This window comes from Psychrobacter sp. CAL346-MNA-CIBAN-0220, from assembly GCF_040309805.1.
GTDB lineage: Bacteria > Pseudomonadota > Gammaproteobacteria > Pseudomonadales > Moraxellaceae > Psychrobacter.
In genome coordinates this window covers 115,343-230,685 of record NZ_JBEOPF010000003.1, presented here as the reverse complement: position 1 = coordinate 230,685, position 115,343 = coordinate 115,343, and the positions used below count along the sequence as shown (strand labels likewise).

General features: G+C 42.8%; 87 protein-coding genes (2 of these 87 running past the window's edge). 35 read left to right on the top strand and 52 right to left on the bottom strand.

Annotation, left to right across the window (positions count from 1 at the left end):
• The 3 genes from bioA to coaD all read right to left on the bottom strand — a co-directional run.
• Positions 1-1,103, bottom strand: partial view of an adenosylmethionine--8-amino-7-oxononanoate transaminase gene (gene bioA / locus AAEY88_RS08600; RefSeq protein WP_350561429.1) — the 5' portion only. 226 nt of this gene lie to the left of the window's left edge; only the first 1,103 of its 1,329 coding nucleotides appear in the window; the start codon lies at positions 1,101-1,103; the stop codon falls past the left edge of the window.
• 227 nt (positions 1,104-1,330) lie between these two features.
• Positions 1,331-1,579, bottom strand: a complete 249-nt coding sequence (locus AAEY88_RS08595; protein ID WP_350561427.1) for a YfhL family 4Fe-4S dicluster ferredoxin — start codon at positions 1,577-1,579, stop codon at positions 1,331-1,333.
• A 160-nt stretch (positions 1,580-1,739) separates the two neighbouring features.
• Complete coding sequence (gene coaD, locus AAEY88_RS08590; protein WP_350561425.1) at positions 1,740-2,249, bottom strand: pantetheine-phosphate adenylyltransferase; 510 nt, start codon at positions 2,247-2,249, stop codon at positions 1,740-1,742.
• A gap of 336 nt (positions 2,250-2,585) precedes the next feature.
• Between coaD and smpB the strand changes: the two genes are divergently transcribed.
• A complete protein-coding gene (gene smpB, locus AAEY88_RS08585) occupies positions 2,586-3,062 on the top strand; it encodes an SsrA-binding protein SmpB (protein WP_350561423.1) in 477 nt (158 codons plus the stop codon).
• A 95-nt stretch (positions 3,063-3,157) separates the two neighbouring features.
• Here the strand turns inward: smpB and rarD are convergent, their stop codons facing one another.
• The gene (gene rarD, locus AAEY88_RS08580) at positions 3,158-4,168 is read right to left on the bottom strand and encodes an EamA family transporter RarD (RefSeq protein WP_350561421.1); all 1,011 of its coding nucleotides are present in this window, start codon (positions 4,166-4,168) and stop codon (positions 3,158-3,160) included.
• Positions 4,169-4,479: 311 nt separating this feature from the next.
• Between rarD and AAEY88_RS08575 the strand changes: the two genes are divergently transcribed.
• Positions 4,480-4,947, top strand: a complete 468-nt coding sequence (locus tag AAEY88_RS08575) for an Lrp/AsnC family transcriptional regulator (RefSeq protein ID WP_350561419.1) — start codon at positions 4,480-4,482, stop codon at positions 4,945-4,947.
• Positions 4,948-4,975: 28 nt separating this feature from the next.
• Here the strand turns inward: AAEY88_RS08575 and AAEY88_RS08570 are convergent, their stop codons facing one another.
• Positions 4,976-5,398, bottom strand: a complete 423-nt coding sequence (locus tag AAEY88_RS08570; protein ID WP_350561417.1) for a hypothetical protein — start codon at positions 5,396-5,398, stop codon at positions 4,976-4,978.
• A 209-nt stretch (positions 5,399-5,607) separates the two neighbouring features.
• Here AAEY88_RS08570 and AAEY88_RS08565 point away from each other — a divergent pair, with 209 nt between their 5' ends.
• From AAEY88_RS08565 to AAEY88_RS08550, 4 genes are all read left to right on the top strand, one after another.
• Positions 5,608-8,061 carry a YgiQ family radical SAM protein gene (locus tag AAEY88_RS08565; RefSeq protein WP_350561415.1) on the top strand — a complete coding sequence of 818 codons (2,454 nt, stop codon included), beginning with the start codon at positions 5,608-5,610 and terminating at the stop codon, positions 8,059-8,061.
• A gap of 270 nt (positions 8,062-8,331) precedes the next feature.
• On the top strand, positions 8,332-8,736 hold the full coding sequence (locus AAEY88_RS08560) for a hypothetical protein (RefSeq protein WP_350561413.1): 405 nt from the start codon (positions 8,332-8,334) through the stop codon (positions 8,734-8,736).
• A 398-nt stretch (positions 8,737-9,134) separates the two neighbouring features.
• Positions 9,135-9,704, top strand: a complete 570-nt coding sequence (locus tag AAEY88_RS08555; RefSeq protein ID WP_350561411.1) for a hypothetical protein — start codon at positions 9,135-9,137, stop codon at positions 9,702-9,704.
• 177 nt (positions 9,705-9,881) lie between these two features.
• Positions 9,882-11,426 (top strand): RNA-directed DNA polymerase, encoded by a 1,545-nt coding sequence (locus tag AAEY88_RS08550; RefSeq protein WP_350561409.1) that lies wholly within the window; start codon positions 9,882-9,884, stop codon positions 11,424-11,426.
• Positions 11,427-11,500: 74 nt separating this feature from the next.
• Here the strand turns inward: AAEY88_RS08550 and ligA are convergent, their stop codons facing one another.
• The 4 genes from ligA to AAEY88_RS08530 form a co-directional block, all read right to left on the bottom strand.
• On the bottom strand, positions 11,501-13,495 hold the full coding sequence (ligA, locus tag AAEY88_RS08545) for an NAD-dependent DNA ligase LigA (protein ID WP_407074442.1): 1,995 nt from the start codon (positions 13,493-13,495) through the stop codon (positions 11,501-11,503).
• 328 nt (positions 13,496-13,823) lie between these two features.
• Complete coding sequence (locus AAEY88_RS08540) at positions 13,824-14,870, bottom strand: cell division protein ZipA C-terminal FtsZ-binding domain-containing protein (protein WP_350561405.1); 1,047 nt, start codon at positions 14,868-14,870, stop codon at positions 13,824-13,826.
• Positions 14,871-15,207: 337 nt separating this feature from the next.
• Positions 15,208-19,101: an AAA family ATPase gene (locus AAEY88_RS08535; RefSeq protein ID WP_350561403.1), complete on the bottom strand. Its 3,894-nt coding sequence runs from the start codon at positions 19,099-19,101 to the stop codon at positions 15,208-15,210.
• Positions 19,102-19,209: 108 nt separating this feature from the next.
• Entirely contained in the window at positions 19,210-20,013 is an 804-nt protein-coding gene (locus AAEY88_RS08530) for a sulfite exporter TauE/SafE family protein (protein WP_350561586.1), read from the bottom strand.
• Between the two features lie 259 nt (positions 20,014-20,272).
• Between AAEY88_RS08530 and AAEY88_RS08525 the strand changes: the two genes are divergently transcribed.
• Both AAEY88_RS08525 and AAEY88_RS08520 read left to right on the top strand, forming a co-directional pair.
• Entirely contained in the window at positions 20,273-21,256 is a 984-nt protein-coding gene (locus tag AAEY88_RS08525) for a biotin--[acetyl-CoA-carboxylase] ligase (RefSeq protein WP_350561401.1), read from the top strand.
• Between the two features lie 183 nt (positions 21,257-21,439).
• Positions 21,440-22,162, top strand: a complete 723-nt coding sequence (locus AAEY88_RS08520; protein WP_350561399.1) for a pantothenate kinase — start codon at positions 21,440-21,442, stop codon at positions 22,160-22,162.
• 139 nt (positions 22,163-22,301) lie between these two features.
• On the opposite strand, the gene AAEY88_RS08515 is transcribed toward AAEY88_RS08520, so the two are convergent.
• The 12 genes from AAEY88_RS08515 to AAEY88_RS08460 form a co-directional block, all read right to left on the bottom strand.
• A complete protein-coding gene (locus AAEY88_RS08515; RefSeq protein WP_350561397.1) occupies positions 22,302-23,489 on the bottom strand; it encodes an isovaleryl-CoA dehydrogenase in 1,188 nt (395 codons plus the stop codon).
• 100 nt (positions 23,490-23,589) lie between these two features.
• Positions 23,590-24,504 (bottom strand): hydroxymethylglutaryl-CoA lyase, encoded by a 915-nt coding sequence (locus AAEY88_RS08510; RefSeq protein WP_350561395.1) that lies wholly within the window; start codon positions 24,502-24,504, stop codon positions 23,590-23,592.
• 68 nt (positions 24,505-24,572) lie between these two features.
• Positions 24,573-26,726 (bottom strand): acetyl/propionyl/methylcrotonyl-CoA carboxylase subunit alpha, encoded by a 2,154-nt coding sequence (locus AAEY88_RS08505; protein ID WP_350561393.1) that lies wholly within the window; start codon positions 26,724-26,726, stop codon positions 24,573-24,575.
• A 101-nt stretch (positions 26,727-26,827) separates the two neighbouring features.
• Positions 26,828-27,688 (bottom strand): enoyl-CoA hydratase/isomerase family protein, encoded by an 861-nt coding sequence (locus tag AAEY88_RS08500; RefSeq protein ID WP_350561391.1) that lies wholly within the window; start codon positions 27,686-27,688, stop codon positions 26,828-26,830.
• Between the two features lie 91 nt (positions 27,689-27,779).
• The gene (locus tag AAEY88_RS08495) at positions 27,780-29,390 is read right to left on the bottom strand and encodes a carboxyl transferase domain-containing protein (RefSeq protein WP_350561389.1); all 1,611 of its coding nucleotides are present in this window, start codon (positions 29,388-29,390) and stop codon (positions 27,780-27,782) included.
• A gap of 82 nt (positions 29,391-29,472) precedes the next feature.
• Complete coding sequence (locus AAEY88_RS08490) at positions 29,473-31,230, bottom strand: AMP-binding protein (RefSeq protein WP_350561387.1); 1,758 nt, start codon at positions 31,228-31,230, stop codon at positions 29,473-29,475.
• A 313-nt stretch (positions 31,231-31,543) separates the two neighbouring features.
• On the bottom strand, positions 31,544-33,301 hold the full coding sequence (locus AAEY88_RS08485; RefSeq protein ID WP_350561385.1) for an AMP-binding protein: 1,758 nt from the start codon (positions 33,299-33,301) through the stop codon (positions 31,544-31,546).
• 387 nt (positions 33,302-33,688) lie between these two features.
• Positions 33,689-34,897, bottom strand: a complete 1,209-nt coding sequence (locus AAEY88_RS08480; protein WP_350561383.1) for an FAD-dependent oxidoreductase — start codon at positions 34,895-34,897, stop codon at positions 33,689-33,691.
• 197 nt (positions 34,898-35,094) lie between these two features.
• Positions 35,095-35,826 carry an amino acid ABC transporter ATP-binding protein gene (locus AAEY88_RS08475; protein ID WP_350561584.1) on the bottom strand — a complete coding sequence of 244 codons (732 nt, stop codon included), beginning with the start codon at positions 35,824-35,826 and terminating at the stop codon, positions 35,095-35,097.
• A gap of 193 nt (positions 35,827-36,019) precedes the next feature.
• Positions 36,020-36,691 carry an ABC transporter permease subunit gene (locus tag AAEY88_RS08470; RefSeq protein ID WP_350561381.1) on the bottom strand — a complete coding sequence of 224 codons (672 nt, stop codon included), beginning with the start codon at positions 36,689-36,691 and terminating at the stop codon, positions 36,020-36,022.
• On the bottom strand, positions 36,688-37,434 hold the full coding sequence (locus AAEY88_RS08465) for an amino acid ABC transporter permease (protein ID WP_350561379.1): 747 nt from the start codon (positions 37,432-37,434) through the stop codon (positions 36,688-36,690). The genes AAEY88_RS08470 and AAEY88_RS08465 overlap by 4 nt, the downstream gene beginning before the upstream one ends.
• A 100-nt stretch (positions 37,435-37,534) precedes the next feature.
• Complete coding sequence (locus tag AAEY88_RS08460) at positions 37,535-38,515, bottom strand: glutamate/aspartate ABC transporter substrate-binding protein (RefSeq protein WP_350561377.1); 981 nt, start codon at positions 38,513-38,515, stop codon at positions 37,535-37,537.
• A 396-nt stretch (positions 38,516-38,911) separates the two neighbouring features.
• On the opposite strand from AAEY88_RS08460, the gene AAEY88_RS08455 reads away from it, so the two are divergent.
• Positions 38,912-39,859, top strand: a complete 948-nt coding sequence (locus tag AAEY88_RS08455; RefSeq protein WP_350561375.1) for an Hsp33 family molecular chaperone HslO — start codon at positions 38,912-38,914, stop codon at positions 39,857-39,859.
• Between the two features lie 248 nt (positions 39,860-40,107).
• Here the strand turns inward: AAEY88_RS08455 and AAEY88_RS08450 are convergent, their stop codons facing one another.
• The 9 genes from AAEY88_RS08450 to AAEY88_RS08410 all read right to left on the bottom strand — a co-directional run bounded on the left by AAEY88_RS08450 (position 40,108) and on the right by AAEY88_RS08410 (position 49,300).
• A complete protein-coding gene (locus AAEY88_RS08450) occupies positions 40,108-41,622 on the bottom strand; it encodes a hypothetical protein (protein WP_350561373.1) in 1,515 nt (504 codons plus the stop codon).
• Positions 41,623-41,907: 285 nt separating this feature from the next.
• Positions 41,908-42,624 carry a fumarylacetoacetate hydrolase family protein gene (locus tag AAEY88_RS08445; RefSeq protein ID WP_350561371.1) on the bottom strand — a complete coding sequence of 239 codons (717 nt, stop codon included), beginning with the start codon at positions 42,622-42,624 and terminating at the stop codon, positions 41,908-41,910.
• 66 nt (positions 42,625-42,690) lie between these two features.
• Positions 42,691-43,416 carry an ABC transporter permease gene (locus AAEY88_RS08440; RefSeq protein WP_350561369.1) on the bottom strand — a complete coding sequence of 242 codons (726 nt, stop codon included), beginning with the start codon at positions 43,414-43,416 and terminating at the stop codon, positions 42,691-42,693.
• Between the two features lie 13 nt (positions 43,417-43,429).
• The gene (locus tag AAEY88_RS08435; RefSeq protein WP_350561367.1) at positions 43,430-44,164 is read right to left on the bottom strand and encodes an ABC transporter permease; all 735 of its coding nucleotides are present in this window, start codon (positions 44,162-44,164) and stop codon (positions 43,430-43,432) included.
• A 437-nt stretch (positions 44,165-44,601) separates the two neighbouring features.
• On the bottom strand, positions 44,602-45,441 hold the full coding sequence (locus AAEY88_RS08430; RefSeq protein WP_350561582.1) for an ABC transporter substrate-binding protein: 840 nt from the start codon (positions 45,439-45,441) through the stop codon (positions 44,602-44,604).
• A gap of 190 nt (positions 45,442-45,631) precedes the next feature.
• The gene (locus AAEY88_RS08425; RefSeq protein ID WP_350561365.1) at positions 45,632-46,579 is read right to left on the bottom strand and encodes a transporter substrate-binding domain-containing protein; all 948 of its coding nucleotides are present in this window, start codon (positions 46,577-46,579) and stop codon (positions 45,632-45,634) included.
• 58 nt (positions 46,580-46,637) lie between these two features.
• On the bottom strand, positions 46,638-47,429 hold the full coding sequence (locus AAEY88_RS08420; RefSeq protein WP_407074441.1) for a transporter substrate-binding domain-containing protein: 792 nt from the start codon (positions 47,427-47,429) through the stop codon (positions 46,638-46,640).
• A 345-nt stretch (positions 47,430-47,774) separates the two neighbouring features.
• On the bottom strand, positions 47,775-48,572 hold the full coding sequence (locus tag AAEY88_RS08415; protein ID WP_350561361.1) for an ATP-binding cassette domain-containing protein: 798 nt from the start codon (positions 48,570-48,572) through the stop codon (positions 47,775-47,777).
• A gap of 377 nt (positions 48,573-48,949) precedes the next feature.
• Entirely contained in the window at positions 48,950-49,300 is a 351-nt protein-coding gene (locus AAEY88_RS08410; protein WP_350561359.1) for a hypothetical protein, read from the bottom strand.
• A 525-nt stretch (positions 49,301-49,825) separates the two neighbouring features.
• Between AAEY88_RS08410 and AAEY88_RS08405 the strand changes: the two genes are divergently transcribed.
• Positions 49,826-51,127, top strand: coding sequence for a glutamate-5-semialdehyde dehydrogenase (locus AAEY88_RS08405; RefSeq protein WP_350561357.1), 1,302 nt, complete (start codon positions 49,826-49,828; stop codon positions 51,125-51,127).
• Positions 51,128-51,757: 630 nt separating this feature from the next.
• The gene (gene gltS, locus AAEY88_RS08400) at positions 51,758-53,032 is read left to right on the top strand and encodes a sodium/glutamate symporter (RefSeq protein ID WP_350561355.1); all 1,275 of its coding nucleotides are present in this window, start codon (positions 51,758-51,760) and stop codon (positions 53,030-53,032) included.
• A 109-nt stretch (positions 53,033-53,141) separates the two neighbouring features.
• Here the strand turns inward: gltS and glyA are convergent, their stop codons facing one another.
• From glyA to AAEY88_RS08385, 3 genes are all read right to left on the bottom strand, one after another.
• The gene (gene glyA / locus AAEY88_RS08395; RefSeq protein WP_350561353.1) at positions 53,142-54,410 is read right to left on the bottom strand and encodes a serine hydroxymethyltransferase; all 1,269 of its coding nucleotides are present in this window, start codon (positions 54,408-54,410) and stop codon (positions 53,142-53,144) included.
• A gap of 390 nt (positions 54,411-54,800) precedes the next feature.
• The gene (locus tag AAEY88_RS08390) at positions 54,801-55,310 is read right to left on the bottom strand and encodes a chorismate lyase (protein ID WP_350561351.1); all 510 of its coding nucleotides are present in this window, start codon (positions 55,308-55,310) and stop codon (positions 54,801-54,803) included.
• Between the two features lie 37 nt (positions 55,311-55,347).
• Entirely contained in the window at positions 55,348-56,661 is a 1,314-nt protein-coding gene (locus tag AAEY88_RS08385) for a peptidogalycan biosysnthesis protein (RefSeq protein ID WP_350561580.1), read from the bottom strand.
• Between the two features lie 214 nt (positions 56,662-56,875).
• Between AAEY88_RS08385 and AAEY88_RS08380 the strand changes: the two genes are divergently transcribed.
• Both AAEY88_RS08380 and AAEY88_RS08375 read left to right on the top strand, forming a co-directional pair.
• Positions 56,876-57,721 (top strand): hypothetical protein, encoded by an 846-nt coding sequence (locus AAEY88_RS08380; protein WP_350561349.1) that lies wholly within the window; start codon positions 56,876-56,878, stop codon positions 57,719-57,721.
• A 603-nt stretch (positions 57,722-58,324) separates the two neighbouring features.
• Positions 58,325-60,544 carry an NADP-dependent isocitrate dehydrogenase gene (locus tag AAEY88_RS08375; RefSeq protein ID WP_350561347.1) on the top strand — a complete coding sequence of 740 codons (2,220 nt, stop codon included), beginning with the start codon at positions 58,325-58,327 and terminating at the stop codon, positions 60,542-60,544.
• Positions 60,545-60,760: 216 nt separating this feature from the next.
• Here the strand turns inward: AAEY88_RS08375 and icd are convergent, their stop codons facing one another.
• On the bottom strand, positions 60,761-62,020 hold the full coding sequence (icd, locus tag AAEY88_RS08370) for an NADP-dependent isocitrate dehydrogenase (RefSeq protein ID WP_350561345.1): 1,260 nt from the start codon (positions 62,018-62,020) through the stop codon (positions 60,761-60,763).
• A 568-nt stretch (positions 62,021-62,588) separates the two neighbouring features.
• Between icd and AAEY88_RS08365 the strand changes: the two genes are divergently transcribed.
• Together AAEY88_RS08365 and AAEY88_RS08360 are read left to right on the top strand one after the other, a co-directional pair.
• Positions 62,589-63,215 (top strand): pseudouridine synthase, encoded by a 627-nt coding sequence (locus tag AAEY88_RS08365; RefSeq protein WP_350561343.1) that lies wholly within the window; start codon positions 62,589-62,591, stop codon positions 63,213-63,215.
• A gap of 232 nt (positions 63,216-63,447) precedes the next feature.
• The gene (locus AAEY88_RS08360) at positions 63,448-64,269 is read left to right on the top strand and encodes a DUF305 domain-containing protein (protein WP_350561341.1); all 822 of its coding nucleotides are present in this window, start codon (positions 63,448-63,450) and stop codon (positions 64,267-64,269) included.
• Between the two features lie 189 nt (positions 64,270-64,458).
• Here the strand turns inward: AAEY88_RS08360 and AAEY88_RS08355 are convergent, their stop codons facing one another.
• Positions 64,459-66,459, bottom strand: a complete 2,001-nt coding sequence (locus AAEY88_RS08355; protein WP_350561339.1) for a PDZ domain-containing protein — start codon at positions 66,457-66,459, stop codon at positions 64,459-64,461.
• A gap of 471 nt (positions 66,460-66,930) precedes the next feature.
• Between AAEY88_RS08355 and AAEY88_RS08350 the strand changes: the two genes are divergently transcribed.
• Complete coding sequence (locus AAEY88_RS08350; RefSeq protein WP_350561337.1) at positions 66,931-67,416, top strand: peptidylprolyl isomerase; 486 nt, start codon at positions 66,931-66,933, stop codon at positions 67,414-67,416.
• Positions 67,417-67,895: 479 nt separating this feature from the next.
• Here AAEY88_RS08350 and AAEY88_RS08345 read toward each other — a convergent pair whose 3' ends face one another.
• On the bottom strand, positions 67,896-70,106 hold the full coding sequence (locus tag AAEY88_RS08345) for a carboxy terminal-processing peptidase (RefSeq protein ID WP_350561578.1): 2,211 nt from the start codon (positions 70,104-70,106) through the stop codon (positions 67,896-67,898).
• Positions 70,107-70,660: 554 nt separating this feature from the next.
• On the opposite strand from AAEY88_RS08345, the gene nagZ reads away from it, so the two are divergent.
• Entirely contained in the window at positions 70,661-71,749 is a 1,089-nt protein-coding gene (gene nagZ, locus AAEY88_RS08340) for a beta-N-acetylhexosaminidase (RefSeq protein ID WP_350561335.1), read from the top strand.
• A 179-nt stretch (positions 71,750-71,928) separates the two neighbouring features.
• On the opposite strand, the gene AAEY88_RS08335 is transcribed toward nagZ, so the two are convergent.
• Complete coding sequence (locus AAEY88_RS08335; RefSeq protein ID WP_350561333.1) at positions 71,929-73,581, bottom strand: OmpA family protein; 1,653 nt, start codon at positions 73,579-73,581, stop codon at positions 71,929-71,931.
• Positions 73,582-74,190: 609 nt separating this feature from the next.
• Complete coding sequence (locus AAEY88_RS08330; RefSeq protein WP_350561331.1) at positions 74,191-75,780, bottom strand: hypothetical protein; 1,590 nt, start codon at positions 75,778-75,780, stop codon at positions 74,191-74,193.
• 489 nt (positions 75,781-76,269) lie between these two features.
• On the opposite strand from AAEY88_RS08330, the gene AAEY88_RS08325 reads away from it, so the two are divergent.
• The 6 genes from AAEY88_RS08325 to AAEY88_RS08300 all read left to right on the top strand — a co-directional run bounded on the left by AAEY88_RS08325 (position 76,270) and on the right by AAEY88_RS08300 (position 81,543).
• A complete protein-coding gene (locus AAEY88_RS08325) occupies positions 76,270-76,878 on the top strand; it encodes a rhomboid family intramembrane serine protease (RefSeq protein WP_350561329.1) in 609 nt (202 codons plus the stop codon).
• A 15-nt stretch (positions 76,879-76,893) separates the two neighbouring features.
• A complete protein-coding gene (locus AAEY88_RS08320; protein ID WP_350561327.1) occupies positions 76,894-77,850 on the top strand; it encodes a metallophosphoesterase in 957 nt (318 codons plus the stop codon).
• 98 nt (positions 77,851-77,948) lie between these two features.
• Positions 77,949-78,500: a 5-(carboxyamino)imidazole ribonucleotide mutase gene (gene purE, locus AAEY88_RS08315; RefSeq protein ID WP_350561325.1), complete on the top strand. Its 552-nt coding sequence runs from the start codon at positions 77,949-77,951 to the stop codon at positions 78,498-78,500.
• Positions 78,501-78,701: 201 nt separating this feature from the next.
• The gene (locus AAEY88_RS08310; protein ID WP_350561323.1) at positions 78,702-80,111 is read left to right on the top strand and encodes a 5-(carboxyamino)imidazole ribonucleotide synthase; all 1,410 of its coding nucleotides are present in this window, start codon (positions 78,702-78,704) and stop codon (positions 80,109-80,111) included.
• Positions 80,111-80,560 carry a DUF188 domain-containing protein gene (locus tag AAEY88_RS08305; protein ID WP_350561321.1) on the top strand — a complete coding sequence of 150 codons (450 nt, stop codon included), beginning with the start codon at positions 80,111-80,113 and terminating at the stop codon, positions 80,558-80,560. Before AAEY88_RS08310 ends, AAEY88_RS08305 begins: the two co-directional genes overlap by 1 nt.
• Before the next feature lie 344 nt (positions 80,561-80,904).
• Positions 80,905-81,543, top strand: a complete 639-nt coding sequence (locus AAEY88_RS08300; protein ID WP_350561319.1) for an NAD(P)H-binding protein — start codon at positions 80,905-80,907, stop codon at positions 81,541-81,543.
• A gap of 67 nt (positions 81,544-81,610) precedes the next feature.
• On the opposite strand, the gene epmA is transcribed toward AAEY88_RS08300, so the two are convergent.
• The 3 genes from epmA to AAEY88_RS08285 form a co-directional block, all read right to left on the bottom strand.
• Positions 81,611-82,639, bottom strand: coding sequence for an EF-P lysine aminoacylase EpmA (epmA, locus tag AAEY88_RS08295; protein ID WP_407074440.1), 1,029 nt, complete (start codon positions 82,637-82,639; stop codon positions 81,611-81,613).
• Between the two features lie 68 nt (positions 82,640-82,707).
• Positions 82,708-83,823 (bottom strand): 4-phosphoerythronate dehydrogenase, encoded by a 1,116-nt coding sequence (locus tag AAEY88_RS08290; protein WP_350561576.1) that lies wholly within the window; start codon positions 83,821-83,823, stop codon positions 82,708-82,710.
• Between the two features lie 343 nt (positions 83,824-84,166).
• On the bottom strand, positions 84,167-85,315 hold the full coding sequence (locus AAEY88_RS08285) for an AI-2E family transporter (protein ID WP_350561575.1): 1,149 nt from the start codon (positions 85,313-85,315) through the stop codon (positions 84,167-84,169).
• A gap of 668 nt (positions 85,316-85,983) precedes the next feature.
• On the opposite strand from AAEY88_RS08285, the gene AAEY88_RS08280 reads away from it, so the two are divergent.
• Positions 85,984-87,675 (top strand): NAD+ synthase, encoded by a 1,692-nt coding sequence (locus AAEY88_RS08280; protein WP_350561315.1) that lies wholly within the window; start codon positions 85,984-85,986, stop codon positions 87,673-87,675.
• Between the two features lie 199 nt (positions 87,676-87,874).
• Positions 87,875-89,149, top strand: a complete 1,275-nt coding sequence (locus tag AAEY88_RS08275; protein WP_350561313.1) for a hemolysin family protein — start codon at positions 87,875-87,877, stop codon at positions 89,147-89,149.
• 16 nt (positions 89,150-89,165) lie between these two features.
• Here the strand turns inward: AAEY88_RS08275 and AAEY88_RS08270 are convergent, their stop codons facing one another.
• Positions 89,166-89,948 carry a YggS family pyridoxal phosphate-dependent enzyme gene (locus AAEY88_RS08270; RefSeq protein WP_350561311.1) on the bottom strand — a complete coding sequence of 261 codons (783 nt, stop codon included), beginning with the start codon at positions 89,946-89,948 and terminating at the stop codon, positions 89,166-89,168.
• 292 nt (positions 89,949-90,240) lie between these two features.
• On the opposite strand from AAEY88_RS08270, the gene AAEY88_RS08265 reads away from it, so the two are divergent.
• Entirely contained in the window at positions 90,241-91,278 is a 1,038-nt protein-coding gene (locus tag AAEY88_RS08265) for a type IV pilus twitching motility protein PilT (RefSeq protein WP_350561574.1), read from the top strand.
• Between the two features lie 91 nt (positions 91,279-91,369).
• Positions 91,370-92,491 carry a PilT/PilU family type 4a pilus ATPase gene (locus AAEY88_RS08260; protein WP_350561309.1) on the top strand — a complete coding sequence of 374 codons (1,122 nt, stop codon included), beginning with the start codon at positions 91,370-91,372 and terminating at the stop codon, positions 92,489-92,491.
• A 206-nt stretch (positions 92,492-92,697) separates the two neighbouring features.
• On the opposite strand, the gene fur is transcribed toward AAEY88_RS08260, so the two are convergent.
• Positions 92,698-93,129 (bottom strand): ferric iron uptake transcriptional regulator, encoded by a 432-nt coding sequence (gene fur, locus AAEY88_RS08255; protein WP_350561307.1) that lies wholly within the window; start codon positions 93,127-93,129, stop codon positions 92,698-92,700.
• A 326-nt stretch (positions 93,130-93,455) separates the two neighbouring features.
• Between fur and AAEY88_RS08250 the strand changes: the two genes are divergently transcribed.
• The gene (locus AAEY88_RS08250) at positions 93,456-93,875 is read left to right on the top strand and encodes an outer membrane protein assembly factor BamE (RefSeq protein ID WP_350561305.1); all 420 of its coding nucleotides are present in this window, start codon (positions 93,456-93,458) and stop codon (positions 93,873-93,875) included.
• A gap of 69 nt (positions 93,876-93,944) precedes the next feature.
• Here the strand turns inward: AAEY88_RS08250 and AAEY88_RS08245 are convergent, their stop codons facing one another.
• From AAEY88_RS08245 to AAEY88_RS08230, 4 genes are all read right to left on the bottom strand, one after another.
• The gene (locus AAEY88_RS08245) at positions 93,945-94,385 is read right to left on the bottom strand and encodes an RnfH family protein (protein ID WP_350561303.1); all 441 of its coding nucleotides are present in this window, start codon (positions 94,383-94,385) and stop codon (positions 93,945-93,947) included.
• Complete coding sequence (locus AAEY88_RS08240) at positions 94,304-95,446, bottom strand: hypothetical protein (protein ID WP_350561301.1); 1,143 nt, start codon at positions 95,444-95,446, stop codon at positions 94,304-94,306. Before AAEY88_RS08240 ends, AAEY88_RS08245 begins: the two co-directional genes overlap by 82 nt.
• 246 nt (positions 95,447-95,692) lie before the next feature.
• Positions 95,693-96,361 carry a c-type cytochrome gene (locus tag AAEY88_RS08235; protein WP_350561299.1) on the bottom strand — a complete coding sequence of 223 codons (669 nt, stop codon included), beginning with the start codon at positions 96,359-96,361 and terminating at the stop codon, positions 95,693-95,695.
• A 360-nt stretch (positions 96,362-96,721) separates the two neighbouring features.
• Complete coding sequence (locus tag AAEY88_RS08230) at positions 96,722-97,057, bottom strand: c-type cytochrome (protein ID WP_350561297.1); 336 nt, start codon at positions 97,055-97,057, stop codon at positions 96,722-96,724.
• A gap of 530 nt (positions 97,058-97,587) precedes the next feature.
• On the opposite strand from AAEY88_RS08230, the gene yihA reads away from it, so the two are divergent.
• Positions 97,588-98,403 carry a ribosome biogenesis GTP-binding protein YihA/YsxC gene (yihA, locus tag AAEY88_RS08225; RefSeq protein ID WP_350561295.1) on the top strand — a complete coding sequence of 272 codons (816 nt, stop codon included), beginning with the start codon at positions 97,588-97,590 and terminating at the stop codon, positions 98,401-98,403.
• A gap of 88 nt (positions 98,404-98,491) precedes the next feature.
• Here the strand turns inward: yihA and AAEY88_RS08220 are convergent, their stop codons facing one another.
• Together AAEY88_RS08220 and AAEY88_RS08215 are read right to left on the bottom strand one after the other, a co-directional pair.
• Positions 98,492-99,202, bottom strand: a complete 711-nt coding sequence (locus AAEY88_RS08220; protein ID WP_350561293.1) for an HAD-IA family hydrolase — start codon at positions 99,200-99,202, stop codon at positions 98,492-98,494.
• A gap of 258 nt (positions 99,203-99,460) precedes the next feature.
• A complete protein-coding gene (locus tag AAEY88_RS08215) occupies positions 99,461-100,471 on the bottom strand; it encodes an RluA family pseudouridine synthase (RefSeq protein ID WP_350561291.1) in 1,011 nt (336 codons plus the stop codon).
• A 1,142-nt stretch (positions 100,472-101,613) separates the two neighbouring features.
• Between AAEY88_RS08215 and AAEY88_RS08210 the strand changes: the two genes are divergently transcribed.
• Positions 101,614-106,014: an Rne/Rng family ribonuclease gene (locus AAEY88_RS08210; protein WP_350561289.1), complete on the top strand. Its 4,401-nt coding sequence runs from the start codon at positions 101,614-101,616 to the stop codon at positions 106,012-106,014.
• Between the two features lie 179 nt (positions 106,015-106,193).
• Here the strand turns inward: AAEY88_RS08210 and AAEY88_RS08205 are convergent, their stop codons facing one another.
• The gene (locus AAEY88_RS08205) at positions 106,194-107,117 is read right to left on the bottom strand and encodes a DUF808 domain-containing protein (RefSeq protein WP_350561287.1); all 924 of its coding nucleotides are present in this window, start codon (positions 107,115-107,117) and stop codon (positions 106,194-106,196) included.
• A gap of 401 nt (positions 107,118-107,518) precedes the next feature.
• Between AAEY88_RS08205 and AAEY88_RS08200 the strand changes: the two genes are divergently transcribed.
• The 5 genes from AAEY88_RS08200 (at position 107,519) to AAEY88_RS08180 (ending at position 113,661) form a co-directional block, all read left to right on the top strand.
• Positions 107,519-108,379 (top strand): DsbC family protein, encoded by an 861-nt coding sequence (locus tag AAEY88_RS08200; RefSeq protein WP_350561285.1) that lies wholly within the window; start codon positions 107,519-107,521, stop codon positions 108,377-108,379.
• 184 nt (positions 108,380-108,563) lie between these two features.
• Positions 108,564-109,892: a homoserine dehydrogenase gene (locus AAEY88_RS08195; RefSeq protein ID WP_350561283.1), complete on the top strand. Its 1,329-nt coding sequence runs from the start codon at positions 108,564-108,566 to the stop codon at positions 109,890-109,892.
• 229 nt (positions 109,893-110,121) lie between these two features.
• Positions 110,122-111,303: a thiolase family protein gene (locus tag AAEY88_RS08190; protein ID WP_350561282.1), complete on the top strand. Its 1,182-nt coding sequence runs from the start codon at positions 110,122-110,124 to the stop codon at positions 111,301-111,303.
• A 625-nt stretch (positions 111,304-111,928) separates the two neighbouring features.
• Positions 111,929-112,777: a PRC and DUF2382 domain-containing protein gene (locus AAEY88_RS08185; protein ID WP_350561280.1), complete on the top strand. Its 849-nt coding sequence runs from the start codon at positions 111,929-111,931 to the stop codon at positions 112,775-112,777.
• 227 nt (positions 112,778-113,004) lie between these two features.
• The gene (locus tag AAEY88_RS08180) at positions 113,005-113,661 is read left to right on the top strand and encodes a YsnF/AvaK domain-containing protein (protein ID WP_350561278.1); all 657 of its coding nucleotides are present in this window, start codon (positions 113,005-113,007) and stop codon (positions 113,659-113,661) included.
• 149 nt (positions 113,662-113,810) lie between these two features.
• Here AAEY88_RS08180 and AAEY88_RS08175 read toward each other — a convergent pair whose 3' ends face one another.
• A complete protein-coding gene (locus tag AAEY88_RS08175; protein ID WP_350561276.1) occupies positions 113,811-114,332 on the bottom strand; it encodes a hypothetical protein in 522 nt (173 codons plus the stop codon).
• 209 nt (positions 114,333-114,541) lie between these two features.
• On the bottom strand, positions 114,542-115,343 hold the end of the coding sequence (secA, locus tag AAEY88_RS08170) for a preprotein translocase subunit SecA (protein ID WP_350561274.1). 2,018 nt of this gene lie beyond the right edge of the window; only the last 802 of its 2,820 coding nucleotides appear in the window; the start codon falls outside the window, past its right edge; it ends in the stop codon at positions 114,542-114,544.

The window sequence follows — 115,343 nt, the reverse complement described above, 5'->3', positions numbered from 1 at the left end:
CCCAAACAACGCACCTCGGCAACGCCTTCTACAGTTACTGTAGCTGCGAGCTCCTGTTCCATAACGGCTTGCATGTTTGCGGTACGCGACTCAATATCATAGGACACTATCAAATCAATCGACGCACAAGCGACTGCACAGGCCAGCGGGTTGCCCATAAAAGTAGGGCCATGCATGAGGGCTGGATAATCACTTTGGCTAATCGTATCAGCAATGCTGCGCGTGCATAAGGTTGCAGCAAAGGTCATATAGCCACCCGTCAGTGCCTTACCAACAGTCATGATATCAGGGCTGATATTGGCATGCTCGCAAGCAAATAATTTACCACTACGCCCAAAGCCAGTCGCAATTTCGTCTGCAATCAATACTACTTTATGCTCATCGCACAACTTTCGTAATAGCTGTAAATATTCAGGGTTATAGAAGCGCATGCCGCCAGCGCCTTGAATAATCGGCTCAATAATAAAGCCTGCTAGCTTGTCGCTATTCTTATCAAAAAATGCGGTTAACTCGTCGCGCTCATCTTCCGTCAAAGTACGCTCAAAACCTAATGGCGGTGCGGGTACAAAATGCTGCATGGGCAATTGATTGCCATACAAACTGTGCATGCCAGCAACTGGATCACAGACACTCATCGCATGCCAAGTATCACCATAATAACCTGAATGGGTAGAGGCAAACTGCTGCTTGCTTGGACGGTTGGCGGCAATCTGATATTGCAACGCCATCTTTAACGCCACTTCTACTGCGATGCTGCCACTATCGGAATAGAAAATCGCATCGAGTCCAGCAGGGACAATATCTAGTAGCTTTTTGCCTAAATCTATCGCTGGTTGATGGGTCAAACCACCAAACATCACATGCGCCATTTTACCCAGTTGTTCAGTAATAGCAGCATTCAGTTTTGGATGATTATAGCCATGGACGCTCGCCCACCATGACGACATGCCATCGATGAGGCGCGTGCCGTCTTGGGTGACAATATAAATACCATCGGCGTGGTCAATAACGATATTGGGATAAGTAGGCGGCAGGCTGGCATAAGGATGCCAAAGATGTTGTTGGTCAAAGTCACTTGTAGACTGGTCCATACTGATAGTCATAGTCTTGTCCGTAAAATATTAGCTCTTTATACCCATTTCAAAAAACAGTCTAGCTAAGCCAATATTCTCAAACTCACTAAGCCTACGAACACAGCATTTGCACGCGTCTTCCTAGTTGGCTTTTATTTTTAGAGAAAGTATTAGAACGAATGCTTCTTAAATAGTGGTTAAATATGGGTAGTCGTTTTTAACAGTCATGTTTAATAGTGACTTACTTGCCCAGTAGCTTATTTGCCAGTAATCCGTTTGTATTTTGACATCAAATCGCTTTTCGTTTCGACATAATTAGGGTCATGAGGGATACAATCAATCGGACAAATCACCACGCATTGGGGTTCGTCAAAATGTCCGACGCATTCGGTACATAAGTCAGGGTCGATAACATAAATATCGTCGCCTTCTGAGATGGCATCGTTTGGGCAGGCAGGCTCGCACACGTCACAATTAATGCATTCATCCGTGATTAATAACGCCATAAACTGCTCCTTAGTTGTTGGGATTGGCTATTGTATTTTTAACTTTTAAATATTAGATACAAAACCGAATTAGACACGTTTTATTTACGTGCGGCGACGCCACTCCACAGGCTGCAAAAATTTCTCCCAGCCACCCTATAGCCGTTTCAAAGTAAAACGACTATACATTTAGTTTTTGCGTAAAGGCTTTCGCCACACAATCCGGAACGAATTTAGTGACATCACCACCAAGTTTAGCGATTTCGCGAATCATAGTCGATGAGATAAACGAGTAATTCTGAGAGGGGGTTAGAAATACCGCTTCAAAGTTTTCATCAAGCTCGCGATTCATATTGGCCAGCTGAAACTCATATTCAAAGTCTGACATCGCCCGCAAGCCACGCAGTACAGCGGTGGCATTCTGTTCACGCATAAAGTCTACGAGCAACCCTTCAAAGCCAATCACCGATACCTGCGGCAAATCAGCAAATACGGTCTCGACCAATGCTACGCGCTCCTCAAAGTTAAATAAAGGTTTTTTATGATGCCCTGAGGCCACGGCAATAATCACTTCATCGAACAGTTTGACTGCCCGCGTGACCAAATCAACATGACCGTTAGTAATGGGGTCAAAAGTGCCAGGATATAAAACTCTGGTATGTAAACGTGAAGTAGGTATAGGAAGGCTCATAGCAGGACTAATGTAGTCGATAGTATTACTGCGTATGCTAGCAAATTTTGCCTAAATTTGACACTTATCTGCTACATTTGTTATCACAGCCTACTTACCTTTGCACCAAATGCTTTGCTACAATAGGCGGTTCGACTCATCGACTATTTATAGTCAACGTCAGATAGATAAGTTTGACTATATAGTAAACCAAATATAAAACGGTTACCCGGATGCAAAGTGAAAATTGTACGCTTAGTGCATTAAGCAAGTCTAGCAACGTAACAAGTTTGTAGTTGGTTCGCTATAAGATGAGGAACTGGTCAGACGAGGACGCCACGTCTAGAAGAGGAAGCCATGTCAAAAAAATCAAGAAAACCTGACAATCAAATTTGCGCCAATAAAAAGGCTCGCCACGAGTACTTTATTGAAGAGACTTTTGAGGCAGGTTTATCGCTCCAAGGTTGGGAAGTTAAAGCCATCCGTGCTGGCAAAATGACGATTACCGAAGCCTACGTTACCTTCCGTAATGGTGAAGCGTTTTTATTTGGGTCGCATGTTCAAGCCTTACTCTCAAGCTCGACGCATGTCGACCCTGATAGTATTCGTACGCGCAAGCTACTGCTCAATCGCCGCGAAATCGAAAAACTATTTGGTGCGGTCAATCAAAAGGGCTACTCCTGCGTACCGTTGTCTTGTTACTGGAAGCGCTCAATGGTTAAATGCCAAATTGCGCTGGCGGTAGGTAAAAAGCAGCACGACAAACGCAAAACCTTAAAAGATCGCGATTGGGAACGTGACAAACAACGCGGCTTTAAGCAGCATTTAGACTAGGTATTTTAAGTTAAAAACAAGCCTGTTAAGCTATGGCAAAACGGACGCTTCAACCTATTGGCTGAAGCGTCCGTTTTTTATGTTGCTATTTTTTCTTAAGCAATTTGCGCATTTATTATAGCTCGCGTATTGCGACGAGCGCGGCGCAGTTGGCGAACACCATGAGCAATTAAGAAAATAATACCTACCCAAATTAGTCCATAACTATATATCATCGCTGACTCAAACGGATTACCCAGTACAGTTATTGCTAAAATAAACAACAGCGCTGGTTCTAAATAACTCATCATGCCGTAGACATTCACCGGTAGCATTTGACTGGCATCGATATTGGTTTTCATAGCCAGTACGCTAAGTATACCGAGGCCTGCCAGCATAATTATAAAAAATCCAGAGCCTGCCACCATCATCAAATTACTTGGCGCCACTAGGTATAGATAGCCAAGCGCAAAGGGCGCAAATAAAGTCAAATCCACCAGCATACCGGTAATCGCATCGATACCTTGCAGTCTGCGCAAAATATAATATAGCGGATAGGTACCACAGACCCACAAAGTTGCCCACGACACGCTTTGAGTACGAATAATTTCACTGCCCACACCGACTGCCGCAAATGCAACTGCTAACCATTGTAAGCGGCTGAGCTTTTCGCCAAACAACACACAACCGAACACCACCATCATTAGCGGAAATAAGAAATAGCCCATCGCTGTCTGTACACCTTGCCCATTAACTGGTGCCCACATAAATAGCCATAACTGGCTTAAAAATATCGGTGTTGGCAGCAGCAACCATGCCCACTGCTTAACTGAGCGCAAGGCACGCAGCTTATCAATATGCAGATTTAACCGACCACTGATGAGCAAATATCCTATCAATACTGCCCACATTGCGAGCATGCGCCAAATAAATACTTGCGTACCTGATAAAGGGGCAAGAAAACTACTGTAGGCATAGAGCACGCCAAACAACACGTTAGACACTATGGCAAATACTACGCCCAACATTAAGGTACGCTGTTGCACATTACCAGTCGTCCAGATAGCAGGTAATAGCCACCGTGATAAGGTGGACACTAGCGTATTGGATAAGAGTGAGATAGACATTCAGAACACCATAAGTTGGGGTAAAAGGTAAAAATCATATTTAGCAACTTTGCTACTTTTCGCGTTGCTATTTTTTATAGCTTACTGACGGCTTTTTGCTTATACGGCCTATTTTACAGGGGTATCGTGCAAAATTATCTCAATATCTATCTATTTTTGATTTTATTTATCTAAAATTAGGTTAAAAATTATTTTAATTATTAAATTTTGGACTATATTGATAATAATTATAAATATTTACTTAATCACCTGGCTTTTTTATTGATAAAACGATTTTTATTTTAAGTAACTATCTTAGAGAACCCATGCTTATGAGCCAGACTTTAGACGATACTGACAAAGCCATTTTAAATTTGCTGCAAGATGATGCCACGCTGCCGCTAAAAACCGTCGCGGAATATGTTCATGTGTCAATTGCCACTGCTCAGCGCCGTATTCAAGCGTTGATAGATAGCGGCGTGATTACCAAACAAGTCGCTATCGTCAATCCTAATAAGGTGGGCTACGGTCTGACCGCCATAGTGATGATAGAGATGGAGCGCTCTAATACCTCGATGCAGCATCGATTTGAGCGTTTAATGAACGCGCAACCTCAAGTAATGAGCTGCTATGAAGTGTCGGGCGATTTTGATTTTTTGTTGATGGTCAATGCCAAAAACATGATTGATTATCACCAATTTACCCGCAGTCTATTGACGCATGAGAATAATGTGCGCAATTTCAAAAGTCAGTTTGTGATGAACTTTACTAAGAGCGGCACCAAAATTATGCTGGATTAATTGCTATAGAAAAGTTAAATAATTTATTCTATTTTGACTTCATAGCAAGATGTAGAATATAGGGAATAGCAAAAATTACGGACACAAGGCCGTAGACGAATAGAATAGATACCAAAGTTCCAATATGAATACCGGTTGCGCTCATATCTGCTAAATATTCAAAGGTGAGTAAAGCGATACCTATTATAGGGATAAGCAGTGCAACTATAAGGTATTTGCTAGTAAAAGCTTTAGATTGAAAATAGCCTTTTTTAGAGAAGTATATAGTCGCAATGATATGTATTAAAAATGCTGGGACCACGACAAATGACGCATAATAAAAAGTAAACATGCCCGCCATATCTGAGGCATTCGCCAACCTTGGTAACAATAACAAAAGTGCAAACGCTACTTTTCGGTTTGGCATTTTCATTCCTAAAAAATATTTATTTAAAAAAACAAACTGTCCCATAATATTGGAGCACATAGTTGGCCAATAAACTAGAAATATGTCAGTTACTACCAATTTCTTGTCACAAGTATTATCACAAATACCTGTTACTAATGCCCTTATATAAGCAGATTACCTCACGCTATCAATAACTTATCGCTAACTGAATGTTATTCATGTTAAGATGAGCGGTTTTTAAATCGCCCAATTCCTAGCCAACAGGTCCGCTCATGTCTGCCGATACCATCGCTCGCACCGCCTTTAAACAAGGCACTAAGCCCCTTTACGATTACGACAAACATTGGGCAAGCTGCTATGAGCCTGCACCGTATCTACCAATGACCCGTAAGGAAATGGACGCGTTAGGTTGGGATGCATGCGATGTGATTATCATATCCGGCGATGCTTATGTGGATCATCCCAGCTTTGGTATGGCTATTATTGGACGTTTGCTAGAAGCACAAGGCTTTCGCGTGGGTATCATTGCCCAGCCAGATTGGAAAAGTAAAGACGCCTTTATGGAACTCGGCAAGCCGGTTTATGCCTATGGCGTGACTGCTGGTAATATGGACAGCATGATTAACCGTTACACCGCTGACCGTAAAATTCGTAGCGATGATGCTTATTCTCCCGGTAACGTGGCGGACAAACGTCCTGACCGCGCCGCTATTGTTTATAGCCAACGTTGCCGTGAAGCCTATCCCGATGTGCCTATTATTTTAGGCGGCATTGAAGGCAGTTTACGCCGTATCGCTCATTATGACTATTGGTCAGATAAGGTACGCCGCAGTGTTTTGCTCGATGCCCGTGCTGACGTATTACTATATGGTAATGCCGAACGCGCTATTGTCGATGTGGTACATGGTCTATCAAAAGGCTATAGTTTTGAGCAAATGAGCAAACTGCGTGGGGCCGCCTATTTGCTAACACCGAGCCGTCGCCATTGGCAAGCGGATATGACCGAAGTTGCCAGTAATGATGTCGATACGGTTGGTCGCGTTGACCCGATTATCAATCCTTATGTAATGACTGAAGACATTGATAGCTGTAAAGTTGAACAAAACAAACCTTCTGACTCACCCGTTGGGCAGTCAATGTCAGCGCAGTATCAAGGCTTTGTCTCAGAACCGGTGACTAATAAAGTCATCAACGCTGACCAAGTCGATGAAGATACTCAGGTGGTACAACTACGCGGCTTTGATAAGCCTCAAACTGACAAACCAAAAACTGCTCTTAAATATAAACTAAAAATGCCAGCGCGTGAAAAGACCGTCATTCGTCTGCCCGACTACGAGCACGTTAAATCTGACCCCGTGCTTTATGCGCACGCCAGTCGAATTTTGCATCTTGAAACCAACCCTGGTAACGCCCGTGCATTAGTACAGCGTCATAGTAGCGGCGCCGGTAACTCATTCACCTCGATTGATGTGTGGCTTAATCCACCACCAATTCCACTGTCAACGGAAGAGATGGATTACGTGTTTGACTTGCCTTATGCACGCCTGCCGCATCCGAGCTATGGCGATGCGCGTATTCCTGCTTATGACATGATTAAATTCTCAGTCAATATCATGCGCGGCTGCTTTGGCGGTTGTACCTTTTGCTCAATTACCGAGCACGAAGGGCGCATTATTCAAAACCGCTCTGAAGAGTCGATTTTACGCGAAGTTGAAGCCATCCGTGATACCGCGCCCAGCTTCACCGGCGTAATATCTGACCTTGGTGGCCCAACCGCAAACATGTATCGTTTGAGCTGTAAAGATGAGAAAATTGAAAAAAACTGTCGCAAACCCTCTTGTGTCTATCCTGACGTTTGTGAGAACTTAATTACTGATCATAGTAATTTGACCAAACTATATCGTAAAGCACGTGATATTAAAGGCGTCAAAAAGATCCTTATCGCCTCTGGTCTACGTTATGATTTGGCCGTTAAAGACCCTGAATACGTCAAAGAGCTGGTCAGCCATCACGTTGGTGGCTATCTCAAAATTGCTCCTGAGCATTCAGAAGAAGGCGTGCTGTCAAAAATGATGAAGCCGGGCATGGGCAGTTATGATCAATTTAAAGCCATGTTTGAACAGTTCAGCCAAGAAGCCGGTAAAGAACAGTACCTCATTCCTTACTTTATCGCCGCCCATCCGGGTACCAAAGACGAAGACATGATGAACCTTGCGCTTTGGATTAAAAGCCATGGCTACCGCGCGGATCAAGTGCAAGCGTTTTACCCCAGCCCCATGGCAACTGCCACTACTATGTATCATACTCATAAAGATCCGCTGCATAAAGTCAGCCGTACAGAGGGTGATATGGATATTGTCAAATCTGGCAAACAGCGCAAACTACACAAGGCTTTTTTACGCTATCACGATCCAAAAAACTGGGCACTACTGCGTGAAGCTCTCAAAAGCATGGGTCGTGGCGATCTTATTGGCAAAAATCGTGGCTGCTTAATTCCACCATTTAATGCCAGTTTAGAAGGGCGCGATGCCAATCAGGACAGCTATCAATCGGCGCGTAAAAAGAACAGTCGTCTGGGTAATGACTCGGTAAAACGCCACAACCATGTCGCTACCAAAAGTGGTGCTTCTGCTGCGAAAAGTCCAGTGGGCAAAAACTCTAAAAGAGTCAGTAAAGGTAATTTCCAAACCCAGCACACTGGACTGCCGCCGCGTAAAACCAAGTAAAGTAAACTTATCGATCAGCATAAATAAGCTGCTATAAATTAACCTAGATAAAAAGCGTACATCAGTCCTTAAGCTGGTGTACGCTTTTTATTAGCTATTCATTAGCTTGGCTGAATAATTACATTAGTCATTAGTTTAAGTAACGAAGCTAACATCTAAGGAACAATTTCTAACATTGTCGAGATTGGCTTTTCGTTACTATGAACGCCATACGCTTAATGCGTTATTAAAACTAAAAACACAATGATTTTTACATTTTTGGAGAAGACCATGAACACCATGATGAAACTAGCTACTGCCCTACCAGCTCTTGCTCTACTTAGCGCTTGTGCCACTACTGCCCCTACTATGCCTAAAACTGAAGCATCAGAAAGCGTAACTGACGCCGCTTATGATCGGATGGCTCCAGCACCTTATACCTGTACTGATGACAGCCAAATCATGGCAAAGCAATCAATAAATAAAAAACAAGTCATGTTAAATGCGACGCTACCTAAAATAAAATGGTCACAACAGCCAATTATCCTAAATGGTGCTGTACAAGGTGATACCGCAAGCTATGTGAACGAATCTAACCCAGAAGTTGTCTATGCATGGCACATGAAAGGCGATAAAGGCATCCTGGCTATGAAATGGGCCGATGGTAAAGAATACCAAGTAAACTGCCAATTATAAGTCGTTATTATTATTGAAAAAATGACTGTTGTAATAATGATTAAATGAGCAGTCAATTGTCATAAATAACCAATTGTCATAAATATGAGAAACAGTCATCGAACGATGGCTGTTTTTTTATGCGTATTGCTTATAGAAAATGGTTTACTATAGGGCTACGTTCATACCAGCAGCACAGTATCGTTTTTAAATTGGATCGACTATATATGAGATGACTCAGTTTTGTTGGTTTAAGTAGAGAAGCGCGCTAAAAACTGTCAAAATAGCCATTATATAAAATGTAGTTCATTCAACTTCTTCTCGAATATCGTTTAAACCTTATAAATAGCCGTGGCAAGAACAGTCTCAGTTGACAGTGATAACTATCAATCATGAAAAGTATAAAAGGAAAAATATCGATGGTGAAGCGTCTAGTAAGTATGATGATATTAACGGCATCGAGCCTAGGTATGCTAACTGGCTGCGATAATAGTGCAGATCCTATTGACACTACTGATACCAATTCTAAGGCAGCGGTGCCGATTGAGCAAAGTGAGTCTGTAACATCAGAGTCGTCCGCAAAAGCAACCGCAACGCCGAAGACTATCGACTGGTCAGCAGTGGCAAGCGGTGAGTCACCTGCACCACTTACTAATTACGACTATCCGTTTGCACTTGATAGCGAATCGGTACGCGCCTATTCTGACTACTTCAAGGTCGATAACGCCACCGCCCAGCACAATCTCACGGTCGGTATGGCCAGCAACGAAGCCCTATCCAATATATTAGATGAAGTTGGTGGTAGCTATGTCTCGCACGAGCTTACTGATGGCGAAGCAGTAGAGCTTATCATTCATACTACTCCCAATATTAATGCTAGCAGCTATGATTACGTGCTCGCTGATGACTTTGCTAAAGGGCTTGTTTTACCTATCGTCATTAAACCCGATGGTAAGAAAGGTAGTGTGGATCCGCATAAAGGGTCGTAGAAATAGAAAATTTAGTAGCGTGTAGCAGAACTCGAGATTTAAAAGAATCAACCTAAAATATACCCATAGAACGTAGGTTTTACTATTCTCAACCAATACTACGTTTGCTAATAATTATTCTTATAGATTCCATAAACAAGGGATTCGATGTTTAAATCATATTATTAGCACCATTCTTTGTTCAGTTCAGATGAAGCTTATGAAGGATTATTAAGTTATGGGATGTTTAGCGACAATTTACCCTCTTTTTTACAATCTATTGAATTTTTTGCTTGGTGTAAAACACAAAAAGAATCCACTTTCCAAAAAATAGACACTACTCCAGTTTATTATGAAAGCATCAGAAATATAAATATCCCAAGAATTATTACAATTCCAAATCCTGTAGCCTATAGAAACCTTTGCTTCAATTTGAAAAATAACTGGAATGATATTCTATTACACTTCCAAACCTATACAGATAATCAGGATTGGAAAATCAGTAGAATACATATTAGAAAAACTAAAGAGAATAAAAAGATCTTAGTCATGGGGAAATATGACACATTAAGAGTCATATTTCCCCAAGTGGATAAAGATCAACTGTTTGATATGGGTTTTTCTAACTATAAAGAAGATGATAACCCATTGTTGAAGTTCAAAATTGGAGCAAAATTTCAGGCTCATGCAGACGTTTCCAACTGCTTTGGAAGCATGTATACCCATTCTTTGACTTGGGCAATTGCCGGTAAAGTTAATGCAAAAGTAAACCGTAGAGGGTCTTGGTTTAACGATTTAGATTCACTTTTGATGAATACGAACAACGGTAAAACACACGGTATTTTGATAGGTGCACATGCATATAATTTAGTTTCTGAAATTATATTGGTTGTAGTCGACTACCATCTAGTCAAGAAGGGTTATAAATTTATAAGGCATATTGATGACTATGCTTGTTTAACAAAAAGCTATGGAACTGCAGAAAAATTTTTAGCTGACTTATCTAATGAATTGCGAAAATACGGTCTAATCCTCAATGGTAAAAAAGTTTCGATAGAAGATTTGCCTGCTACAAGAAACCCAAGCTGGGTCATTGATATTTCTAATCATCCAGTAAGCTTATTAGATTATTTAGATTACACAGTGATGGTTAATTATTTAGACTTTCTACTGAGTTTACTTAAGAAAAATGATGATGATGCAACTATATTAAATTATGGAATAAAAGTCATAACTGGAAAACGTGCTTCTAATAATGCTGTTGAGTATCTTATAGATACGGTTCATCATTTAGTAATTCTCTATCCTTATCTTGTAGGTTTACTTGAAAACCAGTTGTTTGAAAGATATAAAGTAACAACCTCTACAATCAAAAACATATCTGATAACCTCCTCATTTATGGAGCCAAACGAAATAGTTATGAGCTTGTAGCATATTCAATATATTTCTCATTAAAATATGATTTTGAATTCGATATAAACTCCCCACTGTTAGAAAAAGTTGGTAATCTTGATGATTGCTTAACATTGCTGCTTGCCTATTTGTATGATAAAAGGAAATATGGAGCTCGTAGCAGAGTAATTAAGCAGCATAAAGTAGTAGCTGAACATCTATATGATAATAATGAAGATGGTTACTGGTTATATTATTATGAGGTTTTACCATCTAATAAGTTAAAAGATTACTGGAATAAAATGAAAAAGGATAAAATTAGTTTCTTAAAATCAGCTTTTATCACCTAATAAAAACATGCTTCTTATAGCATAACTATAATTTGGTGGGTTACGCTATTGCTAACCCACTCTACCAATCAAATTTATGAATTTTCTAATAGCGCCAAAAACTCATCCTCACTAACCACCTTAACCCCCAATTTCTCCGCTTTCGCCATCTTTGAGCCAGCTTTCTCTCCTGCCAGTAGCGCAGTGGTTTTTGCTGAGATACTACCGGATACTTTTGCACCCAACGCTTGCAATTTAGCTTTGGCTTCATCGCGCGCCATGCTTGCCAGCGCGCCAGTGATAACCCAAGTCTGCCCGTCAAGTGGTAAATCGCTAGAGATAATCTGCTCGACCTTATCCCAATGTACACCCGCTTCGCGCAGCTCAGTGATGACTTCAATATTATGCGGGGCACGGAAGAACTTATAGGCAAGCTCAGCAGTGATAGTGCCCACGTCAGGAGTTAATAGCAGAGCCTCAATATCCGTTGCCATTAAGATATCAAGGTCGCCGAATTGCTGGGCAAGGTTTTGGGCGGTGGTTTCACCTACTCCGCGAATACCGAGCGCGTAGATAAATCGTGACAGCGTTGTATGTTTACTGGCTTCGATAGCGGCGATGATATTTTGTACTGATTTTTCGCCTAATTTTTCAAGGGTAATCATCTCTTCTTGGTGATTATGCAATTGATAAATATCAGCCACGGTTTTGACCAAACCATGATTAAAAAAGCCAATCAGCCAGCGTGCGCCCAGCCCATCAATATCCATGGCACGACGCGAGACAAAATGAATCAGCGCTTCTTGCTGCTGCGCCGGACAAAATAAACCACCGGTACAGCGTGCCAATGCTTCATTTTCGGGTAACACTACCGGAGAGTCGCATACTGGACAGGTAGACGGTAGCTTGACCGGCTCAGAATCTTCTGGGCGCTGTTCATGCCAAACCCGTGTGACTTTAGGAATAACATCACCGGCGCGGTGGACGCTAACCATGTCGCCTGCACGTACATCGAGACGTTGAATTTCGCCAAAGTTATGCAGGGTGACATTACTAACGGTGACGCCGCCGACTTTTACCGGCTCTAACTTACCAACAGGGGTAATTTGTCCGGTGCGACCCACTTGCCAATCGATTGATTGTAAGCGTGTCATAACGGTTTCGGCAGGGAATTTATAGGCAGTCGCCCAGCGCGGTTCACGGGATAAAAATCCCAGCTGCTGTTGCAGTGCCAAACTATTAACTTTAATCACTGTGCCATCAATCTCAAACGGCAGCTCAGCGCGTGCCTCAATCACAGACTCGTAATAGGCTTGGGCAGCACGTGGGTTCGGTACGACTTCTACTGCACTGACAGTAAAGCCAATGTCTTTAATCCATGCCAATGCTGCTGATTGAGTGTCGATGGTGTCCGGTAGACCTTGGTTAATCGAATAGCCATAGAACGCTAGCGGACGACTTGCCGCTATCGCCGGATTAAGTTGGCGCAAACTGCCAGCCGCCGCATTGCGCGGATTGGCAAAGGTTTTATCTTCATTTTCTTGTGCCAGTCGATTAAGACGCTCAAATCCTGCCTTAGGCATCACTACTTCACCGCGCACTTCTAACAGCTCAATATCAGCCGCGTCTGCTAGCCATAGAGGTAAATTGCGAATGGTTTTAGTATTTTGAGTGATGTCTTCGCCCGTTTGTCCGTCGCCACGCGTGATCGCTTGGATAAAGTGTCCATGCGCATATTTTAACGATACCGCTAGCCCATCTAGTTTAAGCTCCATTTCGTATTCAGGGTTTTGCTGGGCGACACTTAAACGGTCATTAACCCGCCGCATAAAATCGCGCAAATCATCATATTCGAACACATTACCGAGCGATAGCATCGGTGTATCGTGGGTGACTTGGGTAAAGGCAAATAGTGGCACGTCACCGACTTGATTGATCGGACTGTCAGGTTGCACCAAATCAGGATATGCTTCTTCCAGCTCAATCAAAGACAGCCGCAATTGATCGTATTCGCTATCTTCTAAAACCGGATTATCCAGTACATAATAGGCGTTATTATGAGTTTTTAGCGCATCGATAAGCGTGCGCATTTGCGCGATAATAGCATCGTTAGATGTCGCGTTGGTTGAGGCAGCATTAAGGTCTAATGTGGTGCTTTTTTGAGAGGTGAGGGGTTGAGAACTTACTGGTTGAGAGTTGGGCAGTAAAATAGGGGTAGTCATAGTCGGCATCTTTGCTATTTAATATGCCGATATCATAACAAGTTTGGCGGTAATTTTGCACGGATAGCAGACGCAAATAACGTAACATATAACCTAATACTAACGTCGTTATTTGCATCTTTTAGCTGTTTTAAACTTTTAAGTGACTTAACTTTTTAGGAGATTTAACCCTCGTGTTTTCTAACCTTCTCATTTTCTAACCTTCATAGTCACGGACTTGATTGCGCAGCTGCTGTTTATATTCAGGGGTAATTGGCTCGTTATTTTCGTCGAGCATTATGGCATTTAAGTCATCGGCCATCATATAGGCGATGCTCATCATACTATCGAAGCTACGTAGCGCTTGTGGATGCGGCAGTGATAAAAACACCACGACACCGTTATAAGTGTTGGTCGCCACACTATGCGGATCGAAAGGTGCAATACCATTATCAGTGATGCCCATCATACTAAACCAAAGCATACCGGTGCCGTCTTTTTGCTCATAGCGGTGAAACATATTCATCGCACCAAAGCGCAAACCGTATTTATCAATTAAGGCCAGTAGCTCACGGCCACGAATGATTGTCGTCGGACGATCACGGTACTGATGGGGTAATATGGTGATATTGATATTGTCTTTGGCATTAATTAATGGACCGTTCTGTACTTGATCAACTGGCGCAAGTAAATGCTGATCCAGTATCGGACTGTTATCATTAAAGCTAGGCTCTTCTACAGTATCGATCACTGGCATCAAACTATCAGTAGCAGACATTAAACTTGAAAAAGCATCAGGTTCTTGAGCGCTATTGGTGGGTGCATATTCATTATTCTCATCACCGTGCAATTCTTTTGATAGAGGCGCAAACTCAGCATTATCTGCATGCTGCTGCTCATTCTGCCAGCGCGCATAATCAACGTCATGCTCTTCATTGTTACCACCGGCAGTATTACCGCGACCTTGCGTCAACTGCGCATCGATATTGGTGTGTGTCTGAGTCAAGGGTTCTTCTTCGACTACCGCATTCAGATAATCACGATTGGGGCTAATAGTAGTTTCGCCGGCGACCGTATCATCAAAGTCTGGCTGATCGACAATGTTACGCTCATGACGCGGGATAATCGGAATACCATTTTTGTCATAATTGACCGCCACTTCACCAGCGTTTTGGCGACGCTTAAGGCTACGAATGACCATAAACAGCCCTGCAAGCACGATAAATGCAGCAATAGCAATTAATATAAACTGAATAGCGGTCATGAGAAATACATCCTAATATATATGACAAATGGGAATACATCGGAGGGAATAAATGGCAATAGTCTAGCATGGCTAACTAATGCCGTCACCACATTGTGATGGTTTATAGTCAGCTCACTGTATTTGCGGTATGCTTTTAACCTTATCTGCCAGACCTATTTTTATAAGCCAGCGGTAATCAATACTCGGTTTTCTTACATCACCTTTATATTATACTAATAAGAAGATGTATACATTAATTGGTAACCGTTCATACCTTTTATTAAAGCAAATCATTAAAGTAAAAACTTAGCTCAGATAATCGCTTACCACTTAACTTTACCTTAACTGTCAATAATTAGTTATCAATATAGTGCGCCGCCTCATCTAGCGAGACACTAACCAAAGTTGAAATGCCAGCGCTTGGCATAGTGATGCCTTTGAGCTCATCAGCAATCTGCATGGCCAATTTATTATGACTGATAAATATAAACTGTAAGTCGGCAGCCAGCTCATGAATAAGGCTGGTAAAGCGAGCGACGTTGGCATCATCAAGCGGCGCATCGACTTCATCAAGCACACAAAATGGCGCCGGATGCTGCTTAAAGATAGCAAAAATTAAGCTGAGTGCCGTCAATGTTTTCTCACCCCCTGAAAGCACTGCAAGGCGACTGTTACGCTTGCCTTTAGGTTGCGCCATTAAGGTTAGCCCGGCGCGCCATTGTTCTGATTTTGGTGTATTAGCAGGCATATCCTCTAAATTTAAGGTTAAGCTAGCATGACCACCGCCGAAAACCTTAGCAAACAGCTTAGCCATCTCGATATTGACGGCATTCAGTGTTTGCATAAATAAGGTCTTGGTGGTCTCGTCGATGGATGCAATCGCCGCCGCCAAAGTATCCATGCTAGCAGCAATATCTTCAGTTTGCTGGGCAAGTGGTGCTAAGCGCTCATTGATGTCGGCAAGCTCGACAACGGCAGCAAGATTAACCACGCCAATCTTGCTGAGCTGCTGCTCAAATTTGGTCTGCTCAATTTGTAATTCACTGATTTTATCTGTACGTACACGGCGTTCATGAGTGATAAAGTCGGTTAACAAGCTGGAAACACTAATAGTCTGCTGCGCTGCTTGGCCATTCGTTTTATCGTTACTGCTGATTTTGTAGTACTCAGCTAAAGCGTCATGCGTGTGACTACTGGCGTCTGTTAACCGCTGCTCACTAAGCGCAAGCTCGGTTGCATGACTTGCTAATTCGCGTTGTTGGGTTTGTAAATTGGTTTGCAGCGTATCCAACTCGATCTGCTGTTGGCTATAGTCTTGCTTAAGTGCAATTAATAGGATATCGCGCTCAGTTAACAAAGCTTGCTGCTGATCACAGGCAGTTTGTGCTTTTTGCAATGCCGCCTGTACATCTGGCAACTGCTGCTGATAACGCTCAAGACTCGTCAGTAGCTTTTGCTCGCTTTGCATTGATTTATCATGTTGCTCGGTTGCCCGCGCTAAGTTACTGACGCTATGCTCAAGTCGAATGTCACCTTGTTGAATATTGAGCTGTAAGGTTTGCCATGCTTTATCATTCGATTCACGAGTGCGGCTTAGCTCGTTGCGTGCGGTTTGTAGTTGCTGACAGCTGGCTTTTGCTTCAGCTAGCCTAGGCGCCTGTGCGTTCATATCTGTCTGTATCTGCTGCTGCTCGCCATCTAATACTTTTTGTTCTTGTGCAAGCTCCTGCTGCTCTTCTGTGAGCATGATTTTATCAGACTCTAAACGCTTTAACTCAGCCTGTAGACGCTCATGGACAGCTTGCTGCGTGCTTAACTGCTGCTGCTTTTGGTATTTATCCTGCGTTAAGTGTTCAGCTTGAGCGCGAGTTTCTTCAAGGCTAACCGTCAATGCAGCATAATCACGTTGGCTATGATTAATGTCTTTCTGCTGGGTTTGAATTTGGGTTTCAAAATCATCAAGCAGAGCTTCTAACGCTTGATGACGTGTGCGCTGCTGAAGACGTTGCGTTAAAAACTGATTGTCTATTTGCCCGTCGTGCACGCCTGCAAGTTGCGTTAAATTTATCGTGCCTACGCTACTTATTATCCAACCATCAGTGGTTAACAATATCGCTGATGGCGGTAATTTTTTGAGAATAACAGTAAGTTCTTCTGTTTGCTCAAGGTTGGTCTTGTTAGCGTTTTGATCAATATATAAATAACACTGCTGCCATAACGCTAAATCTGGCTGCGTAATCAGCTGCGATAATGGTATGACTTTATTAACGATCTCATTTGATAAAGTATCAATGAAATCATTTTTCTGGTTATTATTTTGGATAGCGGGTAGCCATAAGCTATGGCTTACCTTATCTTTTTCGCCATCCTGCTGCTGGTAAGCCAGCAACGCCGGCAAATAAGCTTTAAGCGGTTGCCATAAGTTATTTGTTGTTTGAGCGTTATCATTATTGCTATGTTTGCTCGGTATAAATACATGACTGTCCAACCATAGCGCTAATAGTCGATCTAATAGTTGCGCATATTGTTGCCCTTGCGCACTAAGCTCAATCTGCTCACGTAAGGTACTAATAGGTAACTCAGGCAGCGGCTGACGGTCAATTGCTAATTTATCTATATCACTTTGGGCAGCAAATTTATGATTTAAGCTATTGTCTATATTTTTAGTGGGCTTCAAATGTAAAATCTGATGCAAAGTATCGTATTCACCTACCAATAGTGCCTGCCGTTTTTCATATTCAGCAAGACTGCGCTGCTGCTCACTCAAACGCTGCTGTAACGTCATTGCTTGCGGTTGTAGCTCGAACAGACGCTCTTCTACGCTATCTTGTTGACGTGCGATTTGCTGTAACTGGCGGTTTAGCTCATTGATTTGTTCGTGCGTGGGCGGACTTACTGAGTCCTTATCATCACTAGCAGCTATGGTAATTTTAGAAGTAAGAATAGGTTGTTGACTCTGCGCCCATAACGCTTGCCAACTGTGCTGGCGGCGTGCCCATTTATCTTGACTGAGCTGATGACGCTTTTGTGCTTGGATATTCAATGCTTGCTGCTGCTCAAGCGCACGTACACTCTCTTGCAGACCTGATAGTTGATTTTGGGCATCATGCCACGCACGTTGTAATGGCTGCTCTTCGCCCTGATGAGCTTCACGTTTGGCTTTTAGCTCAGCAAGCTGTGGTCGCAATATTACCAATTCACCCTGTTGTTCCAATTGTTGCGCTTTTAGCTTTTCAATCTCAGCCGTTGCCTGCTCACGCTGCTGCCTCAAACTGACAAACTGCTGCTCGATTTGATTGCTTTGTGCTTTGATATCGTTGAGCTGATGCTCAGCTTGCTGGTAAGTTAGCTGCTGTTGATAATGCGTGCTTTGAGCATCGTCTTTGAGCCACTGCTGTTGGTTAATATTTGTGGTCAGCTTATCTTGTTTAACCTTAAGGTGTTCGTAATTATCTTGCAGTGCTGCCACTGCTGTAGCGTTACGCTCATGCGTTAGCTTGTGCTGCTGCTGAGTGTATTTGGCCTGATATAATTGCTGGATAGCCAGTTGCTGTTTGATATCAGCAAGACTGGTAGTCACCTGCTTATAACGCTGAGCACTGGCCGCTTGTTTGGAGAGGGTTTTTTGTTGGCGTTCCATCTCACTCTGCATATCGTATAGACGCGCCAGATTATCCTGGGTTTTTTGCAATCTTTTTTGCGTTTCTGCGCGACGTGCTTGATAGCGTGAGACTCCTGCTGCCTCTTCGATAAACTCACGTAGCTGCAATGGACTTGATTCAATAATACGCCCAATCATGCCCTGCTCGATGACCGCATAACTGCGTGCGCCCAGCCCTGTACCCAAAAATACATCGATTACATCACGCCGGCGGCAACGCGTGCCATTAATAAAGTAGTCTGAACGCCCCTCTAAATTCACCTGCCGACGGACAGACAGCTCTTGGTACAAATTGAACTCATGGCGAATGCCGGTTTGCTCATCTTGGGTATGCTCAAAGGTCAACTCCACACTGGCGACACTTTTGGCCGCTTTATCTTGTGTACCCGCGAAAATGACATCACTCATCGCCCCACCGCGCAGCTGCTTGGCAGAAGTTTCACCCAATACCCAACGAATGGCATCAATCACATTTGATTTGCCACAGCCATTGGGCCCGACAATGGCTGTGATACCGCGGGGAAAGGTAAAAGTAGTTGAGTTAGCAAAAGACTTAAAGCCTGCCAATTTTAGAGATTTTAAACGCATGAATAATCAGTAATATCAGCAAAAACAGGCGGCTATTCTACCTGAAACTGGGGTGGATTTTTGGGGTTTATGAAGATTAGAACTATTAGTTGTTATTCATAAAGACGCTTACAACACCCCAATACCACTCAATAGCAACTGCCCGCCAGCGAACAATAGCAACACCCCAAAAGCGCGTTTAAGCATTAAAGCGGGCAGTTTGTACGCAAGCTTTGCACCGACTTTTGCCATAATAAAGCTAATTACTGAAATACATAAAAATCCAGAAATATGCACAAAGCCTATCGTGCCTTCCGGTAAATTTTCAACATTTTGACCAAACCAAGCAAACCCCAACGCCCCAGCAACTGCAATTGGCAAACCGCAAGCAGCAGCCGTACCCACTGACTGCTTCATCGTCAGCCCGGCCCAGTTCAAAAATGGCACCGTCAAACTACCGCCGCCAATACCAAAAATAGACGAGGCCAAACCGATACCCGTACCTGCACCAAATTGTACGCCAGTAGAGGGTAGCGGTTTGCCCAGTTGTTCTTTATTAGAGAAGAACAGCATTTTTATGGCGACTAATAATGCACCGCCGCCAATAATGGCTTTCAATGCTTGGCCATCAATCGATTCTGCAACACCCGCCCCTATTAAACTACCGATAACCAAACCCAGTCCCATTTTACGCCAGATATCCCAGCGCACGCCGCCACGCTTATTATGCGCAGTCATTGAACTGATTGAGGTCACAACAATGGTCGCCAAAGAAGTACCAATCGCTAAATGGGTAACCACTTCAGGCGGGAAATGATAGGCGGTAAAAATCCATACCAATGCCGGTACGATAATCATCCCGCCGCCGACACCAAACAAGCCAGCGCAGACACCCGCGAATGCGCCTGCAATCACAAACCATACATATAACATCATTCATTTTACCTTTTGATATATTTAGTTTTTATTGTGTTCAATTTTTATGATGCTTAGCTTTTACTATGCCCGCCTTTTGTTATGCTCAACTTTTTGGCATACTTAATTTTAGTAGACTTAACTGTTATTAAGCTTATTTTTATATAATAATGGCTGGCAGCCTTACTGTTTAATGTTTAAGACCAACTTTTTGTCTTTTATTCTTAACAATCGCCTCAGTATATCAAATATTGTCTTAACCACATTGACTAAACTTATGCCACCACTTACAAGCCTATCACCCTACTTATCTGGGCTAACACATCGTCATGTTGTCAGCAGCGCCTCTACCAATAGTGAGCTGATCGAAGCTATACAAGCTCAAATGCTGGATACAGATACGGCACATCTATTGACCGCTGAAACCCAAACTGCGGGGCGGGGACAACGTGGGCGCTCGTGGCAGTCACCGCCTGGTAATGTCTATCTCTCTTTATATCATCCGATCAAAGTGCCTGTCAGCGGTCTATTGTCATTAGTTATTGGTGTAGAGCTGGCAAAGATGCCCATTATCCAGACACTTAATGAACAACTATTAAGGCAAAGTCTGACACCTATCGGGGTAAAATGGGCCAATGATTTAGGCTTTTATAGAGGTCATCAGCCGTCTAAAGGCCCTAAAAAATCTCATGAGCTTGATAAACAAGTCATTTATTTTAATAAACTTGCAGGTATTTTAATTGAACCAGTATGGCAGTTGGGGAAACTGGTCGGGGTAGTTATGGGTGTTGGCCTTAACGTACAAGCCACACCAGCGCTCACAATGCAGACGAGTGAGGGCATGAGCTATCAGGCAATTAGTTTGCAGGATATCGAGGAGATGATCAACCCTATAGATGCGTCTACTTCTGCTAAACTGCCTACGCAAGAAACCAGCAGCGCGACCTTGCCCAGTCTACAAGAATTATATCAGCAGATCAGTCAAGCGTTAATGGCAGCGGTAGCATGCTTTGAACAACTGGCTAACGATAAAATAAAGGCGCAAACCCATTATACTGACGTTTTTATGCAGAAATTTATGGCGCTAGATGCGCTCACAGGTCTGCGCTTACGAGTAACTCAAAATCATAATGGCAGTCCGCATATTATCACCGGTTATGCTTGCGGTATTGATACACACGGATGTTTGCAATTACGCCAAGATAACGGTAAGATTTCCGCGCTTTTTACCGGTCGTATTGATGTGATTGGTATCGATTAATGCACTATATAGCGCAAGTTGTAAGCCGCTGATAACATTAAAGAAATATGCTGGATACTGTTAGTGAATAAGATATAAAGGAAAGATAAGTAAGAATTGTAGCTGGTTTATCAAGGCAGTTGCATCAAGCGTCTTGGACGCTATAAGCACTTGGTAGTTTATTCACTCTATATAAGGATATTTATGCTCTGGCTTGACTTAGGAAACACTCGTCTTAAATACTGGCTCACCGATGATATTGGGCAAATTGTCTCACATGATGCCAAACAGCATCTGCAAGCGCCTGCCGAATTACTCATGGGTCTGACCGACCGCTTTGAGCGCTATGCCCCGGACTTTATCGGAATTTCATCGGTACTGGGCGACGAGTTAAACGTAAAGGTGTCAAAAACCTTAAGTCGGCTAGATATTCCTTTTGAATTTGTCCATGTTGATGCCAAGCATACGCTTATGCGTAGCGATTATGATGCCAATCAATTGGGCTGTGATCGCTGGCTACAGATGCTCGGTGCGGTAGATAAAAAAAAGCGCCAATGTGTGATTGGCTGTGGAACAGCAGTGACCGTTGATTTAATTGACCACGCTGAACATTTGGGTGGTTATATTTTTCCTAATATCTATCTACAACGCGAGTCGTTATTTTCAGGCACCAAACAAATCACCATATCTAATGGTACCTTTGATAGCATTACCCAAGGCGTGACCACCCAAGATGCGGTACATCGGGGCATTTTGCTGTCTATCGTTGGCGCAGTGAATGAAATCAGCAATCGTCACCCAAACTTTGAGCTGATTATGACCGGTGGAGATGCCCATATGATTGCCCAACATGTCAATCGTCCAGTGCGCATCCGTGATGATTTAATGTTGAATGGTTTGGCTCGATATTTTGATGATAATAAATAACTAAAATATAAAAACGTCATAAAAATCAGCCCATAAAAAAAGCAGTAAGTATTAAACTTACTGCTTTTTTTTATTTAACAACACATTTTAGCTGTTTGCTATGACGAATAACGGCTTGTATCTTATGATAGCTACCCGCTTATTTGGTCTCGTTAAACAGCTCACGACCAATCAGCATCCGGCGAATCTCGCTGGTACCCGCACCAATTTCATACAATTTGGCATCGCGCCATAGACGTCCGAGTGGATATTCATTGGTATAGCCATTGCCGCCAAAGATTTGAATGCCCTCGCCTGCCATCCATGTGGCTTTTTCTGCGCACCATAAGATGACACTGGCGCAATCTTTACGAACTTGACGACTGTGTCCAGCACCGCGTTGATCCAACATATCGAGGTTTTTACCCACGGTATATAAAAAGCTACGCCCTGCTTGTAGCACGGTGTACATATCGGCAACTTTGCCTTGGATTAGCTGAAATTCACCAATGGCTTGCCCGAACTGCTTACGGTCGTGAATATAAGGGACAACGTTATCCATTACTGATTGCATGATGCCAATAGGGCCGGCGGCCAATACAGCACGCTCATAATCCAAGCCGCTCATCAATACTTTAACACCAGTATTCACTTCACCTAAGATATTTTCTTTGGGAACTTCAACGTTATCAAAGGTCATCTCGCCCGTGTGACTGCCGCGCATGCCTAGCTTATCTAGTTTTTGTGCAGTACCAAAACCTGCCATGCCTTTTTCAACGATAAATGCAGTCATGCCTTTAGAACCAAGCTCAGGATTGGTTTTGGCATAAACTACCATCACATGGGCATCAGGACCATTGGTAATCCACATTTTATTGCCGTTGAGTACATAATGACCGTCTTTTTCTTCAGCTTTTAGTTTCATGCTGGTGACATCAGAGCCAGCACCAGTTTCACTCATCGCTAGTGCACCGATAAATTCACCACTAAGCAGCTTGGGCAGATATTTTTGCTTCTGCGCTTCAGTACCATTACGCTTAATCTGATTGATACATAAGTTTGAATGAGCACCATAACTGAGCGCGACTGATGCTGAGGCGCGGCTAATCTCTTCCATCACGACCATATGCGCCACATAGCCCATATCGACACCGCCGTAAGCTTCTGGGACGGTAATGCCATGCAAGCCTAAATCACCCATTTTTTGCCATAGATCCATTGGGAATTCGTCGCTAGAATCAATCTCAGCGGCACGCGGAGCAATTTCATTCGCCGCAAACTTTTGCACCATATCACGTAGCGCATCGATATCTTCGCCAAGCTGAAAGTCTAATCCGGGTAAACTCATAACGGTTCCTTATGTTTTAATACTAAGTATTTTTTGAGTATGATTAATAAATCTTAAATAAATAAGTTGCCATCGGTTGTTACCAATCGATAGCTCAAGATTAACGCTGATTAATCAACGCCCGCGCGACATTTGAGCCATTAGGACGTTCTAAAAATGCACTGATACGCTCGCCCGCACTGACCAACTTATCCAGATCGATGCCGGTACTGATACCCATACCGTGTAGCATATAGACCACATCTTCAGTCGCCACATTGCCAGTTGCGCCTTTTGCGTAGGGACAGCCGCCAAGCCCAGCAACCGAGGTATCAAACTCACGGACTCCTAATTGCAGTGCCGCTAAAGTATTGCTTAAGGCTTGACCATAAGTATCGTGAAAATGACCAGATAGCGCTGATATATCAACGTGTTCAAGCGCTGCTTGTATGGCACGCTGTACCTTAATCGGCGTACCAACACCAATGGTATCAGCAATGCCAATCTGTTCTGCGCCAATCTCAACCAGACGCTTAGTGACGTACGCGACTTGGCTGGGGTCAATTTCTCCTTCATAAGGACAGCCAACCGTACAAGAAATAACGCCGCGTACTTTGATTCCCTGAGCCTTGGCAGCCGCAGCGACAGGAGCAAAGCGCGCAATACTTTCGTCGATACTACAATTGATATTTTTTTGGCTAAAAGTTTCACTTGCTGAGCCAAATATTACGATTTCGTCAGGACGATACGCTACCGCATTCTCAAAACCGCGCATGTTTGGCACCAATACAGAATAACAAACATCCGTATGCCGTGTGGGCTCAAGCGCAGTCAATAACTCGCTATTATCGCCCATTTGTGGCACCCATTTAGGCGAGACAAAGCTGGTGGCTTCAAGCTTCTTAATTCCTGCTGCTATCAAATCATCAATCAGCGCTTGCTTAACGGCAGTTGGCACCATTTTTGACTCATTTTGCAAGCCATCACGCGGACTGACATCAACAATTAGAACGTGGTCTGGATATGAATGTGTCATGTATGCCGTCCTTTTTTTTAGCTAAAAACTACTCATTGATAGATTATTTAGTATAAACAGCAATATTTTTAACTGTCGCTATCCCTATCAATGAGCAGCAATTCATCACCATCGGCAACTGAGTCGCCAGCAGCAAATAAGAGCTCTGCTACTACGCCATCAGTCGGTGCAGTAATGGTGTGCTCAATTTTCATTGCTTCAATTACCGCTAACGGATCGCCTTTTTTGACCGTATCACCGACCGCTACTTTAAAGGCAATCACTTGCCCTGGCATTGGTGACTTTAAGCTGCCAACAGCAGCGTTATCCTCTCCAACATGTGCCATGATATCAATCAAATCAATCTGATCACGTCCGGCATCGGTGAAGATGTGAACGGTCTCATCATGTACCCAACTTTGGGCGCTGATACGTGTACCGTCTAGCCATAACGTATGATTGTGCGCATCTTGACTACCATAGCTGACATGGCCTTTATATAAAGGGCCCGATAAAGAGGCAGGCTGCTCAGTAACCACACTGGTAGCTGTCTGATTATTTGCATTATCAGTATCGTCACTTTGAGTCGCATCTTGCTCAATAATAAGATCAAAGCTACTTAGTTTATCAGTACCTTTGGCATTACTATTATCTGAGCTGGTTGCATTGTGCCACTCACTAATATGTGCAATGTAAGGCTGATCATGATAAACAAAGCTAAACTGGCGCGTATAGTCACTATAAGCACGGAACCCTGTAGGCTGACTAAAGGGATCTATATTTTGAGCTAACGATTCAGTCGCAAGCTTCTGAGTAATAGCAGTCGTAATAAGCGTAGATAATTCAAGCGGCTGCTGATCAAAGAGATCATCGCGTTCACGCTCAATCAGTGCGGTATCAAGATTGGCATGACTAAAGGAGTCGGTATTAATAATATAGCGCAAAAATGCCACGTTATTCGGCAGACCAACGATACGCGTTTGCGCCAATGCCCGATCGAGCTTGGCCAATGCTTGCGCACGCGTTGGCGCATGGACAATAAGCTTGGCAATCATTGAATCATAAAAAGGACTGATAACATCGCCCTCACTTACCCCATCATCAACGCGCACGTCAGTGCCATCGTTTGTAATAATAAAAGTACTGTGCTCGGGCTTTTGATACGTAAATAACGTCCCAGTTGCTGGAAGGAAGTCATTATCAGGATTCTCAGCACAAATGCGTGCCTCGATAGCATGACCATTGATGACTAGCTGATCTTGGGTTTTTGGTAACGGTTGGCCAGCAGCAACCAATAGCTGCCATTCGACCAAATCGACACCAGTAATGGCTTCGGTAACCGGATGCTCAACTTGCAAGCGCGTATTCATCTCCATAAAATAAAAATTCATGGCTTCGCCGCGTTGCTCAACGATAAACTCTACCGTCCCTGCACCCACATAATCTACGGCACGAGCAGCCTCAATAGCAGCAGCGCCCATTTCTTCTCGCATACTGATATCAACGCCAGGTGCAGGCGCTTCTTCAAGGACTTTTTGATGGCGACGCTGCACCGAACAGTCACGCTCAAACAGATGCACATAATTGCCTTGCGTATCACCGAATACTTGGATTTCGATATGACGTGGTTTTAGCGCATACTTTTCAATGAGTACCTGATCATTACCAAAGCTGGTTATCGCTTCACGCTGACATGATTCTAATAACGCCGTAAAGTCAGCGCTCTTTTCAACCACCCGCATGCCTTTACCACCACCACCAGCACTGGCTTTAATCAGTACCGGATAGCCGATGTTATCTGCTTGCGCCTGTAAGAATGCACCATCTTGATTGTCGCCATGATAGCCAGGTATCAAAGGTACGCCTGCCGCTTCCATCAAGCGCTTGGACTCAGATTTGCCACCCATTGCGCGAATAGCAGCCGCTGATGGGCCAATAAATACTAGACCTGCATCATGACACGCTTGGGCAAAGTCCGCGTTTTCACTCAAAAATCCGTAGCCTGGGTGTATGGCCTGTGCGCCAGTTTCTTTAGCGATTGCAATGATCGCATCACCTTTTAGATAACTGTCTTTGGGGGCAGAACCGCCCAAATAGACGGCTTCGTCACAAACAGCCACATGTTTAGCTTGGCGGTCAGCGTCGGAATAGACAGCGACGGTGCTAATACCCAGACGCTTTGCAGTCGCTGCCACTCGGCAGGCAATCTCGCCACGGTTGGCAATCAAAATTTTAGAAAACATAACCATCCTTGTGTTTTTTATCATAGCATCAGCTATTGTTGGAATCCTGACTTGACTATTTGATGCTGTCTATTTAGTGCCAATTTAGTTTTTATTGATAATCACTCTATTGTCTGCCATGCAGGGCGTCGTTTTTGTAAAAAGGCTTGGACGCCTTCTTTACCTTGCTCTGAAGCACGAATATCAGCGATACCTTTGACCGTTTTCTTAATAAGCTTTTCGGTCATAGGTTGCCCAGCCACCTCATGAAGTAAAGTCTTGCAAGCTTTTACTGCCTCTGGGCTGTTTTTGACCACGTTTTTACAGAATGCCGAAACCACATCATCAAGCGATTCTTCACTGACACGATCATGAATAAAGCCCAACTGACGTGCTTTTTTGGCATCAAAAACTTCTGCACTCAAAAAGTAACGTTGTGCTGCTCGAGCACCCATTGCGCGAATGACATAAGGACTGATAGTCGCTGGAGCGAGACCTAGCCGCACTTCACTTAAGCAAAAATTAGCAATCTTAACGGCAAATGCGACATCACATGCGGCTACTAAACCCATACCGCCCGCATAAACATCACCTTGGATAGCAGCGATAGTTGGCTTTGGGCACTCATAAATAGTCTTGAGCATTTGCGCCAATTTGTCAGCATCCGCTAAGTTTTCTTCATAGCTGTAATCCGCCATGGCGCGCATCCAGTTCAAATCCGCCCCAGCACAGAATGCTTTACCTGCCGCTGCAAGGACGACGACACGCACCTTATCATTTGCCCCTAACTGTTCAAACGCTGCGGTCAGCTCACTTATCATCTCATCATTAAAAGCATTACGCTTCTCAGGGCGGTTTAAAGTGACAGTAGCGACGTGCTGTTCAATAGTAACCAATAAGCTTTGATAGTTATCCGTATAAGTACCCGTTTGAGCGGTTGCCTTATTTCCAGAGTTATTATTTTTTGTCGTATTACTTTCCATGCGAGTCTCTTTTATTTCCTGATAGCGATCAGATTTTTGGCCTGTTTATTGCGAGCATCTCAAAGCTATCATATATTTATAGCATTCATACCTACATTCTAAAGACGCCGTAAGTAGTTTCTTCAATCGGCGCATTATGAGCAGCGCTAAGAGCCAATGCTAACACCGTACGGGTGTCAGCAGGATCAATCACCCCATCGTCCCATAAACGCGCAGTGGCATAATAAGGGTGACCTTGCTCTTCATACATCTCGCGAATAGGCGCTTTAAAGGCTTCTTCATCCTCTTTACTCCACGCTTCACCTTTACGGTCATAATTATCACGCTTAACAGTCGCGAGTACCGAAGCAGCTTGCTCACCACCCATTACCGAAATGCGCGCATTTGGCCACATCCATAAGAAGCGTGGGCTATAAGCGCGACCACACATCCCATAGTTACCCGCACCGAATGAACCACCAACGATAACGGTAAATTTAGGCACTTTAGCATTGGCCACTGCCATTACCATCTTAGCGCCGTGGCGGGCAATACCTTCGTTTTCGTACTTACGACCAACCATAAAGCCGGTGATATTTTGCAAAAATACCAAGGGAATTTTACGCTTACAGCATAGCTCAATGAAGTGCGTGCCTTTTTGTGCCGACTCGCTAAATAAAATACCATTGTTAGCAATAATACCCACTGGCATACCTTCGATATGCGCAAAGCCGCAGACCAAAGTAGTCCCAAAGCGTGCTTTGAATTCATCGAACGCGCTATCATCGACAATACGCGCGATAATTTCTCTAATATCAAAGGGCTGGCGCGTGTCGTTGGGAATAATACCATATAGCTCTTTGGCATCATAACGCGGTGGACACGGGGTAATTTGATTGGGAATATGCTTGGCTGGGCGGTTAAGATGACTAACAATATTGCGCGCCAGTGATAAGGCGTGGGTGTCGTTTTGCGCCAGATAATCTACCACGCCTGACAGACGCGTATGCACATCACCGCCGCCTAAATCTTCTGCAGTGACTTCTTCACCAGTAGCTGCTTTTACCAGTGGCGGCCCACCTAAAAAGATAGTCCCTTGATCTTTAACAATGATAGATTCATCACTCATCGCTGGCACATAAGCACCGCCTGCAGTGCAGCTGCCCATCACCACCGCAATTTGTGGAATACCAGCAGCACTAAGATTGGCTTGATTAAAGAAGATACGGCCGAAATGCTCTTTATCAGGAAACACTTCATCTTGATTGGGCAAGTTCGCACCGCCTGAATCTACCAAGTAGACACAAGGTAAATGGTTTTCTTGAGCGATCTCTTGCGCACGTAGATGCTTTTTGACCGTCAACGGATAATAAGTACCGCCTTTTACGGTGGCGTCATTACAGATAATCACACATTCGGTACCGTTAATACGACCGATACCCGCAATCACGCCAGCAGCTGGGATATCTTCGTCGTACATATCGTAGGCCGCCATCGGAGCAATTTCTAAAAAAGGCGTCCCAACATCGAGCAGACGTTCAACACGCTCGCGTGGTAACAGTTTGCCTCGTGCTAGATGCCGAGCACGCGAACGCTCTGAGCCACCTTGTGCTATTTTTCGCAAATGCTCATGAAGATCATCTACCACTACTTGCATAGCGGCACTATTTTGCTGAAATTCAGCAGCGTTTGGACTCAATTTACTGGTTATGATGGCGCTCATGATATCCCTTTTTATATTCTGGTCTTTTATTTACCACTTATCATTTTTAGCCTGTTGTTAACAACTGCTTTTGACTACTTCGCTATTTTAAGCCCAGCTCTGCTTTCATCAGTTCAACGATTTTATATTTTTGAATTTTACCGGTAATAGTCATCGGATATTCAGTAACGAAACGATAATAGGTTGGCACTTTATAATGGGCAATGTGCTCACGGCAGAACTGCCGTACCTCTTCTTCAGTCAAACTATCTGGCTGCTTGGGTACAATCCATGCCGCCAAAACCTCACCATAACGTTCATCGGGTATACCCACGATTTGTACATCACGAATTTTTGGATGACGGTATAAATAGTTTTCGATCTCAACGGGATAAATATTTTCACCGCCGCGAATAACCATATCTTTGCTACGCCCAACAATTTTGACATAACCGTCTTCGTCTATAGTGGCAAGGTCGCCAGTATGCATCCAACCGTCTTGAATGGCCTCGCGCGATTTAAAGCGACTGCCCCAGTAGCCTTTCATTACTGAATAGCCACGCGTGAGGAGCTCACCAGTCTCTCCTATCGGGACAGTATCACCCGTTTCAGGATTGATAACTTTTACTTCAAGCGCTGGCTGTACCAATCCGACTGTCGAGACCTGCTTATCAAGCGGAGTGTGCTCATTGGTTTGGCAGGAAACTGGACTGGTCTCAGTCATGCCATAAGCAATGGTGACTTCGCTCATATGCATCTTATCAATGACGCGGCGCATCACCTCAATCGGGCAGCTAGAGCCCGCCATAATACCCGTACGCAGGCTAGATAAATCAAAGCTATCAAACTCAGGATGGTCGAGCATAGCAATAAACATCGTCGGCACGCCATGCAAAGCGGTACATTTCTCCTCTTCCACCGTTTGTAATACCGTCAACGCGTCGAAGCCATCGTTGGGATAAAGGATACAACCACCATGGGTTAAGACCGCTAAGTTACCGAGCACCATCCCAAAGCAATGATATAACGGTACTGGAATACACAGTCTATCTTCTTCGGTTAGGTTCATGGCCTCACCGATAAAATAGCCATTATTTAGAATATTACGATGGGTTAAGGTTGCCCCTTTTGGCGTGCCAGTAGTACCGCTGGTAAACTGCACATTAATAGCATCGGTATTTTTGAGCTGCGCCTGTCTTTCAGCCACGCGTGGGTCATTGGCATCACCCTCACTCATCCATGTAGAAAACTTTTGCATGAAATTAAAATATTCATCGCTATCAGGTTCATCAATCCAAATAATGCGCTCGATAGTGGGTATTTCAATTAGATCCAGCTGTTGAAAGTTTTTATGATAAATTTCAGGGCATAATTCGCCAATCATCTGTGCGTAATCACTGCTTTTAAAGTGACGCATCAACACCAACACCGAGCAGCCTAATTTATTGAGCGCATACTGTAACTCAAAGGTGCGGTAAGCAGGATTAATATTAACTAAAATAACCCCAGCTTTTGCCGTTGCCAACTGCATCAGTAACCATTCGGCGTTATTATGCGACCAAATACCAATGCGATCGCCAATCTCAAGTCCCATCTCAATCATACTACTTGCTAATTGATTGGCGTGCTGTTGTAGCTCACGATATGTCCAGCGGATATTTTGATGGCGCGATATCAACGCTTCACGCTCAGGGTATTTATCCACAATAGCATCAAAAAAGTCACCGATAGTTGCCTCAATAAGTGGCACATCAGGACCTTTATCATAGCTTTGGGTGAGTGGCGCGTTGGCAGAGCGTGCGCCCATGTTAATGCCTGGGATATTATTAAGAATGGTATCAAAATAGGTGGATTGGGTCATAACGAGTCCTTTCGTTTTGCTTTTTATTTTGCTTATTTATAGCTTATGGGTAGGTCTTTCTTCCTTGAATAGGTCTTACACAACACTAACTACTATAACGCCTCAAATGAAAGCCTGTCAATGATACCAATACAATATGTATCATTTAAATGATAAATAGGCAAAATATTATCGATAGCCAAAAGCTTACATATAGGTTAAATGCCACAAACTAGAAAGTCAGCTACGCACTATAATGGCATAAAACCAGCTTTATCAATACCTAATACTATCAGTATTTGATTACTGAGTGCTTCTTTATATCGCGGGCAATTTATTCTAAGCCTAACTCTACTTTCATTTGCTCAATGATTTTATATTTTTGAATTTTCCCAGTAATAGTCATCGGATATTCGGTAACGAAGCGATAATAGGTTGGCACTTTATAATGAGAAATATGCTCACGACAGAACTGCCGTACCTCTTCTTCAGCTAAACTATCCGGCTTTTTAGGTATTATCCAAGCGGCCAACACCTCGCCATAACGCTCATCGGGTATACCAACCACTTGTACATCACGAATTTTGGGGTGACGGTATAGGTAGTTTTCGATCTCAACGGGATATATATTTTCTCCCCCACGGATGATCATATCTTTACTGCGCCCAACAACATTGATATAGCCATCTTCATCCATAGTCGCCAGATCGCCAGTATGCATCCAACCGTCTTGAATGGCCTCACTCGTTTTAAAACGACTGCCCCAATAGCCTTTCATCACCGCATAGCCACGAGTCAACAGCTCTCCGGTCTTTCCTAGCGCTACGATATTACCGGTTTCAGTATCGATAATTTTGACTTCAAGCGCCGGCAATACCAATCCTACCGTGGACACTCTCTTTTCAAGCGGCGTATGCTCATTAGTCTGACAAGAAGCCGGACTGGTCTCAGTCATCCCATAAGCAATGGTAACTCCGCTCATATGCATCTTATCAATGACGCGGCGCATCACCTCAATCGGGCAACTAGAGCCGCCCATAATTCCTGTTCGCAAGCTAGACAAATCAAAGCTATCAAACGCCGGATGATCGAGCTCAGCAATAAACATGGTCGGTACACCAAGCAAGCCAGTACACCGCTCCTCTTCTACGGTTTGCAACACGGTCAGTGGATCAAAACCATCATTTGCATAGACCATACAGCTACCATGAGTTAAGGCGGCCAAATTGCCCCCTACCATCCCAAAGCAATGATATAACGGTAAGGGAATACACAGTCTATCCTCTTCGGTTAGCGTCATCCCTTCACCCAAAAAGTAACCGTTATTTAAAATATTACGATGGGTTAGGGTGGCGCCCTTGGGAGTGCCTGTGGTACCGCTGGTGAACTGAACACTAATAGCATCAGTATTCTTCAACTGTGCTTGGCGCTCAGCTATGCGGGGATCATTGGCATCACCCTCAGCCATCCATGCCGAAAACTTTTGCATGAAATTGAAGTCTTCATCACTATCGGGTTCATCAATCCAAATAATGCGCTCAATGGTAGGTATTTCAATCAGATCAAGTTGCTGATAGCTTTTATGATAAATCTCAGGACATAGCTCACCGATCATCTGTGCATAGTCACTATTTTTAAAATGGCGCATTAATACCAATACCGAACAGCCTAACTTATTTAACGCGTACTGTAGCTCGAAGGTGCGATAAGCAGGGTTAATATTGACTAATATGACCCCAACCTTTGCCGTTGCCAACTGCATTAGTAACCATTCGGCATTATTGTGCGACCAAATACCGATACGATCGCCAATCTCAAGTCCCATCTCAATAATGGCGCTGGCTAACTGATTAACCTGCTGCTGCAGTTCTTGATAAGTCCAGCGGATGTTCTGATGACGGACAACTAGCGCTTCACGCTCAGGATATTTATCTACAATAGCATCAAAAAAGTCACCAATAGTCACTTCAATAAGTGGCACATCAGGGCCTTTATCATAGCTTTGAATTAAAGGTGCATTAGCAGAGCGCGCGCCCATATTGACACGGGGAACAGTATTAAGAATAGTATCGAAATAGGAGGATTGAGTCATAACGAGTCCTTTCATTTTGCTTTGTTATGGTTTTTATACTGACATATTCTTCCTTAAATATGTTTTCTATCACCCTATCTACTATACTGAATTCAATGAAAGCCTGTCAATTTTATCGATACAAGATGTATTACTTAGATAATGTTCTGCTAACTTCTTATTTTATTATTGAATTGAGTAGTCAGAAGAATACTTGGAATAATAAATCAAAAATACGATGTAAAAAATAAAAAGCCGGCCATATGCGTTTATAGCATGTAGCCGGCTTCATTAATAATCAGTATCAGCCGTATCTAGCAATCCGATAAGCATTGGCGACTCATTATTGATAATTTAAAATGATAAGTGGCTATGCTATAGCGGATTACTAATAGTTGCTAACAGTTACTAAGCGTTAGGTGTGACTGGCGCTTTAATCGTTACGGTCGCCTTTACGGCGCTATTGTCATCGAGCAATTCCATTATAAGCTCATCAGTACTGTCAGTTTTTACCTGCCAATTGCCCTCAGCGCGCGGCACACCGGTTGCCATGACAGAAATGGCTTTGTTTTTTAGGCGAATCATGGGCGGCTTATGCTCGTAGCCAGTATGTTCTAATCCCAAAATATCGTCAGCAATCGTTGCTGCTTGTGCCCGTAATGGTGCCACATAACGGCAGGCTACGCCGTCGATTGACATGCAATCACCAATGGCATATATATTTGCCGCATCAGTACGCAAAGTTGGCGCATCAACGACAATGCCGGTTCGACTATCGAACTCGACGCCGGCAGCGGCAGGTAATTTATCATCAACGATGAGTCCCGTACTGGCAATAACATGATCAACGATAAGTAATTTAGGTTGTTGAGTACTGATGTCTTTTGACCCTGAATCTAATGACCCATAACTGACGTGCAAAGTGCCATCACTATCACGAGTGACACCTGACACCTGACAACCACCCAAAAATTTAATACCTTGTGACTCAATCGCCTTTGTAATACGCGCGGTCGCTTGCGGGGGTAGCATTTGCGATAATGGCGCGTTATTCAAATCAATTAAAGTGACTGTATGACCGGCTTTGAGCAAATCTTCTGCAATTTCAGTACCGACCATGCCAGCGCCAATAATAGCCACACGCTGACTGCCCGTGGCCAATTGCTCTTGTAGCTGGCCAAAGCGCTCTATATGGTTGACATGCCAAACCAAATCTTGTGGTAAGCTTTTGGGAAATATTGGATGCGCGCCCATTGCCAATACGAGCTTGTCATAACTGATAGGCGTTGGTTTGTCATTAGCCGAATCAGACGACTCAAGATGTAATTGCTGGCTGGCTGGGTCAATATCGCTCACGTTAGTATTGGCAAGTAACGTCACCTGCGCTGCCAACGCCGCATCAGATCCTGTTGCACGGACTAAGTCTGAAGCGCGTTTGTTTTGGCTAATCGCCATCGTCAGCATCGGCTTATGATAGCGGTCACCATTATCAGCAGTAATTAAAGTAATCGGCATGTCTTTATCTTTACTGCGAAGCGCATCGATGACATGCCAGCCAGCTAGGCCCGCCCCAATAATAACAACACCATGCGCCATGGAAGAATTCTCTACACTCATATTGGCTCCAAAACAAGTTTTATATCGTGAGTTTTATATTTTTTATCAAAAATGATTACCGCTATTGTAGCAGTAAAAAGACAGGCACTCACGTGAACAAAGCACGTTGACAAGATGCTTTAAATTTATTAGTTTACTTCCACAAAAAAGCGCCTTTTTTATAGACGCTTTAGAGAAAAAAAGAGAGAACGAACAAATTAGTTATTAATAATTTTTGACAAGAACATCTTCGCACGCTCACTACGCGCTCCATCAAAGAATTCAGTCTTACTACAGTTTTCAACGATATAGCCTTCATCCATAAAAATGATACGATTGGCCACTTGACTGGCAAAGCCCATTTCATGAGTGACACACATCATCGTCATGCCGTCGCGTGTCAATTCTACCATCACATCAAGCACTTCTTGAATCATCTCAGGATCTAATGCTGAGGTCGGCTCATCGAACAGCATGGCTACCGGATCCATCGCTAGAGCACGAGCAATCGCTACCCGCTGCTGCTGACCACCAGATAGCTCGGCTGGATATTTCGCCGCTTGCACGGTCAGTCCTACCCGATCCAAATAAGCCATTGCCTTTTTTTTGGCTTCGCTTTCGCTGCGTCCTAATACCTTAATTTGAGCTACTGTCAGATTATCAATAATGGTTAAGTGCGGAAACAGCTCAAAATGCTGAAACACCATGCCGACGGTACTGCGTAACTTAGGCAGATTTGTCTTTGGGGCGCCAACAGAGATACTATTAACCATGATCTCACCTTTTTGAAAAGGCTCTAACCCATTAACCGTTTTAATCAAGGTGGATTTACCACTACCTGATGGGCCACAGACCACGACCACATCACCTTTATGCACATTCGCACTACAGTCAGTCAGCACTTGAAAATCGCCATACCATTTATTGACAGCGCTCATCTCGATGACCATCTCGCTACTAGCATGGCCATTATCCGTGACCAGCCCACCAAAGTCGTTCATCTGCGTATCAGCCTTACTCATTGCTGTCTCCTACCTTTCGCATTTATAAATAATCGTATTGAGCTTAAAAATATATCATTAAAATTCTTATCAAAGCTTTTGATTAAGACCCTTAATCAAAAGCTTTAAACAAAAATAGTCACTAGAACCTCAGACGTTTTTGTACTTGTTGCACGCCAATAGACGCACTGACACTGATGATAAAATATACTGCACCGGCACCTAAAATATAGGGCGTTAATAAACCCATCAGCTCACCGCGCACGTAGGCGGCGCGAAAAAAGTCTGTTAGACCGATAGCAAATACTAAGGTGGTATCTTGGAATAAAATAATACATTGCTGCAAAATCAGCGGTAGCATCTTGCGAAAGGCCTGCGGCAGAATAACCAAACGCATGGTTTGCCCATAGGTCATGCCTAGCGCTCTAGCAGCATTAACCTGCCCACTACCAATAGATTGGATACCAGCACGTACCACTTCAGAGAAGTAGGCCGCCTCAAACATCATAAACGCCACCACACACGAAGCAAAGGCAGCATCTAGTTGCAGGTATTTACCTGCTACCCAAAAGTAAATCATTGGGACGGCAAAGTAAAACCATAGCAGTACCAGCAGCAACGGTACGGATCGAAAATAATTGACATATAGCTTGGCAGGAATCTCTAAGGCTTTAATACCCGATAAGCGCATTAAAGCCAATATAGTCCCTAAACTGATACCACCAATAATGGCTAAAAACAGCACTTTTAAGGTGGTCAGCATACCGCCCAACAAGCCTGGGTAGGCTGTGGCAAGTTCGGTCATCATACTCATTTCTGACCTCCTGCGATAAGCCCAGGTACGCGCAGTTTACGTTCAATCAATCCCATAATAGCAATCAGTGACAGGTTGAACACCAGATAAATGACGGTCGCATAGGTATAAATCTCAATATTGTTTTGAGTATATTCACTAATAGTTTTGGTTTGACTGATAAGCTCCATAACCCCAACCAAAGAGGCCACCGAAGCATTTTTAAAGCAGTTGGTCAGCTCAGAGCTCAATGGCGGCAGGATAACGCGGAAAGCTTGCGGTAGTAATACTTCTTTATAAGCTTGGGGGATACTAAAACCTAGTGCGTAAGCGGCATTGATTTGTCCTTCAGGTAGCGACTGTATACCCGTACGCACTTGCTCAACAATACGCGCAGCGGTGAATAATCCTAGACCGATACTTGCTGAGAGCATGGCTGAAGTATTCGGAGATAAATCTTTATACCACCACTCTTGTAAGGCGGGTGTTAACCAACCGGGGGCAACATAAAACCAAAAAAACAGCTGTACTAATAAAGGAATATTACGAAAAAACGTCACATAGGCGGTACCGATACGGCGGGCAGTCTTATTTGGTAAGGTGCGCATAATACCAAAGACAGTGCCAATGACCATGGCAATTGCCCACGCAATACTGCCAATTAATAGCAGCCAGCCAAGACCAGTAAGCATCCAGTGGATGTAAAGTTCATTGCCGATGCCAGTCTGCTCGAAGAGCACGCCCCAATTCCAGCTATAGTTCATCTTTGTCTCTCCGAGCAGCGATTAATAGACTTACGCGGTAGGTCGGCTTAAGATATTGGCCTGCCCGCATAAGTAAGCTATGTTGAGGGACAAAAGCTTGTTATTGCGCAGTAGCCGCTTTAGGCTCAGCGCTATCGTGTGGATTGGCAATCAGGGCTTTTAAGTTATCTGACATCTCAAAGTTTAGATTGACGTTCTTCGGTGGAATTGGGTTTAAGAACCATTTGTCATAAATGCTATTGATTTCACCTGAGCTGAAAGTGTTCGCTAGGGCTTCGTCGACAACCATCTTAAACTCTGGATCGTCTTTACGCATCATACAGCCATAGATTTCAAACGATTGCGGCGTACCGACAATAACCCATTCATCAGGGTTTTTAGCTTTGGCTTTTTCGCCTGCAAGCAATACATCATCCATCATGAAAGCATCTGCACGGCCATTCTCTAGCATCAAGAAACCTTCCCCATGGTCTTTAGCTGAGATGATACTGGTGTTCATCTTCTTCTCATCATTATATTGACGAATATAACGCTCTGAGGTGGTACCTGCGGTGGTGACTAAGGTTTTACCTTTTAGATCTTCAAAGTCGTTGATTCCAGAGTCTTTCTTAGTCAATAGCCGTGTGCCAATCTCAAAGAAGCCATTGGAGAAAGCGACTTGTTTTTGGCGCTCTTCGTTGTTGGTGGTTGAGCCACACTCAAAATCTACGGTACCGTTTTGTACTAATGGGATACGAGTTTGTGAGGTGATAAGATTATAACGAACGTTAAGATCGGGCATATTCAGTTTTTGCTTGACCGCTTCGACTACTTTCATTTCAAGATCGTGCGCATAGCCCATCGGCTGATTGGGATCATCTGCAATATAAGAAAATGGAATTGATGAATCGCGATAACCGACCACGATAGTGCCTGAGTCTTTAATCTTTTGTAGGGTACCATTAGGATTCGCTGCTGCCTCAGTGGTTGCCCCATCTGCTGGCATATCATCAGTGGCTGTTTGGCTGCTGTTATTACAGCCGACTAAACCTAATGCCATAAAGGCAGCGAATGTTAACGGTTTGGAGAGTAAATAAGCCATGAGATATATCCTTTTATCACATCATTACAAAATTGGAAGAGAGCTTAGGTGTCACTGGCGTTATTTACGTCATCGCCATGCATCCGTGCTGTTACTATGAGTTATCATAGTGCAACTTAATGTTACTGTACAACAATTTTACCAACGTTAGTAATGTTTTTTTACTAAAGGTCTAGATTTGATTTTTATCAACATAATTTATATCTTCAATCATAGGGGTGATATAAATAACTTTTGTCTCAAATGAACTTAATTCTCAACTCTTTAGTGCAAAATAAAATAGTTTATTTGTCAGGAAAGCCAAATGATTTCTAGAACAATACTGTCTGCACTATTATTGATAAATTATCAGCAATCCCCATAAAGATAATACCTTCTCAACAATACAACTGACCTATGACTCAAGATACTCAAACCTCAAATACTGATACCAACACTATTGATAATGACGTCCGTCAACGCTTTTTTATTCAAGACTCGCCAGTACGCGGCGACGTGGTACGCCTGTCACGCAGTTATGCATCGACTATCGCTCAAAAACCTTATCCAGAAGCCATTAAACGCTTGCTTGGTGAGATGTTGACCGCTGCAAGCTTACTGATCGGTACTCTAAAAATTAATGGTCGTCTGTCCATTCAATTGCAATCATCAAATAGCGATAGTTTGCTCAACTGGGCAATGGCGGAATGTGATCATTCCGGTATCATCCGCGCGCTTGCCAATTGGAAAGCCGATAGTGATGATCAAGTACAAGCGTGGGAAAATATGCAGAGCGCCAATGAGGCATTTGCAGAGCTGGGCGCGACCGGACAAGGGGTGTTATTTATTAATATACAGCCTGAAGGTGGCGAGCCTTATCAAGGTATTGTCGAACGCAGTCACGACAATTTAGCAGACTGCTTAGCGCATTATCAGAAACAGTCTGCGCAAATTCCAACGCTGATTAATCTCGCGTCAGATGGCTTACAAGCTGGCGGCATATTGGTACAATTATTACCGCGCCGTGACGATGAAGAGCAAGAGCGTGTCGATACTGATCTATGGCCGCGCTTGTCTGTGCTAACCCACACGATTAAGCCTGAGGAACTTACTAAGTTACCTGCCACTGATATTCTATATCGTCTGTATAATGAAGAAGACGTAGTATTGCCTGAACCGACTGTACTTGAGTTTGGTTGTACGTGCTCAAAAGAAAAATGCGAGACGGCGATATTACAAATCGGTCAAGATGAGATGCTGGATGTCTGTGAAGAGCAAGGCGGTCAATTTGAAATGGATTGCGGTTTTTGTGCTTCGGTATATAAGTTTGATAAAGAGGATATCACGGCATTATTTGCTGAGTGATTTTTGCTAATTGGTTTCATTAAGTCTGATTTATTATCTAAAACCCTTGAGTGTGATGCTTGAGGGTTTTTTTAATATTTATAAGGCGATAGAGTGGCTTAATAACGTCAGCTATTTATTTTGCCCCTCTAGACGATAAGAAAAATTAAAATCTGGGGTACAACCTCAGCTGACGATACTCACCCACCTTATTCTCACTCAGATACCAATTCTTACTCAAATACCAAACAAAGCTAAACATCTACTGTTCAAAACACTCTATCTAAATCATTGGGATAGGAATAGATGCGAGAGCTCGGCTCATACTCTCCTTGACTGGCGTCACTCAGCCCATTATCTAATAACCAGGCGACGACTTGCTGATGTACCCTTTCGTTATAGAGTAAATTGTAATGGCTCACTCCATAAAAAACGGCCTTACGCTCTTCTGGCACAAACAAGGCATGCTCGCCAGTATGCTCACCTAGCGCAGACTCTATCGTGACCAGACCATCACCTAATAAGCTTGTCGCCTTAGAATCATAATGAACCTCGCCTAATGTGGCGGCAATACAGTAAGTACGAATATGCAAAGGCAGACGAGCAGGATGGCGAAATTCTTGTGGGAGTACACTGCGACCTTCTAAAGATTTCCAATCCTCATCACGAATACTGCCATAGCGTAGGTCAATGATGCCCGCACTACGCAAATCGCCCAGTTTGGCTAATGACCCAGCAAAAGGAAGCTTGGCAATCCTATCCTGAACAAAATAACCAATACGTTCAAGGCTTGCGCCATGATGCGGTGAGCCCAGAGTGATGAGATTACCCACCTGTTTTACCCAGTTAAAGCCTTGTTGTTTACCATAAAACAGCGCACTACGAGCGACCAAGCCACCCATACTATGGCCAATCAAATCAATTTGCGAGATGTCTGGATTGTTCTCTACTAAGTTTTGGAGTACTTTAGAAAAGTTGCGCCCATTGCTAGAAATACGTCGTCCTGTATTATAATTAAGGTATAAAACGGTGGATAACGGCTGACTGTGAATAATGCGTTCACCCAGACTGTCACTTTTGGATGGATACCAGCTTAAATGACTCATACAAAGGCCATGACATAAAATAATAATACGCCCTGATACTTCACCCTGTTGCACATGTTGGAGATGGCCACCTCTATCGTATAAAACCATCGAAATGGCGAGTGGATTGTGATGATTAACTAGATGGTCACCCATAACACCATTCATAACATTGAGCAGCTGTTTCAATTTTTTAGGGAGAGGTTGGGCGTTTTTTTGATTGCGAATATTGTTATACAGCCATAACCCTGATGTTAGATTGTTGCCTACCAGCGACGTCATATAGCGTACCGTGCCATAGATTCGTCCGGTGATACCGCGTTGCCATTTAGTTCGGTTGCTGTCATTAAAACGCCCTAATGGCCGTAAAATAATCTCACGGTGAATGGCTTCTACAATATCTGTGACTTCAACCACACCCATCGTTGCAAGCTGAGCTAGCCCTTCAAAGAAATCAACCAAAGAAATAGGCTTATCGAGAATCGAGTCGTCGTTGTCACCCGCCATTAAGCCAGCTGTTTCATCCACATAAATAGTTTCAAGCTGAGCCAATTGTTCATACACCTCACTCTGAAATTGCGCGCCAACATCAGAACTGGAATCAGAACTGGAGTTAGAATGAGTATTAAATTCACGCTGAGTGTGGCTCTCACTGGTAGAGCTATCATGGCTGGCATCGGATGATTTTGGACTGGACATATATTTGATAGTTTCAGCGGTAAGGATAGCTTTATATACTATCCTGTAAATGAGATAAACAGAAGGGGGTGATTTGACTTACAGCTATGCTTGTTATCAGGGATGTTGGTAGGGTTTTGAAGTGACTGGTTTTATTAGAATATTTTTAGCGAGTGTGGGTGTTCTCATCTTTTATTATACAAAAAACTGCTAATCTGGAGCCACAACCTACGATACATAACAAGTTTGTAGACTGGGTTAGCGAATGCATAACCCGTTTTTATCATAACAATAGCCAAGCAAAATCTATAGAACGGGCGTCTGCCACTCATGCGCCCCTAATACCAGTTTGAGCTCATCACCCGCTTGCAATAGGCCAACGCCACTTGGTGTACCCGTCATGATGACATCACCTGCTTGTAGGCTAAAAGCATGGCTAATTTCAGCCAGTAACTCGTATACTGGAAATAACATTAAAGCAGTATCACCATCTTGTTTAAGCTCATTATTGATATAGAGCTGATAGCTGACTGTACTCAAGTCACCAAATGCTTGCGGGTCAATCCAATCGGCAAGTACACAAGCGCCATCAAAACATTTAGCACGCTCCCATGGTTGACCTTTATCTTTCAGCTGACTTTGCAAGTCGCGTAGGGTTAAATCTAACCCTAAAGTCACACCACCAATCGCTTGCTTTGCCTGCTCAACAGTTGCCGCACTCAAATCAGCTGATAGCTGAATACAAAGCTCCGCCTCATAATGTGTATCACCATAAACCTGCGAATCTGGGCGCACTATATTATTACGAACAGAAACCACAGAGGATGTGGGTTTCATAAATAATATCGGCGAAGTTGGTATGTCATTGCCCAATTCATGAGCATGCGCCGCATAGTTGCGTCCGACGCAAACCACTTTACCAATAGACGCGCGCTTAATACGATTAGAACTGGTATCGCTTTCATCTTCATTGACGCTAGCAACCATGGCATTAATTAAAGATATATGCGGCGATTGGCTCATAGTAAACTCTCATAGTAAAATTTATTAGTATGGTTAATGAATACAGCGATATTTAATGATAGGGAGCTAGGTAATAGTATGGGTGGTCACATCTGGCGGCACATAAGTCATATAGCGATTCATTTTTTTCTCAAACAGTCTAAAGCTGAACAAGATAACCCACGACAACAGCAAATAAACAATACCAGCCGCGAAGAATAGCTCCATCAAGGTATAAGTCCGCGCGCTAATGGTACGTGCCACACCGGTAATGTCCATCAAAGCGATAGTTGAGGCTAGTGCACTGCCTTTGAGCATAAAGATAACTTCATTACTATAAGCGGGTATTACAATACCAAAGGCTCTGGGTAAAGTAATTCGCGTCAGTTTCTGCCATTTTGACATGCCAATAGCATCAGCAGCCTCAAGTTCACCAATTGGAATGGTCTGAATAGCGCCACGGATAATTTCTGCTAAATAAGCGCTGGTGTTCATGGTAAAAGCAATGATGGCACACCAGTAAGCTTGACTGAGTACTGGCTCCCATAAGAAAGAGTTGCGTACTGCTTCAAATTGCCCAAGTCCGTAATCAATTAAGAATATCTGTACCAATAGCGGCGTGCCACGGAAAAAGAAAATATAGAGAAAGGGTAATATCTGTACTACCCAGCTTTTGGACAAGCGCAGTTGCGCTAAAATCAAGCCAAAAAACAGTCCAATAATACCGGAGATGATTACCAGCTGTACGGTCAATACGGCACCGCCTAGTAAGTCTGGTATATGATCAAAAATAACCTGCCAATTCCAATCCATGAGTGACTCTCCTCTACCCTAGGGTCGATTGACGGTTGGTTGATTGACGGCTAAGCTTTTTAGCATAGCGCGCCGCTGGATTGGCACGCCATTCAAGCCACATCATAAAGCCGGTGATCAGCATCGTTAGCCCCAAATAAATAATCGCCGCTGCCATATAAAAGGTAAACGGCTGCTGAGTCGACTGCGCGGCGCGCGATGACTGATACATAATGTCTTTAAGTCCAATGACTGATACTAAGGCGGTATCCTTGAGCAGCACTAAGAATAAGTTACCTAGACCCGGTAAGGCAATTTGCCATACTTGCGGTAAAGTAATGCGATAAAAAGTCTGTAGTGGACTCATACCAATTGCTTGGGCCGCTTCACTCTGCCCTAAAGGTATCTCTTGAATTGACATCCGAAAGATTTCGGTCGCATAGGCACCGAAGGCAATGGACAACGCCATTACCCCGCCCCAAAAAGCACTAATCTCGACGTAGTTGTTATAGCCGAACTTTTTGAGGACACTCATCAACAGGATAGAACCGCCATAATAAATGAACAATACCAGTAGCAGTTCAGGAATACCGCGCATCGTCGCCGTATATAAGGTGGCAAGCTTACGTAGCAGCCAGACATTAGACAGCTTGGCAGTGGCACCAAGCAGCCCTAAAGCCATACCTATAATTAGGCTGGTCATAGCAAGCTTAATGGTGACGGTGGCGCCGCTTAGTAGTAGCGCGCCAAATCCTTGTAAATCAAACACAGTTGTCCACTCAGTCTCTTTATGTTGGAGCGTGTTGAACGCGTCCTAGCAAGTTAATAAAAGCAAGTTAGTAAAATATTAGTTTCAAGAATCAGTACCTAGTCAGTATTCAACCATTACTCATAGCCTTCTGCTGCCTACTGTAGCGCAGCGTATTGCCCTCACGTATGAGAACCGTATTAAGGTATAGCCAATTGACTCGATAAAAATGACCCGTGATTTTATCATATTCAAGATGCGCTATGTTACTGCTCGCATGCAAAAGCTGCTCCCAAATAGACCTTAATCATGCTAAAAACGATACAAATAGGGCAAGTTTGTCCAAATTACCTAGTCAATCTTTACAAAAAAAACAAAAAGGACATCACCTGCATGGCAATATCCTTTGGAGAATTACGATAACGCTGGCTATTTAATAACAGCTATTTAATAACGAGCTAGTTAGTGACCGTATCTGCTATTGTATTGGCTACTGCTGGGACTGCAAAGTATTTTTGATTGATATCATCATAAGTACCATTGGCCTTTATATTGGCTAATGATTGATTGATTTTCGCCTGCAAGTTATCACCAGGACGAACAGCGATTGCAAAGTTATCATTAATATCTATCTCATCACCTTTAAGGACATAATCACTGCCTGACGGTGAGTTGAGCCATTGTATGGCAGGCAATTTATCAGAGACCATAGCATCAACGCGACCTGAGCCTAAATCCAAAAACGCATTGCTCAAAGTATCATATAGTTTCATTTCTGCTTTTGGATAAGTTTTCTCAAACCACTGTGAAGATATCGTTGAGCGCTGAGCGGCAATAGAATGCGCATTGATATCGCTACTATTACTAGGATCAAAACTGCTGTCTTGTTTGGCTAAAAACACCAGACTGTTACTAAAATATGGTTCGGTAAAGCTCACTTGCTGCGCGCGCTCTGGGGTCACTGACATAGCTGCCACAATCGCATCGTACTTGCCAGCTTTGAGACCAGGAATGATGCCATCCCAGTCTTGCGCGATTATCTCACAAGTGACTTGCATATCCGCACATATCGCATTAGCGATATCAATATCGAAGCCGCCAAGGGTGCCATCGGCATTGGTATAGTTAAAGGGCGCGTAAGCCCCTTCGGTACCGATACGCAGCACCCCACCCGTGGTCGCGGCAGCATCAGTGCCAGTCTCTGCACTGGTATCAGTAGCATTATCTTGACTGTTGCTACAGCCTACTAGCGCTGCGATAGCCGTTATCGCAAGCAGCGACTTCGACAGACGACGCATACTGGCGGTCTTAATGATTGATTGAGTAGCCGCTATAGCTGGGATGGAAGTGCTGCTTATAGTCATCCTTGATTCCCTTCCTAAATAAATGTCTAAGGCCTACTCATTTAATACCAATGGACTTTATCTAACATCACACAGAATTAAACATCATACAAACCTTAATTAATTGACTACTTGATAAGCCTTATTAGTTAGTTGCTGCTTCTACTTGCTCTTTTTTAGCAATTGATGCATTAGTATCAACGTCAGTATTGCCGCCGTTAATGACCATGACGTCTTTTACGCTACCTGTTGCAACTGCTTTTTGAGCGGCAGCGGTTGTGCTGGTACCAAAGTAGCTTCCCGTAATTTGATCATAGGTGCCGTTGTCTCTTATCTCAGCCAAGGCTTTATTAAATTTGGCAACTAAAGGATCGCCTTTACGAAAACCAATACCCATCGCATCATCATTAGTACTGATCTCTTGTCCTTTAACTTCGTAGTCTTGACCAGCTGCTGTTTTTAACCAATCAATACCGGTCACTTTATCTGACATCATAGCGCGTGTGCGGCCTGAAGTCAGATCCAAGTAGGCATTATCTTGAGTATCATAAAGCTTGATATCAGCTTCTGGATGTTCGTCCTGCAAGTACTGTGAAGCAACGGTTGCGCGCTGTGAAGCAATAGGCTGACCTTTTAGGGCATCAATACTGAAGTCATCGCCTTTTTTAGCGATTAAGATAATACTGCTATAAAAGTAAGGATCAGAGAATTCCAATACTTCTTGACGCTCAGGAGTGATTGAGATACCGGCCATAATGGCATCAAATTTTTGGGCGTTTAGTCCCGGAATCAAACCATCCCAATCTTGGGAGATGATGTCACAGTTCGCTTTCATTTGGGCACACAAGGCTTCAACCAACTCAATCTCATAACCAATAAGCTTGCCATCAGCATCCGTATAACTAAAAGGCTTATAGCTTGATTCGGTGGCAATTTTTATAGTCATTGGTGCGGCATCAGTTGCCGTATCGGTAGCGGCGCTATCTTCTGGGGTTGAGCTATTATTACAACCAGCCAGCATAAGTATGGCAGCGCTAAGCGGTGCTAGCCATAAGGCTTTAGTATTCATTGACGATGTTATTGATAATGTCATTTTCTATTCCTTAACGTATCGACCAGCAGTGTAATGACCGCCGTTCATTAACCCATATTTATTGACCAAAGTTTGCCTGTTCAAGACGCGCAAGCTCACCGTTACTACGGATTTCGCTTAGTGCCTTGTCGAAGTCGTTTTTGAGTGGGTCACCTTTGCGGACAGCAATGGCAATATTGTCATTATTGTCAATCTCATCACCAACAATACCGAAGCCATCAGGATTGTCTTTTAACCATGATTTGGCAGACACTTTTTCAGCCAAAACCGCATCACTACGACCAGATTTTAGATCTAGATAAGCATTGTCGTAATTATCATATAACTGAACAGTGTTGCCGTCTTTACCTTCATAATTATCTTGTAGATAGGCACCAGGCGTGGTTGAGCGTTGTCCCCCTAAAGTCAGGTTTTTTAGCGCCGTAGGATCAAAGTCGCTTTTAGGATCAGTCAGCCATACCATCGTATTGGCAAAATAGGGCTCAGTGAAGTCAACCTTTTCTTGGCGCTCGGGCGTTATAGACATTCCCGCAACAACGGCATCATATTTTTGTGCCAATAATCCAGGAATAATGCCGTCCCAATCTTGAGCAACGATTTCACATTTAACCTGCATTTGCGCGCATAAGGCGTTAGCAACATCAATATCATAGCCCGCTAGACTGCCATCAGCGTTGGTATAGTTAAAAGGAGGATAAGCGCCTTCGGTAGCGATACGAATGGTCTTGCCGGCAGCATTTGAGTTAGAAGCTTGCGCGTCGGTGGCATCTTGAGTAGACGGGCTACAAGCACTAAGCGCCAGTGCTACTGAGAAGGTCATCGATGACCACAATAGGCGAGAATTCGACATCATATGTTCCTTAAATTCTGATAGAGGATTCTGATAGAGGTTCTGGTATTTTTATCCTCTGACGTCCTTGCCAGATAATAAAACCAGATAGAAATATAGTCACAAGTACGGATAATACAGTCACAAGTACGGATGAGTAACGACAAGTTATGAACCAATCGATAATACCTGACTCAATTATCAAAAACAAACGTTTTACGTATTGACTGTTATTATTGGGTGATAAACGATCAGCTGGCTTGTTGCAGTATAGGATAAAAGCTAACGGTTAAAGTTGGTTTCAGCAGCTGGTTTATTTGAATGATTCAAACATGGGCTTAATAGTGCCTGATTGATTATTTTCAGCTAGTTTTGGTGATGGGCGGCCATAAAGTCTCTCACTCGGGCTGATTTTGGGTTATCAAATACTTGCTCAGGCGTGCCCATCTCTTCAATAACACCTTGATGTAAGAACACCACTTGGCTTGATACTTCGCGAGCAAAGCGCATCTCATGGGTAACGATCAACATTGTCCGCCCTTCTTCTGCCAGCTCACGCATTACCGCCAGTACTTCATTGACCAGCTCAGGATCAAGGGCGGAGGTAGGTTCATCGAACAATAATACTTGGGGCTGCATCGCAAGCGCCCGTGCAATCGCCACGCGCTGACGCTGACCACCTGATAGGTTCGCCGGATAGGCGTCTCTTTTATCGAGCAGACCGACCTTATCAAGCAACTTTTCAGCATCACTAATAGCCTGATCTTTTTTGATTTTTAAAACTTGGGTTGGCCCTTCAATGATATTTTGCAAAATTGTCTTATGCGGCCATAAGTTAAAGTTTTGGAACACGAAGCCCACGCGCGCGCGCAAGCTCTCTAACTGCTTGATATCTGCTGCTTGCATCTCACCGGACTTATTAGGCTTTAGTATCAGCTGTTCATTACCAATACTGATACTACCTTGGGTTGGCTTTTCAAGCAGGTTAATACAGCGTAATAAAGTGGATTTACCAGAGCCAGAAGAACCTAAGATAGAGATCACATCACCATCATAGGCAGTGAGTGACACGCCTTTTAGCACTGCCAATGAGCCGAAGCTTTTATGAACGTCTTGGAGATCTAAGGCGATAGGGCGAGTCGGTTTTTTGTCAGTATCAAGCATGTTTTAAGAGACTTCCAATAAATATGAATAAAAAGAGTGCGGCAAACAATATAGAAATAATGGCTTAAAAAATTTTTATCAGGACGCTTATAACTGTAGTCAATCTTGGATAGGTCATGAACAAATTCGCTCATTAGGTACCAATAGCAAATAGTGATAATAAGTACCGACATTAAGTCCCGATAACAAGACCGATGATGAGCGTGCGACTTATAAACCAATCGTCCCAACATTGTCGCCTAAAATAACATAAAAAGGCAAATTTTCTACCTTTCTTTCTACTTATCTTTTATATAAAAAGGCGCTCAAACTGCGGTTGCATGTCTGAGCGCCTTTTTACCACTGGCATAACCCTAGCAGCATTTTATCTAATAAAGCTAATAAGTCGAGACGTGCTCTTCTGTTTCGCTACCATCTAATACCTCAGAATCATCAATAGCGACGCCTTCATCAGCAGTGGCAATACCTATATCATCACTAGCCATGGGCTCATTAGCCATATCATCATTGGACATAGGCTTATTAGAAGTATCTGCACTTGCCACCCCAGTTGCTTGTTGCTCAACCGTAGATTGTGCGTCGACACTAGGATCCTCTTCAGTAGTGGCCGCGCCTTTATCTGCGCAAGCACTGAGTGTTAACGCAGCAGCTGCTAACGACATGTATAACCATTTTCTGGACATTGATGATTGGGTGATTGTCTTTGTTTCTCTATTGATAGTAGTCATCTCGACTCTCCATTCTCTGGTCAGCAGTAATAGCCTTGCAAGCGATACTGATAAGTAAGACGTTAATAAATAAAACATTAATGAATAAAACGTAGTCCATGTAACATTGATCAGTATTTAACTATTTAGTATTTCACTATACTGACAATTAAACCTAGCCACCTTAGTAATTACAGCAGAGTTGTGTTAAAAATACGTAACTATAAATCTGTCATGCTATAAAGTTCACGTTATAAAATAATCACTAGCTGTCATTGAAAACGGCTAAAAAAGTAGATAGAGCAGCATTAGGCACTGCTCTATACACAGGTGCTGTTCACAAATTCATCTTTACTATCGCTCTAATCTCCTCTATGTTAAATAGCAGAACGCTATAAAAACGATAAAAACCCTATTTTTATTGATTATTAAGGATAATTAGTAGATTTTCAGCGCTTTTAATCCACTTTATCTTATTTAAACTATTTTTATAAAAATCAGATATAAACCTTTATAGCCAATTTACAGACATAAGGAAAATGATCTATGAGTCCATCAGATACCACAGATATTACTGCTTACATGCAAGAAGTCGGTCAACAAGCACGCGCTGCTTCTCGTGCTCTTGCCGCTGCCAATACTGGTAATAAAAATGCCGCACTCATGGCTATTCATGATGAATTGGTCAATGCCAAACAAGATATCTTAGCGGCTAATAAGATTGATATGGATAACGGCAAAAAGAATGACCTTGATGCCGCCCTACTCGACCGTTTAGAGCTGAATGACGAACGCTTTGATGGCATGCTACAAGGTCTTAAGGATGTCTCAACCCTCCCTGATCCGATTGGCGAAGTTACTGATATGACTTTTCAGCCGTCAGGAATCCATTTGGGTAAAATGCGTGTGCCACTGGGTGTGGTTGGTATGATTTATGAATCGCGTCCTAACGTGACCTTAGAGGCGGCATCACTGGCACTCAAATCAGGTAATGCGATTATTTTGCGCGGCGGTTCTGAAGCGTTTGAATCTAATCAAGCGATTGCTAAATGTATCCATCGCGGTCTAAAAAAGGCCGGATTGCCTGAACATAGCGTACAAGTGCTGCAAACTACTGATCGCGCTGCGGTAGGCGAATTGATTACTATGACCGAATATGTCGATGTGATCGTGCCACGTGGCGGTAAAGGCTTGATTGCACGTATTAGCCGTGATGCAAAAGTACCAGTAATTAAGCATCTAGATGGCAACTGTCATACCTTTATTGATCGCGATGCCGAGCCCAAGATTGCAATTGAAGTAAGCGTCAATGCCAAGACCCATCGTTATGGCACTTGTAATACCATGGAAACCTTATTGGTTGATGAGGCAGTCGCTGATGACTTATTACCTCAAATTGCCGAAGCTATCATCAAAGCTGATGATGCCATGCAACTGCGTCTCGATGATAAGTCGCAAGCGATTTTGAAAGACAATGCCAAGCTTAAAGGTCATCTGTCAGCCGCGACTAGCGAGGACTGGGATACCGAATATTTAGCACCGATACTGGCCGTCAAGGTTGTAGCAGGGATTGATGAAGCGATTGAGCATATCAATACTCATGGCAGTCAGCATACCGACGTCATCATCACCGATAATTACAGTAAATCGCAACGCTTTATTCGTGAAGTGGATTCGGCAAGCGTGATGATTAATGCCTCGAGCCGTTTTGCAGATGGCTTTGAATACGGACTGGGTGCTGAGATTGGTATCTCAACAGACAAAATCCATGCCCGTGGCCCAGTTGGACTTGAAGGTCTGACCTCACAAAAATGGATTGTCTATGGTCATGGCGAAACTCGTGCTTAATGAGCTGTTGTAAGCATCAGTAATAATGTTAAGTAGCTATATTAGAGTATCCAAAACGCCAGTATTCGTGCTGGCGTTTTTTTATGCTTAATTTGTAGCGTCTAATCAGGGAACAGAACATGTTGTTACAGGCGATAATCTCCCTACTGTATATTTTTTAACCACTGATCATTACAATAGCGCCACCAAATTAAATACGACGCTAAAATGAGCCAAGCCATTTAATTTAATATACTGAATACAGCAGCGCTGTCCCTGAGTAGGCAGTCAATATCCATATTGATGATGTATTTGATAAAAAATTGTCTTTACTGCTTTGGCAAAAAATGTGGTTTTCCAAGCTTTTTTGCGCTTAATTGGGACAGTGCTAGGAATTACTTACCAGATAGCGCTATTACTCATTGACAGCTTTACTTAGCCGATGTTGAAACATAATTAATGAAGGTTTGAATCTCTTTAAAGTATAATTGAGAATGCCTATAAAATTTCGGTAAGCCGCAGTTATGGATTGTGGCGTCGGGTAGAGATAAATGATTTATTTCAGCTACTTACTACAAAAACCTGAATTCGGGATAAGGCTAACTTTATCCCGAATTCAGGTTAATTTATGTTTATAGAAAGGATCAACTTATGGAAGTAACGTTAAATGGCTATTACACGCTGATATTAGCAACCTTAGTGCTTTTGCTTGGACGCTTTTTGGTTAAGAGAATTAAGTTCTTAGAGGACTTTAATATTCCAGAGCCAATCGCGGGTGGTTTGATTGCTGCGATTATGGTTTATATCCTTAATTTGGTTTGGGGATATAGCTTTAACTTTCATCAAGGATTACAAACGGCAACCATGCTGATGTTTTTTGCGTCTATTGGACTCAGTGCTGATTTTGGCAGACTTAAAGCAGGTGGTACGCCTTTATTAATTTTCACCATCGTTGTGTCCGTCTTTATTGTCTTGCAAGATGTCGTTGGCGTGGCAATGGCGAGCGCCCTTGGCCTTGATCCTCTGCTCGGTTTAGTAACGGGTTCTATTGCTCTCACCGGTGGACACGGCACAGCTGGGGCATGGGGCGTGGTATTAGAAGAGCAATACGGGGTTGTTGGAGCGACAACGCTGGGTATCGCTGTTGCAACTTATGGGTTGGTAGCAGGCGGTATCGTTGGTGGTCCTGTAGCGCGCAGATTGATTCAAAGATTGGGGTTAGAACCCACACCCGTTAATCCAAACCCGAGTAAGGTTGAAAAACTCGCCAGTGAACAGTCATTATACAGCACCAAACATAATGAAGATGAGGTGCGTAGCAATAGAGAAATGTTTGAAAAACCGGATAATATTCGCCTCATTACTGCATCTTCCACTATTGAGACCTTAGCGCTATTTGCTGCTGCTTTGGCTTTTGCAGATATAATGACCCTAGTTGCAGAAGGCACTGCATTCGAATTACCAACTTTCGTCTGGGCACTAGCAGGCGGTGTGATTATTCGTAACTCGTTGACCATGACTTTTAATTTTGACATGTTTGACCGTGCTATTGATGTGATTGGTAATGCCTCTCTGAGTCTATTTTTAGCAATGGCGTTGTTGTCATTAAAATTATGGGAATTGACTGAATTAGCAGGCCCGGTATTGATTATTTTGCTGGTGCAGACTTTGGTTATGATTGTGTATGTTTACTTTGTAACCTTTAGGGTGATGGGCAAGAACTATGATGCCGCTGTTTTGTCAGCAGGACATTGCGGTTTTGGTATGGGAGCAACCCCAACTGCTATTGCCAATATGCAGGCAGTAACGGATCGCTACGTGCCATCGCATAAAGCATTTTTGATTGTACCTATGGTTGGTGCCTTCTTTGTCGATATCGTCAACGCGACCGTGTTGCAGATATTCACTAAATTACCATTTATGTAAGCTGATAACATCAAACCACTCTGAATTAAGAGAATAAAAAACCGCCTAGCATAAGCTAAGCGGTTTTTTTCAGTTTGACTAAATCTTATAAAGACTAATTTCTAGCTTATTAAACAGCTGCTTTCTGATTTTTAGCATAAACAGGTTTTTTCGCACAAAGTGCTTCAACTTTTTTGCGAGTATCAGCAATCACTTGCTCATCACCGCGACTGTCGATGACATCACACATCCAATTAGCCAATTCTTTGACGTCAGCTTCATCAAAGCCGCGAGTCGTTACTGCTGGCGTACCGATACGGATACCAGAGGTCACAAACGGTGATTTTGGATCATTTGGCACAGCGTTTTTGTTAACAGTAATATGCGCATCACCCAACCATTTGTCCGCCTCTTTACCCGTCAACTCTTGCTTGACCAAGCTGATAAGCATTAGGTGGTTTTCAGTACCGCCAGAGATGATTTCATAACCACGTTCTTGAATGACAGCGGCCATTGCTTGGGCATTTTTAACCACTTGCTGCTGATAAGTCTTAAAGTTATCTTCTAAAGCTTCTTTAAAACAAACCGCTTTGGCAGCGATCACGTGCATCAACGGGCCACCTTGGTTGCCTGGAAATACCGCTGAGTTTAATTTTTTCGCCAGTTTTTCATCACGAGAAAGAATCATACCTGAGCGTGGGCCGCGTAGTGTTTTATGCGTGGTAGTCGTTACTACGTCCGCGAACGGTACTGGGTTTGGATAAACGCCAGCGGCAGCAAGACCAGCAACGTGCGCCATATCTACCAGTAAGTACGCACCAATTTCATCAGCGATATCACGAAAACGCTGCCAATCAACCACTTGTGAATACGCTGAAAAACCAGCAATAATCATTTTAGGCTTGTGCTCACGCGCTAAGCTATCAACTTGGTCATAATCAATAAGACCCGTTTCTTCAACTAAGCCATACTGTACGGCGTTGTAGTTGATACCTGAAAAGTTAATGTGCGCGCCATGAGTCAAGTGACCACCCGCATCAAGGCTCATGCCGAGAATGGTGTCATTGGCATCAAGAAGTGCCAAGAATACGGCTGAGTTGGCTTGGCTACCTGAGTGCGGCTGAACATTTACATATTCTGCGCCAAACAATTCTTTTGCACGGTCGATAGCCAATTGCTCAACCACGTCTACATGCTCACAACCACCATAATAACGCTTGCCTGGATAGCCTTCTGCATATTTATTGGTTAAATCAGTACCTTGGGCTTCCATTACCGCTTGCGAGCAATAGTTTTCTGAAGCAATAAGTTCAATATGGTTTTCTTGACGAACGCTTTCAGCGGCCATGGCTTCAGCAAGTACGGGATCATATTCTTTGATAGATATATCTTTAAACATATTCATGTCCTATAGAGTGAGGTGACTTTTATTAGAAGGAGTTTATTAGCATAAAGCTATTAGAATAAAACTATTAAAAGGGGTCAGCCTATAATCGGCTTATCGTACTCAGCAATAATTTTGATGCCTTCCTGTATCTTAAATTTGCTGCAAAACAAGTGTACCATGAAACTTTATGTTACGAGCGCAAAAAATCTCACCTTATCTTGAGTAGGATACATGGGGATATTTTTTCTATATAAATACATATGAATCAGTAGCTTATAGATATAAAATACGACTAGCAACTGTCAATTTATATGGAAGTTATTAACCAAAAATCTAGCGATAAGAAAGCACCATAAAACACCTGACTAATTGGTCAACTACTTTAGTTTATTGATGAAATATTTAGGTGTCCAACATTTTTTGACAGAATTGTGGCAAAAATGTCTCACTGATTAATAACGTGCGCCCATACCAATCATAACGCGTTTGTCGTTGCCAACCCTTGGCCGTATGGCAAATAAAACGCTTATTAGGCAGAGTACGGCGACGCTTAAACAGCACATAGCCAATAGGCGTACCTTTTAACTGCTGTAGACGCCTTGCGCGTCCTTGCAAACTGGGTAGAGGAAAAATACTTTGCGCCCATACCCACGGTAGCTTATCGTTTCCATATAATTGTGCTTCTCGCACCCATGCTAGCATTGGACGATTAAGTGCCGATCCTTGTAACCCTAATTGCCGCTTTTGAGTCAACGACAGCACCCGATAACCCTCAAAACTACGTTGTACTCGTAGCGGTTGCCTCGCTTTTGTTTCTAACACTGCTGTCAAAGAACCTTCAGTATTGAGCCATGGTATCAGCTCAGCCGGCGGTAATATATTGGTTGAATGAGGAAAATAGCTATTGGACATAGTAAACGGCTATAAATTAAAAACTAAGGTTAAAGATTTATGACAAAAACTCAGGCATATTATCCACGTTAAATGGCAAAGCTTCATGGGCTTGCTGACGATATTGCGCCATACGCATACGATCTTCGCTACAGAAATTAGCAATCGCCGGTACAAAGCGTGGATCATAAATACGGTGTAACGAGTGAGTCTTAGTCGGAATGAAACCACGAATTAGCTTATGTTCCCCTTGGGTACCCGGATCAAAATAAGTCAACCCTTGCTCAATAGCAAACTCAAGCCCTTGATAATAGCACAGCTCAAAATGCAAACTGTCGTACTCACCAAGCGCGCCCCAATAACGACCGTATAGTGTGGTCGTTGGTAAATCCTTAGCAGGTTCAGGCTGGTTAGGAACATCATATAAGAACAAACTGCTGGCGATAATCTCACCGCTACTATCAAGTGCTTGTGCTAACATCAAATGCTCAGGCATACTTTTTGCCAATGCCATAAAGAAATCTATGCTCAAATAAGGCTGTTGCCCACGTACTGCATAAGTCATCACATAACAATGATAAAATGCTTTCCAATCCGCCTCAGTAATATCGTCACCACACTTGCGCTGGCAGTGAATACCTTGCATAGCAACTTTTCTACGCTCTGCACGAATGGTTTTACGCTTCTTCGCCTTTAAGGTCATTAAGAAATCATCAAAGTCTGCAAAAGGTTGCCCACCCTCAGCTAGGTTTTTATTTTGCCATAAAAATTGACAGCCTTGACGCTCTAAAATGAGTAAAGCGCTATTATGACTGGCTGTATTATCACTACTCAATTCAACCATGCTGTTTTCAATAGCTTTATCTATGTCATCAGCTATAGATGCTGTAAGGTTTGCTAATTCAGGCGTAACAAACAGTGCGTGCCAGCTTGATGCGCCTACTTGCTGGGCAATATCGTCTACCCCAGCTATGGCTGTATTAATAATCTCAGCACTCAGTTGTTCACCAACTGTCAGCCACAAACGTTGACCCGTAATCGGCGTATAAGGCGAGCTAGTCACCAGCCGTGGATAATAATCAATGCCATAGCGTGCATAAGCTTCTGCCCACGAATGATCAAAAACAAACTCACCTTGGTGATGGCCTTTTACGAACACAGGCATCACCGCAATCGGCTGCATCTCGGTATCTACCTCGTTTTGGCGGTAAACCAATACGAAAATAGGCAACCAGCCTGCCCGCTCGCCAATGGCACCAGTGTCACTCAATGCTTGCCAAAAGGCAAACGACATAAAAGGGGTATCAGGGGTCTGCCACTCGGCGCGTTTCTGCCAGCTCATATCGCTAACTAAAGCATACTGTAAACTCATACTCATATTACTCGTTATCGTGATATTTTTATTGGTAATCTAGCCTAGCAAATTTTTAATAGGTTGCTGTCACAATTTGCAAAAATCATCTATATTTTTAATTTATAACCAGGCACATTTAGCTGTTGGTTAACCGTATATCAAACACTTATTAGTCTTAATCGTCATTACTGTATATCTTGATGATAGACTTATTAAATTTAGGAGCACTGCTATGCTACCTTTTCATCATACACTCGCTTTTTCGACCATCAAATCAGCATTAGGGTCTACTGTTATTATCAGCAGTATATTACTGCTAACAGGCTGCGACTCTCAAAATAAGACAGCTGATAATACTGCACCAGCACAAACCGAGCACTCAGGCAACGCTGTTGCTGAGAGTGCTACCGTACCAATTGATACGGTAGCAGTCGAAACTGCCACTACTGAGGCCAACAGTGAGCCATTAACGACAACCAATCAGCAAGCTGTTAGTCCTTTAGGCTATGCAGAACTTAGCTTTGGACAGATTATAACCCCTAAAATTTTGGCGAATCGGGGACTGTCTAGGGGAGACAATTATAATGAGCAATGCTATTACGTGAGTAATCCAAAACTAAGCTATATTGATAGAGAGTATGGAGAACGTGCCTCGGTGTTATATCAAATTATAGATGATAAGGTAGCGTCAATAGTCATTCAGGATCCCACAACGTTATTTTATGTAGACATTAGTGTAGGTGATTCAGTTGATGAAGTCATGACGACTCATAATAACAATTTGGTTTATGAAGTCGATAAATATGATCAATCAGGTAACTACTACCATCTCATTCATGATATTACAGACGAGCGCGCTACTACCAATAGCACCAATCAAGTGAGCACAGTGAACGATCTGCCTCTGCAAATTAAATACAATATAGTAAACGGCAAAAAAGTTATTAATACTGCTAGTGATACAGATATTGAGTTAGATAAATGGACACCCAGTCAACTTGCACAGCTACAAGGTAATGTAGAAACGATAGAGATTGGTATTCCAGCTGCCATTAGGCTCACTGAAGGTTGCTCATAGCATAGAGTAAGGAAAATTAGACGCTTATAGGCCTTATCAAGTGTAGTAACACTCTTTAAAGAAAGCCTCCTACACGAATATAGGTGACTGACGGGTTGTTTTATTTTTTAAAATAACCTTAGAGGTTATCTACCTATTACTTATATTTAAAAAACAGCGATGCTATGGAAAGGATGATATTTACGCTGATGACTGATAGAATATGGGTCTTAATAGTTTAATATAATTCAGATACGCACGATACGAGCGCAAAGAGTATACTTGGTTCATTATGCGAGATTGACATCGTGTTTGTCATCGTATCGGATTTATAGTGAATGAACTAAACGCGTCGTCAACACTTCACTTTCAGGCAGTTTAGATTAAATCGTCAACGTGACTTTTGAATGAAGGTTAACCAAAGTTAACGAGAGAAAAATTCTAAGTAGGCTTAAAATTCTCCAAGAGCCTACTTATAAGAAACTGCTTATAAAAGATTGGCCATAAGATAATTAACGTAACCGCATAGCCCATTATTGCATAAGGGCTGTATAGAACTATTGAATCATTGAATTATATTTAAGCCTTATTATCAACGACAACCAAAAGGAATGCCCTACTACAATGTCAAAAATTATTTATACAAAAACTGACGAAGCCCCAGCGCTAGCGACTCTATCATTCTTGCCTATCGTTAAAGCGTTTACTCACACCGCAGGAATTTCTATTGAAACCACGGATATCTCCGTTGCAGCACGAGTGTTGGCTGAATTCTCCGATTACTTAAGAGAAGAACAACGCGTTCCCGACAATCTAGCTGAGCTTGGTAGACTGACGCAAGAACCTGACACCAATATTATTAAACTACCTAACGTCAGTGCCTCTATTCCCCAGTTAAAAGCGTGCATTAAAGAGTTGCAGGGCAAAGGCTACGCGATACCTAATTTTCCAGATGATCCAAAAACGGATGAAGAAAAAGAAATTCGTCAGCGCTACGGTAAGAGTTTAGGCAGTTCGGTTAACCCTGTTTTACGTGAAGGTAACTCAGATCGCCGTGCCCCAAAAGCAGTTAAGAATTTTGCGCGCAAACATCCGCATTCTATGGGTGAATGGAAGCAATGGTCACAGACGCACGTATCGCACATGCACAGTGGCGACTTCTATGCTGGTGAGCAATCTATCACTCTAGACAAAGCGCGTACCGTACGTATGGAACGCTTAGCTGAAGATGGCACTGTTAAAGTCTTAAAGCCAGAGATTGCTTTGCTTGACAAAGAAGTCATAGACCTAATGTTCATGAGCAAACAAGCGCTATGTGAATTTTATGAGCGTGAAATGGAAGATTGCCGTGAAGCCGGTATTTTATTTTCGTTGCACGTAAAAGCAACCATGATGAAGGTTTCTCACCCTATCGTATTTGGGCATGCGGTTAAAATATATTATAAAGATGCCTTCGAGAAGCACGGTGCTTTCTTTGACGAGTTAGGTATTAACGTTAATAACGGCATGGCAAGTCTGTACGAAAAAATTGCAGAGCTGCCAACCAGTAAGCGTGAAGAAATTGAACGCGACTTACATGCATGCCAAGTACATCGTCCCCGTCTTGCGATGGTTGATTCTTCAAAAGGTATTACCAACTTCCATTCACCCAGTGACATTATTGTAGATGCTTCTATGCCCGCCATGATTCGCTCAGGTGGTAAAATGTGGGGCGCTGATGGAAAAATGTATGACTGTAAAGCGGTCATGCCAGAATCTACCTTTGCGCGTATCTATCAAGAAATGATTAACTTCTGTAAATGGCATGGTAATTTTGACCCAACCACGATGGGTACCGTCCCTAATGTGGGCTTAATGGCGCAGCAAGCCGAAGAATATGGCTCACACGATAAAACTTTCGAAGCCAGCGATGCGGGTATGGCTCGAATTGTTGACGCTGAGACCGGTGAAGTATTGCTTGAGCAGCGTGTTGAAAAGGGCGATATTTGGCGCATGTGTCAGGTCAAAGATGAGCCGATTCAAGATTGGGTTAAATTGGCTGTACGCCGCGGGCGCGAATCAAATATGCCTGTAGTTTTTTGGTTAGACTCTTACCGTCCACACGAAAATGAGCTGATCAAAAAAGTGAGAACCTACCTAAAAGATCATGACACCGAAGGCCTGCACATTGAAATCATGTCACAGGTTCGCGCCATGCGTTATACCTTAGAGCGCGTCGCTCGTGGTCTTGATACTATCTCTGTTACCGGTAATATCCTAAGAGACTATTTAACCGACTTGTTCCCCATTCTAGAATTAGGAACGAGTGCTAAAATGTTGTCAGTAGTACCGCTAATGAAAGGTGGCGGTTTGTTTGAAACGGGCGCCGGTGGTTCTGCACCAAAGCACGTTCAACAGTTGTTAGAGGAAAACCATTTACGTTGGGATTCGCTGGGTGAGTTTTTAGCCTTAACGGTTTCTTTAGAGCATTTGGCAACCAACGACAATAATACTAAAGCGCAAGTCTTGGCGGATACGCTTGATAAAGCCACAGAAACTCTGTTATTAAATAACAAAGGTCCCTCACGTAAAACCGGTGAGATAGATAACCGTGGTAGTCACTTCTATCTGGCCATGTACTGGGCTCAAGAGCTGGCGGCACAAAGTGACGATGCGGAGCTAAAAGCGCAGTTTACACCACTTGCCGAAAAACTAACCAGCAATGAAGGCGCGATTGTTAAAGAACTCAATGACGTTCAAGGCAAACCTGTCGATGTCAATGGCTACTACTTTGCCGATGAAGCGTTGCTCGAACAAGCGATGCGTCCAAGCACCTTATTTAATGAGGCGATTGCATCGTTGTAATTTTTCTTAAGCCATTGTACTTAAGTAATTAGGCCTAATCGACTTTGCATTTTAAAGCTGTTTAAGCCCATACAAAAAACACCTCAACAGTCTAAGACTATTGGGGTGTTTTTTATTACATTGCAGTTGTTAAGACGTTTTAAAACCGCATAAAGAAGCCATCTACTTTAGCAGATGGCTTCTTAACTAATAAAGGGTATAAAATAAATAAAGCGATTAGACATCCATGTGCTTAATCACCGCTTTACCAAACTCAGAAGTACTTAATAGGATAGCATCCGGCATTAAACGCTCAAAGTCATAAGTGACTGTTTTATTCTTGATAGCGCCTTGAATGCCTTCGATAATGAGGTCGGCAGCTTCTGTCCAGCCCATATCACGCAACATCATCTCAGCTGACAAAATAAGCGAACCTGGGTTTACTTTATTCTGGCCCGCATACTTAGGCGCTGTACCATGAGTCGCTTCATAAACAGCGATTGCGCCGCCTTTGTTAGCACCTGGTGCGATACCAATACCACCAACTTCTGCCGCTAGGGCGTCAGAGATATAGTCGCCGTTTAGGTTCAGAGTAGCAATGACTGAATAATCAGCAGGACGCATCAAGATTTGCTGTAAGAACGCATCAGCGATCACGTCTTTAATGACGATCTCATTACCTGTTTTTGGGTTCTTCATGGTCATCCAAGGACCACCGTCTAGCAATTGGGCACCGAAACGCTCAGTTGCAAGCTCATAGCCCCAGTCTTTAAACGCGCCTTCAGTGTACTTCATGATGTTACCCTTATGAACTAGAGTCACACTGGGTAAATCATTATCGATAGCATGTTGAATGGCTTTACGTACCAGACGCTGTGACCCTTCTTTTGATACCGGCTTAATACCGATACCACAGTTTTCTGGGAAACGAATTTTGGTTACGCCCATCTCATTTTGTAAGAAGTCAATTACTTTGATCGCGTCGTCAGTACCTGCTTTCCACTCAATACCCGCATAGATATCTTCAGAGTTTTCACGAAAGATAATCATATCCGTTAGTTCAGGATGATGCACTGGGCTGGGTACGCCTTCGAACCAACGTACGGGACGCTGACAAACATAGAGGTCAAGCTCTTGACGCAATGCGACGTTTAATGAACGCATACCGCCACCAACGGGCGTGGTCAATGGACCTTTGATACTGATCACATAGTCACGTAAAATTTCAAGGGTCTCTTCTGGCATAAAGGCGCCATCATAGATGTTAGAGGCTTTTTCGCCACAATATACTTCCATCCAAATGATTGATTTTTTGCCTTTATAAGCTTTTTCTACTGCCGCATCAACCACTTTAATCATGACAGGAGTAATATCTACGCCGATACCATCACCTTCGATGAATGGAATAATCGGATGATTAGGGACATTAAACGATAAATCAGCATTTACGGTTACTTTTTCGCCGTCTCTTGGTACGATAACCTTATCATAGGACATGGAATAAAACTCCTTAGTAGTATGTTTGATATCCCAAGCATGCTTGTCACTCTATTATACTGGCTACTTTTTATGCTTGTAGCATTGTAAACCCTTACTTTATCAGCAAAAGTAAAGTCGAGTGGCCTGCTTGGCGAGGGTGTAGTCAATCGTTTTAACAAAGAATTAATAGTGCTAAAAATAATATAACGCCTACTATTAATGGCTCATATGATCAAAATATATAAACGAATAGACGCAAACAATAAGTGCTTTTTGCAAAAGTTTAACAATGGTTGATTATTTTTTTTAATCTTAATAAGCGTAGGAACTTTCAAAAACCAACTTCTATATAGTACTAAAGTAAGAACTTAGCTGATAATTTTTCTCGTCTATGAGCGATATACAAGTATCAATCTTGTAAATACCACTATCTTACAATGGGTTTGATTTATCATTCAGTATACACTTATACTTGACTAATATTGATTATTAATCTTGTTTCTTTTGCTGCTATTAGGCTTTAATTTGCATTATCATGCGCGACTCTATCACTTTATTTATGTTTTACATTAGGAATAGCACCGCTATGTCGACTTCAAGCCTCATCTTATTTAATAAACCTTATGGCGTACAAAGCCAGTTCCGTGATGATGGTGGTAATGCCCATACTACGCTTGCTCCTTACTTCACTGATAAATCATTGCGCGTTGCTGGTCGGCTTGATGCGACCTCTGAGGGTTTATTGATTCTAACCAATGATGGACGAGTAAATAAGGCGATTACCCAACCGCCACACACCAATAACTTTAAGCAAAATAACCATAAACAAGGTAAGACGTATTTGGTACAAGTTGAGGGGCTAGCAACACCGACACAATTAGCAGAACTGGCGGCTGGTGTGATGTTAAAAGACGGCAAAACCTTACCAGCCACTGCGGTGCTGATTGCAGAGTCAGACTTACCTATCGCATTATGGCAACGCAATCCCCCTATTCGTGAGCGTAAAAATATACCAACCTCATGGCTGATTCTCACTATTTATGAAGGTAAAAACCGCCAAGTTCGGCGTATGGCTGCGCATGTCGGTCTGCCTTGTTTGCGTTTGATTCGCTGGTCGGTTGCAGGGTTCGAGCTGGGTTCACTGGGAGTTGGTGAATTTGTACGCATTCATCTCAATACCGAACGCTGCTGGCAGTTGGGTATTGCTGATTAGTAGCTTTATATTTTAGTATTCAAATCAGTCAATGCTCAAATCGAAACTTCTAGATCTGAACGCCTATATCTATACTAGTACCATTAAATGTATGCCGTCAAAACCGTTACGAAGTTTTAAACGCTGGGACTCGAACGGGTAAGATTTATCTGTTAAAATTCAATACCTTATTATGTACGTGTGATGGGTTTTATTGACCTACTATTTAGCCCGTTTAAGTTAAGGATATATCATGCTCATCTCTTATCGTTTTGCCCTTCTCGCCGCCAGTGTATCCGCAGCACTCTCGCTTAGCGCTTGTCAGCCTGCCACTGACGATACCGATGCAACACCAATAAAAGAAGTTATGCCGCCACCAGTTGCGGTGCCTGAGACAGAAACAGGGACAGATGTTCATGTTGGTCATGATATGACAGGTGATGAGATGATGGATAGTGATGACCCACAAATGACGGATATTCTCAAAGATTACACCAAATCGATGACTAGAATGCATGATGAAATGATGGTTGGTATGAACTATAATGATCCAGATGTGGCGTTTGCTAAAAGTATGCTCGGACATCATCGCGGTGCAATAGATATGGCTAGTATTGAACTAAGATACGGCACTGACGCTAGCATGCGTAAGCTGGCACAAAAAGTTATCGACTCGCAGCAGTTAGAGATTAATACCATGAATAAGTGGCTTGCTAGCCATCCTGATGCCCCAAAACCCAAGCCTGAAACCCAAGCTATGCAGCAAGCGTATACCGACGGCATGGATGAAATGCATGGAGAGATGATGCTTGGTATCGCAGACCCAGTACCGGATATGGCGTTTGTTCGCGGTATGCTACCCCATCATGTAGGCGCCGTAGATATGGCCATGGTGCAGCTGAAATATGGTAAAGATAAAGAGATGCGCAAGTTGGCACAAGAAATTATCGACGCTCAGCAACCTGAGATTGAATTTATGCAAGACTGGATTGCAATTTATGATACCGATGATGAACTTATTCAGGATGAAAAGGATAAACAAGAAGAGGCTGACGCTAAAAAAGCGGCTGCCTAAATGTTGTTACCCGTCATTATTATTCACCCTATTGTTTATACAAAAAAAAGCTTAATAGCGACTAACATCAAACCCTTGTTAGACAGATTGTTTAGCAAGGGTTTAATGTTAGTCTACTGCTGACAGGATTGTAAAAAATATTATTTATTCTCTACAGTTTGGTCCTAGGCTCAGGGTGCGAGTTTGATATTAAGAACGTGTTATTCCTTCAAGCCAAGTTTGCCATGCCGGAGTCACCGTACTCGCTTCATTTTCTACTCGATTATTAATTCGTGCTAAGCTTAAATTAACCTTATAAGGAGATGACTTACTCTCCTTGTCTTGTTTTTTATCAGCGCTATCCTCTTTTATCTTAGGTACTACTGTGACAGATATGAGCTCATCACGACGAAATAGATGACAGTTAATGTCATGCTGGGCTCTGCTTACAGTAGCCAGCTGCTTGGTACTGGCTTTGATACCATCAAGCGCGATAATGATATCGTGGGCAGAAATACCGGCTTTAGCAGCCAAGCTACCGCGTTGAACCCGATTAACACTAAGTCCGGCTGGCGTTTCACTACAGCGCATGCCCCAAGGGATATTTTTAGCAGCAGTTTCTTTGTTATCAGTATGAATATTAATACCGTTCGCGGTTAACAGCTTTTCAATCGGTAATTCTTCTATGCCATTAACATAGCGGTACTCAAAATCCTCCCAATCTGCTTTTGGTATAAACTGCCCAATGACCGTGCCCATATCGGCACTACTGATCCCAATACGCTGACTGTCTTGCTGCTTGGCTTGGGCATAAAACGCTTTGACCACATCGAACAAGCGATAGCGGCCTTTGCTCTTTTGCAATAATGTTAAATCCAAGCACAGCGCTACTAGTGCGCCTTTATTGTAATAACTGATACCAGCATTACCGGTATTTTCATCGCTACGATAAAGTTTAATCCAGGCATCAAAACTCGACTCAGCGACACTTTGGTGCGCACGGCCATGCGTTTGATAATAGCGATTAATCTGCTCAGCTAATAAGGTCAGATAGCTTGGTTTATCAATCACACCAGATGCCTGCAACATAAAGTCATCAATATAAGAGGTAAAACCTTCAAATACCCACAGCAGCGGGGTAAAGGCTTCTTTACGCAAATCAACCTCTAGCATGACATCGGGACGCACCGTTTTAACCCACCATGCATGAAAATATTCGTGGCTACAAAGTCCTAGGAAACGTTGATAAGCAGCATCTGGCATCTCAGGCTCATCAGCACGTGGTAAATCGCTACGCGGAGTGATTAAGCTGGTAGAATTAATATGCTCAAGACCACCATAGTCTTGACCACTGGCATAAGTCATAAAGGTATAATCGCTAAACGGCGCGTCTCCTAGCCAATTCAGATAAGTTTGGCAAATTTGGGTGATATCCTGCTGTAGTCGTCCTATATTGGCGCTATGCTTACCGGAAATAAAAAAACGATGGCTTAAGGTCTGGTGCTGCTCATCGTGAATGATAAAACTAAACTTATCTTGCACAGCAATCTCAAACGGATGGTCAAGTAGCTGGTAATAACTGTCTGCTTGCAGCCCGTAGGCATGTTGACTGTCGCTGTATAAATGAGTGGCATCAAGGCCGCATGCCAAAGTGATATCACTTTCCTTTTTATCCCCTAGAAACGCTGCTGGCACTAGCAAACTTACTTGTACTGACGACTGCTCCTGCCCCTCAACTGCTAATGCCAACGAGGTAAAGTTACCGTATAAACGCTGCTGATCAACATAAGCAGTACGTACCGACAAGTCATAGCAGTAGACTTCATAATGCACGCTTAGCGTCTGCCCTGCCTCAACTTGTGGCAGCTGCCAGGTGTGTTTATCGATCTTTTGGGCGCGATACTTATTTGTGTGATGATGAGTCGCCTGATGGTCGTGGCTAGACGCTTTATTTTCATCTACTCTCTGCTGGTCGTCTAGCTGATAATGCACCGCAGTAATATGGCGGGCAAATTCGCGCATCAAATAACTGCCTGGAATCCACGCCGGTAGCCAAAGCTGCGGCGCATCTGTACTGGCCGTAAAAGTTAACGAGACATCAACCAGATGCTCATGAAAGCGCGCAAAATCAAGCCGATAATTGATAGCGGCAGTAGTCTTAGTATTTGAATTCTCTATAGGGTTGTCAGAAAAACGAGTAAGGTCAGTCATAGTCAATACTTATCATTATGTTTATAGTCATGTTAAAAGTCCTACGTTAAAAACGCAACTGCTAAGCGCTAAAGGGTTATAACTCATCATGAGTTTTTCATGCGCTTTTAATGGACGTGGCATCAGCTGCGCATAGACATCGTTTTTTATGGAATAAATCGAATTTAACTTGATATTTTCTATATTTATTTTAGCGCTATTCCTATTCAAATCATGGTTATTCCGACTACTTTTATCCAATATGAGTCAAAATTGAACCAAATTAAAGCTAATTGGCACTAATTAAGCTTTTTTATGCTATTTACCTTGAAAGTTATTACTGCCATCTCAATTAAAGATGCTAACTGTTAAAGTTACTCGAATAAACTGACGATAATAAACTGATGACGTGGCTTTTTAGCTGGTTGATTGGCTTTTTTAGGTTTATTACAACCGTATTTAATTTTTATATAAATATATTTAGGATAATCTATGACTACTATCGTAAAAGACACCGCCGTCAAATTTAACTACATTCTAAAAGACGACGAAGGCAACGTCCTTGACCAATCTCCAGAAGGTCAACCACTTGCCTATTTACATGGCCACAGCAACATCATTCCTGGTCTTGAGCAGCAATTAGAAGGCAAATCTGCTGGCGAAAAAGTAAACGCTGTTGTTGAGCCTACTGATGGCTACGGCGAATATCAAGAACAAGCAGTACAACATGTACCACGTGACAACTTCCAAGGCGTTGACGATATTCAGCCTGGTATGCAGTTTCAGTCAGAAGCTGGCGGCCAAGTAATGTTAGTTACTGTTACTGATGTCAATGATGACGAAGTAATTGTTGATGCCAACCATCCGCTAGCTGGTAAGCGTTTGACTTTTGATGTTGAAATCCAAGAAGTACGTGCCGCTACTGAAGAAGAACTTACTCATGGCCATGTCCATGGTGCAGGCGGCGTTGAGCACTAATCTGGTATAAATGTATGATGGAAAATATTTAGACTATGAGTTAATTTGATTAATTTTGTCGTCTAAAACAAAAAAGCCAGTAGCAATGTCTACTGGCTTTTTTTATGTGATAAATTTATGCATATAAAACAAGTTTGTAATATTTAAAAGTCGGCACTATAAATTTTTCACTGCATAAAATTAAGATCTACCAAACGCAATAAAACCGTATAGTGACAAGCACCATACGGTTTCTATTACTAACATCCTTGTTAACGTAACCACCGACCTAATCCCGAGGTAAGTGGTCACTGACAGGCATCCAGCCTTATCATCCGTAATCAGCAAGTCATCCCTGACCCAATCTTTAAATACCAATCCCTAGTATCATTCAACCGTGCCATGAGTTTATAATCGCAGATTGCACGGCTTTTGGTAAGAGGTTAGAACGTCATTACCTGTAAGCATATGCTTACGTAGTTTTTCTTGCTACTTATAAACTACAATTTTTCTTCAGGGCTTATGGTGACTTTTGGATCAGCGCTAAGCATTAAGTAAGCCGCTTCATTGATAAAAGCCTCATCTTCTGGTAGCTCTGTGCGCTCATTAACTTTCATTTGGCTGCGCTCTTCAAACTTGGCATCCATTGCTGCCTGATAGATATTCCAGTTGCCATAAGGACGCTCTCCGCTCGCTATTAGACGTTTATTCTCGGCTGCTAATGAGCTTTGCTCGATTAGCTTCATCTTGGCGCGGCGACTATTAATATCAAGGTTAATTGGTTTTTTCCCATCGTCCATATCTCGAATCTCATTCAGCGTCGATAAGTAGACAAATTGTGGGTTTTGCTGTTGGCGAATGGTAGATTGCTGGTTTAACGTGGCTAGAGTATTGGCACTAAACTTAGCTTCAGGCTTATAGGGCGCAGTTTTAATGGTATCCCAAGGTAAGGCATTTTTCTGCGCGCGCTCACCAAAGGTGGCATCATCATAGATATTGACCAGCTCCACATCAGGGACAACCCCTTTGTTTTGAGTACTGCCGCCCGTGATACGATAAAATTTACGCTGAGTTAAGGTTGCAGAACCCAAAGCTAAATTGTCCAGTTGAATTTGTGCAGAGCCTTTACCAGTGGTGGTACTACCGACCACCAGACCGCGTCCATAATCTTGAATAGCAGCGGCAAATATCTCACTGGCAGATGCTGAAGCTAGATTGGTTATGACAACTATCTTGCCGTCGTATAGCTGCTTGCCACCATCATCATCGCGATAGACTTGAATATTACCGCGATTATCGCGAATTTGTACCAGTGGACCACTTTTTATAAATAAACCCAGCATTCTGGCTACTTCATCTAATGAGCCCCCAGGATTATTACGTAAATCAATCACTAGGCCGTCGATATTTTCTTTATTCAACGCTTTGATTGCCTGCTCAGTATCAATACTGACGCTACGATATTCTTCACCATTACGGCGCGCGCGATAGTTCAAATAAAAGCTCGGTATCTCAAGCACACCTATACGTTTTGGGGTAGCATCAATATTAGGGCGCTGTATCTCTACCACCCGCTGAGTGACGCCTGACTCTTCTTGCTCGATAATATCACGCACCACAGTTATCGTACGAGCGCTCGCTTCAGGGGTGTTGGGCTGACGTAACTTTAGGGTCACCGAAGTGCCACGCTTACCGCGAATCATACTGACGATCTCACGCGTTGACCAGCCAACCACATCGGTCATGGTTTTTCCATCTTTGGCAATACCAACAATTAAGTCATTAGGCTTGATCTGTCCTGTTTTTGCCGCTGGTCCGCCATCTACTAACGTCACAATACGAGTATAGTCTGGATTTTTACGATCAGGGCGGATAGAGACGCCAATACCTTCTAGTTGTAAACTCGATTGAATCTGTAACTCTGTTGCTTGGACAGGCGCATAGTAGTTACTGTGCGGATCATAAGTGAGCATAGCGGTATTTAATACCGTCTCCATAATTTCATCATCTTTAAGACGTTTAAACTGCTCTTGCTGCCTTGATAAGCGATTGAGCAGAATCTCACTGGGGGTGCGCTCATCATTGCGTGCTAGATCTTGTCCGCGAGTAATATCTGGATTGTTCAAAAACACTTTTTCTTTGGCCTTTTCATCTTCTTGACCTAAAGTGATACTCATCAGCTGAAACTTAAGCTGGCGTGCCCAATAGTCGCGCTGGGCTTTTTTAGTCTTAAAGTGAGGAAGTTTTTCACGGTCCAGAACTATGGTCTCACTACCGGTCAAATCGATATCAGTCTTGAGCATCTTTGTTGCCATCTCAAAATACTCATTTGAGCGCTTACGATAGCGCTCAAAAACCTCTACTCCTGCAGATAAGTCACCGCGCTTAAGACGGCTACCGAACTCGCTACCGTACTTTTTCTTAAATTCATCGACATCAGATTGCAGAAACAAGGTGTGATTAGGGTCAAGGCTATCAATATACATAGACAGAATTTTACTGCCCATGTCACTATCGAGAGGCTGGTTAAGATAGTGACTGCGATCAAGTAATGCGGCTACTTGACGGGTAGTGGTTTTTTGTTCAGGCGTCTGTACAAAGCCTTCTGTTTCGGTGTTTGCGACCGCAGTGCCATAGCTTTGGGTAAGAATAAGACCAGCGATGCCCACTGACGCTGCACTGAGTAACCACTGTGCTGGTTGTTTTTTCATCATATATACCTAGTTGTCTTGGTTTAATTTATGGTCTTAAGTAAAAAATACCTGAAATATAATTTGTTGTGATGAGAATATCTTTACTATTATGCTTTAGTTAAGCTAGCACCAAAAGCAAATAAACGCACCCTACTTACCTTTGCTTTATCGTTACATATTAAGTTCTTTATAACTCATTTCTTATCGGTTTCAACATTATTTTTATTACTAATTGCCTGCCGTCAAAAAAGCAATCAATATTAGCATGGGTATAAAGGCTGAACTGTCTCCAACTGTATAAGCAATCTTACACGCTACACTGATACATACCAAACTTTCTGTTATATTTCTTATGCGCTTATAATGTTCTATATTGTTCTTAAGAGGCAACCAATTAATTAGTCTCATATCATTAGTGGACATAGTTACTGATGCATCCACCAAGTTATGCCTAATGACCAATAGCTGGCATAATGAGAGTGTAGTCGAGCAGATCGACTGATTTTGTCTATTATCTTAGTTTAAAAAAGAGCACGCAAGCTAACAGTGTATAACACTATAAGGATCATGCAATGTATGGCGTATTAATGATTGATATTGATAATACAGCGCTGACCGCTGAAGATGTGAGTTTAATCAAACAAGCCCAAGTCGGCGGGGTGATATTATTTGCACGTAACGTGGTAGATGCGGCGCAAGTCCGCGCGCTATGCGATGATATTCGCTACCATAACCTTGACATTTTAATCGGCGTTGATCAGGAAGGTGGCCGAGTGGCACGATTACGTGAAGGGTTTACCTCCTTACCAGCAATGGGAAAACTTGGTGATTTATTTGATCAAGATCCCAGCCGTGCTCTTAGCTGCGCTTATGACTGTGGTTATCTGATGGCAGCTGAAGTGTTAGCGGTAGGAATTGATCTCAGCTTTGCGCCCGTACTCGATCGTGATGGTATCAGCCAAGTGATCGGCGATCGTAGCTTTCATGAAGACCCGCAGGTGATCGTCGCTTTGGCTACTCAGTTTATGCGCGGGATGAAAGCTGCAGGCATGGCAACCACAGGTAAACATTTTCCCGGACATGGTGCTGTCGCCCCTGACTCACACCTAGCAGAAGCGATCGATACGCGTAGTTTTGATCAGATAATGGCAAGTGACATGCAACCCTTTACTCAGACCTTACCGTGGCTCGACGCATTAATGCCGGCGCACGTGATATTCTCGCAAGTTGATAATAAACCGGCAGGATTTTCTAAAATTTGGCTCAAAGATATTATTCGTAAGCAGCTGAAGTTTGATGGAGTACTGTTCTCTGATGACTTATCTATGGCAGCGGCGCAAGCAGCGGGTGATGTCAGCGCACGCGTCCAGGCAGCTATTGAGGCAGGTTGTGATATCGCATTGGTATGTAATGATCGAGTCGCAGCACACGAAGCCGCTGAGGCGGCGCAGGATTTGCCCTACCCCAATCAAAAGCGTATTAAAACCATGTGCGGGCAGATACCTCTATGGCAAGGTGATCTTGAGGCCACTTGCCAGCAGTTTGAACATTGGCAACAAGCCAAACAAAATATATTGCAGACATTTTTTGACCTGCCATCTGAGGGGCATTCATCTAACGACAATCCCCTCTTAGACGACCCTACTGCTTATAAAGCATAAGCACTTATAAGGCCATATATAGAGTCATCGACACTCATGGACTTCGGTTATTCAGTACTAAATAACCTGAATAAAAAACCGCACCTTATAAAAGATGCGGTTTTTTTGCTGTTTAATATTACTGTAATGGCAACTGAACTGACTTAAATGTTTATACTTAGTAATAATAAGCTGGTTTATTAATTGTTAGCTTGTGGGTCGAGTGCTGTACCACGACTTGGATCATCACTATCTGGTAGTAAATCATCATTGTTGCTGTCTAATGGGTTTAAGTCTGGGTCTAGGACACCACCTGTTGCGGTATTGGCGGTATTGCTATCCAAAGGATTCGAACCTGCATCCATTGCATTATTACTTATGCCCGTATCATTATTCAGAGCAGATTCGTCATATACAGTGAACTCAATACGGCGGTTACGGAAACGACCTTGTTCCGTTGAATTGTCAGCGATAGGATCAGTCTCGCCCATACCTTTGGTCATTAGCTTGCTAGGATCCGCACCTTGTGAAACCATATAATCTTTCATTGATTGGGCACGTTCTTGTGACAACTTCATGTTGTATTCAGCAGTAGCGGTTTTATCCGTATGGCCGATTATCATCAGTTTCATATCCGGCACTTGTTCCATAATCTCAACAGCCCGGTCTAATACTGCTTTGTTCACATCGGGGATAACCGCTTCATCTACTTCAAAATTAACCACTTGAAGGCTTAGTGCACGGGCAACATCATGTGGGTCTGGGTTTTCACCAAGCTTATTAATAGCAGCATCGGCGGCAACTAAGCTATTATCAATCTCACCTTGTAAGTCTAAAGGGCCTTCTGCTTTTACCATCATTGCTGGCGCAGCAGCTTGTAAATCAGCGACTAGTTTATCAAGGACATTGGCATCAGAAGCGTTGACGACGATTTCATCACCTTTAATAATCATACTAGCGTTCGGTACGCTTTTGATGATCGGTAGTAAAGAAGCAAGTTGGGCGGCAGCTGGCATATCAGTAGCGAAACCATCATCGATATCTGCACGACATTTATTGGCTTCATCACCAAAGGTAGTGCTCATCGCATTCATGATAGTCATTTGTAGCGCTTCATCGCCGACATTCATGCGGCAGGCATATAAGGTATTGGCTTCGCCGGTAGCGATACGTAAGGAAGCTGGCTCAACGTCAGCAGCTACAGCCATTTGGCCATCGCCCTCAGCTACTTGTTCTGTTATTACTGGGGTTGCGACCGGCTCAGGGTTCTCTTGGCAGCCTCTGAGTAGCGCCCAAGCTAATGCGCCTAGGATAATAAGACCAATAATAGGTAATAGCGCTTTCATAAAGCTGCCAGATTTTTCTTCTTCATGCTGTAGTGGAGCCATGCTCGTGGTGTCGGAAATACGTTCGCCAGCAGGGCCAGCAGCTACCATTCCGGCAGGGATCACAGCACTTGCCCATGCAGGAATATGGTGCTGATAACTGGCAAGGTTGTCATTTAGGAACTGCGGTACCGGTGTCGTTCCTGCCAAGCTCTTAATTTCATGATAGGCAAGCGGAGCCGACATAGCAACTAGACCACGAGAGGCGGTTGCATCCACATTATGGGCGCCAGCAAGCTCACGCGATATACGATCACGGTTCGAGCCATCAGTCCATACTCGGTCGTAAAACCCTTGATCATCACGCGCTATATTCTCGTTCTCAAAACGTCCATAGGTATCTTTATCCGCTAAACTTGCAGCAAAAATAGCGTAAAACTGTTCAAGAAGATTCTTTTTAGCAGGGCTATGATCATCACCAAGTACTGCTGGGCTGACCGTCTTCGTTAAGTGACTAATAATATCCATAATAGATTTCCTCCATTGATTATTGCTTATATTATTTGAATTTTTCGATGTTTGGCATCTAATAATAAACAATTAACCTGTAAATGATTAAGTTAAAAAATTGATTATAAATAAATCAAGGTAGTAAGTTAGCTTATAAAGGTTCAAACCTGTAAGTCTTGCCGTGACTTAATGTAGAGTTAATTAATATAGAGGCACTTGACTCATATTTTCTTGATTAACGTTACTTATTAATTTATTAAACTGAAGTTATTATAGGAGGGTTAGATGAGCTCTCACAATAAATGCGTTGTTGTTTAAATGATATTTTAGGTAATGTTTCAGTTGTAGCACGTAACTACAATAGCAATATAGTACGAATCACTTACACAGGCATAACTAACCGTATAAACAAAACGGATAAATAGCAACTAAGAGAGACTAAACAGCTGAAAAAAAGCTGTTTAATACTTGAAATAACGGAATAAGTTTATCTCTCTAGATATAAACTTTGTCGTACAAACTTAGAGTATACGAAAGGCTTAGATTAAGATAACGGCCTATAGTGAAAAGCATAAGGCTATAATATGAGAGTACTTTTACGTTTATAGATTGGTTCATTCATTCGCTTTACCTGTTAGAGGTAATATTTCTATCAACGGGACGGCCGCCCTGTGCTGGCTCCGCAACAATAACGTTACTAGCCAAATCCTCTACTTCAGATAGTGACATAGTACCTGCCCGAGCGCTAGGAGCATCCCTAGTCATAGTACTGTTTTGGCCATAGTTGCGTAGCGACGACCTAGGCGTAACACTGTCACCGGTATCATCATCTGACGCTTGATAATCTGCTTCGTTATTGGTATTCACGTTCGCATTATTATATTGCTTGTTTGAGGCTGCACGGTTTGGGTTCGCTTCAAGCTCATTATTCAAACCAGTAATAGCAGGCATCTTGTTCGCATTTAGGCTGTTAGTCGTATCATTAGGCAATTGTATAGGCGCGACGCTACTAACAACGATTGCCGGTACTAAAGTACGTATGTCAGTGAGCAAGCGTTGAAGAATCATGTCATCAGGTGCTGCTAAAATAATGCTGTCATTTTGCAAATGCAGGCGCGCAAATGGAGCAGATTTTAATAGGGTTAATATAGTAGGTAACATTTTTATATTAATATTAGGAATACTACGGGCTACCCCTTCTTGTATAACCAGATCACAAATCTGCGCCTGAGTACCAAAGCTCATATCTAGCGCCTGTTTAAGTGCGTCTTGCAAACTTGCGTCGCCGACAGAAGCGCTACAAGTGTAGAGACTGCCACTATCGTCCACGCCAATGATAAGTTCGACCGAGGTCAATATCGGTAGTGGTAGCTCAGTCGTAGGCGGTGTCACCACAGGGACGGTAGCCATAGACTTTATTGGGGGTATGTTATCAGGCTTTATGACAAGTGCCCATACCAGTACAATTGCAGTGAGCGCAACTATCAATAACAGCAGACCAACCCACACATCGACTCTTTGGTTACGAGCCTTTACTTTTTCTCTATTCTTTAATTTTCCCTCTGATAAATGATAAGCAGATAAATTGGCATGGATAGCATCGGCATTGGTAGCGGGTCCATCAACAACAGTATCGGTACCTTTAGCTACGCTATCTACATCTTCTAAATTACCTGTATCAGCAGTCGTAATTGGCTCTAAACCAATCAGGGCTGGCACGATGCTGGTCGTGGCTGTGCTTTGGTCACTTATTGGTAGGTTATCAACCGCTTGGTGGTCAACGAATCGATAATCAATAACGGGCGCTGACCACGCTGGCAAATATTGACGTATTACCAGCTCCTGACCTTGTAAAAATGTGGTCAAAAGCTGCCCATTGGCAAGTGCTTTAAGCTGACGATATACCAGTGGCGCTACATCCATTAATAATTGTGTGGTGGCTACTTCGTCAATATGATGGGTTGCCGCCAGTTCTTGAATAATTATCTGGCGTATATTTATATCTTGCCACAACTGCTCAAATAGTGGACTTTCTGCTATGTTCTCAGCAGCTATGCTTCGATCTGTACGCAGCAATTGCGAGTAGACTTGCGGCAGCGCTAGACGTGCGATTAAAACTGCATAGAACTGCTCAAGTAAGCTGATATGTGCCACACTATCATTGTCGTCTAATACAGCTGAGGTAACTGTTTTTTCCAACTGTTCAATAATACTCATAAGATCTTACTTTCGCCGATGTTAGTTTTGAGTCAGATAAAAATATCATATAGTCACTATTATAAGACACGCTCAATGACAAGCAACGCTACTGTCAAAAATTATCCGTATATCAATAAATAAAACTATATATTAATGACTTTAGAATCGGTAAGTTATAGAAATGACAGCAAGAAAAGTTATCCCAAATAGCTCGTTAATATATCAAGCAAGCCTGACGCCGTAGCGAATTTACCTGGGTTTAGTTATATAAATACGGTAAGCATTAGTTACCCTCAATATACGAAGCATTACTAATACGGCTTGATAGACTGTTATATTATAGTTATTGATTATTATTGATTATTTAACCATTGTTTTGTCACGTGTTTAGCTTTTGCTTTATCATCTATCGTATTGGCATTTATTTATCATTTTACCCTACTAAGTAACTGTCATATTTAGACTTTAGATATTGTCACACATCAGGCTTGGCCTAAGGATTACCCCTTGTTTAACCACACTACTCTTATTATCATTGTTACCGTTATCGTTAGTTTATTAGCGTGGCAAAATAAGGCGTTATTTAATCGGCTGATTTTTTATCCACCAGCGATTACAGACGGTCAATGGTATCGCTTCGTCACTCACGGCTTTATTCATGCCGATAGTATGCATTTGCTATTTAATATGTTTACCTTGTACTTTTTTGGACGCGCCATTGAAGGGTTATATAATCCATTTTTGGGCGGCTATGGCTTCGTCGCTTTTTACATACTAGCCATTATTGTGGCCATGATACCGAGCTATATTAAGCATAAAGACAACGCCAGTTATTTAAGTCTTGGTGCCTCAGGCGGGGTGTCAGCAGTATTATTCGCCTTTATATTACTAGCACCTTGGGATATGATTTATTTATTTGCGATTATTCCTATTCCCGCCATACTATTTGCGGTTGCTTATGTGGCGTATAGTATTCATGCCGATAAGCGCGGTGGCTCAAATATCAATCATATGGCGCACATGTGGGGTGGGGCATTCGGGGTGATCGCGACTATTGTACTGGAGCCCCAGATATTACCACACTTTATTAACGCCTTACTTTCGCCCAGTTTTTAAATTAGATACCCACTTATGATTATAGATATTATTGGTGATATTCATGGTTATGCAGATAAGCTCACCGGCTTACTTGAGCAGTTAGGTTATGTCCATAACGGTCAGTATTTTATGCCACCAGATGGTCATCGCGCATTATTTATTGGCGATTTAATCGATCGTGGATCGCAGCAGTTAGCGACCCTTGAGATGGTTTTTGCGATGCTCGATGCGGACGTAGCTGATGCAGTAATGGGCAATCATGAATACAATGCCTTGGCTTTTGCCACGCTTGATCCCGGTCATAATAACAGCCATCCTCAGCGCTATCTACGCTCGCACAATGACGTACATACGCGGCAACATGAGGCGTTTCTGGCAGAAATCCCTTTTGGCTCAGAGACCCATCAATATTGGCTAAAGCGCTTTTATGAGCTTCCTTTATGGCTGGAGACTGAATACGCTTGTTTTGTCCATGCTTGCTGGGATGTGGACAGTATGGCGGTACTCAAACCTTTGCTCACTGCTACTCACTGCTTAACGACACATGCGCTTGAAATAACGGCGCAAAAGCACACCCTACCTTTTGAGGCATTAGAGCGCGTACTAAAAGGGGTAGAAACTGCCTTACCTGAAGGATTAGTAATGGTTGATAAAGATGGTACTGAGCGGTCACAAGTTCGCGTGCGTTGGTGGCTTGATGAGTTAAACACACGCCCTATTCATCAAATTGCCCGCGCCCCTAGCTCAGGACTGGCACAAATTCCAAAAGATGCCATGGCTGAGAATATTGATTTTGCCTTAAAAACTCATAAGCCAGTATTTGTCGGTCATTATTGGCTGACTGGAAATCCTGAGCCTCTCAGTATTCAAGTGATTTGTACCGATTACTCAGCCGCTGTCGATAGTGGCTATTTGACCTGTTATCAGCTAAATACTTCCGCGTCGTTACCCCTTAATGCCGCTAATTTTGTGCAATATCAGCACGATTAGATGCTCATTATTAGAGCCTGTTGTACAGTAGCGATGAAACTTGCCTTTACGGCTAGGGCAAAACTTTTGTATGATGGTCTTTTTGAGGATATTGCATCATGAGCACCACATCCGCCGCTGTCGCCCAACCCGATCATATCGCTTCTCCTAGTGGTCAGCCGAAAGTTGGCATCATTATGGGCTCACAGTCCGATTGGGCAACTATGAAGGCTGCTGCGCAACTATTAACAGACTTTGATATTGCTTTTGAATGCGAAGTAGTATCGGCCCACCGTACGCCTGATAGATTATTTGACTATGCCAAAGGCGCAAAAGATAGCGGACTGCAAGTCATTATCGCAGGTGCAGGCGGTGCAGCACATCTACCAGGCATGTGTGCCAGTCAGACACCATTGCCAGTCTTAGGCGTACCTGTAAAGTCTTCCATGCTTAGCGGTTGGGACAGCTTATTGTCTATTGTACAAATGCCTAAAGGCGTTGCGGTTGGGACCTTGGCAATCGGCTCAGCGGGTGCTTATAACGCGGCACTCCTTGCTATTCAAATCTTAGCGCTGCATGATAATTTGATTGCTACTAAGCTACACAACCTACGTAAAGCGCAAACTGAAACTATTCTTGCCAGCCCAACCCCAGGTATTATTAATACTTAAATACCATCAAAACCATTTTACAAAAAAATATAGATTCGTTTCTTCTAAGCTAATCTTTAAGCTCAGATAGTTTTAATATAAGCGTTCTTTACTTGATATTTATTTTAAGATAGGCTCTACTAAACACAAGGTGCATACGATGCACCTTTTCCTATTTTAAAAAGATTATTTTAAACCCATTGCTAACTCAAAGAGCCTGCCATGACTACAGCCAACGCCTACCCTATTACTCAAACCATTCGCACCATCGGCATTTTAGGTGGTGGTCAACTTGGTATGATGCTCGCCCAAGCCGCCTTACCTCTAGGCTATCATTGCGTATTTTTAGAAGATAACGCTGATTGCCCTGCCAGTCTCTACGGACATGTTTATAGCAGTGAACAGTTAGACGACTTTATTGCAGCCGCTGATGTATTTACTTTAGAGTTCGAAAACACCCCAACAGCAACTGTTGAACAGCTGGCCAAATTATCAGCGAATGGCAACAAACAAGGCATGTTTCCACCGCCGATTGCCCTTGATATTGCTCAAGACCGTTTCAAAGAAAAGCAGCTGTTCAATATGCTTGATATTGCGACTGTACCTTTTATGGCAGTCAACTCACAAGCTGAATTACAACAGGCTTGCGACACTTTAGGTTTGCCTATCGTTCTGAAAACCAGTCGCGGCGGTTATGATGGTAAAGGCCAATATATTATTAAGCAAGACGGTGACATTAAAGCAGCTTGGCAAGATCTCAAAGACGCGGTCAGTGGTAAAGGTAGCCTAACACCCACACCTGCACCTTTGATTGCCGAGGGTTTTATTAACTTTAGCCGCGAAGTCTCTATCATTGCTGCACGCTCGCAAGAGGGTAGTATTCGTTGTTATGATTTGGTTGAAAATCATCATCACCACGGTGTTTTGGCCAAAACTCAAGCACCAGCGATTGGTACTAGCCATTTATTTGCCCAGGCGCAACAGGCGATGACCACCTTGATGAATCATCTCGATTACGTTGGTGTCATGGCGCTCGAATTGTTCGTTACAAAAGACGCGCGCGGTAATGATTACTTACTCGCCAATGAGGTTGCACCGCGTGTCCACAACTCAGGGCATTGGAGCATTGAAGGGGCAATCACCAGCCAATTTGAGAACCATATCCGGGCGGTAGTGGGCTTGCCATTAGGCGATACCGACAACGTTCATCCGGCAATTATGGTCAATGTATTGGGACAGTATCCTGATATCAGCGCAGTTCTGGCTATCGATGGCGCGCATTATCATAGTTATCATAAGGCTGAGCGCGAGGATCGTAAGATTGCGCATATTACCTTAATGCCCAATGATGTCGCTAATTTAGAGCTCGCCCTAGCTAAGTTGGTCGCAGTATTGCCCAATAAGGTTGGACTAGATAAAAAATATGCAGTGGCTGATAAAAACCAAAATAAGCTGAATACTCAAGATATCGAAACTAAACATGGAACCAGCGAGATCAACAAAGATAGCAATAATGAAACTGGTACTGCTGCGGCTACGGATAAAAAGAACAACGCCGACAGCCTATTTGCAAGTTCTGCCAACATAGAGGCCAAGGTGGACAACACTAGCGATAATAAGGTCAAAAAATAATGCAAATCTGGGTTGATGCTGATGCAGTACCGCTGATTGCTAAAGATCTAATTATTAAAACTGCAGAGCGTACCCAAACAATGGCAATATTCGTCGCCAATCAGCCGATTAAACTACGCAATTCACTATGGCTAATGATGACGGTGGTGCCTCAAGGATTTGATAAGGCCGATGATTATATTGTCGAGCATATACAAGCGGGTGATTTGGCCATCACCAGTGATATTCCATTGGCCAATGATATTCTTGATAAAGGTGGCAAGGTGCTGACCACGCGCGGTGTCACTTATGACAAAAATAATATCAAGCAAAAGCTCAATATGCGTGATTTTATGGATACCATGCGTGGCACTGGTGTTCTGGAATTACAGCAAATGAGCGGGCAAAAACCTTATGGCGATCGTGATAAAAAAGCCTTTGCCGATGGGCTTAACCGTCTTGTGCGCTAATAATTGAGCATTAAAGGCTGCGCGCTCCATTTTTTATGGTGAATCAAATATAAATTCGGCACAAGGAAGACCAGTGCAAATTGTAGCTAGCTCATCGAAGCGCGTACATTAAATAGGGCTGATGCTATAACAGATTTTTATTTGGCTCACTAACCCTTGCAAACCTTATACATTCTGTAACCAAACACCCTCTAATTGGCACGCTTCATAACGAAGTCCGTGCTTTGTTCTTGTTACTTTATATCCAGCTTTGGTCATTACTCGTTTTTATATCATCAACTTTATGTAGTGGGCAATGATAAATATTTAGAAAAATAACAACATTAATAATAATAGGAAACATTATGAAAATTTTAGTGATTGGTGCAAGTGGTCGAGTTGGTAGTGATTTGGTTGAGAAGCTACTCGCTGATAACCATCAAGTTATCGGTACTACCCGTCAGGACAAAAAATTATTTGATGCAGATAATTACTCGCAATTGGATTTAGACTTGTTAGCAGATAAAGAGGCTATTCAAAATCAAATGGATAATGACATTGAAGCGATCTATTTTGTCGCGGGTTCTGGAAATAAAAATTTATTAGAAGTGGATTTACATGGTGCGGTCAAAACCATGGAAGCCGCTCAGGATAAAGGTATTCAGCGTTATATCATGCTCAGCACGGTGTTTTCATTAGATACCAAAAAGTGGCAGAGTTCGGCGATTGCGAATTTAAAAGAATATTATATTGCCAAGCATTATGCCGATCAGTGGCTGGTTAATGACAGCACCCTTAATTACACTATCGTTCAAGCCGGCGCCTTAAAAGAGCGCGCTGGCACTGGTAAAATCACTGTCAATAGTTCTGATGCTGGTGAAAATACAATTCCTGATGTGGCAGCGACTTTAGCGGCAGTGCTAAGCGCTAATAGCGCCAGCAAAAAAGTTTTTAGTATGCAGAATGGTGATACGCTAATTAAAGAGGCGATTGCTAATTTATAGTTATTAACGCTATACCTGTTCGTTAGTATATCCAGTCCTTTCTAAACTTATTAGGAATAGGATTTAGTTACGCCCGTCCACTGGGGAAAGTGATAACCTCTTGTAGATTTTTTGCCCCAGTAATGACCATAAGTAGTCTATCTATACCGACAGCAATACCGCTACAAGGCGGCAACTCATCGCACGCTGCTAGTAAATATTCATCAATAGGCATTGGTGGCAGGCCAGATTGACGACGGAGTACGTTATCCTGCTCAAAGCGTTGTCGCAAGGCTTGACCGTCTGCTAACTCATCGTAAGCGTTAGCGATCTCAACACCGTTAATATAAAGCTCAAAGCGCATAGCTACCCTATTGCCATCCTTATCGAGGGCAGTTTTTGCTAAGGCAGCAGTCGCTGAAGGATACTCTGTAATCAAGGTTGGTGAATCATGACCTAAATTCGGCTCAACGGCATGACTGAATAACAAATCAAGCCAGCTTTGACGACTGTCTTCATTATTGTTTTCTTTATCCTTCGAGCTATTATCGTCTACGCAAAAATCAAACCCTATCAAATTTTTATCTTTAACAACCGCTTGTAGCACTTCAATACTAGCAGTCAGGGGGTGGACACCCACAAAGTCCATAAAGGCATCGACATAACGATAATGGTTCATTATCACTGAATGACCATAAAGCATCTCTAACAACTTACCCAGCTCATCTGCCAAATCTGTCAAGCTATAATGCGGCTGATACCATTCCAGCATCGTAAATTCAATATTGTGCCGAGTCCCAATTTCATTATCACGAAATACCGGACATATCTGATAAATTGCCACTTGCCAACTGGCTAGCAAACGCTTCATCGCAAATTCAGGAGAAGTATGCAGATAGTAAGTTCGTGGCTTGTCTTGATAAACTACCTGAGCGGCAACTGACTGTAAAAAAGTGTCAGTGTTACCAGCTTGTGATAGCAGTGGTGTTTGTACTTCTAAAATCTGACGTGCCGTAAAAAACTGCCGAATATCATCCAGCATTTGCGCCCGCTTATGTGCCATTGCGAGCGTCATCGTTGGTGCGTATGTCGCTGTCTCTTTATTATCTGGAATCATCATTATCTACTGCTATTGATTGTTAATAGTTTATTGACAGCATAGTTTTAAAATTTGCTATTGAGGGTCTAAAACTGCCACTCACGACGCAAATGATAATCACGGCGCAGTTGGTCAAAATCGGCTCCACTAACCTGCTCATCTTTGCTCTTTGCCCGTAGCTGCTTATCATCTTGCATGATGTCATAAAACTTGGTTAATCTATCCGGATGCGACTTGAGCTCAGACCATAAATACATATTGACCGGTAGTAGCTGATGCATGGACTGCGCAGGGGTGACCAAAAATCGCTCACATAAGGCTTCATAGACCATTTGCGTCCCGCGCAGCTTACCTTCTAAGGTATAACCGGCGATATGCGGGGTGGCGATAGCCAGCTTCGATAGTAGCCGCTCAGATATCTGCGGCTCATGCTCAAACACATCAAGTGCTACTTGCCGAGCAGTACAGTCAATATCAGCTTCTAATGCAGCGTTATCGATCACTGGTCCACGTGCGCTATTAATCAATAACGTGTCTGGTAACATCGTGTTTAGAGCAGCTGCATTTATCAAATGTCGTGTAGGATAAGCACTACTGTTACGATGATCACTGTCTTTGTTTTCAGTTAGTGGCACATGCAAGCTTATAGCAGCGCTTTGACTAAGGACTTGCTCAAAACTGGCATTATTAAATGGTGATGCTGGCAACAATGGGTCATAACCAAGCACTTGCCAACCTAAATCAGCAGCATATTGTGCCAGCGTGCTACCGATATTACCCAGCCCAATAATACCTAAAGTTAATGGTTGTTGCCAAAACTGCAGACGTAGAGTCAGGATAGCCGTGAGTACATATTGGGCGACCGAATGCTTACTACAGCCAGCGGCATTGGCAAAGGTAATATGACGTGCCGTTAAATATGCCTGATCAATATGATCGGTACCAATAGTTGCCGAACCGACGAACTTAACACTCTGATTACTTGCCAATAACGCTTCGTCTACGGATGTTACAGAGCGAACAAGCAGCACATCAGGCTGCGTATCAGCCAGCAACTGTGCATTAATATCTCGCCCTGCTACGGTGACGATATTAACTGCCTGTGCTGTCCCTTGCCCCAACGTTCGCACATTAAAAAAGTCATCAAGGCTCGCTATATTACTATCAGCAATAATAGTGAGTACTTTAGGACGATTAGGCATAGTAGCCTCTGTATTGAGACCATTAATGTTCATGTTGGTACTGAGGTTGGTATTAATAGCGGTATCGGTGTTAGGCATAGTTCAGCACCTTTATTAATATATAATTTTTGATAATGGGATTTGATTGGATTGAGTCTACAATCCGTAATGCAATGCCTTATATAGTCGATTCAACATAAAAGAGAGGCACGTTGTATTAGCGTGCCACTGGTATGATTTTTTCTTGCGTGCTGATCGCAAACGTGACAGAGGCTGCAAAAAACTTATCTCAGTAGCACTGTGCCATTTCTAAATTGGATTAACTACAGTAGATTACTACTCAATACTATTTCTTATACAAGTGTCAAAGTTTTTTCTTAGCGTCTTTACCCTGCTCATCAAATTTTAACAGCATCTGATTGTCGGTTAATACCACCTCTTTTGGCGCAAAAATCTCATTTTTATGCTGCGATATCCATTCACGCCATACCGCAAGTCCAATCGCTAATACTACAGGACCAATAAATAAGCCTATAAAGCCAAACGCTGTTAGGCCGCCAAGCACACCAATAAAAATAATAATAAATGGAATCTTAGTGGCGCCGCTAATAACAATAGGACGAATGAGATTGTCTACCCAACTGATGACAAATACGCCCCAAAGCGCCAAACCGATACCTTCGGCAGTGTGGCCTTGGCTTAGGAGCCAAATCGATACCGCTCCCCACGCAAATGGTGTCCCAAATGGTATCAGTGCCACTATAAAGGTCGCAATGGTCAGTAAGGTAGGACTTGGCGAACCAGAGAAATAATACCCAATCCCCGCCAGTAATGCCTGCGCCAACGCGGTGAGGCCAATGCCATAAACCACTGCCCGCGTAGTCGTGCCCACTGAATCAATATAACTATCGATACGATTACCGATAATATTGCGTAGTGCTTGACGAATTTGCCGTACCAGACTGGTGCCATCGCGATAGAAGAAGAACAACGTCATTAGCGCCATTCCTAACTTAGCAAGACTACTAAACACCACATCCAGCGCTACTTTTCCATAATACAGGTGCGACTGAACCCAAGCGCGAAAGGCCTCAAGCGCGCCATTAGGGTCTTTATTGATTTGCCATAAAGCATCCTTGATTTGTTGACCGATCACAGGTAGATCTTTCATAGAATCAGGAACATCAAGATAGCCTACTTTGACGCGGTATATTAAATTGCTATAAAGACTGAGCGCTTCTTGCTGCAAGATAAATAGCCCAATGACCAGTGGCACCCCCATCATTAAAGAGATGCTTACGGTCATGATACCCGCACTAAAACTTGGACCAAACTTCGCTTTCTCATGGAAAAAGTTATAGATAGGAAAGGTCACATAGGCCAAAATCGCCGCCCATAATGCAGGCACGATAAAAAACTGTACCACTTGAAAGCATAGAATAAACAGCGCTACCAATAACGTAATGGCAAGCAGACGCTGAATCACAACTTCTTTTGTCCAGTTTTCAATCATAAAGGAGTAACCAAGAACTGACAGCAAAAACATAGCACGCTTTTACTGCAAAATGTATGAATACGCAGATATCGGCTTATGAATAACATCCACAAGCGGTATCTATTGACAACCAGTGTCGATGATAAGCGCGCTAGGAAAATAGTTCGTCGAATACGTCTTTTTATTAGGGATAAGCCAGTTAATAATCATTTGCAAAAAAAAACCTAACTACCAATACTTATTGAACTCATTATGCAATAAGATACCGCAAATAAATAATACTATGTTGTAATTTTTACTTACAATTTTATTTAAAGGCCTTCATCATTCAGTCTATTAACCGCTGAGAAATTATAGTAGCCAACCGCCTTTGGCTTAATACTGATAGCCATTTATTTAGAACATCAAAACACCGCTGCGTTTTTGTAGGGTCAACAATTGATGTTATACTAAAGCTATTATTTTGCGCTACTTTTATTAATTTAGCGCTCAGCATATTTTGCAAACTACTTTTAAGCACTACTTTTGAGATATTAATTTTTAGAGCTGCGCCTTATATTTTAGGCGTGGTGCTAAAGCGGTACATCACCGCCTACACCTATTTTTGAGCCCATAATTCGAGTTCGGAATTCGGATTCGTAATAACTCCCCAAATTTTAAATAATATATTGATAGGAACAATAACAATGTCAACAGACACTGATAACCCAAATCTTAACGCATCAAATGATGCTAGCAACGTTACCACACCATTAAATACAGTTACTTTTGCCTTGGCACAGTCTCATTTTTTGGTTGGCGATATCACCGCTAATGCCGAAAAAATGCGGTCGCTAGCGCTACAAGCTCGAGACCAAGGCGCTGATGTCATCGTTTTCCCAGAGCTTGCGCTACTGGGCTATCCACCGCAAGATTTACTGCTGCGCCCAAGCTTGTCAGGTCGCATCAAAAGCGCACTTTCGACTTTAAGTGATGTTGACGATATTGTAATGATTGTCGGCTATCCGCATGTCGATCATCATGGTACTTTTAACTCTGCTGCTATTTTACATAACGGGCATCAAAAAGGTTTTTATCATAAACAGTTCTTGCCTAATTATGGGGTTTTTGATGAGCGCCGCTACTTTGATAAAGGTCGCAATCAAGTTTTATTTGATTATAAAGGCATTACCATTGGTCTGCTTATTTGCGAAGATTTATGGGAAAAGGGCCCCATTACTGATCTTAAAAAACAAGGTGCTGATTTGGTTGTCAGTTTGAATGCATCACCATTTGAGATGGAAAAACAACATACTCGTAAAGCGATGCTGACTAAGCGTAGCCGTGAGCACCATCTCCCTATTATTTATGTTAATGCTGTCGGCGGTCAAGATGACTTGGTATTTGACGGTGGTTCTATCGTGGTACAAGCTGATGGCAACATTGCTCATGAAGCGCCACGCTTTTTAAATCAGCTTCTAATGGCGACTTTGGATGTCAATACCGCCAAGTTTGATACCCAAGCTAAAGCACCAATGACCCTTAGCCGTGAGTCAGAGATGTATCAAGCTTTGGTAGTTGGCCTGCGCGACTATGTCAATCATTCTGGGTTCTCAGGGGTAATTATTGGCTTGTCAGGTGGTATAGATTCAGCCTTAACCTTATGTATCGCCGTCGATGCACTGGGTGCTGATAAAGTTTATGCGGTTATGATGCCGTATGAATATACCTCACAAATTAGCCTAGAAGATGCGCAGTCACAAGCACGACGCTTAAACGTCTCTTATACCGTTTGTCCTATTTTTGATGCGGTTGAAGGCATTCGTCATACGCTTGCTCCCTTATTTAACAAATCGCCTGCAGACACCACTGAAGAGAATATCCAAGCGCGTGCCCGCGGTGTGATATTGATGGCACTGTCTAATAAGTTTGGGCATTTGGTCATTACCACAGGTAACAAGTCAGAGTTGGCCGTAGGCTACTCTACCTTATATGGTGATATGGCAGGCGGCTTTGATGTGCTAAAAGACGTTTATAAAACCCAAGTTTATAACTTAGCCAATTATCGTAATCGTCTTGAGGACACGCCTGTCATCCCTGAGCGCGTGATTACACGTCCGCCATCAGCTGAATTACGTCCAGACCAAAAAGATCAGGATAGTTTGCCTGATTATGACGTATTGGATGGTATCTTAACCTTATATGTCGATGAAGACATGGGCTATGAAGATATTGTTGATAAAGGCTTTGATGCTGACTTGGTCGCTAAAACTATCAAAATGGTTGATAATAGTGAGTATAAACGTCGTCAAGCGCCAATTGGTACTAAAATTAGCCATAAAGCCTTTGGCCGTGAACGCCGTTATCCATTAGTGAATAAATGGTCAATAAAAGGTTAAATACCTATTATCACTTAATCTCTGTCGTATTAGACGCTTGAAAGTATGATTGGTTTAAGCTTTCATAAAAAATAATCGACTTATTTTACAATTAGCTGGGTGCTTGCTCAGCTTTTTTATTATCTGTATATAGCACTCTTCTTCATTATTCTAAATGTTCACTACGTCCTAATTCTACCTGTTTTTATTCGAGTATTTCATGAGCTTGCTAACCGCTAGTGTCTTTCTTCTTCTATTAATTGCGCTAAGTGCTTTCGTCTCTAGCGCCGAGATTGCGATCGCAGCCGCCCGCAAAGTTAAGCTGCAAATTATGGCAAAAGAAGGGGACGTACGCGCGCATGTCGTCCTCAATATGCAAGAACATCCCGGCAGCTTTATCACGGTGGTACAAATAGTTCTCAACGCCGTAGCAATCTCAGCGGGCGCGATTGGTGAGTCGGCAATCAGCCCCTATTTGGAGCGTTTATTTAACCATGAAGCGCTGGCTTCTATTGTGTCGTTTGTGCTAGTCACCAGTGTGTTTTCACTGTTTGCTGATTTGATGCCAAGACGTCTCGCTATGTCAAACACTGAGATTATTGCCGTAAAATTAGTACGGCCGATGATCTTTTTAATCTTTATATTAAAGCCTATTATTTGGGTGTTTGATGGTGCAGCGAACTTAATGTTTGAACTAACGGGCATCTCAACAGTACGCAAAGACGATATGACTTCAGAGGATATTTACGCGGTAATGGATGCTGGCGCTGAAGCCGGTGTGCTTAAGCACCAAGAGCATCATCTGATCGAAAATATCTTTGAAATGCAAGAGCGTACTGTCACCTCGGTGATGAATCCACGTGAGCATATCGTCTATTTTGATACTAAAACCAGCACCGAACAAATAGTCAAGATAATGATTAAGCAACCTCATAATAAATTTTTGGTCTGTAGCGATGATGATCTTGAACATATCGTTGGTTATGTTGAGTCACGCAGTTTCTTAGCTTTGGTACTTGAGAAGCAAGAAGTTTGCTTAACGGATAAGACGCTTTTAAAACCTGCACTTTTTATCCCTGATACCTTGTCACTGTTTGAGGTGTTAGAGATGTTTAAATCAACTGGCGCTGATTTTGCAGTCATCGTCAATGAATATGCGCTGGTGGTTGGTGTTATTACCCTAAAAGACGTGATGAGTATTGTCATGGGCGAGCTGGTGACGCTGGAAGAGCAGCTTATTATCCAGCGTACTGATAACTCTTGGCTAATTGATGGTATGACGCCGATTGAAGATGTGATTCGTTCATTAGGAATTGTCAATCTACCTCATAGCCAAAACTATGAAACCATCAGCGGTTTTATGATGTATATGCTGCGCAAGATTCCTAAGAAAACGGACAGCATTGAATATGCCAACTATCACTTTGAAATTTTGGCTACCGATAACCTTAGAATAAACCAGTTGCTGGTAACTAAGCTTGATCATGTCGTTTAAAAATACGGTTTTATTGCTACTCTCGAGTACCAAATATTGCGGTACCAACGCGTACCATAGTAGAGCCATTAACAATGGCATCTTCCATATCACCACTCATTCCCATACTTAGCGTATCCCAAGCACTTAATTCTGGATGCATTTGTTTAACCTCATTAAACAGCTGCTGCGTGCGCGCGAAGGCATCAGTATCCGCTTTAGCAGGGATAATCATCAGGCCACGCAGTTGCAAGCGCTCATAACCTTTAATAGCTACTATCAACTCTGGCAACTGTTCAGGGAGGCAGCCTGACTTACTGTTCTCATCATCAATATTAAGTTGAATAAGGACGTTAAGCGGAGGCAACCCGTCTGGACGCTGATCGTTTAAACGTTTAGCAATAATGTCACGCTCAAGCGTTTGTACCCAATCAAAATTCTCAGCAATATCACGCGTTTTATTACGCTGAATACGACCAATATAGTGCCAGACAATATGGCCAGTCTCAGGCTGATCTCGTAATACCTTTATCTTTTCGACTGCCTCTTGTAAGTAGTTTTCGCCAAAATCACGTTGACCTTGTTGGGCTAGCGTTACGATCATCTCAATAGGTTTGGTTTTAGAAACAGCAAGTAAGGTCACGTTATCATTGGTAGTATCGTTAGCATACTCTGACTTACGCCCTGCTTGCGTGCAGGCCTGCGCAACTTGTTGACGTACCTGCTGCCAGTTATCAAGCAAATCGGTTAAATCAAAATTATTCTCAGAATTTTTATCACTGGCATGGAGGTTATTGTGATTATTAGAAGTCGCTTTCATAGAGTTCTCATATAAACAATTCGCTAAGATATATTTATAAGTATTTTTTAGCAGAAGGAGGAAGGCTGATGAATAAAACAATTTGAGCTTCTATTTTTGCATTTTCTTGACAGAGGAGATGGTCAAATACCTAGAGTCTTGTTATTATATTGTTACTTTGTCTAACTTATGCTGTTAATAATAGAATAAAACTAGTTTAGTAAATGGTGACAATATCTCATGTCAAAAAATATTTTTTTACCTTACTCTCATTAATTAATAAGACTGTTTGACTATGGATGACACAATCACGTTGACTATCGAAGATCTGCTGCGCTTTACTGTTAAGCAAAAAGCATCAGATTTACACCTTTCAGCAGGGATGGCAGCCATGATTCGGGTCGATGGTGAAATGACACGTATCAATATGCCAATCATGACCCATCAAGTCGTGCATCAGCTGATTTATGACATCATGAATGATAAACAACGTGCAAACTTTGAAGAATTTCTTGAAACTGATTTTTCTTTTGAAATTCCTAATTTGGCACGTTTTAGGGTCAACGCCTTTAACCAGAATCGCGGTGCGGGAGCAGTATTTCGTACCATTCCTTCCAAAGTTCTGACCATGGAAGACTTGGGAATGGGCGATGTTTTTAGGCGTATCTCAGACTTTAAACGCGGCGTGGTATTAGTGACCGGTCCTACAGGCTCTGGTAAATCTACAACCTTGGCAGCGATGGTTGATTATATCAATGAGACCCGTAAAGAACATATATTAACGATTGAGGATCCGATAGAGTTCGTACATGACTCCAAAAAAAGCCTGATCAATCAGCGTGAGGTGCAGCGTGATACTTTAGGTTTTGAGCCTGCACTACGCTCAGCATTACGTGAAGATCCAGACGTTATCTTGGTCGGTGAATTGCGGGACCTCGAGACTATTCGCCTAGCCTTGACTGCGGCTGAGACGGGTCACTTGGTGTTTGGTACTTTGCATACCAGCTCAGCCGCTAAAACTATTGACCGTATCATTGATGTCTTTCCTGCTGCCGAAAAAGAGATGATTCGTGCGATGTTATCTGAGTCTCTACAAGCGGTCATCTCGCAAACCCTACTACGTCGGCAAACAGGGGGCCGGATTGCGGCGTACGAAATTATGCTGGGCACGCCAGCGATTAGAAATTTGATACGTGAGAACAAAGTTGCACAGATGTATTCATCTATTCAAACGGGTGCTAGTGATGGCATGATAACCCTTGATCAAGCACTCAAGAACTTAGTAACGGAAGGTATGATAAGTAAAGACGTTGCACGCCCTTATGCCAAGCAGCCGGAAGCATTTTTATAGTTCTGGCAGCTTATGCACTTTAGACTTTATCATTTTGTACACCTTTAAGAGATATCTCTTATAACAATACTTTTTTTACGTTAGGTAGGCTATGAACTTTGATAAACTGCTGCAATTGATGATTGAGAATAACGGCTCTGACTTATTTATTACTGCTGATGTGGCACCGTCGATGAAGATGAATGGCACCATTCGTCCAGTAGGTAAAACCCCACTCACCGCTGAACAAACTATGATTTTAGTAAAAAGTGTGATGACAAAAGATCAGCAGCAAGAGTTTGAAGAGACCAATGAGTGTCAATTTGCCATTACTGATAACGCACAGCAAGCTCGCTTTCGAGTCAGTGCTTTTATGCAGCGTGATATGGCAGGAATGATTTTACGGAAGATTGAAAATAAAATTCCTAGCATCGAAGATCTAGGATTACCGCCATTATTAAAAGAGTTGGCCATGACGAAGCGTGGGATTATTCTGCTGGTCGGTGCGACTGGAACAGGAAAATCAACCACTATGGCTGCGATGATGGAGCATCGCAATCAGAACTCACACGGCCATATCATTACTATTGAAGATCCGATTGAATTTGTGCATCAGCACCGTGGTTGCATTGTTACTCAGCGTGAAGTCGGTATCGATACGCTGTCTTTTGAGGTGGGCTTAAAAAACACCTTACGCCAAGCGCCCGATGTCATTCTCATTGGTGAAATTCGTAACCGAGAGGTTATGAGTTATGCGCTTCAATATGCCGAAACGGGACATTTAGTCTTTGCTACATTGCACGCTAATAATGCCAACCAAGCGATTGATCGGATCATTCACTTTTTTGAGACAGAGCGGCATAAGCAGTTATTTATGGATTTATCGCTTAATCTCAAAAGCGTCATTGCCCAACAGCTTATCCCAACTCCTGATAGCAAAAGCCGCCGTGCTGCGATCGAGATTTTATTGAACTCACAGCTGATCAGTGATTATATTCGTAGAGGTGAGGTGCATGAGATTAAAGAAGTTATGACGCGTTCACGTGATAGCGGCATGCAAACCTTCGATCAAGCACTGTTTGACCTATATGAAAAAGATGAAATTACTTACCAGGACACCATCAAGCATGCTGACTCGCCAAACGATTTGCGCCTAAAGATTAAGCTTAGTAATAACAACAGTGATGAAGATTTGAACGTAGGTGCTGATCGTTTGTCGTTAGATATCAAATAGGGTCTAAATTTATATAATAGCTATTCATTAATAACTATCCATTAATAACTACTCGTCATTTACTGCAGATACTGCTTCCCTATATAACTTAAAACTACTGATTAAAAAAGCAGCCCTGATTTTGAAGGCTGCTTTTTTTGTTGATAGGTTATTTTAGATAATCTGATGTACTCAAAAACACATTCAAAGTAATAATCTTGGCACCGTTATTTAGCGCTATCTTTGCATTCTTGATTGTTGCAAATGCCATAAAGTACTAACGAATGTCCCGATAATTTAAAGCCATTTTCTTTGGCGACTTTGATCTGCTCTTTTTCAATAGTTTGATTATGAAATTCAACGATTTTACCGCAGACATCACAGACTAAGTGATCATGATGTTCATCTTGGGTAATCTCAAACACCGATAAATTATTTTCAAAGTTATGGCGCTCAACGATACCAGCTTGTTCAAACTGGGTAAGTACACGGTAAACAGTGGCGAGCCCCACATCCTCACCTTGCTCAATCAGTGCTTTATAAACCTCCTCTGCACTCATGTGATGGAGTTCTGCTTGCTCAAGCAGCTCTAAAATTTTGACGCGCGGCAACGTTACTTTCAATCCCGCTTTACGTAAATCTTGATTGGTAAAAGCCATAATATCCCTTCTGACTGTTAAAGTCTTAGCAAATAAAAACTTAAAAAATATGAGAGAAATAATTGTTATTAATTAATATTTACTGCCTATTAAGCATTACTGCGATAATAAACAGGCAAATTTCATAGTTATTTATAGTGAGTCCTGGTCTACTAACTCTAGCGCAAGTCTATGACTTTATACTATAAATCGTAAAACATAGTAGATATTGTCTGATAAATAATGTCGTAAGTGGTAGGCAATTGCAAGTAAATGACGTATCATTTATCGATGATTGCTGGCAAGACTAGAACGAACCACCCTTAGCCGCGCCTAACCCATTTTTTATGAGTCATCTTATCATGATAAAGCCATTACCCTATTTTTCGCTTAACCGTTCAAGCGCATTACGCAAGCTTATCACTACCGGTATGCTGAGCGCAGCCGTTACTCTTTCTGGCTGCTCATTACTTAGTGTTTATAAGATTGATTTGCCGCAAGGAACGCCCATCACTCAAACGCAAGCGCAAAAGTTAAAAGTGGGCATGAACCAAAATCAAGTACTTTATATCCTTGGTAGCCCTGCGATTAGAGACACTCTTGAGCCCAATCGTTGGGATTATATCTATGATTATCAGGCAGGAACAGAAGGTAGTCGTAAAGGTATCGCCGATGTTAAGAACGCCAGTCAGCACTTGGTCATATACTTCGATGCCAATGGTTTGGTCAATCGCATTGAGGGTCTTGAGTCTCTACCCGCTTCATAATTTCCGTTACTCTAATTTTCAAAGCTATAGTTTCTAAGACAAATTAAACGTAACCGGTTAATACCAACTTCACTTTTTCGCTGAGACCTTACTCTTACGTTGAGACATAGGATCAGCGCTTAAGGTACGATAGACCTCAATACGATCGAAAGGTTGCAACTTGTAATTGAGCGGCTGCTTGTGCGCGTAGATGCCAACATGCCAAAGCTTAGCAGCTGGCGCTTCAATATGCATCACCTGCTCACACCATAGCGCCAAATCAGGGAACTGTACCAGCCAGTCAGCTTGCGATAACGCCTCATATAATGTCGCGCCATTACTAACTTGTAGGGTTAAATAATGTTGGCGCTGGGCATCCTCAGCATAAGCTAAATACACCGTTATCAGGTTTGATTGCCCTAACTTGGCGTCAGCGAGTTTGCTGTTCTTTAGCTCAACCACTGCATCACCCAACCTATCAATGCCAAAATCAGTGCTAAAGGTACAATCAAGCGAATCGCTATCCGCCATAAATTATACAGTGCTTCATTGCCAAAATTTAAGGATTTACGCAAATGGCTGATTTTCATCCGCCAGCCTGCAAAGACAGATAATAATAACACTGCCACACTGCTAATGATGACTAATAGCCCAACCAACCAAGTAGTCGGTACCCCGATCACTAATAGTAGACCTACTACTAATGTTAATACCAAGCTGACCAACAGACCGAACTTATACGCCAATTGCTGAGTACTATAGTGTAGTAAATAGCTGGCAACAAACAAGACCCCAACCCAATATAATAACTGTCCCAAAGGCGGTAAGCTTAGGCCACTAATAAATAAGGCCAGCATCCCTACTACTAACTGTAGAGTCCAAATAGGCAATACTAATTTAGTAGCGCGATACTCGCTGGGCGGTTGTGAACGAGAGCTATTATGGTCACTGTTACTGTCGGTTTCGACCGCGGTTATGGTTTGTTTGGTGATTAAATGTTGACCGAACCAATATAGACCAGTGCCTGCACCAACGCTTACCAGTGCCAATGCCACTGCACGCGCCCACTCACTTAAGCTAACATCAGTCATCGCAAATTCAATAGGTGGCAGACCATTGGCAACGCCTAATAGCAAACCTACCAGCATCAATCCTAACCCAATCGGCAAGGGTGCAACACCAAGTAAGCTTAATAATAGAGCGATAACCATTAAGCCGCCAGCAATGGCAAAGCTTGGCAGCTCAGGGGCGCTATTTAGATCAGCCAGCGCAGCTACTAACCCACTGCTAGCGCCTGATATCACCAACGCTGCAATAATGATAGACACTATCGCTGCCAGCCAGCCAAAACTACGCCATAACGGACTGGCATCTGCCTCGCGAGTTAGCTTTTGCATCCCTGCTAGAGGCGCTTCAGTACTACGATATGCCAGTGCTATCTCCGCATAAACAACCGGTAACGACACCAACAACATAGCTAATAACCAAAGCAACCAAAAGTCAATCTCACCAATTGAAGCGGGTGCAAACCACCGAAACAATAACAGCGGTAGCAGCGCGGCGATAAAATAAGAAGCATAGCGGATCATCATAATCTCAATCCAAACGGTCTAAAGTAAGTAATGTTAATAATAAAATGGAATAGCCAAAAAAATCATATATATAAAATGTTAATAGGTTGCTGTAAATTTGGCTCTACCGACATATACCTATAAAAAAACCCCGAAATCGGGGTTTAATGACTTAATAACAACTGGCTAATGTCTAAATAAAGGCTCAACCAAAAATAAATAATGGTAGCTTAATAAGTAATATTAGAAGCAAACGGCTGTAACTTATCAGTGAATAGCACTTACATAGTCTGCCAAGATACGAATATCACGATCCGATAACTTAGACGCTACAGTTTGCATCATGCCTTTTTCGCCTTCTCTCTCCGCATCATTATAGCGTTTTTGATCATCACTATCGACATCATCTTCACGGCCAGCAGCGCGGAACAATCTAAGCTGGGTAGCGATGTATTGAGAATGCTGTCCACCTAGACGAGGAAATGCAGCCCAGATGTTACCTGCTGCATCTGGTCCATGGCAGCCGGCGCAACCAATCACACCACGCGATTTATCACCGCCTAAGAATATCTTAGACGCTTCTTGTGTGGTCGCAGGATTGGCAAAGCCAACTCCCCAAGGCGCTTGACTAGAATAATAGCCAGCCACATTGGCTAAGTCTTGCTGTGACAAATTCGCCACTTGTGATTGCATGATACCGTTTTTACGATGCCCTGATTTGAAGTTAACCAATTGTTTATATAAGTACTTGACGTTTTGACCGCCCAAATTTGGCTGTGCAGGGACGATACTTACGCCGTCAACACCATGACAGGCGGCACAAACCGTTTCTGCAATTTGTTTACCTGCAGTGACGTCATATTCAGGAACAGTGATAGCAGCTTGTACGCTGAAACTTGCAACGCATAAGCTGGCGGCAGCGATTAACTTTTTCATGGATACGAATCCTACTAACTCGACGTAAGCATTATCTAGAGTGATTGTAACTTAGAGTAATTATACTAATAAGACATTCAGTATAAGCCATGCGCCAACCTAATGTTTAGCGAATTGACCCATACGTTTTGAGGTCTTTATCACAAGCATCCTGAAAGTACTTACTAATATCAGGGTTTATTTTCAATTATTATAGCAAGACTTTGTAGGATTTGCCTACTTAATCGTAACACCTAGTGGTTTTTCTATTAACATCGTATCAGTGCATAGGTTAAAAAAACAAAAACTATATATAGCGAGTTAAACTTGTGCTTTGTTTTATCTATTCAAGATTTTATGTGTGCCTATTGCTTGCGTTTATTATTTACTCATATAATCAATTAATTTTCGATAATCATCGTCGCTACAGCTGTCACATAGCCCGCCCGCTGGCATTTGAATCATGCCGCCTTTAACTGAATTGATCAGTGCTGGTAAGCCTTTTTGCTGCTTGAGCTGTTGCCATTTAGCGCTGTCACCTTTTTTAGGTGCATTGAGCGCACCACTATCATGACAAGCGGCACATGAGTTATTATAAGTCGTCTCAGTATCCGCAGCAGCAACGCTATTTATCATTGCGGTACTGAGCATAAGTATTGCCACACTACCACCCAAAGCGTGGCTGGTTTTGGCCAAAAACGCAGTTATTGAGCGCATAAGATATCTCCTTTGGCTAGTAAATCTCTGGCTGGTACAGCGTACTATAGCGGGTCAATTATTAATGGGATAGCTATTGTTTTTTCTAATGCTGGGTTTTTAAATTCCAATAATAGCTTAAGCTGGGTTAGTCGATTTTGGATGTAATATTGGGCTATTTTTATTACAACTATTTTTAGTATAATTATGCTTTATTATCATAACCCATACTAGCTTACTCACCATTGTAACAATATATGTCAATTTAATACAGTCACAAACCGTTGAGCTTTGGTAAAACATTTTAACGGTGTTGATCATTTTCGCTAAGCACCCATTCACTTTAGTGTTATGCTGTGATTAATATGCTGCTAGCAGTGGGTATTTCAATAGTGAACACCAGACTAAAAGTGCGATAAGACAGTGACTTTTAAGTATAAAAACTACGATTTTATCTTCACTTATGACAGTGTTTTGATTATTATTTGTCTCAAGCCTTTTACTATCCCATCTGAATTTATTTTAATTTCTTGAATGTTAATGAGTCATTTATGAGCACCCCGTTTAAAGATGTCGCCGCTGAACATGCGGCGTTTAATACCAAAGCCCGTCAACGCATACAGCAAACTGAGTTTATGACCTCAGCACCTACCTTCCGCCTTTGCCCGCCCGATACAGGATTCGAAGTGGCATTCGCAGGTCGCTCAAATGCCGGTAAATCTTCAGCCATTAATGCGCTAACCAATCAGCGACAATTGGCACGTTCTTCTAAAACGCCTGGCCGCACGCAAATGATTAACTTTTTCAGCATTGGCGATACCGATAGACGGCTGGTCGATCTCCCAGGCTATGGTTATGCTGCCGTGCCGCTTGAGATGAAAAAAGAATGGCAAGTGGAGCTAGAGGAGTATTTGGTAGCGCGCTCAAGCCTAGCAGGTCTGGTGTTAATGACCGATATTCGTCATCCGCTAAAGTTCTTTGATGAGCAAATGCTATTCTGGGCAAAAGAGGGGAACCTACCAGTCCATATTTTGCTAACCAAAGCCGATAAGCTTAAATATGGCGCCTCTAAGAACGCGCTACTCAATACCCGTCAAGAACTAAAAAGGTTAGGGCTACACTGTACTATTCAGCTATTTTCGGCACTTAGAAAAGAAGGTCTTGATGAGTTAGCGGGAGTCATGGGAAATTGGTACCAGTACAAACATGGCGAGGAAGAAGTCACTGACTTAGCCCTTAATGAGCAAACCACTACTGAGCTCACTAGCACTGAACTAAAAGGTCTTGAACAAGAAAATATTGAGCAAGAAAGTTCTGAACAAACAGTTATTGAAGAAAAAGACGTGGAACAAAAAGATGCTGAGTAAGCAAAAAGGGGATGTATCTATTATTAGCGATACATCCCCTTTCACTTGGTATAGCTTGTTTACTGTATTCTATTAGGTGCAGCGTTTACTAAGCACATAGCAGTTTAGCCAAAGCTTGCGGCGTCTCTACCTGATAAGTAGGCTGTTGCGCGCTAAGCGCTGCGCTAGCTGCCGTCCCATAATCAACCGCAATACTGGTCATACCCAGTTTATTTGCCATTTGAATATCATAAATACTATCACCGATAAATACCGCATCAGCTATCTGTTTTTGCGTATGGTTTAAAATATCGTTAAGCATTTGTGGATCAGGCTTAGACCCTGATTCATCGGCACAGCGCGTTATCTCAAAATAATGATGACTGCCAGAGGCGTCCAAGACCCGATCGAGCCCCCGACGCTTTTTACCGGTTGCTACTGCCAACTGCTTGCCCTGACTTTGTAAGGTTTGCAGCATATTTTCTATAGGCGTAAAGAACGGCGTACGGTGACTGTTAGGGATATAGTAATCGCTGTAGCTTTGCTGAATTGCTAGCCTTTGCGCATCAGTCGCAGCAGGATATAAGATATCGATCCCAGTGAGTAAACTTAGACCAATGATGTCTTGCACTGCAAGATCGGTAGTAACAAAACCATGCGCCTCTCCGGCCACATGCATCGACTCCACAATTAAGCCTATTGAGTCCATCAACGTACCATCCCAATCAAAGATAATTAACGTTTTATCTGCTAAGTCATGTGCTGTTGACGAATGAGATGTTGATAGTGACGAATTATGATTAATAAGGGGTTCACTCATGAATTTACCTTAGTAAATGGCGATAATATATTGCGAATATAGTCATAACCATATAAATTCGTTACAGGGCCAAACATGGCTGAAGTACTCGGTGTACTATCTGCCCGCGGTTTCTTTATAGCGAAAGTAGCGAGAGTATCTAGTTTCAACTAAATTATAGTAGTCGCTTCTTTATTTTTATAAACAAACGACTGATATGAAGACGGTTACCGTTTCATGATAAACGAGTAATCAGGCTTATAAATAAACGTTTAGAACTTACTCAGGCAGCTCAGTTGACTCTGGCAACAAGCTCGAGATATCTTCTGGTAGCGGCGCAGTAATCGTTTTATAACCCGGAATATCTAAGCGCCATGCATGTAAGCACAGACGATGAACGCCTGACTTGTCATGTACATGATACTTAGTATCACCTAAGATGGCATGACCAATATGGGCTAAATGCACCCGTATCTGATGTGTGCGTCCGGTGAGCGGTAGGGCTTCTATAAGGCTTACCGGCTGATTTGCCAGCATAAAGCGTCCATGTACGACAATGTCAGTTTGGCTTTCTTTAGCTTGTGGGTCTTGAGTATCTACCTTAACGCGGCGCTCACCGCTAGCAAGTGTGTAGCGTAGCAGCGGTGCGTCAATACGCTGCTCGTTAACTGCCGGCTGTCCTTTCGCTAAGCATAAATAATGTTTTTGGATGGTTTTGTCTATCAGGTGCTGCTGTAAGCTCTTAAGCGTTGAGCGCTTTTTAGAAATCATCAATAGCCCTGAGGTATCTTTATCAATACGGTGTATTAGCTCTAGGTATTTTTTACCCGTCACTTCGCGCATTGCTTCAATCACGCCAAAGTCCAGCCCACTGCCACCATGTACTGCAATACCTGATGGCTTATTCAGTACCATTAGGCCGTCATCTTCATAGACTACCCGTGCCAGTAAGCTTTTGGCAAACTCGGTACTGATAATTGGCTTATCACGGGTGGCTAGCTGTACAGGTGCAATTCTTACCACATCTTCACGGTGTAATCTATCATGCGCTTTACAGCGCTTATTATTAACGCGAATCTCATCCGAACGAATCATCTTATAGATATGTGGTTTTGGCAAACCTTTTAGCCGGTTGAGCAAAAAGTTATCCACGCGCTGATCGTGCTGATGGCGCGTCACTTCGAGATAATTGACCTTCTCAAAGTTACTAATCTCATCATCGGCGCTTTGCGGACGAGTTTTGCTATTAAAGATGCCAGGGGCTTCATGGGTAGGTGCGTCGTTAGTCATTTTGGAGTTTGTCATTTTTAGTTAGTTATTTACACAAAGATTTGCTATAGTTTAACATGTTGAATGCCAATTGAGCAGAGGCTGCGACAATAATCCTTGTTGCCTTGTATGGCATGTTGCCATTTTAGCGACTCGCGCGTTAGCATGTTGGAGTGTACTGTACAGTAAATGCTAGTATTACCCATCTTAACCAATTTTTAGGGCCTGATGTTTTTAGAATATATATTTAATAACATGCAATGTAATGCCCAATAAATACAATTGATAGAAAATTTACAGAAATTTTAGAGCTTATAGTTCGAGACTGATAGAGTTCAAGACTGATAGATAGTCACGTTACCTACAGTTATATTACATAAAATCTAGTTGATAAATTAGGCAAACGCGCTCATTTATTGATAGATTACAATTTACTCATTTAGCGCATGACCACGACTTGATTTGCTCATCGTTTAGGCAAGCGCAGTTGAGTAAGTGAGGACAGTTAGAGATTAGGATTGATAGTTGCCTGAGTATTGGCGGTCAAATAGATAACGACAATTAAGATAGATATACGACACCGTGCAGATAAGCCGGTCATTTATTCTGTTTGCCAAGTACGCCCCGCGCAATAGTAGCGCAGCAACATCCATAATCGAAAATACTAATGATATTTGACAGATAAATTGATTAATTGACAGATAAAAAGATAGATAAAATCGCTTGACCTAAAGTATTAACCTTAGAACAGAAGCATATCATGCTCTTCATTATAAACTTACAACTTATATAAATAGCGAGCTGACAAATATCAGCCTGATAGCGACATATAGCGTTAATAAGTAAGCATATTAATATCTGGATCTGAATGTTTGATAACATTAAAGTTTGGCTATGACAGCCCTAATGTAAATGATGACAGTCTTACAACCTGCCCTATTTATACTGGTTATTAGCAACAAATTTAAGTTAAGAACCTAAGATTAACAGTAATGTGCAACCGTCATAAAGACGGACAGTTAACCCACAGCCACTTTAGTTGATCGATTTATCGCCTTTAATTAACAGTTAACATCTGTAGAAAATATTAATACTAGCCCCACTTGCTACTGCCACTACCAAAGCTCTCTCGTCGTCGTTATGCGTACTCATAGGATACTGTTATGAAACGCATTTTGATCAACGCTACTCAAAACGAAGAAATTCGTGTCGCCTTATGTAAAGGCAATCATTTATACGATTTCGACTTAGAAAACCGTACTCGCGAACAAAAAAAATCCAACATCTATAAAGGCCACGTCACCCGTGTCGAGCCCTCGCTTGAAGCGGTGTTTGTCGAATACGGCTCACAGCGTCAAGGCTTTTTGCCCATTCGTGAAATTTCTTCCGAATATCTCAGCGGCAATCCGCGCGATGAAAATATCAAAAAGCTCATTAAAGAAGGCGATGAGCTTATCGTTCAAGTCGAAAAAGAAGAACGTGGAAATAAAGGCGCGGCGCTATCAACTTACGTCTCCCTAGCTGGTCGTTATTTGGTACTGATGCCAAACAATCCGCGTGGCGGCGGTATCTCACGTCAAATCTCTGGAAAACTTCGTGAAGATATGAAGCGCATGCTGGGCAATCTTGACTTGGCAAAAGGTATGAGTGTTATTATTCGTACCGCTGGTATTGGTAAAACTCAAGAAGACTTGCAGCACGATTTGAACCATCTGCTTAATATTTGGCAGGCCATCCAAGAACAAAATCAAAAATATCCGTCACCGCGTCTGGTACATCAAGAGGCAGGCGTGGTTACGCGTGCCGTACGCGATTATCTGCGTGATGACATCGCTGAGATTTGGATTGATAACGAAAACGCTTATATTGAAGCGGCAGGTTTCATTGATGCAGTGATGCCAACACAAGCAGAGAAACTGCGTAAATATACCGACTATGAGCCCATGTTTTCTCGATTTAATATCGAAAAGCAAATTGAAACGGCTTATCAACGCGAAGTCCGTTTGCCATCAGGTGGCTCTATCGTTATTGACCAAACCGAAGCATTGGTCTCTATCGACATTAACTCTGCTAAATCAACCAAAGGCTCAGACGTTGCCGAGACTGCTTATCATACTAACCTAGAAGCTGCTGACGAGATTGCGCGCCAGTTACGCCTGCGTGATATGGGTGGCTTGATTGTCATTGATTTTATTGACATGAATGATAATAAGCATCAAAAAGAGGTCGAAAAACGCCTGGTCGATGCCACTAAATATGACCGTGCCCGTGTTCAGTTTGGTGAAATTTCTAAATTTGGCTTGATGGAAATGAGCCGCCAACGTCTTCGTCCGTCATTAGAAGAGTCGACCGGCTACATCTGCCCTCGCTGTCATGGCAACGGTATGATTCGTGATTTGCGTTCTTTATCGCTATCAATTATGCGTCAAATTGAGCAAATTGCCTTAAAAGAACGTCAAGGTGAAGTACAAGCAGAAGTACCCACCGATATTGCCGCATTCTTATTGAATGAAAAACGTGACAGCTTGGTCTATCTTGAACAAGACAGTGGCACCCGTATCACCATTTTGCCACACGCGCATTTAGAGTCGCCTAACTTTAAATTGCACTTTAATCGCGATGGTTTTGCCCCATCAAGTTATGAGCGCATTACAGATGCGCAGCAGCAAGAGCATAGTGGTCTTGGCTATGACGTTGATTGGCAAACGGCTGAAAAAGAGCGTCCTGAGCAGCAGCCAACCCGTCAACCGCGTAAAGTGTCTGATACCCAAAGCAGTGATACCGACAAGCGCTCAAGCAATCAGCAAAATAGTACCAGCGTTAATAATAACAACGACAATCGCAGCCATAATAGCACTAGCAAAAATGCTCATGCGCCCACCTCTTCGACACGTGCACCGCAAAACAACAACAATCAAAGTAGCAGTAATCAAGGTAGCAGTAATCAAGGTAGCAATAATCAAGGTAGCAATAATCAAAGTAGTAACGCCCAAGATAACACAGCGCCAAGTAATCAGAGTCAGAGTAGCCAGCCTCAACAGACTCAACCCGCCCCTGTACCAGTAGCAGCCCCATCTGCCTCTATTGATCAGCCGCAAGCGGTTGCTTGGTTGTCCAATTTATTCGCTCAAGCCCCGCAAGCACAAACGTCGCATAGCGTCAGTAGCCGTGATGCTGCTGAGGCAATCGAAGCTATCGTAAACACAGGTGCACAAAGCTTAGGCTCATTTGGACAAGTCGATAATAATGCCTTAAGTAGTGCTCCGATTCCATCAGCGGCGCAAACCAGCCATCAAGATGATGATAATCAGTCAAATAATCAACAAACAGAAAATAACACCAATCGTCAGCAGTCAAGCCGTCATACTGATAACAATACGAATACCAGTACGAATAGCAATATTGATGATGATAACAAAGGCGATGACAGAAGAAGACGTAAACCGCGTAAATCAAGAGCATCAAAACCGCACCAAAGAAAAGATCAGCGTGATGAGGCTGATAACGTAGACAGCAGCAATGCTACTAATAGCAGTAGTGTTGATAATAGTAGTACAGAAGCTACTGACGTTAAACAGTCTGATAGTCAAGATAAGCGTGATGACAATAGACGTCCTAGCGATCGCAGCCGTAATCGTCAGAACAATGAACGTAATAATAACGAGCGTAATAACACGGATCGTGATGACTCTAATCGTAATAGCACGGATCGTCAGGACAGCTCTACTTCTGAGGAGCAAACTCGGGCCAAACGTAAGCCAAACAGTCAACGTAGCTCACGAGGTACTCTTGAGCGCGGTGAGACCTTAACTGAACATGATAATGCTCAGCAGAACCGTCAGCAGACGACCACCAATAACAGCAAACCGCAAGCCAATACTCGCCGCAATCAAAACCCTAATGAGGTGATGCTGCAGGTCAATGAAGCGTCGGCTAAGCTTAAATCGCCAGAGGTAGTGCATCTGTCTTTAGATGACAGTAAGTCTGAGCAGCTGACAACTAAGCCTACTGAAAAGCAAACTGCTGAACAGGCTGTCCCTAAAAGCAATGTATCTAAAAATGGTAAAGAGGATATTACTAATCAGCAAAGCGTTGTTGAACAAAGTACTGATAAACAGGGAGAAGATAAGCGTAAGTCTATAACCAGTACGCCAGCTGATACCACTCCTGTTAACGTGATTGAAGATAAGGCACAGTCTAGTGTTGAGACTGCTACTATTGACGACAGTCAACCAACTGTAGATGAGCTGCCGATATCTGAAACCAGTACTGAGAGCCAAAAGCCAGTAGAAGCCATAGCAGATCCAGTACAAACCGTTCCTGAAACTCAGGACGTGAGCACTGATAACAGCAATATTACTGAAGCTGCTGAGACTACTGACAGTGGTGATAAAGGTGACAGTAATGGTGTTGTAGATACTGTCGTAAATAGTGTCACAGACAGTAATGCAGCGCTCGAGCTTACCCATGAAGCGTTATTTGCGTCACGTTATGTGACGGCTACTAAGTTTGGGCAAGCCAGTAACGATCCACGTCTCGTACGTCGCCAACAGGCTCAACTACTAGTAACACCCAAGGTGCAAGCGAATGAACAGACCATTAAAAGTGTACCGGCTATCCGCGGTACGGTCGGCGAGTTTATTCATGCCACCCTCACGGACGCTCAAAGCCACTTGGCCAATAGCGGTGTGATCGGTAGCTTTATTGCAGCGATGACAGCGTATTCTCAGCAATTGTCCGCAACGGAGCAAGCAAATACTGAGAGCAACATTGCTGAGGATGATATTGCTAACAATGCTGATAAAAACGCTCTTAGTAACAGTAGCTTTGATTTTAGCAACTACGGCTATCAGCCCCTCGCGGTAGATTACTTAGCACGCTTTGAAGCAATGACTCAAGCGGTCAGCCAGTTTGCAGCAGCGCAAGGTAAAACGTCGGTTGAACCACGCGCTATTAGCAAACGTGCCAGCAATGACCCCCGAGGTCAACATCCTGACTATCGTCAACCAGAGCAGGAGCAGGCCGTATTAACAGTACCTAGCGAGAGCGAGCAACTAAACCAGTCAGATAAAGACCCTAGCGAAACAGTAATTGCGTCGCCTACGTCTGTACAAGCTGAGGTTGTAGCGGAGGCAAGTCTAGTTGTTGATGAGCCTAACCAAGTTGATGAGCATGGACAATTTGATGCGCATAACGTGCAAGCAACTGCATTGACCGGGCAAGTACAGGCCGACGATATTAGCGCTGAAAGCGAGCATTTGTTACAAGCTGATCAAGCTTATCTTGATAACGCAAAGCTTGATGAACCAGCTCCTACTGATATCGAGGCAATGAAGGAAGAGTTAGCCAAAGAGGACAGTCAGGCAAATAAGTCTAAAACGACCATTGCCAGTTATAAAAACATGATCGAGAATGTGGCTGAACAATTATCGCCCCAAACTGGTATGTTTAATCTAACGACCCCAAAAGTCCCTAAGGCGCGTAGCCGTAAGCCTAAGACTGAGCATAAAAAGCCGACGCAAGCTGAAAAATTAGAAACGGATAATTCAGATAGCGACAGTTAATTAGTAGCACCGATATAAGATGATTTTCTAAAAATCCTTGCTACTAGCTCAAAAGTAAAAGCCCCAAAGTTGTCAGCAACTTTGGGGCTTCTTTATATTTTAAATATCGTATTTTATGATCAAATAGCGAATAAAATTACAGCCTTCACATGATCGTAACCTTTCGAAATCAAGAAATATTAATGGGTAGAAGATTCGTTTTTACCGCGTATTTTACCAATGATGGTCACGATAGCAACGACGGCTGCGCCAACAATTAAACCCACCAACGCATTCAATAGCATAGTCGTCATGCTCTCAAAAACCCCGGTCAAATGTGCCAGATCCTCTACCTCATGATGTAAAAAATCAATACCGTGCACTAATATACCGCCACCCACTAAGAACATCGCTAACGTACCGGCAATAGATAAAAATTTCATTAGTTTTGGTGCCGCAGCTAATAGAAATTCCCCTATTTTTTGTTTGGCATTACCTGATTGTTGCATCAAATAAAGACCTAGGTCATCGATTTTAACAATGCCGGCAACTAAGCCATACACACCAATAGTAATGGAGATTGCAATAATAGAGAGTACCAAGCTTTTCTCTAATAAGGTTGCACTGGCTGCTGCCCCTAGCGCAATAACGATAATTTCTGCTGAAAGAATAAAATCTGTGCGGATAGCGCCTTTTATTTTTTGCTTTTCAAAGGCCACTAAATCGATCGTTTCATCAGCATTGGCTTGTAAACGCGCGTTTTGTTCTTCATCATGCGGTAAAAGATGCGGCCAAAACTTATGAATGACCTTCTCCGCCCCTTCATAGGCTAAAAACAGCCCACCACACATCAACAAAAACGTGACTAATGGCGGATAGATAGTGCTGATCAGTAGCGCTGCTGGCACTAAGATAAGTTTATTAATGAATGAGCCTTTGGCTACTGCCCAGACCACAGGCAGTTCACGATTTGCTTTAACTCCTGTCACCTGTTCAGCATTGAGCGCTAAATCATCGCCCAATACGCCAGCCGTTTTTTTGGCGGCAACTTTAGTCATGACAGAGACGTCATCTAGTATCACACTGATATCATCAAGTAGGGTTAATAAACTGGCACCTGCCATGCGCACTCCTTAGCGACAATTCGCTTAAATAAATAAAGTTAGAATAGCTTATATAATGTTATAAAATAATACTATTGGCGATAGCCTACCTAGGCTCAAAGCGGTATGACATAGTATAAATGTATCTTACTTTTAATTTCTCTATATTTATTTATCGTTAGTATTACAGGCGCGACCTTCTAAGTGCTTGTGGCTGTCATTTATAAAAACATGTTAATATATAACGATTTATCACTGCTTAATATTCGTAACTGATTTAGCAAAAATTATTAAATAGTGCCACGCTTACCACCTAAGAAAGCAGCATTTAACCTTAGACTGTATTAACTTTTTAAGCGTTAATAGCGCACTTTTTTACAACGACATTATGATTAGGCACGCCTGCCTATAGGAAACGTTATATGTTCTTTTCTGCTTCTAAAATTAACCCGCCTGCTAACAGGCTTGCTCGTAATAAGTTATCTCGTGCCATGTTGAGCGCATTAGTAGTGATTGTCGCAGCGGGCTGCTCTAATAATGCCGCAGATGCTACAAGCACTAGCAATACCAATATCGTTAATAGTGCACAAGCAAAAACCAGCGCAGCCGTGACAGCAAACGGTAGCGATGCAGCGGTGGTCAAAGCCCTACAAGCCAATCTAAAAACCTCTGGTATTGAAGAAAGTATTATCTCAGCGGTGCCCACAGATATGGATGGTATTTACTGGGTGACTGCCGAAGGATTACCCGCATTTTTTACCGATAAGTCAGGCAAGCATATTATTCAAGGACAAATCATCGCAGTTGGACAAGGGGAACCCGTTGATATCAGTGGCGCATTGGTTGCACGTACAGCTCAAGATGCCCTTAAAGCGGTCAATAAAAAAGATATGATTATTTATCCAGCAAAAGGTGAAACTAAATCGGTGGTTTATGCCTTTACCGATGCAGATTGTGGCTACTGCCGTAAACTGCATGAAGAGATGGACGATATCAATGCCCGCGGTATTGAAGTACGTTATTTAGCATGGCCGCGTAGTCAAGAGTCGATTCCTAAAATGGAAGCTATTTGGTGCAGTGAAGATCGCAACGCGGTGATGGATAAAGCCAAAACAGGTGCAAACGTGACCGCTGCCAGCTGTAACAGTCCGGTACAAACACAAATGGCGCTGGGTGCAAGTCTTGGCGTACGCGGAACCCCTGCCATCTTTACCGAATCTGGTCAGCAAGTCGGTGGTTATCTACCTGCCGCACAACTGGCACAAGCCGTGGGTATTAAATAGTAGCAATTGACATTGTATGGACGTCGCAGACGATTGCCGATATGATACGATAAAGCATAATAACGATAGTAGTTAGATTGATAAGTTAGACTACTGTTTTCTTAAACTATAATAGCTTAGTTGATACAGTAGTCTAACTTATCACCCGCTTTCCCATTCATCTATTTAACTTCTTGAGGATACTGTGAGTAAACCCATCAAACTAGCGATACTTGGCCTAGGTACCGTCGGTACTGGCGTGATCAATCTAATCAACGATAACTTAGACGAGCTAAAACGCCGTAGCGGACGCGATATTGTCATTACCGAAGTCGGCACCCGCCGTCAGCGTGATGATATCGAATCCAGTATTATCCAAAACAGCGATCTGATGGCAACCGCTGCCAGCGACAATGTTGATATTGTTATCGAAGTGATCGGTGGCACGACGCTTGCTAAAGACGTCATCATGCATGCCATCAAACATGGCAAACATGTGGTGACCGCCAATAAAGCGCTACTGGCTGAGCATGGCAATGAAATCTTTGCCTTAGCCGAGGCACACAATGTGCATGTGGCTTATGAAGCAGCGGTTGCTGGCGGTATTCCCATTATTAAAGTCATACGTGAGGCGCTTGCTGCTAATAAAGTCGATTGGTTGGCTGGCATTATTAACGGTACTGGCAACTTTATCATGAGCGAAATGCGTGATAAAGGTCGCCCCTTTGCCGATGTGCTAGCAGAAGCACAAGAGCTAGGCTACGCCGAGGCTGATCCTACCTTTGATGTTGAAGGTATCGATGCGGCGCATAAACTGGCGTTATTGGCCTCTATTGCCTTTGGTATTCCATTACAGTTTGATAAAGTCTACTGTGAAGGTATCAGAAACATCACTTTGCAAGATGTCAATTATGCTGAAGAGCTTGGCTACCGCATCAAGCATGTGGGCTTTGCAGTACGTCGTGAGGGTGACTCTGACCATCCTGATAGCGCAGGTATCGAGCTACGTGTGCATCCCACTTTAATTCCACAAGATACGCTGTTAGCTAACGTTAATGGTGTCAAAAACGCAGTGTTGGTTAATTCACATCCACTCGGTCAGACCCTCTATTACGGTGACGGCGCTGGCGCTGGCGCGACCGCTTCTGCAGTGATGGCGGATGTTATGGACTTAGTACGAGTGCTAGGGACTAACGACCGTGGTCATCATGTACCGCATTTGGCTTTTATCCCTGAAGCGCTCTCCAACACTCCGATATTACGCCCAGAGCAAATGATCACCGGCTATTATCTGCGTGTTCATGCCTATGATAACCCTGGCGTACTAGCAGATATCACCCGCATTTTGAGTGATGCTGGTATTAACATTGATGCGATTTTACAAAAGCCTGCGCACAAAGTCGGCCAAGTACCAGTGATTATCTTGACCCTGCCGGTGGTCGAAAGCCAAATGAACCTAGCGATTGAAAAAATTGAAAAGCTGAATGCCGTCACTGATAAAGTGGTGCGTATCCGTTTAGATGAACTGGCTTAAGCACTCAGTGAGTGTACGCTTGTTTACTAGAAACTTGATTATTGACTATCAAGGGTGCATTATATTGATGATACTTTGCTACCACTTAGTATAACATGAGGTTTATTTACCCTAATACTTGGCGAGTAACTGAGTTTAAAAAGTAAATTATTTTAATAGATGACTTAGATTAAGTGATCTAATAAGTGACTGAGTCAAATCAAAAACATGCAAACAAGGAAAAATAACGATGTCAAATGATGCAATTGTAATTGTTAATGGCGCGCGTACGCCGATGGGTGGTTTTCAGGGCGTACTAAAAGACATGAGCGCTTCTGATTTAGGCGCAGCAGCCATTAAAGCAGCCGTTGCACGCTCAGGCGTCAGTGCAGATAGCGTTGATGAAGTCATTATGGGCTGTGTCTTAACCGCTGGTCTTGGTCAAGGTCCTGCCCGTCAAGCCATGCGTAAAGCCGGTTTGCTTGATGCAACAGGTGCGGTAACCATTAATAAACTATGTGGTTCAGGTCTCAAAGCCGTCATGCAAGCACACGATGGCATCAAAGCTGGTAGCTTTAATGTGGCGGTTGCAGGTGGCATGGAGTCGATGACCAATACCCCTTATCTTATGCCAGGCGCGCGTACTGGATATCGTATGGGTCATAAAGAAGTCAAAGACCATATGTTCCTAGATGGTTTAGAAGATGCCGAAACCGGCAAATTAATGGGCCAATTCGCGCAAGATTTGGCAAATGAGAGAGGTTATACGCGCGAACAGATGGATGAATTCGCTATTGAATCACTCAATCGCGCTCTAACGGCCATCAAAGAGGGCCATTTCGCAAAAGAAATTGAACCGGTTACTTTTAGTACTCGTAAAGGCGAAAAAACGGTTGATACCGATGAAGAACCTGGTCTTGCTGATGCTGAGCGTATCCCAACATTACGTCCTGCTTTTGCTAAAGACGGTACCATTACAGCAGCCAATGCCAGCTCTATATCAGATGGTGCTGCAGCAGTAGTAGTAATGAAAGAGTCACAAGCAAAATCAGAGGGCCTTGATTACCAAGCACGTATCATCGCGACCGCATCAAAATCACGTCATCCAAGCGAATTTACTATCGCCCCGATTGGCGCTATCGAAAAAGTCTTAACCAATGCGGGCTGGTCAGTTGATGATGTCGATTTATGGGAGATCAATGAAGCCTTTGCTATGGTGACCATGGTTACTATGGATGAGCTTAAGATTGACCATGCTAAAGTAAATATCGAAGGCGGTGCTTGTGCTCTTGGTCATCCGATTGGCTGCTCTGGCGCGCGTATCTTAGTGACATTAATCAACTCACTACAGCGTACAGGTGGCAAAAAGGGCATTGCTACTTTATGTATCGGCGGCGGCGAAGCGGTTGCGGTTGCTATTGAACTGGCTTAAGTGTCAGTAGTATTTTAAGAAATTATTATTTAATAGGCTATGTTCAGAAATTTTTAGCCTCTATTTTTTAATTCATATTATCCTTTTTATATTGATTACCGCATCGCCTACGCGCTATGCGGTTTTTTTGTCGCAAAAGTTAAGCAGTTGTTGATTAGTAAAAGTGTGTTTGACTGTCAATCTAACCGACAAACAATAAGCACTACGAGTAGATAGATAAAAAAATTTATCACTGTAAAAAAGCGTTAACTTATAGCGCTGCCATGTTATGCCACTTACAGCCTATTACACGCGTTTACGTCAGATGAACACTTTGCTACCTCGTGCATATATCTCATTTAAAAAACCAATGCTACGATAATTATAAGTTGATTCAGCGGTTGCTTGCTATATTCATGGTCTACTTTATGAATGTTACACTTGACAATCGCAGCAGTAAGAGCAAGTAGAAAAACTAAATTACTCTTATTGTTTGCCAATACTACTATTGATAAATATAATTTTTAATACGGGTAATGGCAAGTTTCTAACGACAGATTTATAACTGGCGTTGTTGTTTAACGCTATTGTTTTGAGTTTTACTTTTAACCACTTATACATTTACTCATATAGAAGGAAGCCAATAATGAGCCAACTTATTCGTTTACAAGATATCCAAGCCACTCACCGTGATCTTATTGGTGATGACTATTATGACCCAACAGGCAAAACTGCTTATGGCGTCGATGAAGACAAAATTGGTAGAATCGATGGCGCATTGGTAGAAGATACCACTGGTCGTATCCGTTATTTGATCGTTGATGCAGGTGGTTGGTTCACCTCAAAAGAAGTGTTAGTACCAGCAGGTCTGGCTCGTATCGTTGGTGATGACGTCTTCTTTGATAGCTTGACTAAATCACAAGTTGACGCCATGGAATTATATGACCATGACTATCAGTATAGCTACAAAGAGCAGTATGAAAACGACCGTAAAGCCTTCGTCGCCGACACTATTCCTGCTGAAGACCGTATGGAAATGAAAGATGCTAACTACGAAGCGCCAAACAAACTTGAGCTATTAGAAGAGCGTTTGACCGTCAATAAAGACCGTATCGTTGCCGGTTTGGTTAAAGTTGGTAAGCATGTGGTTACTGAAGAGCGTAACGTCAATGTTGATTTAGAAGAAGAGCATGCTCACATCGAACGTACCAACGTTGATCGTCCAACAGACCGCCATATCGGTGATGTCGATGGTAACGAAACTATCGAAGTTGAACTAGAAGCAGAACGGGCTCGCGTTAGTAAAGAAACTTATGTTGCAGAAGAAGTGAGTGTTGGTAAAACAACTGAACGTCATAGTGAGACTATCGTTGAGACTATCCAACGCGAAGAGCTTGATATTGACCGTGATGGTAATGTGGTTGACCGTGAAGGCAACCTTGTAGATCGTGATGATATCACTGCCGAAGATGTACGCCGCGCTCGTGGTATGTAAGAGGCTAACCTGTCCCTACTTTATATAAACGTCTCAACTGAGATAAAAATAAAGGCAATACAGATAAGCAGCTGAGTCTCTTGGCTCAGTAAATTAAGGCCAGAGCCCGTCTCTGGTCTTTTTTTATGCCCAGCTAATTTCGCTGTCAATTTATAGTACAGATTGGGATAATAAGCTTCTACCCTGCCATCTAAAAGCTCTTAATTCTAATTATAAGGAATATACTCATGAGTACCAATAACAATGCTAATAATAACAATCTTGCTGATGATCAAAGCTCTAAAACTACCTTGCCATTAGCGAATACGACTAAAATAACAAACCATACTGCCGATAATAAATTGCCAGCACCCAGTGATATATCAGAGATTAATAATAAAACAGCAGCTATCAAAGTACGTGATGATGGTGGATATTTAGAGCTGTTAGAAGAACGCCCCGTCGTCAATAAAGAGCGCTTAGATATTGGCAAAGTGACCGTCACCAAACATGCTCGTACCAAGACCATTACTGTCCCTATCGAGCTAATCGAAGAATATATCACCATACAAACTGACTATTATGATGCCGAAAGTCAAGATATGTTAACAGGCAGTTATGATGACAAAGATATATTGCGTCATATCGAGCCGTCGTTAGACAGTAATGCCGTTGTGACTATCAATGGCAAGCAAGTTGAGATTGGGGAAGCACCTGTTGAGATAATCATTTCACGCCAAGTAGCGACCATCACTAAAGATACTTATGCCATTCAAGAAGTCGAGATCAATAAAACTACCCATACCCATACCGATAGTATTCAGGTTGAGCTCAAACACGAAGAGCTTGATGTGCAAGAAGAGGGTTTTTTAGAACATGAAGCCGGACGCACTCCTAAAAAATAATGTTCATACTAAGTCAATATGACCGACACTTAGTTAGATAATATTTTATTAAATTCTAAAAAATAGCCATAAAAAAAGCAACGTTCGTGTTGCTTTTTTTATTTGAGTGATATGAAGCTACCTATAAACATCTGCCTTTACAATACCACTTATTCTGCTTTGTTACATTCATAAGTATTGACGTTTGACTGATCAGCACCCGCGGTACGCATGACACCTGTAGCCCGCGATTCATGAGCAACACGCCACTGAGTAAAGCCCTCGCTACCATCAATAGCGGTTGCCACTTCAAATACTTCAGGATTAGTACCTTCATTGGTTTTGGTCAAGGTTACGATGCCCATATCCGTATCAACCACAACCTGATTGTCTTCCTCTTTATAAGTCGCCTCAACTTTTAGCTCAGGTGAGCATAAATAGGTCAACTGGGTCACACCCGTGTTTACAGTGGCGATGGTATCTTCTTCCACTTCATTAAGTGTCGCATTGTCAGTTGCGGCTGGCATATCATTTGGCTCAGCAGGATCAGCTGACATCGGTACTGACTCTTCTGCATTGATGCTATCTTCTAGGCTTGAATCAGGCTCTTGTTGTTGACAAGCACTGATGCTGATAGCGCTTGCTAATACGCCAATAAGAAAGACAGAACGATGTGAATACCCAAAATTCATAATTATCTCCTAAATTGATATGATAAATACTATAGCGTGTCCGCATAATCACGCCTATGTTGAATTTGTAATAATATAATCAAATCCCATAAAAATACCCATAGCTGTTAACAGCTACGGGCATCTGATACGTATCTTGTCGACTATTTATATCAATAAGGATATAAATCCTGATATCAAAATTAAAGTAGTAAAAGTCAGGCTAATAATTAAATTTTACCGTGACATTGCTTATACTTAAGCGCAGAGCCACACGGACAAGGGGCATTACGGCTGATATTCATACCGGCATAAGGATTGGGTTCAGCGTCAGTGTTACTACCATCAGCCGCCGCATTCATGCCAGCTGCTGCCACGCCACCACCAAGATTGACCCGCATCTGACCGTTAGCACGCGCGTCTTGATTGGCATTGTCTGGTTCTGGTTGCGACTCACCGGCTAAGTTATCCACGTCATTATGCTCAAATTGCATCTGCATCTGCGCCGCATCTGCACGCTGCTGAACTTCTAAGGCCTCAAGCTCTGCTTTGGTTGGAATATGCACACGTGACAAGTCTTGCACGGTCTCGGACTTAATCGCTCCTAACATCATTTGAAACAATTCAAACGATTCACGCTTATATTCCTGCTCAGGGTTCTTTTGCGCATAACCGCGCAAGTGAATACCTTTACGCAGCTGATCCATTTGCGTTAAATGCTCTTTCCAATGTTTATCGAGACTTTGTAGCATAAAGTGACGCTCAAGCTGAGCCGCACTTTGTTCACCCATTTGCTCACGGCGACCATGATAATGCTCAAGCGCGGTATTAATAATCTTCGCACGCAGCCCTTCTTCATCAAGACGACGATCTTCATCTAACCAGTCATTGAGCGGCATATATAGCTTAAATTCACCTTCAAGCTCATCTTCAAGTCCGTCAACATTCCATTGGTCATCGATAGAGCCTGGCGGGATAAACTGATTAATCATGGCGTTATAAACTTCATTATGCATGATTTCAAGCGCTTCT

What these genes read in the sequence shown, in the direction of transcription:
- AAEY88_RS08595 (WP_350561427.1), bottom strand. Translation starts at nt 1,579, where the DNA reads ATGGCGTTATTAATCACGGATGAATGCATTAATTGTGACGTGTGCGAG.
- coaD (WP_350561425.1), bottom strand. Translation starts at nt 2,249, where the DNA reads ATGAGCCTTCCTATACCTACTTCACGTTTACATACCAGAGTTTTATAT.
- smpB (WP_350561423.1), top strand. Translation starts at nt 2,586, where the DNA reads ATGTCAAAAAAATCAAGAAAACCTGACAATCAAATTTGCGCCAATAAA.
- rarD (WP_350561421.1), bottom strand. Translation starts at nt 4,168, where the DNA reads ATGTCTATCTCACTCTTATCCAATACGCTAGTGTCCACCTTATCACGG.
- AAEY88_RS08575 (WP_350561419.1), top strand. Translation starts at nt 4,480, where the DNA reads ATGAGCCAGACTTTAGACGATACTGACAAAGCCATTTTAAATTTGCTG.
- AAEY88_RS08570 (WP_350561417.1), bottom strand. Translation starts at nt 5,398, where the DNA reads ATGGGACAGTTTGTTTTTTTAAATAAATATTTTTTAGGAATGAAAATG.
- AAEY88_RS08565 (WP_350561415.1), top strand. Translation starts at nt 5,608, where the DNA reads ATGTCTGCCGATACCATCGCTCGCACCGCCTTTAAACAAGGCACTAAG.
- AAEY88_RS08560 (WP_350561413.1), top strand. Translation starts at nt 8,332, where the DNA reads ATGAACACCATGATGAAACTAGCTACTGCCCTACCAGCTCTTGCTCTA.
- AAEY88_RS08555 (WP_350561411.1), top strand. Translation starts at nt 9,135, where the DNA reads ATGGTGAAGCGTCTAGTAAGTATGATGATATTAACGGCATCGAGCCTA.
- ligA (WP_407074442.1), bottom strand. Translation starts at nt 13,495, where the DNA reads ATGCGCACGCTTATCGATGCGCTAAAAACTCATAATAACGCCTATTAT.
- AAEY88_RS08540 (WP_350561405.1), bottom strand. Translation starts at nt 14,870, where the DNA reads ATGACCGCTATTCAGTTTATATTAATTGCTATTGCTGCATTTATCGTG.
- AAEY88_RS08535 (WP_350561403.1), bottom strand. Translation starts at nt 19,101, where the DNA reads ATGCGTTTAAAATCTCTAAAATTGGCAGGCTTTAAGTCTTTTGCTAAC.
- AAEY88_RS08530 (WP_350561586.1), bottom strand. Translation starts at nt 20,013, where the DNA reads ATGTTATATGTATGGTTTGTGATTGCAGGCGCATTCGCGGGTGTCTGC.
- AAEY88_RS08525 (WP_350561401.1), top strand. Translation starts at nt 20,273, where the DNA reads ATGCCACCACTTACAAGCCTATCACCCTACTTATCTGGGCTAACACAT.
- AAEY88_RS08520 (WP_350561399.1), top strand. Translation starts at nt 21,440, where the DNA reads ATGCTCTGGCTTGACTTAGGAAACACTCGTCTTAAATACTGGCTCACC.
- AAEY88_RS08515 (WP_350561397.1), bottom strand. Translation starts at nt 23,489, where the DNA reads ATGAGTTTACCCGGATTAGACTTTCAGCTTGGCGAAGATATCGATGCG.
- AAEY88_RS08510 (WP_350561395.1), bottom strand. Translation starts at nt 24,504, where the DNA reads ATGACACATTCATATCCAGACCACGTTCTAATTGTTGATGTCAGTCCG.
- AAEY88_RS08505 (WP_350561393.1), bottom strand. Translation starts at nt 26,726, where the DNA reads ATGTTTTCTAAAATTTTGATTGCCAACCGTGGCGAGATTGCCTGCCGA.
- AAEY88_RS08500 (WP_350561391.1), bottom strand. Translation starts at nt 27,688, where the DNA reads ATGGAAAGTAATACGACAAAAAATAATAACTCTGGAAATAAGGCAACC.
- AAEY88_RS08495 (WP_350561389.1), bottom strand. Translation starts at nt 29,390, where the DNA reads ATGAGCGCCATCATAACCAGTAAATTGAGTCCAAACGCTGCTGAATTT.
- AAEY88_RS08490 (WP_350561387.1), bottom strand. Translation starts at nt 31,230, where the DNA reads ATGACCCAATCCACCTATTTTGATACCATTCTTAATAATATCCCAGGC.
- AAEY88_RS08485 (WP_350561385.1), bottom strand. Translation starts at nt 33,301, where the DNA reads ATGACTCAATCCTCCTATTTCGATACTATTCTTAATACTGTTCCCCGT.
- AAEY88_RS08480 (WP_350561383.1), bottom strand. Translation starts at nt 34,897, where the DNA reads ATGAGTGTAGAGAATTCTTCCATGGCGCATGGTGTTGTTATTATTGGG.
- AAEY88_RS08475 (WP_350561584.1), bottom strand. Translation starts at nt 35,826, where the DNA reads ATGGTCATCGAGATGAGCGCTGTCAATAAATGGTATGGCGATTTTCAA.
- AAEY88_RS08470 (WP_350561381.1), bottom strand. Translation starts at nt 36,691, where the DNA reads ATGAGTATGATGACCGAACTTGCCACAGCCTACCCAGGCTTGTTGGGC.
- AAEY88_RS08465 (WP_350561379.1), bottom strand. Translation starts at nt 37,434, where the DNA reads ATGAACTATAGCTGGAATTGGGGCGTGCTCTTCGAGCAGACTGGCATC.
- AAEY88_RS08460 (WP_350561377.1), bottom strand. Translation starts at nt 38,515, where the DNA reads ATGGCTTATTTACTCTCCAAACCGTTAACATTCGCTGCCTTTATGGCA.
- AAEY88_RS08455 (WP_350561375.1), top strand. Translation starts at nt 38,912, where the DNA reads ATGACTCAAGATACTCAAACCTCAAATACTGATACCAACACTATTGAT.
- AAEY88_RS08450 (WP_350561373.1), bottom strand. Translation starts at nt 41,622, where the DNA reads ATGTCCAGTCCAAAATCATCCGATGCCAGCCATGATAGCTCTACCAGT.
- AAEY88_RS08445 (WP_350561371.1), bottom strand. Translation starts at nt 42,624, where the DNA reads ATGAGCCAATCGCCGCATATATCTTTAATTAATGCCATGGTTGCTAGC.
- AAEY88_RS08440 (WP_350561369.1), bottom strand. Translation starts at nt 43,416, where the DNA reads ATGGATTGGAATTGGCAGGTTATTTTTGATCATATACCAGACTTACTA.
- AAEY88_RS08430 (WP_350561582.1), bottom strand. Translation starts at nt 45,441, where the DNA reads ATGCGTCGTCTGTCGAAGTCGCTGCTTGCGATAACGGCTATCGCAGCG.
- AAEY88_RS08425 (WP_350561365.1), bottom strand. Translation starts at nt 46,579, where the DNA reads ATGACATTATCAATAACATCGTCAATGAATACTAAAGCCTTATGGCTA.
- AAEY88_RS08420 (WP_407074441.1), bottom strand. Translation starts at nt 47,429, where the DNA reads ATGTCGAATTCTCGCCTATTGTGGTCATCGATGACCTTCTCAGTAGCA.
- AAEY88_RS08415 (WP_350561361.1), bottom strand. Translation starts at nt 48,572, where the DNA reads ATGCTTGATACTGACAAAAAACCGACTCGCCCTATCGCCTTAGATCTC.
- AAEY88_RS08410 (WP_350561359.1), bottom strand. Translation starts at nt 49,300, where the DNA reads ATGACTACTATCAATAGAGAAACAAAGACAATCACCCAATCATCAATG.
- AAEY88_RS08405 (WP_350561357.1), top strand. Translation starts at nt 49,826, where the DNA reads ATGAGTCCATCAGATACCACAGATATTACTGCTTACATGCAAGAAGTC.
- gltS (WP_350561355.1), top strand. Translation starts at nt 51,758, where the DNA reads ATGGAAGTAACGTTAAATGGCTATTACACGCTGATATTAGCAACCTTA.
- glyA (WP_350561353.1), bottom strand. Translation starts at nt 54,410, where the DNA reads ATGTTTAAAGATATATCTATCAAAGAATATGATCCCGTACTTGCTGAA.
- AAEY88_RS08390 (WP_350561351.1), bottom strand. Translation starts at nt 55,310, where the DNA reads ATGTCCAATAGCTATTTTCCTCATTCAACCAATATATTACCGCCGGCT.
- AAEY88_RS08385 (WP_350561580.1), bottom strand. Translation starts at nt 56,661, where the DNA reads ATGAGTTTACAGTATGCTTTAGTTAGCGATATGAGCTGGCAGAAACGC.
- AAEY88_RS08380 (WP_350561349.1), top strand. Translation starts at nt 56,876, where the DNA reads ATGCTACCTTTTCATCATACACTCGCTTTTTCGACCATCAAATCAGCA.
- AAEY88_RS08375 (WP_350561347.1), top strand. Translation starts at nt 58,325, where the DNA reads ATGTCAAAAATTATTTATACAAAAACTGACGAAGCCCCAGCGCTAGCG.
- icd (WP_350561345.1), bottom strand. Translation starts at nt 62,020, where the DNA reads ATGTCCTATGATAAGGTTATCGTACCAAGAGACGGCGAAAAAGTAACC.
- AAEY88_RS08365 (WP_350561343.1), top strand. Translation starts at nt 62,589, where the DNA reads ATGTCGACTTCAAGCCTCATCTTATTTAATAAACCTTATGGCGTACAA.
- AAEY88_RS08360 (WP_350561341.1), top strand. Translation starts at nt 63,448, where the DNA reads ATGCTCATCTCTTATCGTTTTGCCCTTCTCGCCGCCAGTGTATCCGCA.
- AAEY88_RS08355 (WP_350561339.1), bottom strand. Translation starts at nt 66,459, where the DNA reads ATGACTGACCTTACTCGTTTTTCTGACAACCCTATAGAGAATTCAAAT.
- AAEY88_RS08350 (WP_350561337.1), top strand. Translation starts at nt 66,931, where the DNA reads ATGACTACTATCGTAAAAGACACCGCCGTCAAATTTAACTACATTCTA.
- AAEY88_RS08345 (WP_350561578.1), bottom strand. Translation starts at nt 70,106, where the DNA reads ATGAAAAAACAACCAGCACAGTGGTTACTCAGTGCAGCGTCAGTGGGC.
- nagZ (WP_350561335.1), top strand. Translation starts at nt 70,661, where the DNA reads ATGTATGGCGTATTAATGATTGATATTGATAATACAGCGCTGACCGCT.
- AAEY88_RS08335 (WP_350561333.1), bottom strand. Translation starts at nt 73,581, where the DNA reads ATGGATATTATTAGTCACTTAACGAAGACGGTCAGCCCAGCAGTACTT.
- AAEY88_RS08330 (WP_350561331.1), bottom strand. Translation starts at nt 75,780, where the DNA reads ATGAGTATTATTGAACAGTTGGAAAAAACAGTTACCTCAGCTGTATTA.
- AAEY88_RS08320 (WP_350561327.1), top strand. Translation starts at nt 76,894, where the DNA reads ATGATTATAGATATTATTGGTGATATTCATGGTTATGCAGATAAGCTC.
- purE (WP_350561325.1), top strand. Translation starts at nt 77,949, where the DNA reads ATGAGCACCACATCCGCCGCTGTCGCCCAACCCGATCATATCGCTTCT.
- AAEY88_RS08310 (WP_350561323.1), top strand. Translation starts at nt 78,702, where the DNA reads ATGACTACAGCCAACGCCTACCCTATTACTCAAACCATTCGCACCATC.
- AAEY88_RS08305 (WP_350561321.1), top strand. Translation starts at nt 80,111, where the DNA reads ATGCAAATCTGGGTTGATGCTGATGCAGTACCGCTGATTGCTAAAGAT.
- AAEY88_RS08300 (WP_350561319.1), top strand. Translation starts at nt 80,905, where the DNA reads ATGAAAATTTTAGTGATTGGTGCAAGTGGTCGAGTTGGTAGTGATTTG.
- epmA (WP_407074440.1), bottom strand. Translation starts at nt 82,639, where the DNA reads ATGATTCCAGATAATAAAGAGACAGCGACATACGCACCAACGATGACG.
- AAEY88_RS08290 (WP_350561576.1), bottom strand. Translation starts at nt 83,823, where the DNA reads ATGCCTAATCGTCCTAAAGTACTCACTATTATTGCTGATAGTAATATA.
- AAEY88_RS08285 (WP_350561575.1), bottom strand. Translation starts at nt 85,315, where the DNA reads ATGATTGAAAACTGGACAAAAGAAGTTGTGATTCAGCGTCTGCTTGCC.
- AAEY88_RS08280 (WP_350561315.1), top strand. Translation starts at nt 85,984, where the DNA reads ATGTCAACAGACACTGATAACCCAAATCTTAACGCATCAAATGATGCT.
- AAEY88_RS08275 (WP_350561313.1), top strand. Translation starts at nt 87,875, where the DNA reads ATGAGCTTGCTAACCGCTAGTGTCTTTCTTCTTCTATTAATTGCGCTA.
- AAEY88_RS08270 (WP_350561311.1), bottom strand. Translation starts at nt 89,948, where the DNA reads ATGAAAGCGACTTCTAATAATCACAATAACCTCCATGCCAGTGATAAA.
- AAEY88_RS08260 (WP_350561309.1), top strand. Translation starts at nt 91,370, where the DNA reads ATGAACTTTGATAAACTGCTGCAATTGATGATTGAGAATAACGGCTCT.
- fur (WP_350561307.1), bottom strand. Translation starts at nt 93,129, where the DNA reads ATGGCTTTTACCAATCAAGATTTACGTAAAGCGGGATTGAAAGTAACG.
- AAEY88_RS08250 (WP_350561305.1), top strand. Translation starts at nt 93,456, where the DNA reads ATGAGTCATCTTATCATGATAAAGCCATTACCCTATTTTTCGCTTAAC.
- AAEY88_RS08245 (WP_350561303.1), bottom strand. Translation starts at nt 94,385, where the DNA reads ATGGCGGATAGCGATTCGCTTGATTGTACCTTTAGCACTGATTTTGGC.
- AAEY88_RS08240 (WP_350561301.1), bottom strand. Translation starts at nt 95,446, where the DNA reads ATGATGATCCGCTATGCTTCTTATTTTATCGCCGCGCTGCTACCGCTG.
- AAEY88_RS08235 (WP_350561299.1), bottom strand. Translation starts at nt 96,361, where the DNA reads ATGAAAAAGTTAATCGCTGCCGCCAGCTTATGCGTTGCAAGTTTCAGC.
- AAEY88_RS08230 (WP_350561297.1), bottom strand. Translation starts at nt 97,057, where the DNA reads ATGCGCTCAATAACTGCGTTTTTGGCCAAAACCAGCCACGCTTTGGGT.
- yihA (WP_350561295.1), top strand. Translation starts at nt 97,588, where the DNA reads ATGAGCACCCCGTTTAAAGATGTCGCCGCTGAACATGCGGCGTTTAAT.
- AAEY88_RS08220 (WP_350561293.1), bottom strand. Translation starts at nt 99,202, where the DNA reads ATGAGTGAACCCCTTATTAATCATAATTCGTCACTATCAACATCTCAT.
- AAEY88_RS08215 (WP_350561291.1), bottom strand. Translation starts at nt 100,471, where the DNA reads ATGACTAACGACGCACCTACCCATGAAGCCCCTGGCATCTTTAATAGC.
- AAEY88_RS08210 (WP_350561289.1), top strand. Translation starts at nt 101,614, where the DNA reads ATGAAACGCATTTTGATCAACGCTACTCAAAACGAAGAAATTCGTGTC.
- AAEY88_RS08205 (WP_350561287.1), bottom strand. Translation starts at nt 107,117, where the DNA reads ATGGCAGGTGCCAGTTTATTAACCCTACTTGATGATATCAGTGTGATA.
- AAEY88_RS08200 (WP_350561285.1), top strand. Translation starts at nt 107,519, where the DNA reads ATGTTCTTTTCTGCTTCTAAAATTAACCCGCCTGCTAACAGGCTTGCT.
- AAEY88_RS08190 (WP_350561282.1), top strand. Translation starts at nt 110,122, where the DNA reads ATGTCAAATGATGCAATTGTAATTGTTAATGGCGCGCGTACGCCGATG.
- AAEY88_RS08185 (WP_350561280.1), top strand. Translation starts at nt 111,929, where the DNA reads ATGAGCCAACTTATTCGTTTACAAGATATCCAAGCCACTCACCGTGAT.
- AAEY88_RS08180 (WP_350561278.1), top strand. Translation starts at nt 113,005, where the DNA reads ATGAGTACCAATAACAATGCTAATAATAACAATCTTGCTGATGATCAA.
- AAEY88_RS08175 (WP_350561276.1), bottom strand. Translation starts at nt 114,332, where the DNA reads ATGAATTTTGGGTATTCACATCGTTCTGTCTTTCTTATTGGCGTATTA.